This window comes from Leifsonia sp. C5G2, from assembly GCF_013359685.1.
In the GTDB taxonomy this organism is placed as follows: Bacteria; Actinomycetota; Actinomycetes; order Actinomycetales; family Microbacteriaceae; genus Leifsonia.
In genome coordinates this window covers 1-112,810 of the sequence record NZ_JABFMV010000013.1, presented here as the reverse complement: position 1 = coordinate 112,810, position 112,810 = coordinate 1, and the positions used below count along the sequence as shown (strand labels likewise).

111 protein-coding genes (1 of these 111 cut by a window edge) are annotated in these 112,810 nt (G+C 71.5%); 66 read left to right on the top strand and 45 right to left on the bottom strand.

All coding sequences use genetic code 11. From position 1 onward, the window contains the following. A protein-coding gene (locus HNO83_RS16180; protein ID WP_175338552.1) for a hypothetical protein crosses the window boundary here: on the top strand, positions 1-796 show its final stretch. The gene continues 1,832 nt to the left of window position 1, outside the view; only the last 796 of its 2,628 coding nucleotides appear in the window; its start codon lies off the left edge, out of view; it ends in the stop codon at positions 794-796. 1 nt (position 797) lies between these two features. On the opposite strand, the gene HNO83_RS16175 is transcribed toward HNO83_RS16180, so the two are convergent. Beyond that, positions 798-2,375, bottom strand: a complete 1,578-nt coding sequence (locus HNO83_RS16175; RefSeq protein WP_249776782.1) for a PucR family transcriptional regulator — start codon at positions 2,373-2,375, stop codon at positions 798-800. Positions 2,376-2,559: 184 nt separating this feature from the next. Between HNO83_RS16175 and HNO83_RS16170 the strand changes: the two genes are divergently transcribed. Genes HNO83_RS16170 through HNO83_RS16130 form a run of 9 tightly spaced genes read left to right on the top strand, consistent with a single transcriptional unit; the run spans position 2,560 to position 11,816 of the window. After that, entirely contained in the window at positions 2,560-3,051 is a 492-nt protein-coding gene (locus HNO83_RS16170; RefSeq protein ID WP_217499142.1) for an Hsp20/alpha crystallin family protein, read from the top strand. Between the two features lie 27 nt (positions 3,052-3,078). Further along, positions 3,079-4,959, top strand: a complete 1,881-nt coding sequence (dnaK, locus tag HNO83_RS16165) for a molecular chaperone DnaK (protein WP_175338550.1) — start codon at positions 3,079-3,081, stop codon at positions 4,957-4,959. A 13-nt stretch (positions 4,960-4,972) separates the two neighbouring features. Then, a complete protein-coding gene (locus tag HNO83_RS16160) occupies positions 4,973-5,509 on the top strand; it encodes a nucleotide exchange factor GrpE (protein ID WP_175338549.1) in 537 nt (178 codons plus the stop codon). Between the two features lie 4 nt (positions 5,510-5,513). Next, positions 5,514-6,458 (top strand): DnaJ C-terminal domain-containing protein, encoded by a 945-nt coding sequence (locus tag HNO83_RS16155; protein ID WP_175338548.1) that lies wholly within the window; start codon positions 5,514-5,516, stop codon positions 6,456-6,458. Next, complete coding sequence (locus HNO83_RS16150; protein ID WP_175338547.1) at positions 6,455-6,772, top strand: chaperone modulator CbpM; 318 nt, start codon at positions 6,455-6,457, stop codon at positions 6,770-6,772. Before HNO83_RS16155 ends, HNO83_RS16150 begins: the two co-directional genes overlap by 4 nt. Then, a complete protein-coding gene (gene clpB, locus HNO83_RS16145; protein ID WP_175338546.1) occupies positions 6,763-9,414 on the top strand; it encodes an ATP-dependent chaperone ClpB in 2,652 nt (883 codons plus the stop codon). Before HNO83_RS16150 ends, clpB begins: the two co-directional genes overlap by 10 nt. Further along, on the top strand, positions 9,411-9,917 hold the full coding sequence (gene trxA / locus HNO83_RS16140) for a thioredoxin (RefSeq protein ID WP_175338545.1): 507 nt from the start codon (positions 9,411-9,413) through the stop codon (positions 9,915-9,917). Before clpB ends, trxA begins: the two co-directional genes overlap by 4 nt. Further along, the gene (locus tag HNO83_RS16135; protein ID WP_175338544.1) at positions 9,901-10,167 is read left to right on the top strand and encodes a UBP-type zinc finger domain-containing protein; all 267 of its coding nucleotides are present in this window, start codon (positions 9,901-9,903) and stop codon (positions 10,165-10,167) included. The genes trxA and HNO83_RS16135 overlap by 17 nt, the downstream gene beginning before the upstream one ends. Continuing rightward, positions 10,164-11,816, top strand: a complete 1,653-nt coding sequence (locus HNO83_RS16130; protein WP_349627254.1) for an FAD-dependent oxidoreductase — start codon at positions 10,164-10,166, stop codon at positions 11,814-11,816. The genes HNO83_RS16135 and HNO83_RS16130 overlap by 4 nt, the downstream gene beginning before the upstream one ends. A gap of 13 nt (positions 11,817-11,829) precedes the next feature. On the opposite strand, the gene HNO83_RS16125 is transcribed toward HNO83_RS16130, so the two are convergent. Continuing rightward, the gene (locus tag HNO83_RS16125) at positions 11,830-12,810 is read right to left on the bottom strand and encodes an AraC family transcriptional regulator (protein ID WP_349627253.1); all 981 of its coding nucleotides are present in this window, start codon (positions 12,808-12,810) and stop codon (positions 11,830-11,832) included. A 338-nt stretch (positions 12,811-13,148) separates the two neighbouring features. Between HNO83_RS16125 and HNO83_RS16120 the strand changes: the two genes are divergently transcribed. The 11 genes from HNO83_RS16120 (at position 13,149) to HNO83_RS16070 (ending at position 24,484) form a co-directional block, all read left to right on the top strand. Beyond that, positions 13,149-13,337, top strand: a complete 189-nt coding sequence (locus HNO83_RS16120) for a hypothetical protein (protein WP_175338542.1) — start codon at positions 13,149-13,151, stop codon at positions 13,335-13,337. Positions 13,338-13,341: 4 nt separating this feature from the next. After that, positions 13,342-13,662: a hypothetical protein gene (locus tag HNO83_RS16115; protein WP_175338541.1), complete on the top strand. Its 321-nt coding sequence runs from the start codon at positions 13,342-13,344 to the stop codon at positions 13,660-13,662. Between the two features lie 252 nt (positions 13,663-13,914). Next, on the top strand, positions 13,915-15,000 hold the full coding sequence (locus HNO83_RS16110; protein WP_175338540.1) for a nitrilase-related carbon-nitrogen hydrolase: 1,086 nt from the start codon (positions 13,915-13,917) through the stop codon (positions 14,998-15,000). Positions 15,001-15,143: 143 nt separating this feature from the next. Beyond that, positions 15,144-16,217 carry a sugar ABC transporter substrate-binding protein gene (locus HNO83_RS16105; protein WP_175338539.1) on the top strand — a complete coding sequence of 358 codons (1,074 nt, stop codon included), beginning with the start codon at positions 15,144-15,146 and terminating at the stop codon, positions 16,215-16,217. A gap of 100 nt (positions 16,218-16,317) precedes the next feature. Next, positions 16,318-17,826, top strand: coding sequence for a sugar ABC transporter ATP-binding protein (locus tag HNO83_RS16100; protein WP_175338538.1), 1,509 nt, complete (start codon positions 16,318-16,320; stop codon positions 17,824-17,826). Between the two features lie 39 nt (positions 17,827-17,865). Beyond that, positions 17,866-18,933 (top strand): ABC transporter permease, encoded by a 1,068-nt coding sequence (locus HNO83_RS16095; RefSeq protein WP_175338537.1) that lies wholly within the window; start codon positions 17,866-17,868, stop codon positions 18,931-18,933. 55 nt (positions 18,934-18,988) lie between these two features. After that, the gene (locus tag HNO83_RS16090) at positions 18,989-19,978 is read left to right on the top strand and encodes a LacI family DNA-binding transcriptional regulator (RefSeq protein WP_175338536.1); all 990 of its coding nucleotides are present in this window, start codon (positions 18,989-18,991) and stop codon (positions 19,976-19,978) included. Positions 19,979-20,009: 31 nt separating this feature from the next. Continuing rightward, positions 20,010-20,951, top strand: a complete 942-nt coding sequence (locus HNO83_RS16085) for an aldo/keto reductase (protein ID WP_175338535.1) — start codon at positions 20,010-20,012, stop codon at positions 20,949-20,951. 42 nt (positions 20,952-20,993) lie between these two features. Then, positions 20,994-22,643: a GMC family oxidoreductase gene (locus tag HNO83_RS16080; protein WP_175338534.1), complete on the top strand. Its 1,650-nt coding sequence runs from the start codon at positions 20,994-20,996 to the stop codon at positions 22,641-22,643. Between the two features lie 31 nt (positions 22,644-22,674). After that, complete coding sequence (locus HNO83_RS16075; RefSeq protein ID WP_175338533.1) at positions 22,675-23,391, top strand: gluconate 2-dehydrogenase subunit 3 family protein; 717 nt, start codon at positions 22,675-22,677, stop codon at positions 23,389-23,391. A gap of 109 nt (positions 23,392-23,500) precedes the next feature. Continuing rightward, the gene (locus tag HNO83_RS16070; protein ID WP_175338586.1) at positions 23,501-24,484 is read left to right on the top strand and encodes a LacI family DNA-binding transcriptional regulator; all 984 of its coding nucleotides are present in this window, start codon (positions 23,501-23,503) and stop codon (positions 24,482-24,484) included. Positions 24,485-24,567: 83 nt separating this feature from the next. Here the strand turns inward: HNO83_RS16070 and HNO83_RS16065 are convergent, their stop codons facing one another. Next, the gene (locus HNO83_RS16065; RefSeq protein WP_175338532.1) at positions 24,568-25,149 is read right to left on the bottom strand and encodes a TetR/AcrR family transcriptional regulator; all 582 of its coding nucleotides are present in this window, start codon (positions 25,147-25,149) and stop codon (positions 24,568-24,570) included. 87 nt (positions 25,150-25,236) lie between these two features. Here HNO83_RS16065 and HNO83_RS16060 point away from each other — a divergent pair, with 87 nt between their 5' ends. The 6 genes from HNO83_RS16060 (at position 25,237) to HNO83_RS16035 (ending at position 29,566) form a co-directional block, all read left to right on the top strand. Continuing rightward, positions 25,237-25,929, top strand: coding sequence for an SDR family NAD(P)-dependent oxidoreductase (locus tag HNO83_RS16060; RefSeq protein ID WP_175338531.1), 693 nt, complete (start codon positions 25,237-25,239; stop codon positions 25,927-25,929). 53 nt (positions 25,930-25,982) lie between these two features. Next, positions 25,983-27,086, top strand: coding sequence for a glycerate kinase (locus HNO83_RS16055; protein ID WP_175338530.1), 1,104 nt, complete (start codon positions 25,983-25,985; stop codon positions 27,084-27,086). 106 nt (positions 27,087-27,192) lie between these two features. Further along, complete coding sequence (locus HNO83_RS16050; RefSeq protein WP_175338529.1) at positions 27,193-27,975, top strand: SDR family oxidoreductase; 783 nt, start codon at positions 27,193-27,195, stop codon at positions 27,973-27,975. A 26-nt stretch (positions 27,976-28,001) separates the two neighbouring features. After that, entirely contained in the window at positions 28,002-28,658 is a 657-nt protein-coding gene (locus HNO83_RS16045; RefSeq protein ID WP_175338528.1) for a DUF1345 domain-containing protein, read from the top strand. A gap of 119 nt (positions 28,659-28,777) precedes the next feature. Beyond that, a complete protein-coding gene (locus HNO83_RS16040; RefSeq protein ID WP_175338527.1) occupies positions 28,778-29,161 on the top strand; it encodes a hypothetical protein in 384 nt (127 codons plus the stop codon). Between the two features lie 36 nt (positions 29,162-29,197). Continuing rightward, the gene (locus tag HNO83_RS16035) at positions 29,198-29,566 is read left to right on the top strand and encodes a DUF4190 domain-containing protein (protein WP_175338526.1); all 369 of its coding nucleotides are present in this window, start codon (positions 29,198-29,200) and stop codon (positions 29,564-29,566) included. A 25-nt stretch (positions 29,567-29,591) separates the two neighbouring features. On the opposite strand, the gene HNO83_RS16030 is transcribed toward HNO83_RS16035, so the two are convergent. From HNO83_RS16030 to HNO83_RS15995, 7 genes are all read right to left on the bottom strand, one after another. Further along, a complete protein-coding gene (locus tag HNO83_RS16030; RefSeq protein WP_175338525.1) occupies positions 29,592-31,199 on the bottom strand; it encodes an MFS transporter in 1,608 nt (535 codons plus the stop codon). Continuing rightward, positions 31,196-31,846, bottom strand: a complete 651-nt coding sequence (locus HNO83_RS16025) for a hypothetical protein (protein ID WP_175338524.1) — start codon at positions 31,844-31,846, stop codon at positions 31,196-31,198. Before HNO83_RS16025 ends, HNO83_RS16030 begins: the two co-directional genes overlap by 4 nt. Then, entirely contained in the window at positions 31,843-33,480 is a 1,638-nt protein-coding gene (locus HNO83_RS20465) for a DUF5996 family protein (RefSeq protein ID WP_249776781.1), read from the bottom strand. The genes HNO83_RS16025 and HNO83_RS20465 overlap by 4 nt, the downstream gene beginning before the upstream one ends. 89 nt (positions 33,481-33,569) lie before the next feature. Beyond that, positions 33,570-34,724: a glutathione-independent formaldehyde dehydrogenase gene (locus HNO83_RS16010; protein ID WP_175338522.1), complete on the bottom strand. Its 1,155-nt coding sequence runs from the start codon at positions 34,722-34,724 to the stop codon at positions 33,570-33,572. Positions 34,725-34,868: 144 nt separating this feature from the next. After that, a complete protein-coding gene (locus tag HNO83_RS16005; RefSeq protein WP_175338521.1) occupies positions 34,869-35,720 on the bottom strand; it encodes an alkaline phosphatase family protein in 852 nt (283 codons plus the stop codon). Between the two features lie 107 nt (positions 35,721-35,827). Next, a complete protein-coding gene (locus HNO83_RS16000) occupies positions 35,828-36,391 on the bottom strand; it encodes a hypothetical protein (protein WP_175338520.1) in 564 nt (187 codons plus the stop codon). A gap of 58 nt (positions 36,392-36,449) precedes the next feature. Further along, a complete protein-coding gene (locus tag HNO83_RS15995) occupies positions 36,450-37,115 on the bottom strand; it encodes a Type 1 glutamine amidotransferase-like domain-containing protein (protein WP_175338519.1) in 666 nt (221 codons plus the stop codon). A 322-nt stretch (positions 37,116-37,437) separates the two neighbouring features. Here HNO83_RS15995 and HNO83_RS15990 point away from each other — a divergent pair, with 322 nt between their 5' ends. Both HNO83_RS15990 and HNO83_RS15985 read left to right on the top strand, forming a co-directional pair. Continuing rightward, positions 37,438-37,587, top strand: coding sequence for a hypothetical protein (locus HNO83_RS15990; protein ID WP_175338518.1), 150 nt, complete (start codon positions 37,438-37,440; stop codon positions 37,585-37,587). 70 nt (positions 37,588-37,657) lie between these two features. After that, complete coding sequence (locus tag HNO83_RS15985) at positions 37,658-38,263, top strand: class I SAM-dependent methyltransferase (protein WP_349627250.1); 606 nt, start codon at positions 37,658-37,660, stop codon at positions 38,261-38,263. A 13-nt stretch (positions 38,264-38,276) separates the two neighbouring features. Here HNO83_RS15985 and HNO83_RS15980 read toward each other — a convergent pair whose 3' ends face one another. From HNO83_RS15980 to HNO83_RS15970, 3 genes are all read right to left on the bottom strand, one after another. Further along, entirely contained in the window at positions 38,277-38,792 is a 516-nt protein-coding gene (locus tag HNO83_RS15980; RefSeq protein ID WP_175338517.1) for a hemerythrin domain-containing protein, read from the bottom strand. Between the two features lie 85 nt (positions 38,793-38,877). Continuing rightward, positions 38,878-39,132 (bottom strand): hypothetical protein, encoded by a 255-nt coding sequence (locus HNO83_RS15975; RefSeq protein ID WP_175338516.1) that lies wholly within the window; start codon positions 39,130-39,132, stop codon positions 38,878-38,880. 40 nt (positions 39,133-39,172) lie between these two features. Further along, positions 39,173-39,826 carry a DUF805 domain-containing protein gene (locus HNO83_RS15970; protein ID WP_175338515.1) on the bottom strand — a complete coding sequence of 218 codons (654 nt, stop codon included), beginning with the start codon at positions 39,824-39,826 and terminating at the stop codon, positions 39,173-39,175. Positions 39,827-39,965: 139 nt separating this feature from the next. Here HNO83_RS15970 and HNO83_RS15965 point away from each other — a divergent pair, with 139 nt between their 5' ends. After that, entirely contained in the window at positions 39,966-40,853 is an 888-nt protein-coding gene (locus HNO83_RS15965; RefSeq protein ID WP_175338514.1) for a helix-turn-helix domain-containing protein, read from the top strand. Here the strand turns inward: HNO83_RS15965 and HNO83_RS15960 are convergent. Then, entirely contained in the window at positions 40,850-42,061 is a 1,212-nt protein-coding gene (locus tag HNO83_RS15960) for an MFS transporter (protein WP_175338513.1), read from the bottom strand. The two genes, HNO83_RS15965 and HNO83_RS15960, sit on opposite strands and share 4 nt — an antisense overlap. A gap of 156 nt (positions 42,062-42,217) precedes the next feature. Then, positions 42,218-42,355: a hypothetical protein gene (locus HNO83_RS15955; RefSeq protein WP_175338512.1), complete on the bottom strand. Its 138-nt coding sequence runs from the start codon at positions 42,353-42,355 to the stop codon at positions 42,218-42,220. 73 nt (positions 42,356-42,428) lie between these two features. On the opposite strand from HNO83_RS15955, the gene HNO83_RS15950 reads away from it, so the two are divergent. After that, positions 42,429-43,016 carry a dihydrofolate reductase family protein gene (locus HNO83_RS15950; RefSeq protein WP_175338511.1) on the top strand — a complete coding sequence of 196 codons (588 nt, stop codon included), beginning with the start codon at positions 42,429-42,431 and terminating at the stop codon, positions 43,014-43,016. A gap of 42 nt (positions 43,017-43,058) precedes the next feature. Here HNO83_RS15950 and HNO83_RS15945 read toward each other — a convergent pair whose 3' ends face one another. Together HNO83_RS15945 and HNO83_RS15940 are read right to left on the bottom strand one after the other, a co-directional pair. Then, on the bottom strand, positions 43,059-43,970 hold the full coding sequence (locus HNO83_RS15945) for a DUF2971 domain-containing protein (RefSeq protein WP_175338510.1): 912 nt from the start codon (positions 43,968-43,970) through the stop codon (positions 43,059-43,061). 79 nt (positions 43,971-44,049) lie between these two features. Then, entirely contained in the window at positions 44,050-44,652 is a 603-nt protein-coding gene (locus HNO83_RS15940) for a TMEM175 family protein (RefSeq protein WP_349627249.1), read from the bottom strand. A gap of 150 nt (positions 44,653-44,802) precedes the next feature. On the opposite strand from HNO83_RS15940, the gene HNO83_RS15935 reads away from it, so the two are divergent. Beyond that, on the top strand, positions 44,803-45,723 hold the full coding sequence (locus HNO83_RS15935; RefSeq protein WP_175338509.1) for a universal stress protein: 921 nt from the start codon (positions 44,803-44,805) through the stop codon (positions 45,721-45,723). Here the strand turns inward: HNO83_RS15935 and HNO83_RS15930 are convergent. Beyond that, positions 45,692-46,129, bottom strand: coding sequence for a VOC family protein (locus HNO83_RS15930; protein ID WP_175338508.1), 438 nt, complete (start codon positions 46,127-46,129; stop codon positions 45,692-45,694). The two genes, HNO83_RS15935 and HNO83_RS15930, sit on opposite strands and share 32 nt — an antisense overlap. 86 nt (positions 46,130-46,215) lie before the next feature. Between HNO83_RS15930 and HNO83_RS15925 the strand changes: the two genes are divergently transcribed. After that, a complete protein-coding gene (locus tag HNO83_RS15925) occupies positions 46,216-46,692 on the top strand; it encodes a hypothetical protein (protein WP_175338507.1) in 477 nt (158 codons plus the stop codon). Between the two features lie 14 nt (positions 46,693-46,706). Here HNO83_RS15925 and HNO83_RS15920 read toward each other — a convergent pair whose 3' ends face one another. After that, the gene (locus tag HNO83_RS15920; RefSeq protein WP_175338506.1) at positions 46,707-47,330 is read right to left on the bottom strand and encodes a hypothetical protein; all 624 of its coding nucleotides are present in this window, start codon (positions 47,328-47,330) and stop codon (positions 46,707-46,709) included. A gap of 45 nt (positions 47,331-47,375) precedes the next feature. Further along, on the bottom strand, positions 47,376-47,729 hold the full coding sequence (locus HNO83_RS15915; protein WP_175338505.1) for a cupin domain-containing protein: 354 nt from the start codon (positions 47,727-47,729) through the stop codon (positions 47,376-47,378). A gap of 107 nt (positions 47,730-47,836) precedes the next feature. Between HNO83_RS15915 and HNO83_RS15910 the strand changes: the two genes are divergently transcribed. The 6 genes from HNO83_RS15910 (at position 47,837) to HNO83_RS15885 (ending at position 54,495) form a co-directional block, all read left to right on the top strand. Further along, positions 47,837-48,904 (top strand): NAD(P)H-dependent flavin oxidoreductase, encoded by a 1,068-nt coding sequence (locus HNO83_RS15910; RefSeq protein ID WP_175338504.1) that lies wholly within the window; start codon positions 47,837-47,839, stop codon positions 48,902-48,904. 46 nt (positions 48,905-48,950) lie between these two features. Beyond that, positions 48,951-49,985 (top strand): alpha/beta fold hydrolase, encoded by a 1,035-nt coding sequence (locus tag HNO83_RS15905; RefSeq protein WP_175338503.1) that lies wholly within the window; start codon positions 48,951-48,953, stop codon positions 49,983-49,985. 43 nt (positions 49,986-50,028) lie between these two features. Next, entirely contained in the window at positions 50,029-50,694 is a 666-nt protein-coding gene (locus HNO83_RS15900) for a class I SAM-dependent methyltransferase (protein WP_175338502.1), read from the top strand. Between the two features lie 26 nt (positions 50,695-50,720). After that, positions 50,721-51,461 (top strand): GNAT family N-acetyltransferase, encoded by a 741-nt coding sequence (locus tag HNO83_RS15895; protein WP_217499138.1) that lies wholly within the window; start codon positions 50,721-50,723, stop codon positions 51,459-51,461. A gap of 371 nt (positions 51,462-51,832) precedes the next feature. Next, entirely contained in the window at positions 51,833-52,885 is a 1,053-nt protein-coding gene (locus HNO83_RS15890) for an RHS repeat-associated core domain-containing protein (protein ID WP_175338501.1), read from the top strand. Positions 52,886-53,574: 689 nt separating this feature from the next. Next, the gene (locus HNO83_RS15885; protein ID WP_175338500.1) at positions 53,575-54,495 is read left to right on the top strand and encodes an NADP-dependent oxidoreductase; all 921 of its coding nucleotides are present in this window, start codon (positions 53,575-53,577) and stop codon (positions 54,493-54,495) included. On the opposite strand, the gene HNO83_RS15880 is transcribed toward HNO83_RS15885, so the two are convergent. From HNO83_RS15880 to HNO83_RS15870, 3 genes are read right to left on the bottom strand one after another with little or no spacing between them, the layout of a single operon-like run. Continuing rightward, positions 54,489-54,662 carry a hypothetical protein gene (locus HNO83_RS15880; RefSeq protein ID WP_175338499.1) on the bottom strand — a complete coding sequence of 58 codons (174 nt, stop codon included), beginning with the start codon at positions 54,660-54,662 and terminating at the stop codon, positions 54,489-54,491. The genes HNO83_RS15885 and HNO83_RS15880 overlap by 7 nt on opposite strands. Positions 54,663-54,706: 44 nt before the next feature. Further along, on the bottom strand, positions 54,707-55,099 hold the full coding sequence (locus HNO83_RS15875) for a DUF2200 domain-containing protein (RefSeq protein WP_175338498.1): 393 nt from the start codon (positions 55,097-55,099) through the stop codon (positions 54,707-54,709). Continuing rightward, a complete protein-coding gene (locus tag HNO83_RS15870) occupies positions 55,099-56,271 on the bottom strand; it encodes a toxic anion resistance protein (RefSeq protein WP_175338497.1) in 1,173 nt (390 codons plus the stop codon). The genes HNO83_RS15875 and HNO83_RS15870 overlap by 1 nt, the downstream gene beginning before the upstream one ends. Positions 56,272-56,417: 146 nt before the next feature. Here HNO83_RS15870 and HNO83_RS15865 point away from each other — a divergent pair, with 146 nt between their 5' ends. After that, the gene (locus HNO83_RS15865) at positions 56,418-56,783 is read left to right on the top strand and encodes an META domain-containing protein (protein WP_175338496.1); all 366 of its coding nucleotides are present in this window, start codon (positions 56,418-56,420) and stop codon (positions 56,781-56,783) included. A gap of 48 nt (positions 56,784-56,831) precedes the next feature. Next, on the top strand, positions 56,832-57,341 hold the full coding sequence (locus tag HNO83_RS15860) for a nucleoside/nucleotide kinase family protein (protein ID WP_249776779.1): 510 nt from the start codon (positions 56,832-56,834) through the stop codon (positions 57,339-57,341). Between the two features lie 19 nt (positions 57,342-57,360). Here HNO83_RS15860 and HNO83_RS15855 read toward each other — a convergent pair whose 3' ends face one another. After that, the gene (locus HNO83_RS15855; protein ID WP_175338495.1) at positions 57,361-57,837 is read right to left on the bottom strand and encodes a DUF805 domain-containing protein; all 477 of its coding nucleotides are present in this window, start codon (positions 57,835-57,837) and stop codon (positions 57,361-57,363) included. Between the two features lie 140 nt (positions 57,838-57,977). Next, entirely contained in the window at positions 57,978-58,853 is an 876-nt protein-coding gene (locus HNO83_RS15850; RefSeq protein ID WP_175338494.1) for a LysR family transcriptional regulator, read from the bottom strand. Between the two features lie 167 nt (positions 58,854-59,020). Here HNO83_RS15850 and HNO83_RS15845 point away from each other — a divergent pair, with 167 nt between their 5' ends. Continuing rightward, positions 59,021-63,796 carry an ExeM/NucH family extracellular endonuclease gene (locus tag HNO83_RS15845; RefSeq protein WP_175338493.1) on the top strand — a complete coding sequence of 1,592 codons (4,776 nt, stop codon included), beginning with the start codon at positions 59,021-59,023 and terminating at the stop codon, positions 63,794-63,796. A gap of 67 nt (positions 63,797-63,863) precedes the next feature. Here the strand turns inward: HNO83_RS15845 and HNO83_RS15840 are convergent, their stop codons facing one another. From HNO83_RS15840 to HNO83_RS15815, 6 genes are read right to left on the bottom strand one after another with little or no spacing between them, the layout of a single operon-like run. Continuing rightward, positions 63,864-64,187 carry a CHY zinc finger protein gene (locus tag HNO83_RS15840; protein WP_175338492.1) on the bottom strand — a complete coding sequence of 108 codons (324 nt, stop codon included), beginning with the start codon at positions 64,185-64,187 and terminating at the stop codon, positions 63,864-63,866. Further along, positions 64,184-64,795, bottom strand: coding sequence for a CbiQ family ECF transporter T component (locus tag HNO83_RS15835; RefSeq protein ID WP_175338491.1), 612 nt, complete (start codon positions 64,793-64,795; stop codon positions 64,184-64,186). The genes HNO83_RS15840 and HNO83_RS15835 overlap by 4 nt, the downstream gene beginning before the upstream one ends. Beyond that, the gene (locus HNO83_RS15830; protein ID WP_175338490.1) at positions 64,789-65,484 is read right to left on the bottom strand and encodes an energy-coupling factor ABC transporter ATP-binding protein; all 696 of its coding nucleotides are present in this window, start codon (positions 65,482-65,484) and stop codon (positions 64,789-64,791) included. Before HNO83_RS15830 ends, HNO83_RS15835 begins: the two co-directional genes overlap by 7 nt. Beyond that, positions 65,481-66,602: a thiolase family protein gene (locus HNO83_RS15825; RefSeq protein ID WP_249776778.1), complete on the bottom strand. Its 1,122-nt coding sequence runs from the start codon at positions 66,600-66,602 to the stop codon at positions 65,481-65,483. Before HNO83_RS15825 ends, HNO83_RS15830 begins: the two co-directional genes overlap by 4 nt. After that, positions 66,595-67,692 (bottom strand): AMP-binding protein, encoded by a 1,098-nt coding sequence (locus HNO83_RS15820; RefSeq protein ID WP_349627246.1) that lies wholly within the window; start codon positions 67,690-67,692, stop codon positions 66,595-66,597. The genes HNO83_RS15825 and HNO83_RS15820 overlap by 8 nt, the downstream gene beginning before the upstream one ends. Beyond that, positions 67,689-68,318, bottom strand: coding sequence for a biotin transporter BioY (locus tag HNO83_RS15815; protein WP_175338488.1), 630 nt, complete (start codon positions 68,316-68,318; stop codon positions 67,689-67,691). Before HNO83_RS15815 ends, HNO83_RS15820 begins: the two co-directional genes overlap by 4 nt. Before the next feature lie 56 nt (positions 68,319-68,374). On the opposite strand from HNO83_RS15815, the gene HNO83_RS15810 reads away from it, so the two are divergent. Continuing rightward, the gene (locus HNO83_RS15810; RefSeq protein ID WP_175338487.1) at positions 68,375-68,977 is read left to right on the top strand and encodes a TetR/AcrR family transcriptional regulator C-terminal domain-containing protein; all 603 of its coding nucleotides are present in this window, start codon (positions 68,375-68,377) and stop codon (positions 68,975-68,977) included. Here the strand turns inward: HNO83_RS15810 and HNO83_RS15805 are convergent. Together HNO83_RS15805 and HNO83_RS15800 are read right to left on the bottom strand one after the other, a co-directional pair. After that, a complete protein-coding gene (locus tag HNO83_RS15805) occupies positions 68,958-69,338 on the bottom strand; it encodes a DUF3566 domain-containing protein (RefSeq protein WP_175338486.1) in 381 nt (126 codons plus the stop codon). The genes HNO83_RS15810 and HNO83_RS15805 overlap by 20 nt on opposite strands. A 217-nt stretch (positions 69,339-69,555) precedes the next feature. After that, positions 69,556-70,185 carry a ScbR family autoregulator-binding transcription factor gene (locus HNO83_RS15800; protein WP_175338485.1) on the bottom strand — a complete coding sequence of 210 codons (630 nt, stop codon included), beginning with the start codon at positions 70,183-70,185 and terminating at the stop codon, positions 69,556-69,558. Positions 70,186-70,313: 128 nt separating this feature from the next. On the opposite strand from HNO83_RS15800, the gene poxB reads away from it, so the two are divergent. Both poxB and HNO83_RS15790 read left to right on the top strand, forming a co-directional pair. Continuing rightward, complete coding sequence (gene poxB, locus HNO83_RS15795; protein WP_175338484.1) at positions 70,314-72,050, top strand: ubiquinone-dependent pyruvate dehydrogenase; 1,737 nt, start codon at positions 70,314-70,316, stop codon at positions 72,048-72,050. 96 nt (positions 72,051-72,146) lie between these two features. Further along, a complete protein-coding gene (locus HNO83_RS15790; RefSeq protein ID WP_175338483.1) occupies positions 72,147-73,655 on the top strand; it encodes an SGNH/GDSL hydrolase family protein in 1,509 nt (502 codons plus the stop codon). Here HNO83_RS15790 and HNO83_RS20815 read toward each other — a convergent pair. The 3 genes from HNO83_RS20815 to HNO83_RS15775 all read right to left on the bottom strand — a co-directional run bounded on the left by HNO83_RS20815 (position 73,648) and on the right by HNO83_RS15775 (position 76,638). Continuing rightward, positions 73,648-75,384, bottom strand: coding sequence for an LCP family protein (locus tag HNO83_RS20815; protein ID WP_175338482.1), 1,737 nt, complete (start codon positions 75,382-75,384; stop codon positions 73,648-73,650). The genes HNO83_RS15790 and HNO83_RS20815 overlap by 8 nt on opposite strands. Positions 75,385-75,547: 163 nt before the next feature. Beyond that, entirely contained in the window at positions 75,548-76,054 is a 507-nt protein-coding gene (locus HNO83_RS15780; protein WP_175338481.1) for a MarR family winged helix-turn-helix transcriptional regulator, read from the bottom strand. Positions 76,055-76,092: 38 nt separating this feature from the next. Continuing rightward, positions 76,093-76,638 carry a hypothetical protein gene (locus HNO83_RS15775; protein ID WP_175338480.1) on the bottom strand — a complete coding sequence of 182 codons (546 nt, stop codon included), beginning with the start codon at positions 76,636-76,638 and terminating at the stop codon, positions 76,093-76,095. Positions 76,639-76,724: 86 nt separating this feature from the next. Between HNO83_RS15775 and HNO83_RS15770 the strand changes: the two genes are divergently transcribed. Continuing rightward, on the top strand, positions 76,725-77,324 hold the full coding sequence (locus HNO83_RS15770) for an NADPH-dependent FMN reductase (protein ID WP_175338479.1): 600 nt from the start codon (positions 76,725-76,727) through the stop codon (positions 77,322-77,324). Positions 77,325-77,390: 66 nt separating this feature from the next. Here HNO83_RS15770 and HNO83_RS15765 read toward each other — a convergent pair whose 3' ends face one another. The 3 genes from HNO83_RS15765 to HNO83_RS15755 form a co-directional block, all read right to left on the bottom strand. Then, positions 77,391-78,167, bottom strand: a complete 777-nt coding sequence (locus HNO83_RS15765) for a DNA-formamidopyrimidine glycosylase family protein (RefSeq protein ID WP_175338478.1) — start codon at positions 78,165-78,167, stop codon at positions 77,391-77,393. Between the two features lie 30 nt (positions 78,168-78,197). Beyond that, positions 78,198-82,973 carry an Lhr family ATP-dependent helicase gene (locus tag HNO83_RS15760; protein ID WP_175338477.1) on the bottom strand — a complete coding sequence of 1,592 codons (4,776 nt, stop codon included), beginning with the start codon at positions 82,971-82,973 and terminating at the stop codon, positions 78,198-78,200. Positions 82,974-83,036: 63 nt separating this feature from the next. After that, complete coding sequence (locus tag HNO83_RS15755; protein WP_175338476.1) at positions 83,037-83,687, bottom strand: alpha/beta hydrolase; 651 nt, start codon at positions 83,685-83,687, stop codon at positions 83,037-83,039. A 115-nt stretch (positions 83,688-83,802) separates the two neighbouring features. Between HNO83_RS15755 and HNO83_RS15750 the strand changes: the two genes are divergently transcribed. The 3 genes from HNO83_RS15750 to HNO83_RS15740 all read left to right on the top strand — a co-directional run bounded on the left by HNO83_RS15750 (position 83,803) and on the right by HNO83_RS15740 (position 85,899). Next, the gene (locus HNO83_RS15750) at positions 83,803-84,384 is read left to right on the top strand and encodes an NUDIX hydrolase family protein (protein ID WP_175338475.1); all 582 of its coding nucleotides are present in this window, start codon (positions 83,803-83,805) and stop codon (positions 84,382-84,384) included. A gap of 62 nt (positions 84,385-84,446) precedes the next feature. Then, positions 84,447-85,310 (top strand): alpha/beta fold hydrolase, encoded by an 864-nt coding sequence (locus HNO83_RS15745; RefSeq protein WP_175338474.1) that lies wholly within the window; start codon positions 84,447-84,449, stop codon positions 85,308-85,310. Further along, positions 85,303-85,899: a TetR/AcrR family transcriptional regulator gene (locus HNO83_RS15740; RefSeq protein WP_175338473.1), complete on the top strand. Its 597-nt coding sequence runs from the start codon at positions 85,303-85,305 to the stop codon at positions 85,897-85,899. The genes HNO83_RS15745 and HNO83_RS15740 overlap by 8 nt, the downstream gene beginning before the upstream one ends. A 56-nt stretch (positions 85,900-85,955) precedes the next feature. On the opposite strand, the gene HNO83_RS15735 is transcribed toward HNO83_RS15740, so the two are convergent. After that, the gene (locus HNO83_RS15735; protein WP_175338472.1) at positions 85,956-87,611 is read right to left on the bottom strand and encodes a DEAD/DEAH box helicase; all 1,656 of its coding nucleotides are present in this window, start codon (positions 87,609-87,611) and stop codon (positions 85,956-85,958) included. Between the two features lie 241 nt (positions 87,612-87,852). Between HNO83_RS15735 and HNO83_RS15730 the strand changes: the two genes are divergently transcribed. Continuing rightward, on the top strand, positions 87,853-90,108 hold the full coding sequence (locus HNO83_RS15730) for a HelD family protein (protein WP_175338471.1): 2,256 nt from the start codon (positions 87,853-87,855) through the stop codon (positions 90,106-90,108). A 70-nt stretch (positions 90,109-90,178) separates the two neighbouring features. Here the strand turns inward: HNO83_RS15730 and HNO83_RS15725 are convergent, their stop codons facing one another. The 3 genes from HNO83_RS15725 to HNO83_RS15715 are packed head-to-tail and all read right to left on the bottom strand — an operon-like array spanning position 90,179 to position 92,747. After that, the gene (locus HNO83_RS15725; protein ID WP_217499135.1) at positions 90,179-90,862 is read right to left on the bottom strand and encodes a DUF1684 domain-containing protein; all 684 of its coding nucleotides are present in this window, start codon (positions 90,860-90,862) and stop codon (positions 90,179-90,181) included. Next, positions 90,859-91,419 (bottom strand): hypothetical protein, encoded by a 561-nt coding sequence (locus HNO83_RS15720; RefSeq protein WP_175338469.1) that lies wholly within the window; start codon positions 91,417-91,419, stop codon positions 90,859-90,861. Before HNO83_RS15720 ends, HNO83_RS15725 begins: the two co-directional genes overlap by 4 nt. A 50-nt stretch (positions 91,420-91,469) precedes the next feature. Continuing rightward, positions 91,470-92,747, bottom strand: a complete 1,278-nt coding sequence (locus HNO83_RS15715) for an RNA polymerase sigma factor (protein ID WP_175338468.1) — start codon at positions 92,745-92,747, stop codon at positions 91,470-91,472. A gap of 137 nt (positions 92,748-92,884) precedes the next feature. Between HNO83_RS15715 and HNO83_RS15710 the strand changes: the two genes are divergently transcribed. The 6 genes from HNO83_RS15710 to HNO83_RS15685 all read left to right on the top strand — a co-directional run bounded on the left by HNO83_RS15710 (position 92,885) and on the right by HNO83_RS15685 (position 96,661). Continuing rightward, the gene (locus tag HNO83_RS15710; RefSeq protein ID WP_217499134.1) at positions 92,885-93,382 is read left to right on the top strand and encodes an EVE domain-containing protein; all 498 of its coding nucleotides are present in this window, start codon (positions 92,885-92,887) and stop codon (positions 93,380-93,382) included. After that, complete coding sequence (locus HNO83_RS15705; protein ID WP_175338466.1) at positions 93,379-93,972, top strand: 2-phosphosulfolactate phosphatase; 594 nt, start codon at positions 93,379-93,381, stop codon at positions 93,970-93,972. The genes HNO83_RS15710 and HNO83_RS15705 overlap by 4 nt, the downstream gene beginning before the upstream one ends. Before the next feature lie 43 nt (positions 93,973-94,015). Next, entirely contained in the window at positions 94,016-94,318 is a 303-nt protein-coding gene (locus HNO83_RS15700) for a DUF427 domain-containing protein (RefSeq protein ID WP_115698470.1), read from the top strand. Between the two features lie 16 nt (positions 94,319-94,334). After that, a complete protein-coding gene (locus HNO83_RS15695) occupies positions 94,335-95,501 on the top strand; it encodes a PQQ-dependent sugar dehydrogenase (RefSeq protein WP_175338465.1) in 1,167 nt (388 codons plus the stop codon). A 173-nt stretch (positions 95,502-95,674) separates the two neighbouring features. Next, positions 95,675-96,115 carry a hypothetical protein gene (locus HNO83_RS15690; protein ID WP_349627243.1) on the top strand — a complete coding sequence of 147 codons (441 nt, stop codon included), beginning with the start codon at positions 95,675-95,677 and terminating at the stop codon, positions 96,113-96,115. Between the two features lie 48 nt (positions 96,116-96,163). Continuing rightward, a complete protein-coding gene (locus HNO83_RS15685; protein ID WP_175338464.1) occupies positions 96,164-96,661 on the top strand; it encodes a SprT-like domain-containing protein in 498 nt (165 codons plus the stop codon). A 7-nt stretch (positions 96,662-96,668) separates the two neighbouring features. On the opposite strand, the gene HNO83_RS15680 is transcribed toward HNO83_RS15685, so the two are convergent. Then, a complete protein-coding gene (locus tag HNO83_RS15680) occupies positions 96,669-97,277 on the bottom strand; it encodes a GNAT family N-acetyltransferase (protein ID WP_175338463.1) in 609 nt (202 codons plus the stop codon). Between the two features lie 109 nt (positions 97,278-97,386). Between HNO83_RS15680 and HNO83_RS15675 the strand changes: the two genes are divergently transcribed. Genes HNO83_RS15675 through HNO83_RS15660 form a run of 4 tightly spaced genes read left to right on the top strand, consistent with a single transcriptional unit; the run spans position 97,387 to position 100,357 of the window. Next, on the top strand, positions 97,387-98,052 hold the full coding sequence (locus tag HNO83_RS15675) for a CGNR zinc finger domain-containing protein (RefSeq protein WP_349627242.1): 666 nt from the start codon (positions 97,387-97,389) through the stop codon (positions 98,050-98,052). Positions 98,053-98,079: 27 nt separating this feature from the next. Next, positions 98,080-98,841, top strand: coding sequence for a LamB/YcsF family protein (locus HNO83_RS15670; protein WP_175338462.1), 762 nt, complete (start codon positions 98,080-98,082; stop codon positions 98,839-98,841). After that, on the top strand, positions 98,838-99,458 hold the full coding sequence (gene pxpB, locus HNO83_RS15665; protein WP_175338461.1) for a 5-oxoprolinase subunit PxpB: 621 nt from the start codon (positions 98,838-98,840) through the stop codon (positions 99,456-99,458). The genes HNO83_RS15670 and pxpB overlap by 4 nt, the downstream gene beginning before the upstream one ends. Continuing rightward, on the top strand, positions 99,455-100,357 hold the full coding sequence (locus HNO83_RS15660; protein WP_175338460.1) for a 5-oxoprolinase subunit C family protein: 903 nt from the start codon (positions 99,455-99,457) through the stop codon (positions 100,355-100,357). The genes pxpB and HNO83_RS15660 overlap by 4 nt, the downstream gene beginning before the upstream one ends. Before the next feature lie 19 nt (positions 100,358-100,376). Here HNO83_RS15660 and HNO83_RS15655 read toward each other — a convergent pair whose 3' ends face one another. Further along, complete coding sequence (locus HNO83_RS15655; protein ID WP_175338459.1) at positions 100,377-101,258, bottom strand: spermidine synthase; 882 nt, start codon at positions 101,256-101,258, stop codon at positions 100,377-100,379. A gap of 103 nt (positions 101,259-101,361) precedes the next feature. Here HNO83_RS15655 and HNO83_RS15650 point away from each other — a divergent pair, with 103 nt between their 5' ends. The 6 genes from HNO83_RS15650 (at position 101,362) to HNO83_RS15625 (ending at position 112,693) form a co-directional block, all read left to right on the top strand. Further along, positions 101,362-101,880 carry a hypothetical protein gene (locus tag HNO83_RS15650; RefSeq protein WP_175338458.1) on the top strand — a complete coding sequence of 173 codons (519 nt, stop codon included), beginning with the start codon at positions 101,362-101,364 and terminating at the stop codon, positions 101,878-101,880. Between the two features lie 7 nt (positions 101,881-101,887). Continuing rightward, positions 101,888-103,030: a sensor histidine kinase gene (locus tag HNO83_RS15645; protein WP_175338457.1), complete on the top strand. Its 1,143-nt coding sequence runs from the start codon at positions 101,888-101,890 to the stop codon at positions 103,028-103,030. After that, complete coding sequence (locus tag HNO83_RS15640) at positions 103,027-103,686, top strand: response regulator transcription factor (protein ID WP_175338456.1); 660 nt, start codon at positions 103,027-103,029, stop codon at positions 103,684-103,686. The genes HNO83_RS15645 and HNO83_RS15640 overlap by 4 nt, the downstream gene beginning before the upstream one ends. A 223-nt stretch (positions 103,687-103,909) precedes the next feature. Then, positions 103,910-104,971: an SDR family oxidoreductase gene (locus HNO83_RS15635; RefSeq protein ID WP_349627241.1), complete on the top strand. Its 1,062-nt coding sequence runs from the start codon at positions 103,910-103,912 to the stop codon at positions 104,969-104,971. A gap of 299 nt (positions 104,972-105,270) precedes the next feature. Further along, entirely contained in the window at positions 105,271-108,768 is a 3,498-nt protein-coding gene (gene rpoB / locus HNO83_RS15630) for a DNA-directed RNA polymerase subunit beta (protein WP_175338454.1), read from the top strand. Positions 108,769-108,817: 49 nt separating this feature from the next. After that, positions 108,818-112,693, top strand: coding sequence for a DNA-directed RNA polymerase subunit beta' (locus tag HNO83_RS15625; RefSeq protein WP_175338579.1), 3,876 nt, complete (start codon positions 108,818-108,820; stop codon positions 112,691-112,693). Positions 112,694-112,810: the final 117 nt, after the last annotated feature.

Sequence of the window (112,810 nt, the reverse complement as noted above, 5' to 3'; positions counted from 1 at the left end):
GGACACGAGCGGCACGACCGGCACCGCGGAAGGCCACCTCAGGCGGAGCCTCCAGGAGGAGCTCGGCGAGTGGGATGCCGCAGAGGACGAGCGGCTCGCGCGCGCCCCGGTGTCGGGGCCGAGGATCGAGGCGCTCGCCGGCTCCCTCCGGGCGGCGCTGGCGGAGCGAGGGGGTCTCGCGCAGCTGCTCCCCGATGAGCCGGAAGCGTTCGACGGCAGCGGCGAGCATCACCCGGTCCTCGGCATGAACTTCTCGGTCCCCCGCCGCTCCTTCGTCGACGCGGGTCCCGCCGGAGACGACGCCGGCACCGACGCGCTGGGCCGGATGATCGCCGACGCGTTCACGGACGCGGAGGAGCGGAGGCTCGTCGCCATCCTCCGGGAGGTGGACGGCACCCGGCTCGATCGCACCGCGACATCCCTCCACGACATCGCGATGGACCTGCGGGCGCAGGCCGAGCACTTCATCCTGATCGCCCCGTACGGCGGCAGGGGCGAAGCGGTTCGCGGGTTCCCGGCCGAATTCACCGAGGCGCTCGACCGTGTCACCGTCGTGGAGACCGGGGCGCTCGACGACGAGGCGATCCTCTTCGACCGCAGGACGACGCTGCGCTGTCACCGAGAGCCGGAACGGCGCGACGGGCTCTCGCCGGTGGAGGGGACGGGGCTGGCCCTCGGTGTGTTCGACGACATCCGTGGCCGCGACGGCTCCCTGCTCCGTGTCCAGGTCGCGGAGTCCCTCGTCGCCGGGCCGGGGGAGGACCCGCGCGTGTTCCGTTTCGGGAGCGCCCCCTGAGTCACCGGAGCTGGTCGGCCAGCGCTGCCCGGGCCCGGACGGCAACGTGCAGGTTCAGCCGGGACTCCGGATCGGAGAGGTCGCGCTCGCCCACCTCCCGGATACGCCGGAGACGATACCGCAGGGTGCTGCGGTGGATGACGAGCTCAGCCGCCGTGCGATCGTAGTTCCCGCCGGAGTCGAGGTAGACGGTCAGGGTGCGGACGAGCTCGGAATGATGCAGGTGGTCGTACTCGACGAGGGGGCCGAGCCACTCGCCGATGAACCGCTCCAGCCTCGCTCCCTCGTCCGAGGTGTCGAGGATGCGGAGCAGGCCGAGGTCGTCGTGGTTCGTCAGCCCGAGGGGCTGACGCGACTCCACCCGGATGCGCAGCGCCCGGCGGGCTTCGGCGTACGAGCGCGGAAGATCCCTCGCCTCGCAGCGCCCGCCGATGCCGATCGTGCCCCGGACGCTGGTCAGGGCGGCGGAGAGACCCTCGTAGAGCCGGGAGAGGTCGTGGCCGTCCGCGACGACCGCGAGGGTCGCCTCCGGGCGCCGGGAGATCAGCGACGGAATGTGCATCACCGTGAGCTGGTAGCGGACCGCCGCGCTGACGTCGACGCCGTTCGGGGTGGGCGTCTCCCAGGTGACGAGCATCGCCCGGTGGAGGCCTCCGAGGTCGAAGTGGAGGGCCTCAGCGCGCGCGAGGGCGTCGACGACTTCGCCTCCCGAGACGAGGTCGTCCGCGAGGTCGCGACCGAGCCGGAGCTCGACCTCTGCGACGTTGCGGCGGTGGGCCAGCTCGACCGCGATGGTCCCACTCGCATACTCGACGGCGAAGCGGTCGTCCTCGCTCCGGGTGTCCTCCGGGTCGTAGATGCCGAAGACGCCGAGGGTCTCTCCCCGCGAGCTGATCGTCGTTCTGCGCCAGCCGGACGTCGACCGGTCGGCCGTCGAGAGATTGCCGGCGGCCGTGGTCCTGCCGGCCGGAGCCGTGGGATCCGCGACGCCGGCGTAGACGAGCTCGTTCCCGAACGAGTCCTGCAGCACGATCGATCGCCGGGTGATCCTGCTCACCGTCTCGACGATCTGGCCCTCGCCATTGCCCGATCGGGCCGCGGCGACGATCTCATCGCGGATCTGCTGCTGCGCGTTCAGTTGCACGATGGTGGCCGCCATCGCGAGAGTGGACGACTCGTTGACCTTCCCGAGCCGGCGCAGTTCCCTGGCCTGGCGGCGTTCGCGGTCGATCAGCTCGGCGGCCGCGAGTGCGGCGCCTGTCGGTTCCGCCAGCGCCAGGAGGAGGCGCACGCTCGCACGGGACGGTTCGCCCGCCGCCTCCAGTGCGAAGGCGCCGCGCACTTTACCGGTTCCCCGGAAGAAGAGCGCGAAGCGCCAGGCGCCGTCGCCGCCGATTGCTCCGCTGGTGCCGCCTCGGGCCTCGACGAGGTGATCGAGTCGCCGGTCCTCCTTGCCCGAGTACCGGACGAGGCGCCCCTGCGAGGCGACGTAGGCGGCCCGCACAGCGCACCCCGCGATCTCCTCCGCCGCGGTGCAGGCCAGACGCATGGTCCGCCGGACGGAGGGACGCTCGAACATCGCGGAGCCCACCCTGAAGACGTCGTACAGACCCGGTTCTGCTTCCGCTCCAGGGTCGGCCTGTGCGACGGAGTTCGGAGAACTCGACGCGTCCATTTGCCGCCCATGGTAGTCCTCGCCCGCTGCCCCTGACAGTGCAACCCGGGGCGGGATTCTTCGCCCCGGCCGGTCCAGGAGGAAAAGCGTGGCCCGGCGCATAGTGCAGATCGAGCGATCGGCGGGAGGCGAGATGAGTCTGATGCGGTTCGACGTTCCGCGGGACGTCGATCGTGCCGTCGAGCAGGCGCTCGGCGCCAACCGGCGTACGTACGCGGTACCTCTGGAGGCCTACCGGCGAGGAGGCCAGTACGTCGTCATCGCGGACGTGCCGGGGGTCGACATCCGCGACATCGACGTGAGCGTCGAGCGCAACGTGCTCACCATCACGGTTCAGCGGCGGCCGAAGTTCGCCCCCGACGACCTCGTTCTGGTCGATGAGCGCCCGCGCGGGGAGTTCGTGCGCCGGCTCTTCCTCGGCGACAGCCTCGACAGTTCGAGGCTCACGGCGCACCTCGGCAGCGGGGTGCTGACGCTGCTCGTCCCGGTGGACGAGTCGAGCACGGCACGCCGGGTGGAGATCTCGCCGCAAGCGGACGACACGGACGACCCCGGCGGCGACGTGCCGCCGGACGAGTGAAGACAGGACCACGAAGGAGCAGGGTTCATGGCTAAGGCAGTCGGCATCGATCTCGGCACGACGAACTCGGTGATCGCGGTGTGGGAGGGCGGTGAGGCGCGGGTCATCCCGAACGCCGAGGGCGCTCGCACCACGCCGTCCGTCGTCGCGTTCACCGACACGGGGGAGCGCCTGGTCGGCCAGCTCGCGCGCCGTCAGGCGATCCTGAACCCGAAGGGCACGATCTCCTCGGCCAAGCGCTTCATCGGGCGGTCCTTCGACGAGATCGAGGAGGAGGCCAAGGCGGTCGGCTTCGACATCGTGGCGGGTCCGAACGGCGAGGCCCGGTTCGACGTGCGCGGCAAACTGTACGCGCCGGAGGAGATCAGCGCGCTCGTGCTGCGGAAGCTGGCGGACGACGCGGCCAAGTTCCTCGGCGAGAAGGTGACGGAGGCGGTCATCACCGTCCCGGCGTACTTCAACGACGCGCAGCGGACGGCGACCAGGGATGCGGGGCGCATCGCCGGTCTCGAGGTGCTGCGGATCATCAACGAGCCGACCGCGGCCGCCCTGGCCTACGGGCTGGACAAGAAGGAGCACGAGACGGTCCTGGTGTTCGACCTCGGCGGCGGCACCTTCGACGTCAGCCTGCTCGACGTCGGGGACGGCGTCGTCGAAGTGCGCTCGACCGCGGGCGACACGCACCTCGGCGGCGACGACTTCGACCGCCGCATCGTCGACTACCTGGCGGACGAGTTCCAGAAGGAGAACGGAATCGACCTCCGCAACGACCCGCAGGCCCTCCAGCGGTTGTTCGAGGCGGCGGAGAAGGCGAAGGTCGAGCTGAGCAGCGTGAGCCAGACCCAGGTGAGCCTGCCGTTCATCACGGCGGACGCGGCCGGGCCGAAGCACCTGACGACCACGCTCAAGCGCGCCACCTTCGAGAACATCACCGCCGACTTGATCGAGCGCTGCCTCGGCCCGGTGCGCCGGGCGATGGAGGATGCCAAGGTCACCGAGAATGACATCGACGAGGTCATCCTGGTGGGCGGCTCCACCAGGATCCCTGCGGTGCAGGAGCTCGTCAAGCGCCTCACCGGTGGCAAAGACCCCAACATGACCGTGAACCCCGACGAGGTCGTCGCCATCGGCGCGGCCATTCAGGCCGGCGTGCTGAAGGGCGAGGTCAGCGACGTCCTCCTGTTGGACGTCACCCCGCTCTCGCTGGGCGTCGAGACGCGCGGCGGGGTGATGACGCCGATCATCGAGCGCAACACCACGATCCCTGCGCGCCGGAGCGAGGTGTTCTCCACCGCGCAGGACAACCAGGACTCGGTCGAGATCGTCGTGCTGCAGGGAGAGCGCGAGCGCGCCGCGGACAATCGCGTGCTCGGCCGCTTCACGTTGACGGGCATCCGGCCGGCTCCCCGGGGCGAGCCGCAGATCGAGGTCACCTTCGACATCGACGCGAACGGCATCCTCAACGTCACCGCGCGCGACAAGGACACGGGAGCGGAGCAGGGCATCACCATCAGCGGCACCACCACTCTGGATCAGGCGGAGATCGACCGGATGGTGCGGGAGGCCGAGCAGAACCGAGCCGCGGACCAGCGCCTGCGCGAGGACATCGACGCGAGGAACGAGCTGGACGCCGCCGCCTACCGGGTCGAACGCGCGCTGGCGGAGCACGGCGACGCGGCCCCGGCGCACGAGCGGTCGCGCGCCGAATTGCTCGTCGGTCAGGCGAGGGAGGCCGTCGAACGGGAGGTCCCCGCCTCCGAGGCCCGGGAGCTGACGAGCGAGTTGCGGCAGGTCGACGCTGCGCTGTCGGTCGCCCGCCCCGCCCAGGGATCCTCCGCGCCGGGCGGCGAGCCCACAGCCGAGGACAGCGACGACGACGTCGTCGACGCCGACTTCGATCGCGACTGAGGAGCGTCGGGACATGGACACCCCGGGGGCGCACGACGCGGGAGGCGCGGAGGAGTCCGCCACCCACGGCACGTCCGGCGCGACGGAAGAGCCGGCCGCGGAGCCGCCGGACGAGCGCGACGTGCGCCTGGCGGAGCTGGAGGACCGCTGGCGCCGTGCGGCCGCGGACCTGGACAACGTCCGCAAGCGGGCGGCGCGCGAAGTCGCCCTGGCCCGCGACGCCGAGCGCGCTCGTGCCGCCTCCGTCTTCCTCCCGGTCGTGGACGGCCTGACGGATGCGGTGAGCTATGCGCGGCAGGTGAAGGACCTCCTTACCGACGGGATCGAGTCGATCCGGGAGCAGGCGGTCGTCGCCCTCGAGCACCTCGGCTACCCGCGCATCGACGCGACGGGTGTGCCGTTCGACCCGCGCATCCATGAGGTCGTCTCGGTGGTGGAGCGCGACGACGTGCCGCCCCGCACGGTGGTGGCGGTCGCACGGATCGGGTTCGGCGAGCCGGAACGGCTGCTGCGGCCGGCCGGCGTCGTCGTCACCCCGGCGCAGGAGTGACGCCGTGGCGGACGACTACTACCAGCTGCTCGGGGTCTCGCGGTCGGCCGACGCCAAGGAGATCCAGCGCGCCTACCGGAAGCTCGCCAGGAAGTACCACCCGGATGTGAACAAGCAGCCGGGTGCGGAGGACCGCTTCAAGGAGATCAGCGAGGCGTACCACGTGCTCAGCGACCCCGAGTCGCGCGCGCAGTACGACCGGTTCGGTCCGGAGTTCCGCCGCTACGCGGGCGCCGAGCGCGAGTACGCGTCGCAAAGCGCCGGCGGTGCGGGCGGCGGAGGTGGCGGACGCAGCAGAGCGCGCCCCGGCGCGTCGGGCTTCAGCTGGTCCAGCGCGCAGGCGGGAGCCGGTCCGGGCGGAGCCTCCGTCGACTGGGACGACCTGTTCGGCGATGTCTTCGGGTCGCGGCGCGGCATGGACTCCGAGGCCGAGTTGGAGCTGACGGTCGAGGAGGCCTTCCACGGCGGTCCCCGCACGGTCGTCCTCGCCGGCCCCGACGGCGAGCGCCAGACCTTCGAGATCCGGATCCCGCCCGGGGCTCTCGACGGCCAGCGCATCCGGGTCTCCGGCGGCGGACGGCCGGGGCGACAGGACGGCGGGGCGGGCGACCTGGTGATCACGCTGAAGGTCAGACCCGACCGGCGGCTCCGCCTCGACGGCAAGAACATCGAGATGGACCTCCTCATCTCGCCGTGGGAGGCGGCCCTCGGCGCCAGCGTCTCCACACGGGCACCCGGCGGCCCGATCACCGTGCGCGTCCCTCCCGGTTCGTCGAGCGGCCGCCGCCTGCGCCTGAAGGGCCAGGGGATGCCGCAGCCCGGAGGGAAGCCCGGCGACCTGTTCGCCAGGGTCAAGATCATGGTTCCCCCGCACCTGACCGACCGCGAGCGCGAGCTCTTCGAGCAGCTGAAGCGCGAGTCCGCCTACGATCCGAGGTCGTCGTCATGAGCTCCCCGCTGCTTCCCGCGCTCCCGCCCCGCTTCGACCTCGGGATGGTCGCCGTCGCGTCGGGCGTGCATCCCGAGCTGGTCCTGCGCTTCGTCGAGCTGGGGCTCGTGAGCGCCCGCACCGACGCGTCGGGCCGGCTGTGGTTCGCTCCGGACGCGCCGGAGCAGGTGCGCCGGGTCGTCCGGCTGCACGCCGACCTGTCGCTCAACTACGCCGCCGTCGCCCTCGTGACCGACCTCCTCGCCCGCATCGACGTGCTCGAGGGACGGCGAACGGTCGTCCGTCCCAGAAGGGAGACTCCGCCATGGAGATGAACAAGCTGACCCAGAAGTCTCAGGAGGCGCTGCAGGAGGCCCAGAGCATCGCGAGCCGGAACGGGCAGACCGAGACGGAGAACGAGCACCTCCTGCTCGCCCTGCTCACCCAGGAGGGCGGCCTGATCCCGCGGCTCCTGGAGGCGGCCGGCGTCGACCTGGCCGGCCTGCTCGGCGAGGTGCAGCAGGCGATCGAGCGGAAGCCGCGCACGACCGGCCCGGGGGCGACGCCGGGGCAGGTGTTCCTGTCGAAGAGCCTGGCCGCAACGCTCGACCGGGCCGAGCGGGAGGCGAACCGGCTGAAGGACTCCTACGTGTCGGTCGAGCACCTGCTGCTGGCGCTCGCCGACGATCCCGCCGGCGGACCGGCTGCGCGCATCCTGCAGGGCAACGGGGTGACGAGGGAGAGCTTCCTCAGCGCCCTGACCGCCGTGCGGGGGAACCAGCACGTGAACTCCGCGACTCCGGAACAGACGTATGAGGCGCTGGAGAAGTACGGCCGCGACCTGGTGGCCGACGCTCGTGCCGGCCGGCTCGACCCGGTGATCGGGCGCGACACCGAGATCCGCCGCGTCATCCAGATCCTGTCGCGCAAGTCGAAGAACAACCCGGTGCTGATCGGCGAGCCCGGCGTCGGCAAGACGGCCATCGTCGAGGGCCTGGCGCAGCGGATCGTCCGCACCGATGTCCCGGAGGGGCTCCGCGACAAGACGATCTTCCAGCTGGACCTCGCCGCTCTCGTCGCGGGAGCCAAGTACCGCGGAGAGTTCGAGGAGCGGATGAAGGCGGTGCTCGCCGAGGTGGTGGCCGCCGAGGGGCGCATCCTCCTCTTCATCGACGAGCTCCACACCCTCGTCGGCGCCGGGGCGACCGAGGGCGCGATGGATGCGGGGAACATGCTGAAGCCCATGCTCGCCCGCGGCGAGCTGCACCTCATCGGGGCCACCACCCTGGACGAGTACCGGCAGCACATCGAGAAGGACGCCGCGCTCGAGCGGCGCTTCCAGACCGTCATGGTCGACGAGCCGAGCGTCGAGGACGCCATCTCGATCCTGCGCGGCCTGCGCGAGCGCCTGGAGGTCTTCCACGGCGTGCGCATCCAGGACAACGCGCTCGTCGCGGCCGCGACGCTCTCGCACCGGTACATCACCGACCGGTTCCTCCCGGACAAGGCCATCGATCTCGTCGACGAGGCCTGCGCCCGGCTGCGCACCGAGATCGACTCGATGCCGGCCGACCTCGACGAGCTCACCCGGCGCGTGACCCGGCTCGAGATCGAGGAGGCGGCCCTGGAGAAGGAGAAGGACACGCCGAGCCGCATCCGCCTGGAGGAGCTGCGCCGCGAACTCGCGGACCTGCGGGCCGAGGCGAACGCGAAACGCGCCCAGTGGGAGGCGGAGCGCCAGGCCATCCGCAAGGTGCAGGAGCTCAGGAGCGAGCTGGAGCAGGTGCGCCGGGAGGCCGAGGACGCCGAGCGCAGCTACGACCTCAACCGCGCGGCCGAGCTGCGCTACGGCCGGCTCGCCGAGCTCGAACGCCAGCTGGCCGCCGAGGAGCAGCGGCTGCAGGCGAAGCAGGGCAGGCAGCGGCTGCTGCGCGAGGTGGTCACCGAGGAGGAGATCGCCGAGATCGTCGCCGCGTGGACGGGCATCCCGGTCGCCCGGCTGCAGGAGGGCGAGCGCGCGAAGGTGCTGAAGCTCGACGAGGTGCTGCACGAGCGGGTGGTCGGCCAGGAGGAGGCGGTGCGGCTGGTCACCGAGGCGATCATCCGGGCGCGCTCGGGCATCCGCGACCCCCGGCGGCCGATCGGGTCGTTCATCTTCCTGGGGCCGACCGGCGTCGGCAAGACCGAGCTCGCGAAGGCCCTGGCGGGCGCACTGTTCGACAGCGAGTCGGCGATGATCCGGCTCGACATGAGCGAGTACCAGGAGCGGCACACCGTGAGCAGGCTGGTCGGCGCGCCTCCCGGGTACGTCGGCTACGACGAGGGCGGCCAGCTCACGGAAGCGGTGCGGCGCCGGCCGTACTGCGTCGTCCTCTTCGACGAGATCGAGAAGGCGCACCCGGACGTCTTCAACACCCTGCTGCAGGTGCTCGACGACGGCCGGATCACCGACAGCCAGGGGCGCACGGTCGACTTCCGCAACACCATCGTGATCATGACCTCCAACATCGGCGCGGAGCATCTGCTCACCGGCGCGCGGGACGGTGCCGGCGCGATCCCGGAGGACGTCAAGGAGCTGGTGCTCGCCGAGCTGCGCGGCCGTTTCCGCCCGGAGTTCCTCAACCGGGTCGACGACATCATCGTCTTCGCCCCGCTCGGTCTGGACCAGATCGAGGCGATCGTCGACCTGTTGATGAACGACCTCGCGCGGCGCCTCGCCGAACGCCAGATCGAGATCGAGGTCACGCCGGAGGCGCGGCGGCTGATCGCGGAGCGCGGCTACGACCCGCTCTACGGCGCCCGGCCGCTGCGCCGGTACATCTCGCACGACATCGAGACGCGGCTGGGCCGGGCGCTCCTCTCCGGGACGGTGCGCGACGGTTCGACCGTGCGGATCGACGTGCGGGACGGCGACATCGTCGTCGACGCGGTCGGGGCGCCGGAGCAGGCCGACGCGGAAGCGCAGGCGCCGGTATGAGCGCCGTCGACGCGACACGAGTGGTCCGCTGCCCGAACTGCGGGCGCAAGAACCGCGTCCCGGTGGCCGCGAGCGGGCGGCCCCGGTGCGCGAACTGCCACCGCCCGCTCCCGTGGATCGTGGACGCCCTCGACGACACGTTCGCCGAGATCGCCGAGAAGGCGGACCCTCCGGTGATCGTCGACATGTGGGCGACCTGGTGCGGGCCCTGCCGGATGGTCAGCCCGGTGCTGGAGGAGCTGGCCACCGAGCGGGCGGGCGAGGTGAAGCTGGTGAAAGTGGATGTCGACCGGGCGCCCCGTCTGTCGTCGCGCTTCGCCGTACAGGCCGTGCCGACCCTGATGATCCTGGACCACGGCGAGGTCATCGCCCGCCAGGCCGGCGCCGCTCCCGTCGCCGTCCTGCGTCGCTGGTTCGATGACGCGATGGCGCAGCGCGCCCGGGAGAAGACATCGGCCGGAGACGCCGGCGAAGGAGGGGCGACCCATGGCCGTTCGAACTGATCCGCACATCGCCTTCATCCGGTCGGTGGTCCCGCGCACGCCGGGCGCGTGCGAGGACTGCCTGGCCCTCGGCACCCCGTGGGTGCACCTGCGGCTGTGCCTGACCTGCGGCAAGGTGGGCTGCTGCGACTCCTCGCCGATGAAGCACGCACGCGCGCACGCGTTCAACGACCGGCATCCGATCGTCCGCTCGCTGGAGCCGGGCGAGAGCTGGATGTGGTGCTACTTCGACGAGGACTACGTGTGGTGAGCGATCCTCCGACAGCTCCTCCGCCGCAGGAGACGCCCGACGCCCTCGGCGCCTACCCCCGGCTGACCCCGCCTCAGCTGCAGTCCTTGCGGGAGCACGGCACGACGGTGGAGGTCGCGGAGGGCCAGGTGCTCGTGAGGGCGGGCGAGCCGCTCGACTCCTTCTTCGCGGTGCTGGAGGGCCGGATCGCCGTCACCGACGGCGACGGCCGGCAGATCGAGGTGCACGGTCCGGGCCGGTTCGCCGGCGACATCGGGCTGCTGGAGGGCCAGCCCTCCTTCGTCTCGATCGCAGCGCTCGAGCGTGGCTCGGTGCTGGCCGTACCGATCCCGGCGCTCGAGCGCATCGTCACGAGCGACCCGGTGCTCGGCGACGTCATCCTGCGCGCCTACCTCATCCGGCGGTCGCTGGCGATCGGAGCGGGAGCCGGGCTCCGGATCGTCGGCTCGCGCTTCTCGCCGGACACGCGCCGGCTGCTCGACCTCGCCGCCCGCAACCGGATACCGCACCGGCTCCTGGACCTGGACGGCGATCGGGCCGCCGAGACGATCGCGCAGAGGCTGCGCCTCGACGTCGCCGATCTCCCCGTCGTCATCGTCGGGGGCTCGCGCATCCTGCGGCATCCGTCCGTCGCGGAGGTCGCCGCGGCGCTCGGCATCGCGAACGCGCGTCCCGGGCCGTCCTGCGAGCTGCTGGTCGTTGGCGCCGGGCCGGCGGGACTCGCCGCGGCCGTCTACGGCGCCTCCGACGGCCTGTCGGTCGTGCTCTCCGATGCGGTCGCCACCGGAGGCCAGGCCGCCCGCTCCGCCCGGATCGAGAACTACCTCGGCTTCCCCGCCGGGATCTCGGGCGCGGAGCTCGCCGAGCGCGCCCGGCTCCAGGCCGCAAAGTTCGGTGCGACGGTGTTCGCGCCGGCCGCCGCAGAGCACCTGGCTCCGGCCGACGACGGGCTGACCGTGCGGTTCACGGACGGCACGACTCTGTCCCCGCGTGCCGTCGTCGTCGCGACCGGTATGGAGTACCGCCGTCTGGCGGCGAGGAACCTGGAGCGCTTCGAGTACACGAGCGTCTACTACGCGGCCACGGTCAACGAGGCCCGGGAGTGCGGAACGGACCCGGTCGTGGTGGTGGGCGGCGGGAACTCGGCAGGGCAGGCGGCCGTGTTCCTCGCCGCGACCGCGTCTCGCGTCCACCTCGTCGTGCGCGGTGCGGACCTGGGCAAGGACATGTCCCGGTACCTGGTGGTGCAGGTCGAGGAGAATCCCCGCGTCACGGTGCACCTGCAGAGCGAGGTGGTCGAGGCCGCCGGCGGCTCCCGTCTCGAGACCGTCACGGTCGAGCACCGGCCGTCGGGTGACCGCGAGGAACTCGCCACCGCGCACCTGTTCGTCTTCATCGGTGCGGTCCCTGCCACGGACTGGCTCGGTCCCGGGATCCAGCGCGACGAACGCGGGTTCCTTCTCACGGGCCCGCGCCACGGCGAACCGGACGATCGGACTCAGCCGTTCGAGACCTCGGTGCCCGGCGTCTTCGCCGTCGGCGACGCTCGCAGCGGATCGGTCAAGCGCATGTCCGCCGCCGTCGGCGAGGGCGCCAGCGTCGTGAGGATGGTGCACGACTATCTCGCCACGGGCGGCTGCCGGTTCTGACCGGCGGCCGGGCTCAGCGGCGGAGGGTCTCCGACGGCCGCTCCCCGAACGCCCGCGCGTACGCCGCGGCGAATCGGCCGAGATGCACGAAACCCCACCGGGAGGCGACCTCGGTCACGCTGACCGTCCCGGGCACGGCCTCGGAGAGGTCGCGGCGGGTCTCCTCGAGCCGCAGCCGGCGCAGATACGCCATCGGGGTGGTCCCGAGCGATCGGCTGAACCCTTCCTGCAGGCTGCGGACACTCGCCGAGACCTCCTCGGCCAGCTCGGCGACGGTCCACGGACGACCCGGGTCGCTGCGCAGGAGCTCCACCGCGCGCGTCACCGGCCGGGCGCCGGGCGACGGGGACGGCACCGTCAGCCTGTCCGTGTAGTTGTGCGACTGCCCGAACAGCAGGCTGTGGATCAGCATCTCCTCCAGGCGCTGCGCGGCGAGCGGATGGGTCAGTGGGCCGTCCGCCTGCGCGGCCGCGCGGTCGATCATGCGGACGGCCTGGAGCATCGACTGCCCTCCGGAGCCGGCCAGGGGCAGTTCGGCGCGGAATTCGAGCCGGCGGGCGACCGGTTCGCCGATCAGGTGCTCCAGTTCGAGCACGAGTTGGTCGCGCGGGAACATCAGGGACAGCTGGGAGAAGCGCTCACTGCAGTCGAGGGTGACCGGCCTGCCCGGCATGAAGACGGCTGCCGTCTGGGTCGTTCCGTAGACCGGGGCCGACAGGGCTGCCTGCATCCTCGCGCGCCGGGTCGTGGGGATGTCGACGTGATAGTGCTCGGCTTCCGCGGTCTCGATGAGCACGGCATCTCCGAACCGCATGAAGCCGCACGTCGTCCGGCCGACGACTACGGCGTTCAGAGTCAAGTCGATGGTGTCGGCGGTGCCGGCGGCGGGGAAGTCGACCGGCAGGAAGACCTGGGAGAGCGTGTGGCGCGCCTCGTCGACACCGCGGGCGGACGCGACGCGTCCGCTCCTGAACATGTCGAACTCCGGGGGCACCGGTTGATTGTATGTGCACTAACTAAATCGCATCGGACGTCTGTGGGTTCGTTCAGACGAGCATGCGCGGGCGCGGGTGATCCGCGTCGATCGGATAGTGACCCGCGTCGAGTGGATATCCGGCCTCGAATCGGCCCGCATAGCGTGGAGCCGTCGTCGAGAGCTAGGGATCGGCGATCCCGCGGTGGCCCTCTCCTTCGGGTGGGGAGGGCCACCGCGCCAGTGACATCCCGAGGCGGAACGAATGCATCACAGAATCCAGCGGCCGGCCCCCGATGCCTGAGTCGAGACCCCCTGTACGACCCCGGACGTGCCCGCGCTGCGGGTCACGCGCGGTCGTGTTCAGCAATCCGTATTACGGGGTCGGCCTCGCCGTCCACAGCCATCTGTGGTGCTGCTCGCGGTGCGACTTCGTCGGTTTCCTGCGGGTGCAGCAGGCGCCGCGAGACAGCGAGCAGGTCGATGACGGCCGGCCGGCGCCGCGCTGGTGGGCGCGCTGGCGCATTGCCCGCCTCCTCTGGCGCTGAGGTGGTGGAGAGCTCCCGTTTCGCGGGGCGCGACGACTGGCTCGCCGCCGTCGGTCGCGCCCTGACGTCCGGACGCGCGGAACACCTTCTCGGCACGATGGCCATCGATCGGGACGTCGTGCTCGCGGTGGCCCGGTGCGAAGTGTCGCGCGCCACGGAGGCCGGGGTCTGCACGCTGAGCCACGCCGGGATTGCGCAGTCGACGGGCCTCCCGCGATCGGTCGTCCTGCGCGCCCGGTTGGCACTGATCGAGCTGGGTCTCTCGGACCTCGCGGTCGGCCCCGGCATCGCCGGCGAGCTGCGCAGGGAGCTCCGCCACCTCTGAGGTCGCGCATGTTGTGAGTGCGCTCACCCGTTTGCTGATTCACGCGATTCCGTGCGGCGCTCTTCGAAAAACGATGGCTATTCAACTCTTGGAAAAATCCCTTGACCAGCAATTTACTGGGTAGAACGGCTTGTTTGTCGGACGGATGCGGTTGCATTGTCGGTTGGTCCCGGGGTCGGAAAATTGCCGTTTGACACGCAGTGATAGTGCGCTAACATGGCCCCACGAACCCAAACAACGAAGGAGTTGGACGTGACTGAGCCGTACACAGTCGTAGCGCTCTCGCCGCTGCAGATCCCGATCGTGGAGCCGGAAGACGCGCTGAAGAACACCAAGCGCATCATCCAGTTCATGAAGACGGCGGTCGGCGTCGCGGCGACCGAGGGCTACCCGGTCAAGCTGGTGGTCATCCCGGAGATGGCGATCCAGGGCATGCACATGGCGTTCCACGCAGGAGACCGCGAATACGAGAAGAAGTTCGCCCGCACCATCCCCGGGCCCGAGACCGACGAGCTCGGCAAGGCCGCTCGTGAACTGAACACCTACATCGCCGGCGAGCTGTACCTGGTCGCGGACGACGACTTCCCGGATCGCTACTTCAACTGCGCCTTCATGATCGACCCCAACGGCGACGTGATCTACCGCCGTGCGAAGGCGACCTCGGACGGATTCGAGGGCGGCACCCTCGGCACCACCAACCCCCACGACCTGTGGGACGAGTGGATCGTCAAGAAGGGCAACGGGAACGTCATGGACGCGATCTACCCCGTGGCCAAGACCCCCGACATCGGCAACATCGGCTACGTCATCTGCCACGAGGGTGCGTACCCCGAGATCGCCCGCGGGCTCGCCATGAACGGCGCCGAGGTCATCATCCGCGCCACGCTCATCGAGCCGCAGACCTCTCAGGGCATGTGGGAGGTGCAGAACAAGGCGCACGCGCTCTTCAACAACGCCATCGTGGTCGCACCGAACCTCGGCCCGGAGCTCGGGCCGGACGGCGTCATCAACGACCTCTTCGGCGGCCGCTCGATGATCGTCAACCAGCGCGGCAAGATCATCACCGAGACGCCCGGCGTCACGGCGGGCGACACCTTCGTCAGCACGACGATCGACATCGACGCACTGCGTCGCGACCGCCAGGCGAACGGCGTCTTCAACGGCTTCAAGGACCTCCGCACCGAGCAGTACGCGGCGATCTACGAGAAGCCGATCTACCCGAAGAACCAGTACCTCGACGCCCCTCCCGGGGAGGACTGGCTGGCCCGCGAGCGCGCCACCCGCGCCCGCAACATCAAGCTGCTCGAGGAGCGCGGGGTCTTCACCCCGCTCGACTGAGCGACCGGCGGCGGCGTCCCGCGGACCTTGCCGTCCTCCCCATCCGGGACGCCGCCGCCCGCACCATCCCGCACCATCCCGCTCCACATGCCCCACCCCCAAGCTCCACCCCTGCTCCGATCACCTCACAAGGAAGTGGAAACATGATCAGCACCCGTTCCCGAACCCTGCTCAAAGTCGCCGGAATCGCGGCGGTCACCGCCGTGCTCTTCACCGGCTGCGCCCGAGGCGGCACCGATGGGGCCGCCTCTCAGACGGACAAGAAGACCGGCAAAGGCCTGGTCATCGGCTGGAGCCAGCGCGGCATCAGCGGAAGCGACTGGTGGAAGACCCTCGTCGAGGGCGGCCAGGCCGAGGCCAAGAAGCTCGGCGCGACCATCCAGCTGCTCGACGCCAACGGCGACACCGTGCGCCAGAACGCCGATGTCCAGACCCTCATCACGAAGAACGTCGACGTCGTCATCATGAACCCGAACGACCCCATCGGCGTCGGCGCCTCCGTCGCTGCGCTGCAGGGCGCGAAGGTGCCCCTGGTCACGGTCAACTCGAACCTCGACAAGTCGCTGGTTCCCGACATGTACTGCTACGTCGCGGAGGACCAGGGCTACACGGGCTCGCTGGCGGGCGAGGTCGCCGCGAAGAAGGCGCTCGCCAAGTTCGGCGAGACGGGCGAGATGAAGGTCGTCGGCATCGGCGGCTTCCCCGGCGACGTGCTCAGCGACCTCCGCTTCAACGGCTTCATGAAGGGCTGGGACAAGGTCATGAAGGACCACCCCGGCGTCACCACGAAGAAGCTCGAGACGAAGTACGGCGAATGGAAGCCGGACAAGGCGCTCGCTCCGATCCGAGACGTCGCGACGGCGAACCCCGACCTCAAGGTCGTGTTCAGCATGAGCGACGTGATGCAGGGCGGCATCGAGCAGGGCCTCCAGCAGGCCGGCATCTGGGGCGACGGCGTCATCGTCGCCGGCTACGACGGCGGCATGAACGTCGTCAAGGAGATGGTCGACAACCCCACCGGCCCGATGCAGGCCACCGCCTCCAACCAGCCGTGGGACCAGGGGGTGGAGGCCGTGAAGATGGCCGTCGCCGCCTACAACGGCGACACCAAGGCGTGCCCGAGCAAGGAGGTCTTCATCAAGACCACCGTCGTCACGCCCGAGAACGCCAAGGACTACTACAAGCCCAGCGACACCTACGTCCGGGCGAACGGCTAGGCGCGAACGCGCCACACGGAGTCGCTGCGCCCGGTGTCATCGGTCCGGGCGCAGCGACCGGCTCCACCACACGCACGTCACGAGGAAGTGAAGAGGAAACATGGACGAGCTTCAGCTCGAGGGCATCACCAAGGGCTACCTGGGAGTCCAGGCGCTCAAGGGGGTCAGCTTCTCGGTCAAGCGCGGAAGCATCCACGCTCTCGCCGGGCAGAACGGCGCAGGCAAGTCGACGCTCGTCAAGATCCTCTCCGGGGCGGAGACCCCGGACGGCGGGACGATCCGGCTGGGCGGAGAGGTGGTGCGGTTCCGTGAGCCGACGGATGCGCAGGCCGCGGGCATCCACACCATCTACCAGGAGCTGAGCCTCGTGCCGTCGCTCTCCGTGGCCGAGAACATCTTCCTCGGCACGCTTCCGAAGAAGGGGGCGGTCGTCGACTGGGCGTCGATGCAGGCCAAGGCACGCGAAGCCCTCGCCCGCGTCGGTTTCGACCTGGACGTGCGGCAGCCGGTCTCCAGCTTCTCGGTGGCGGAGCAGCAGGCGGTCGAGCTGGCGAAGGCGCTCCACAAGGACGCGCGGGTCCTGCTGCTCGACGAGCCCACCTCCACGCTCCCGCTCCCGGATGTCGAGCGGCTCTTCACCGTGCTGCGGCGGCTGGCCGCCGAGGGAGTGACGCTCCTCTACATCTCTCACCGGATGGACGAGCTCTACAGCCTCTGCGATGCGGTCACCGTGCTGCGCGACGGCGTCACTGCGGCCAATCTGGAGACGGCCGATACCAAGCCGGCCGACGTGGTGACCGCCATGGTGGGCAAGAGCCTCGAGGGCTCGATCGCCGACGCGGCCCTGCGCGGTGAGCGGAGCCCCCGGCTCGGGGCGGGACGCACCGACACCGTACTCCTCTCGGCGCGCGGCCTCGGCGAGGACGACCGCGTCGCCGACATCGACTTCGACCTGTACCAGGGCGAGGTGCTGGGCATCGCCGGCCTCATCGGGTCCGGCCAGTCGGAGCTGGCCAGCCTGCTGGCCGGCGCCCGGAAGAAGACCGACGGCGAACTGCGCATGGACGACAAGCCGGTCGAGTTCGGCTCGCCCCGCGACGCCATCCGGCGCGGGATCGGCCTGCTCCCGCAGGACAGGAAGGCGCAGGGATTCATCCCCGACATGGGCGTCGCCGGCAACATCACCCTCGCGAGCATGCCGATGTTCAGCCGGCTCTCCGTCATCGACGGCAAGCGCGAGAAGCGTGCGGCCCAGGACATGGTGGCCAGGCTCGGGATGAAGGTCTCGAGCGTCAACCAGCCGATGAAGACGCTGAGCGGCGGGACCCAGCAGAAGGGCATCCTGGCCCGCTGGCTGGTGCGGTCCTCCCGGCTCCTCATCTGCGACGAGCCGACCCGCGGCGTGGACGTCGGCGCCAAGGAGGACATGTACGAGCTGATCCGCGACTTCGCCCGCTCGGGCGGAACCGTCGTGATCGCGAGCTCCGAGATCTCCGAGGCGATGATGTGCGACCGCGTCCTCGTGATGGCGCGCGGGCGTGTCGTCGCCGAATTCGATCACGACGAGATCGATCCCCAGGGGCAGCGGATCCTCCAGCTGCTGGCCTGAGCCTCCTCCACTCACAGAAACCCAACGACGGGAAAGACAATGTCGAACAAGACCCTCCAAGAGCCGCCGCAGACGACGGGATCGTCCCCGGCCACGCCCACGCGATCGACGTGGGGCGGCGTCCTCAAACGCCTCCTCCCGAAGAGCTACCTCCTGCTCGTCCTCGTCGTGATCATCGTCATCGGCTACTACGTCTCCGCCGACTTCCTCACGCTGAGGAACGCGGAGAACGTGATCGCGGCGGCGTCCATCGTGGCGGTGCTCGCGGTCGGCCAGTTCTTCGTGATCCTGACCGGCGGCATCGATCTGTCGGTGGGATCGATCCTCGCGATGTCGACCGTGATCGTCGCACTCACCCTGCAGGCGGGGATGGCGACGGGGCTCTCGGTGGCCTTCACACTGTTCTGCTGCGGCATCGCCGGGCTCATCAACGGGCTCCTGGTCGTGTGGCTGCGCATCCCGCCGTTCATCGCGACGCTCGCCATGATGAGCGCCGTCAAGGGCTTCAGCTACATCATCCAGTCGACCAGCCTCATCCAGATCACCGACCAGACCTTCATCGACCTGTTCGCCCGCGGCACCAGCCTCGGCCTGCAGAACCCCGTCATGATCTTCCTCGTCGTGATGATCCTCGCGGCACTCGTGGCGAAGTTCACCACCTTCGGCCGCTCGCTCTACGCGATCGGCGGCAACCCGGAGGCCGCCCGGCTCTCGGGCCTCCCCGTCGCCCGGAACCTCATCATCACGTACACGATGTCCGGACTCCTCGCCGGCCTCGCGGGGCTGATCGCGGCCGCCCAGCTGCGCCAGGGCAGTTCGCTCATCGGTGTCGGCTACGAGCTGGATGCGATCGCGGCCGTGGTGGTCGGCGGCGCCTCGCTGATGGGCGGCAAGGGCGATCCCATCAGCGCCGTCATCGGTGTGTTCGTGCTGGCCACGATCATCAACGTCATGAACCTGGTCGGCATCTCGTCCGAGCCGCAGCTCGTCATCAAGGGCGCCGTGATCGTCGTGGCCGTCTTCCTCTCCTCCGCGGGAGGCGTCCAGAGGATCTCCGGATTCTTCCGGTCGCGCTTCGGCCGCCGGACCGCACGGGCAGCGAGCTGATCCGGTGTCGGCACCTTCGAGCAACGAGAAGCAGTCGACGACTCGCGGTGCCAGGATGATCGACGTCGCACGGCTCGCCGGGGTCTCGCAGCAGACCGTCTCCCGGGTCGTCAACGGGAGTCCCAACGTGGCCCCGGATGTCCGGGACCGGGTGGAGACCGCCATCCAGCAGCTCCGCTACCGCCGCAACCCCGCCGCTCGCGCCCTGGCCAACGGCCGGACGATGAACATCGGGATCGTGAGTTTCGGCCTCGCCCAGTACGGACCGTCCGTGGCTCTGAGCGGGATCGCCGACGAAGCGAGAAAGGCCGGTTACGCGACCAACCTCGTCACCCTCGGCGACGTGGACCGGGCGGCCATGAAGGCGGCGCTCGAACACCTGGTGGAGGACTCGGTCGACGGGATCGTGGTGCTCGCCCCGGTGCAGGCCGCGCTCGAGGCCATCTCGGGGCTGGACGCCGGCGTCCCCCTCGTCTTCTTCGAGCCGGGCGCGTCGGAGGGCACGCGGAGTGTCGCGACCGACGAGGTCTCCGGGGCGGAGCTCGCCACGCGGCACCTGCTGGACCTCGGCCATGAGACGGTCTGGCAGGTCGCCGGGCCCGGCGGCTGGCTGGGCAGCGACGCACGCCTCCGCGGCTGGGCGCAGACCCTCGCCTCCGAGGGGCGGGTGACCAACCAGGTGTTCGCCGGGGACTGGTCGACCCGCTCCGGGTACGCCGCGGGAGTCGAGATCGCGGAGAACCCGGCGATCACGGCGGTGTTCGTCGCCAACGACCAGATGGCGCTCGGCGTCATCAAGGCGCTCACCGACGCGGGCCTGCGGGTGCCGGAGGACGTCAGCGTCGTCGGCTTCGACGACGTCCCCGAGTCGCAGTACTACTGCCCCGCGCTGACCACGATCCGGCTCGACTTCGAAGAGGTCGGACGGCTGGCGGTAGACCGCATCCTGCACTTGATGCGCGGCGGCCAGGCCGGCCCGCTCCCGCGGGTCAGCCCGACGCTCGTCGTCCGGCAGAGCGCGGCGCCGCCCTCACGAACCCCCTGAACCAGAGAACCCCAGAGAGAAAGCGAAGCGCATGACCATCAAGAAACTCGGGCGCACCGGGCTGACCGTCTCCGACGTCTGCGTCGGGACGAGCGCCCTCGGCAGCTTCCCCGCGCAGTACGGCTACGAAGTGGACACCGAGACGGCGGTGGCGACCATCCGTCGCGTCTTCGACGGGCCGTTCACCTTCATCGACACCTCCAACGAGTACGGCGGCGGCGACAGCGAGAAGCGCATCGGGCAGGCGATCCGCGAGAACGGCGGAGTGCCGGAGGGCTACCTGGTGGCGACCAAGGTCGACCCCGTCCCGGGCACCACCGACTTCTCCGGCGACCGGGTGCGCCGGTCCGTCGAGGAGAGCCTCGAGCGCCTGGGCCTCGACCACCTTCCGCTGGTGTACCTCCACGACCCCGAGAAGATCAGCTTCGAGGAGGGCGTCGGCCCCGGCGGCCCGCTGGAGGCGCTGATCGCGCTGCGGGACGAAGGGGTCATCGGCCACCTCGGCGTCGCGGGCGGCCCGATCGACCTCGAACTGCAGTACCTCGCGACGGAGGCCTTCGACGCGGTCATCAGCCACAACCGGTTCACTCTCGTCGATCAGTCGGCCGAGCCCCTGCTCGACGACGCGCAGGCGCGCGGGGTGGCGTTCGTGAACGCGGCGCCGTTCGGCGGCGGGATGCTCGTGAAGGGCCCGGACGCCGTCCCCACCTACTGCTACGCACCGGTCGCCGACGAGGTGCTCGAACGTGTGCGCCGGATGGAGGCGCTCTGCGCCGAGTTCGGCGTCCCGCTCGCCGCGGCCGCCCTGCAGTTCTCGCTGCGCGACCCGCGGGTCACCTCCACGATCGTCGGCATGTCCGAGCCGAAGCGTGTCGCCCAGACCGTGGAGCTCGCCGAGTTCGCCGTCCCCGACGCGCTCTGGGACGAACTGCTGCCGATCGCGCGCCTCGGCCGCGCCGGGGTGCTCGCCTAGCCGGCGCACCCCAGAACAGAACGTCACAAGGAAGGACAGACAATGACCACCCTCAAGAACCCCGAGCCGGTCGACGTCGTGATCGTCGGCGCCGGCGCCGGCGGCGCGACCGCCGCGAAGGTGCTGACCGAAGCGGGCCTCCGCGTGGTCGGCCTCGAACGCGGCCCGTGGCTGAAGCCCGAGCACGCGTCCGGCGACGAGCTCAAGTTCCTCAACCGCAACTTCATCTGGCAGGACCCCAAGCTCAAGCCGCGCACGTACCGTCAGAACGACAGCGAGGAAGCCGTCATCACCAACTTCTCGGCGACACCGCAGGTCGTCGGCGGCGGCACCACGCACTGGGGCGGGATGGTGCCCCGGATGACCGAGAACGACTTCCGTCTCCGCTCGCTGCACGGCGACGTCGAGGGTGCGAGCCTGGTCGACTGGCCGATCACGTACGACGACCTCGAGCCCTACTACACCCGGGTCGAGTGGGAGTTCGGCACGTCCGGCCTCGGTGGAGCCAACCGCTGGGAGGGCCGCCGCAGCCGGGACTACCCGACCAAGCCCGCTCCGCTCAGCCAGATCGGCCGCAAGTTCGCGACCGCGATGAACAAGATGGGGCACAGCACCTTCCCCATGCCCCAGGGCATGGTGACCGAGCCGTACCGCGGCCGCAAGCCGTTCAGCGAGAACGGCTTCTGGCAGCAGTACCCGGACCCGGGCAACGGCAAGTCGTCGACGTTGATCAGCTTCATCCCGGATGCGGTCAACACGGGTCTCTACGACCTGCGGTCCGACTGCTACGTCAGCGAGATCCTCGTCGACAAGACCGGCAAGGCGACCGGCGTGCGCTATCAGGACGAGAACGGCAACGAGTTCGTGCAGAACGCGAAGGCCGTCATCGTCTGCGGCGGCGGCATCGAGACCCCGCGCCTGCTGCTCATGTCGAAGTCCGCGCTGTTCCCGGACGGGCTGGGCAACGGCAGCGGGCAGGTCGGCAAGAACGCGACGTTCCACCAGTACTCGTTCTCGGTCGGGCTCTTCGACAAGGAGCTGCACGACCCGCTCTACGGCTGGTCGGGGCACTACATGAACCTGTGCTCGTTCGACTTCTACGAGACGGACGAGTCGCGCGGGCACATCCTCGGGTCGCTCATCTTCCCGTCGATGCTGGGTCACCCCGTGAACTGGAGCTTCCCCGGCCGCCCGACCTGGGGCCAGGCCGCCAAGGACGCCGACCGCGACCTGTTCAACTACAGCATGAAGATCGGGATCCTGCTGCACGACCTCCCCGTGGAGTCGAACCGTGTGGACCTCGACCCGACGGTGAAGGACGCCTGGGGCCTCCCGGTCGCGCGCATCACGCACACGCCGCACCAGAACGACTTCGCCCAGGAGAAGTGGCAGGTGAAGAAGAACGGCGAGATCCTGGAGGCCGCGGGGGCATCCAAGGTCGTGCCCGTCAACATGGAGCGCATCACCGGGAACACCTCGCACGAGCTCGGCACCGCGCGCATGGGCAACGACCCGGCGACGTCGGTCGTGGACAAGTGGTGCCGCTCGCACGAGGTCCCCAACCTCTACGTGTTCGACGCGAGCTTCTTCCCGACGGCGACGGGCATCAACCCCGCGCTCACGATCATGGCGAACGCCTGGCGTTGCGCCGATCGCATCATCGCCGTGGACCGCCACGGCTGGACCGACTGACCGGCCGACCTCAGAGGAGACGACGAAAACAATGGGACAGGCAGAATGGGTCACCGTACCGATCTCGGCACGAGACACGGATGGGCCGCTGTTCTTCACGGAGCACGAGTGGGCGACTGTCGAGGCCGCCACTGCGCGCATCATTCCGACGGACCACCACCCGGGGGCGAAGGAGGCGGGGGTGGTGCGCTTCATCGACCGGATGCTGGCGGGGACGCAGTTCGTCTTCCCGGCCGCTGACGGGAAAGGGTTCCTCCGCATGGAGGGGCTCGAGGAGAAGGCCTGGCAGGAGCGCATCGAGAGCCGGCAGACGTTCTACCGCGAGGGGATCGTCGAGCTCGACGGCATCGCCGCCGAGCGGTTCGGCGCCGACTTCGTCGACCTCGACGACGATCAGCAGGACACCGTCCTCGAGATCATCTCGAAGAAGGAGAAGCCGGCGAAGTTCGTCTTCGCCGAGTCGGACGGCCAGGGGAGCGGGGGAGCGCCCGCGGGCAACCAGCCGGTGAACGAGGACTTCCTGGAGTTCTTCCCGCTCCTGGTCCTCAACACCCGGCAGGGCTTCTACGGCGACCCGGTGTACGGCGGGAACGACAACCGCGTCGGCTGGCGCGTGATCGGCTTCCCCGGGCCGCCGTCGCTGGCCGCCACCATGGACGGCAGCTACACGACGCTCGAGTACATGATCCCGGAGGCCGAGTGGCCGTACGAGCAGCACCCGGCCGTGCTGCGCTACGGGAACCGCTGAGCGCGGTCCGCAGGGCCGCGACCGGCCGGGCGCTTCGGGGCGCCGGGCCGGTCGCGGCCATAATTGGGGGATGACCGAGACGAGAGCGGCCGCGCCGCGCGCGGCACGCATGGTGGATGTCGCCCGTCTCGCCGGGGTGTCGCAGCAGACGGTCTCGCGCGTGGTCAACGGGCACAGCAACGTCTCCCCTGAGATCCGCGACCGGGTGGAGGCGGCGATGGCGCAGCTGCGCTATCGCCGCAACTCGGCCGCCAGGGCCCTGGCGACCAGCCGGTCGATGAATCTCGGGGTGCTCAGCTATGCGCTCTCCGTCCACGGTCCGGCGCTGGCGCTGTTCGGCATCTCGGAGGAGGCCCGCAGGAACGGCTACTCCACGAGCCTCGTCAGCATCGCGGAGGTGGACCAGGCCAGTATCAGGGCCGGGCTGGACTCCCTCGTCGAGGGAGGAGTCGACGCGATCGTCGTCCTCGCGCCCATGACCGCGGCGACGGAGGTCCTGCAGCGGCTCGACGCGGATGTCCCGGTCGTCCGCTTCGAGCAGGGCTCGCCCGCCGGGCCGACCACGATCTCCATCGACGAGACCCTGGGGGCCCAGCTGGCCACCCGTCACCTCCTCGACCTCGGTCACCGTACGGTGCACTTCGTGGGCGGCCCGCAGGGGTGGATGGCGTCGGAGGCGCGCCGGCACGGCTGGCAGACCGAGCTCGCCCTCGCCGGGCGCCCCGTCCCCGCCGAATTCGCGTCGGAGGACTGGTCGGCGGAGGCCGGGTATCGCGCCGGCCTCGAGATCGCCGCCGATCGATCCATCACCGCCGTGCTGGCGATCAACGACGTGATGGCGCTCGGCGTCATGAAGGCCCTCCACGACCGCGGGATCGGCGTTCCCGGCGACGTGAGCGTCGTCGGTTTCGACGACCGCGACGAGTCGGCCTTCTTCCAGCCCGCCTTGACCACCGTCCGCCTCGACTTCACCGAGGTCGGCCGGCTCGCCGTCGAGAGCGTGCTCCGCGCTCTGCGCGGGGAGGCATCCGCCACGATCCCGCTGATCCAGCCCGAGCTCAAGGTGCGCGACAGTACGAGCCGGCCTCGCTGAGCGGTTCTCGGCCGGTTCGACAGCCAATCCGCCGCAGGCAAGGGCCCGGACTATGCGGCCGCGGTCGCGCGAGGCGGCCTCAGTCATCGCCGGAGGACTGGGCCGGCCTCGAGTCCGTCGGCGATGATGTCGAGCATGCGGGACCGCTGGGCGGGTGGGGCGTCCGCGCCGAGGACCGCGGCGAGCAGAGCAGCGACATCGTGAGGGTCTGCGTCGGAGCGGATGTCGCCGGCCGTCCTGCCGGCCGTCAGGAAGCGATCGACGACAGCCACGAGCCTGGCTCGCATCTCGTCGTACCTCAGATCGCCGGAGGCGACGATCGCACCCACGCTCTCGATCATCCCGAGCTTGGTCGCCGCCCATTCGGCGAACCGGTCCATCCACTCGCGGAGGGCGCGGTGGGGAGGCAGATCGGCGAGCAGGGCATCCGCGGCGATCCCCAGACGCTCCACCTGGTCCTGGTAGACGGCCGAGACGAGCGCTTCCCGAGTCGGGAAATGCCGGTAGAGCGTCGCGATGCCCACGCCGGCCTCTCGGGCTATCGACTCCAGCGGGACCCGCCCGGACCGAGTGGCGAACGCGCGGGCCGCGACCGCGAGGAGCGTCTCGCGGTTGCGTCGCGCCTCGGCGATCCGAGCTCTCGGTGGGGGGTCGACAGCGGTCATACATTGCGGATCCTACTCCCGGCGGCTATCGTCTGAAGTTCAATCGGAGGATCCTCCGATTGAACTTCCGAGCAGTAGGAGTGAACAGTGGGCGTCTTGATCGTCTTCGGCTACGGTCCCGGCATCTCGCAGGCGACGGCCGAGCGGTTCGGCCGAGAGGGATACTCGGTGGCGCTGGTCGGGCGCAATCGTGAACGGCTCGCCGCCGGGGTGGAGCTGTTGTCCCGCGAGGGGATCGAGGCGCGGGCTTTCCGGGCGGACGCGTCGGAGATCTCGTCCATCCGAAGCGCCGTCGACGACATCAGGACGCAGCTCGGCTCGCCGACCGCCCTGTTGTGGACGGCGTTCCGGAGCGGCGGGGTGTCGGATGTCCTGCAGACGCCGCCGGAGGAGATCGAGCGCGTCTTCGACGTGAGCATCGCCGGCCTGCTCGCCTGCGTTCAGGCCGTCCTCGGCGATTTGACGAGGTCGAGCGGTTCGGCGGCTATCCTGGTCGCGAATGGCGCTCTCGGCGAGGCGACCTCCGAGGCCGATGCATACTCCAGGTTCCTCGACAACGACGGCGTGAGCCTGGAGAACGCTGCGAAGACGAAGCTCGTCGGCATCCTCGCCGAGCGCCTGCGCGCAGACGGCGTCTATGTCGGGGAGATCACCATCGCAGGGTCCGTCGGGGGTACGGCCACCGCGAGTCCTACCGCCATTCCCCCTGCGACGATCGCCGACACCTTCTGGTCGATGGCCACCGAGCGGACGATGACCCGCATCCGGATCGCGGAGTGACGGCCCCGGCGGCGGGCAAGGCCGCAGCGTGAGGACTCTCCTAGGCTGGGTACGTGAGCGTCATCGTCGTCGCGCCCGACTCGTTCAAGGGCTCCGCCTCCGCCACTGAAATCGCGGGTGCGCTCGCCGAGGGGTGGCGGTCGGAGCGGCCGCACGACAGGCTCGTGCCCGCGCCCATGGCCGACGGCGGGGAGGGCACCCTCGACGCCTTCGCCGCCGCGGTCCCGGAGGCGGTCGCGCATCCCGTGCGGGTGACGGGACCGGATGGCGTCCCGATAGAGGCGGCCTGGCTGCTCCTCCCGGACGGAACGGCGCTCGTCGAACTGGCGGCGACCAGCGGACTCGGCCGGATGCGGACGCTCGCGCCGTTCGACGCCCACACGATCGGGTTCGGGGAGGCCGTCGCGGACGCGCTCGCCGCCGGCGCCACCGGCTTGCTGCTCGCGATCGGCGGAAGCGCCTCGACCGACGGCGGAACCGGCGCGCTCTCGGCGCTCGGTGCGCGCTTCCTCGACGCGGTCGGACGGGACGTCCCGCCGGGAAACCGCGGGCTGGCGGCTCTCGCGAGCGTGGACCTGTCGGGTCTGGTCCCGCTTCCCCACGGCGGTGCGCGCATCCTGAGCGACGTCACCAGCCGGCTGCTGGGTCCAGAAGGCGCGGCAGCGGTGTTCGGGCCGCAGAAGGGCGCGGCCCCCTCGGATGTGCCGGTGCTGGAGGCGGGGCTGCGCCGCCTGGCCGACGTGCTGAGCACGTCCGGAGCCGCCGTCGATCCGGACGAGCCGGGCGCGGGCGCCGCCGGCGGCACCGGCTTCGGCCTGCTGCTCTGGGGCGCGAGGATGGCGCCGGGCGCAGCGGCGGTCGGCGACGCGATGGGACTTCCCGCGACGATCGCCGGGGCCGACGCGGTCATCACCGGCGAGGGCCGGTTCGACAGCCAGTCCGCCGCAGGCAAGGTCCCGGCTTACGTGGCCGCGCGGGCGGGCGAAGCCGGGGTCCCGGCGCTTCTGGTCGCGGGCGCGATCGCCGCGCCGACCGACGGCTTCGCCGACGCCGTCGCGCTGACGGAGCTCGCGGGTGGCGCGGCGGAGACGATGGCCGACCCGCACCGCTGGGCCCGGGCCGCCGGAGCGGAACTCGCCCGGCGCTTCCGCGGCTGAGGCGGACCGGTCGGAGTGCAGATGAGTCGTAGCCACCGCCACGCCGCCTCGCTACCCTGACGCCAGGGCCGCACGGGCGCGGGCGGCGTCGTGGAGAGGGGGAGTCATGTCTCGTGTCTCGGTCGTCACCGGTGCCGCCTCGGGGATCGGACGGGCGACGAAGGAGCTGTTGGAGAGCCGGGGCGAGCGCGTGATCGGGGTCGACATCCACGACGCCGAGGTGGTCGTCGACCTGTCGACCGCGGAGGGCCGCGCGAGCCTGGCGGACGGCGTCCGGAGCGTGCACGACGGACCAGTGGATGCGGTGCTCGCGATCGCGGGACTCGCGGTCGCCGCCCCGCCGACCGTCGCGGTCAACTACTTCGGCACGCTCGCCACGCTCGACGGCCTGCGGCCCCTGCTGACCGGCTCGCCGGCGCCGCGCGCCGTGCTGGTCTCCTCCATGGCCGCTCTGATGCCGACGGACGCCGAACTGGTCGCCCTGCTCGCGTCGGGCGACGAGATGGCTGCGCTGGCCCGCGCCGGGGAGCTGGCGCAGGATCCCGCGACGACGGGTGCCCAGATCTACTCCTCGACGAAGCTCGGGCTCGACAAGTGGGTGCGCCGACAGGCCGCCACCGAGCAGTGGGCCGGTGCAGGCATCCCGCTGAACGCCGTCGCGCCCGGCATCATCGCCACGCCGATGACCGCGGACCTGATCGCGACACCGGAGGCGCGTCACGCGCTCCTGGGGCTGGTGCCCATGCCGCTGAACGGGATCGCCGAGCCGATCGTCGTCGCGCGCCTGCTGGCGTGGCTGACGAGCGAGGAGAACACGCACCTCTGCGGGCAGATCGTCTACGTCGACGGCGGAAGCGACGTCGTCCTGCGCGGCGACAGCGTGTGGTGAGCTCGGCCCCGGGGGATACGGAGAAGGTGCCGTACCTCGTCGCCGACGGACACAGGAACCTGGCCGCCCTCGGTGTGGCCGCCGTCGTCACCCTCGTCGCATTCTTCGCCTACGCCTCCTTCGCCCGCGTGCGCTTCACCGCCGACACGGTCGCGGTCACGGCGTTCGTCTTCTGGATCGCGTACTCGGTCGGGTTCCTCGTGATGACGCACGCCCTCCTCGGCCGGGTGGACAGACGCACCCTCGCCCGGTGGATCGCCGCGACCGCGGGTCCGATCCGCACCCTCCCGACGATCAACGCCCAATGGTCGGTGCTCGCGACCATCGCCGTCGGCGCCGTGCTGGTGTTGCCGGGGCTGCTGGACAGCGTGCTGGCGAACATCCTCAGTTTCGCCGTCGTCGTCAGCTCCTGGCTGGTCACGGTGACCTCCTACGCGGTGCACTACGCCCGGCTGGACGCGGAGCAGCGCTCGGTCGAGCTGCCGGGCGACGGGGGAGACGGCCCCGTGTTCGCCGACTTCTACTATCTGTCGGCGCAGATCGCGACGACGTTCTCGTCGTCGGACGTCAACATCCTCACCACCCGCGCCCGCCGCGTCGTCACCGGGCAGACCTACATCGCCTTCGCGTTCAGCACGTTCATCATCGCCCTGCTCATCAGCGTGCTCTTCCTGAGCAATTGACCGGGGCCGTCCCGGCATCCTGCTGGCCCAGCGGGATGCGAAGAGAGCCGGATACTCGCTAGAGTGACGGATCGTGCCGACGTCGGCGCGCATCCGACCATCGACCCGGGGGAACCGCCATGGCCTCTGCCCACGATTTCTTCCTCCTCGGTGACCACGAGGCCGCCAAGCACCTCGTCGCCTCCACCCTCCACGGCGAGGGCTTCACGGTCACCACCACGCCCGCCGGCGGGCTGCTCGCCAAGCGGGGAAGCGCTGCCGCCACCGTGTGGCTGGGCGGTCTCGCAGGCAAGAACTTCCATATGTCCTTCGTCGTCGACTTCATGGTCGACCAGCAGGGCCGGCTCGTCGCGCGCCTCAACCGCAACATGACCGGCGGGGCGCTGAAGGGCGGAGCCATCGGCGCCGCCAAGACGAACACGGCGTTCGAGCAGACCGCCAACGCGGTCGGCGCCGCCCTCCACCAGGCGGGCGTGCTGGCCGAGAGCATCTCGCAGCCGTAGACCGCATCCACCTCACCCGACAGGAGACACCTCACCATGACCGACCAGAACCCGCAGAACTACCCGCCCGCCCCGCAGCCGGGCTACCCGCAGCAGCCGGGCTACCCGCAGCAGCCGGGCTACCAGCAGCAGCCGGCGTACACGCCGTACCCGACACAGCCGGCCGGCACCAACGTGCTCGCGATCATCTCGCTGATCGGCGCCTTCGTCTTCCCGCTCGCCGGCGTGATCTGCGGACACATCGCGCTGAGCCAGATCAAGCGCACCGGCGAGAACGGCCGCGGGCTCGCGATCGCGGGCCTCATCATCGGCTACGTCTACATCGCGTTCGTCGTCCTGTTCGTGATCTTCGCGATCGTCGCCGGCGTGATCGCCGCGTCGAGCGGGTCGAGCTACAGCTACTGACCGCGAAGCCGCGGAGGCGGCCCGGTCAGGCGGCGTGGAAGAAGTGCCGCTCGACCGGGTCGCCTTCGCAGTATGCGCGCGCCGCATCCCACAGCTCCCGGTCTCGGCCGGTGAAACGCTGGGTGCGCTGCCGCGCGAACTCGCCCCAGGACGGGACGAGGAAGGTCTCGAGCATGGTCTCGGCGTCTTCGCCGCTGCGGTACAGCCGCCAGCGGTAGCCGCCGGTGCGCCGCCGGCTGTCGCCGACGCGGCGGATCGCCGCCTCGAACGCCGCCTGGTCCGCCTGCGGCACCCGATAGGCGATCTCGATCAGCACCGGCCCGTCGGTCGGCTCCGGTTCGAAGACGAGCATCGGCTCCGGCCAGGAGTTCGCGATGCTGCGGTCGATGGTGGAGGTGCCCGGCAGGAGCGGCAGGATCGCGACGCTGCCCGCCACGGCCAGCAGCAGCACGGCCGCGATCACCAGCGCAGCCGTCGTGCCGAGGCCCTGCGCCAGCAGGCCGAAGGCGAACGAGCCGACGGCCATCGACCCCATGAAGAACAGGATGTAGACCGAGACCGCCCGCGAGCGCACCCACTGCGGCAGGGTCAGCTGCAGCGCGGCGTTGAGCACGGTCAGCGTCCCGATCCACGCCAAGCCCGCGATGGCGAGCACGACCAGGGCGACGGCGAACGGGGCGAAGGCGGCGGCGACCGACCCGGCCGCGAACAGCACGGCGCTGGCGGCGATGATCGCGTTGTCGCTGACGCGCTTCCGCGCGAGCGGCAGGAGGAACACGCCCGCCACTGCGCCGACGCCCAGCGCGCCGAGCAGCAGGCCGTACCCGCTCGAGTTCAACCCGAGCCGCGTCGCGGTCAGCGGCAGCAGCGCCCACAGTGCGCTCGCGGGGAGGGCGAACAGCACGGACCGCAGCAGGATACGGCGCACCAGGTGGGCGGAGAGCGTGTAGCGGACCCCGGCGCGTAGGGCCGGAAGGAACCGTTCGCGGTCGTCGAGTCCCTGCTGCGGCGGCCGGCGCCACCAGATCAGCGCGACCACCGCGACGACGAAGCTCAGTGCGTTGATGCCGAAGACGACGGCCGTGCCGAACAGTGAGAGCGCGACACCCGCCAGAGCGGGGCCGATGGCGCGGGCGCCGTTGACAGTCACACCGCCGAGCGCGGCGGCGGCGACCACCTCCTCCCGGGGCACGAGCTCCGGCTGGATGGCCTGCCAGGCCGGTGAGGTGAGCGTGGAGGCGACCCCCAGCAGCAGCGTCACTCCGAGCAGCAGCGGAGCGGTCAGCGCGCCCGCCGCCGTCACGACCGTGAGGGCCACAGCGAGCACGGCGCTGGCCACGGACCCCCAGATCAGCAGCTTGCGGCGGTCGAAGGAGTCGGCGAGCACACCAGCCGGCAGCGAGAACAGCACGGCGGGCGCCAGGCTCGCCGTCTGCACCAGAGCGATGACGATGCTGTCGGCGTGCGCCTCCACCAGGAACCACTGCGCGCCGACCGTCTGCATCCAGGTGCCGATGTTGCTGCCCAGCTGGGCGAACCACAGCGTGCGGAACACCGTACGGGCTAGCGGCGCCCAGGGGGAGACGGTGGGCGCCGCCGCTGCGGCCGGCGCGGCCGTGGGCTGCCCGGTCACGAGCGGCCGGTCGTGGAGGTCGGGTCGGCGGTCAGCAGGTCGCGCAGCCTCCCGTAGCGGGTCTCCTGGTAGGCCCCGTGGACGACGATGAGCACGATGGCCGCCGCGACACCGACCGCGATGCTGAGCGGGAGGGTGCGCGACGGCAGGTAGACCAGCAGCGAGACCCCGACGCCGGCGACCATGGAGTTGACGATCGCGATGGCGGAGGAGATCGTGAAGAACACGCCGCGCCGGTATCCCCGCTGGCCGATCTCCAGCAGCTCGTTGGGGGCCCGTCCCGCCGGCATCGGGAAGTATGCGTCGGCGCCGGGGAGGAGACCCGCGTAGTAGCGGCGGATGCGTTGGATCGAGGCGAGGGCGGCGACGTCCTCCAGCGAGGTCTGCACCAGCCGCTCGTAGGTGAAGACGCCGAGGATGACGACCACCGGGATGATCACGCCGAGGAAGCCGAAGGCGACGAGCGCGCTGGACAGCGTCATCAGATAGAGGGACGCGCGGCTGCTGGACTCGCTGACCGTGATGCCGCGCGCCGACTCCAGCACGAAGTGCTCGGTCAGCAGCGCGTTGTAGAAGGCGAGCGGGCGGTCGCCCAAGGACGCGGCCGAGTCGGCCGCGTCCGGAAGCCCGGCAGCGCCGTCGCTCACCGCGTCACCTCGAGCTCGCCCGGCCACCGCCCCAGCTCGGCCGCCGCGCTGTGGGTGGCCTGCAGGAAGGCCCGCACCAGCGCATCCGGGTCGGCCGAGCGGCGCACGACCTCGTACGGCAGCAGGAACTCGCCCAGCTCCGCGCTGAAGTACGCTCCCTCCGGCACCGGGGCGTCCGCGTAGCCCTCCGGTGCCGGGTACGCGTACGAGTAGTACGCCCCTTCGGCCCCGCCGCCGGGCCAGAAGCCGGCGCTGCTCAGCTCATGCGAGTACCCCTCGTGCATCACGCTGTCGGGGCAGTTCGGTGCGCCGCCGGGATGCTGCGGTGCGGTCCGCCCGGAGAACCGCGTGACCGCCAGATCCATCGCGCCCCAGAAGTAGTGCACGGGGCTGACCTTGCCGACGAAGTCGGAGCGGAAGCGCTGCAAGTTCTGCTCGGCGTCGATCAGCTGCCGCCAGAACGCCTGCGCATGCTCCGGAACGTAGGTGCAGTGCCCGGTGTCCTCCGCGAACGGGATCGCGACCTCGACCTCGTTCGGGACCGGGTGGATGCGCACCTCGACGCCGAGCTCACCGAGGGCGTCCAGCGTCGCCTCGTAGAACGAAGCGACCGACTGGCCGGCGAACGGAACCGTGCGCCGCCCGCCGTCGCTCGTGCGGACGACCAGCTCGTGCTCGACGAAGTCGAACTCCAGGTCGAGGATGCCGGCGGGCACCGGGATGGGACCGGTGCTGAGTCCGCGCGCGCTCAGGTAAAGAGTCACGTGCCACCAGTGGTTCACCGGCGGCGTCAGGGCCATCCGGATCTTGCCGACGATCTGCGTCCACAGGTGGAGCGTCTCGCGGGTGGCCTGCCAGGAGTCGACGGGGAGTTCGGGGCGCATGGGGTCCTTCCGGCTCGGGCGTGCGGGCGCTCTCAGCCTACGGCGCGACGCCCCTAGAGCAGGGTGCTGCCGAGCACCCGGTGCGCGACCGAGATGGACTCGCCGCTGACCACCGAGCGCGGGGACGCGAGGAACGCGATGAGGTCCGCGATCTGCTCCGGCGACGACTCGCCGCCGCGGCCCGGCGCGACCGTCGCATCGGGCGTGGTCGTCACGAGCCCCGGGGTTGACGACGTTGACCGCGACACCGGTGCCGGCCAGCTCGTCGGCGAGGTTCTTCGCGATGAGGATGGTGGAGGCGTTGCGCACCGACGCAGCGATGCTGCCGGTGAAGTAGGCGTTCTGGCCGCTGATGACGACGATCCGGCCGAAGCCGGCCTCCCGCATCGACGGGATCGCGGCGGCGGCGACGCGCAGGAACGCCAGCGCCTTCCCGTCCACGGCCTTCAGGATCTGCTCGGGGTCCGAGCTGCGCGCCGGGTCGAGGGTCTGCGCGGGCGGTGCGGCGGTGACCACCAGGGCGTCGATGCGCCCGTGGCGCTCCAGCACGCTGTCGACGGCGCGGCGCACACTGTCCTCGTCGGAGGCGTCCAGCGTCACGTGCTCGACGTCCCCTGCGCCGTCGCCCGCGCTGCGGGAGGCGACGACCACGGTCGCGCCCTCGGCGCGGAGCCGGTCGGCGACCGCCGAGCCGATGAAGCCGGTGCCGCCCACGACCAGGGCGACGCGATTCGTGAAATCGAGATCCATGTCAGGGCCAACCGTGGAGTGCCGCGGGCGATTCCCGTCGGACGGCGACGCCCGGAGAGTTCCGGGCGCCGCCGCGGCTCACTCCGCCGTCAGGCGTTCGCGCCCGCCGGGTGGAGGACGACCTTCGTCCAGCCGTCGTCGCGGTTGTCGAAGTGCTCGTACGCGTCGGGGGCCTCATCCAGGCTGAGTTCGTGGCTGACGATCCAGGACGGGGTCGCCTTGCCCGCGGCGATCAGGTCGCGCAGCCGCCGGTTGTACTTCTTCACGGGCGCCTGCCCGCTGCCCATCGTCTGTCCGCGGAACCAGAACTGGCCGTAGTCGAAGACCACCTCGCCCTGCTTCGCCAGTTCGTCGGACGCGCCGGGGTCCTGCGGGACGTAGACGCCGACAACGCCGATCGTGCCGGTGAACCGGACCGACTGCACCAGCCGGTTGAGCGTCATGTTGGGGTGCTCGTGGCCCTGCACGTCGTGCGCCTGGTAGCCGACGCACTCGCAGCCGTTGTCGGCTCCGAGCCCCCTGGTCAGCTCGGTGACGGCCTCCACCGGGTCGACCTTCGAGTCGTCGATCGCGATGGCCCCGATCTCCTCCGCCAGCTTCAGGCGATCGGGATGGCGGTCCACCACCATGACCCGGCTCGCGCCCTTGAGCGTGGCCGAGTACGCGGCCATGAGGCCGACCGGACCGGCGCCGTAGATCACGGTCTGATCGCCCGGCTTCACCTGGGCCATCTCGGTGGCGTGGTATCCGGTCGGGAAGATGTCGGCCAGCATCACGTAGTCCGACTGCTTCTCCCCGGCGTCCTCTCCCAGCCGCAGGCAGTTGAAGTCGCCCCACGGCACGCGCAGCAGGTCGGCCTGCCCGCCTGCCCACGGTCCCATGTCGGCGAAGCCGTATGCTGCTCCGGCCCACTCCTTCTTGGGCTGGGCGGTCAGACAGTAGTTGGTGAGGCCGCGCTCGCAGTTCTTGCAATGCCCGCACGCGACATTGAACGGCAGCACGACGTACTCGCCCACCTGCACCTTGTCCACGCCCGAGCCCACCTCGACGACCCGGCCGAGGTTCTCGTGGCCGAACCAGCGCCCGGTCTCGAAGTCCGTCCGGCCCTCGTACATGTGCAGGTCGGACCCGCAGATGTTGGTCGAGGTGATCTGCACGAGGACGTCCGTCGGCCGCTCGATCCGGGCATCCGGGACATCCTGGACGCTGACCTGACGCGGCCCGTCATACACGACTGCTTTCATTGCTTCTTCCCTCCATCGATGGATACGAGGGGCGGCGCTCATCCATCCCGATTCGGGCGTCGCTCCGCTACCGCACGCACCGTAGGCGCGAATCCCGCCGGGTGACCCGGTTGACAGATGGACGCGGGCGGAGTGACCCGTGTCTCAGCGCAGCATGCTCGTCATCGGTGTCGCACGGGCGACCTCCGAAGTTAGCGGCGGGAGCCCCCACGCGTCCTCGATGGTGCGCAGCAGCGAGTAGTGGGTGAAGGACTGCGACGCGACGGTCCGCGGCCGGGCCGCGGGCCCGGCGAAGATGCAGGCCACGATGTTGTCCGCCGAGTCCCCCTCGTCGAAGGTGATCACCAGGAGCGAGCGCTGCCGGGTGAAGGCGGGCGACTCCAGGATGCGCGGGATGTTGTTCTGCAGCCACGCATCCCCCTGGGCGATGGAGCAGTCGTGCATGTCGTCGCACAGGTTCGGGCTGATGAAGGCGAAGTCGGGCAGGGACGTGGTCGTGGCCAGGTCGCTCGCCAGCCGGTCGTAGGGGACGTCGTGGCTGCGGCAGTAGGCCGGGTCGGCGGTGACCCTGGGGAAGTACAGGAAGGGGTTGTGCTTCACCGCGTACAGCGGGGTGTTGGCCGTAGTGCAGGGCGCCGGCATGCTCTCGGCGTACATCCGCCAGCTCCGCCCGGCCCGGTCGAGCGCCTGCGCGAGGTTCGGGCCGGTGTCGAGGCACGATCCGCCCGGCGGGTTGCAGTCGGTGGTGATGCCCGCGGTCGTGCCGCTGGTCAGCGCCAGGTAGTTGGGGAGGCTGGGATGCGCCACGGCAGAGTAGTGGCTCGCTTGCGCGAACGACCGCGCGAGCCCGTTCAGGTAGGGCGCCGCCGGGTTGCCAACGACCGACTGCGCAGGCTTGTTCTCCTCGACGACGACCACGACGTGCTGGATCGCGCCCGGCGACGGCGACGGGCTGCTCCCGGTGTCGCTGCTTTGACTCCCGGAGCGAGTCGGCACCGCGCCGCCGCTGCACGCGCACAGCGCGAGCGCCAGAAGGACCGCGCACACGGCACCACGAACCCGCCTCACCATGCCCGGAGACTACGCGCGTCGCCGCGCTGCCGTCAGGGGCTCGGACGGTCGAGGCGGCGGCCGAGGACGACGTGGAGCACGGCCCCGCAGGCGAGCGCCGCGAGGGTGAGCAGCCAGCCGAGTAGGAGCAGCAGGCCGAGGCGGTCGGTGCGCTGCTCGAAGGCGGACAGAGACTGGCCCGCCGCGATCACGACCTGGCCCTCCCGGGCGGTCGTCAGGGCCAGCCGCACCCCCGGCTGAGGCTCCCAGGTGAGGTGGTCGGAGCCGTTGGCGACCGTGTTCTGCAGCACGCCCTCGGGGATGCGCGCGCGCTTGCCGTCGAGGTAGCCGTCGCCCGCGATCGGTCGTCCGTCGGCGTTGTAGACGACGTAGAACGGCATGCGGCTCTCCGCGACGTTCACGCGCGGGCTCTGCGCCGCACCCGGGGTGTCGCTGCCCGACACCGAGACCAGCTGCGAGATCAGCGCCTGCGGGGCGTCGTCGGCCGACGATCTGTCGCCCTGCTGGACCACCCCGTACACCGCGCCGATCGCCACCGTCGCCACGAGTGCTCCGACGATCCAGGGGACCAGCCGATCCACCGTTCGCATCACCATGGCCACAGCATAGGAACCTCAGGTGAACGCGCGCGTCGTCCTCGCGGCTGATTCCGGGTCAGTGATCGAACCGCTCCCAGTTCCCCTCGCCGACCACCTCGACGCTCCCGTCGACCACGGCGATCGCGGTGTGGTCGTCGATCGCGTACGACCGGCCGGGGATGCGCGTCGCCCAGCGCCGGGCCGCCTCGAGAGTGTTGCCGGTCCATCCCGGGTAGTCGAGGTGGGGGAAGATCGAGAAGTCGACGAGGCCGAGCGTGTCGTCCGGGCCGTCCGGCTGCCAGTCGAGGAACTCGCCGCCGACGCGCGGCGTCAGCACCATGCTGCCCGCGCTCACTCCGACCCAGACCGTGTCGGTGAGCTCGGGCAGCAGGTCGGCGAGCTTCGAGCGCTGCAGCCAGGTCGCGAGGCACCGGGCCTCCCCGCCGTCGACGAGCAGCACGTCCGCCTCGCGCACCCACGGCATCCAGCGCTCGTCGTCGATGCCCGGCAGCGCGGTCAGCTCGAGCACGCCGACCGATCGCCAGCCGAGGCCGACGAGGCTGCTGTCACCTCGTCCTGCCGTCGACCTCCAGACGGTCTGCGGGCTGCACGCGGGTTGCCCCCACTGAGCGGTGGGGATGAACAGGGCGTCGCTCTCGCCGATCGGCTTGCCGAGCATCCCGGTCAGCGCATCGCTGATGCCCTGGTTCGTGACACCACCCGAGGTGAGCAGCAGCTTCATCGACGACCTCCCGGATCGACATGCCGAATCGCCGACCACCCTAGACCCGCGCCGCGGCCCCGCTCACGCGCAGGAAGACCGTGAGCCAGGCGAACACGATGACTCCGGCGATCAACTCGGTCGCGGTGAGCACGGCGTCTACGGGGTCGGCGCGGTGATGAGCGCGCTGTCGCCCGGACTCGGGCTGCTCATCCTGGGCAACTCGATCCTGGAGGGCGCGGGAACCGCCCTGCTCATCCCTCCGGTCTAGGCGCAGCAGGGCGAGATCTCCGGCCTCTCCCGCAGCGTCTCCAACCTCGGGTCGAGTTTCGGCACCGCGATCGTGGCGACGGTGCTCGGCTTCGGCGCGGGGGAGCGGGCCGGAGGCTACGTCCTCGCGATGATGGTCCTCGTCGTCGTCGCCCTCGGCGGTGCGGTCGTCTCCGGGTTCCTGCCGCACAAGCGCCCGGACGCGGTGCCCGCGGCGGCGTGAGGAGATCGCCCGCACCGGCTCGTCGCCAGCGTTCGCCCGACCGCTGCCGTCGGTGCCTAAGCTGGACGTCGTGTCGAGTGGGGTGAGGGATGCGTACGCGCGTCGGTCGGCCGAATACATCGACCTGTTCGGCTCCATGGAACCGGTGCATCACGCCGATCTGCATCTCGTGTCCGCCTGGGCGGATTCCCTCGTGGGCCCGGTGATCGATGCGGGATGCGGTCCAGGGCAGTGGACTGATCACCTCGCGTCGCGCGGGAAGGACGTCCGCGGCGTCGACCTGGTGCCCGAGTTCATCTCCCGGGCACGAGAGAGCTATCCCGGAGTCCGGTTCGATGTCGGCGGCTTCGACCGGCTTGACGCCGAGAGCTCGTCGATCGGCGGCGTTCTGTCGTGGTACTCGCTGATCCACCAGGAGCCGGACGACATCCAGACGCCGCTGCGCGAATTCGCCCGGGTACTGCGTCCTGGCGGGGGCCTGCTCGTCGGGTTCTTCACCGGGCCGGCCTTGGAGCGGTTCCCGCACGCCGTGGTCGACGGCTACCGCTGGCCGGTGCCCCTCCTCGCTTCAGAGGTGGGTGGCGCCGGGTTCGACGTGGTGGAGACGTACGAGCGGGTGCAGGCGGGCGCCCGCCCCCAGGGTGCGATCGTGGCTCGGCGGCGGGCCGTCCAGTAGGGAGCTTCGTCGCTCAGGAGTGCTCCTCCACGTACTCCTCCGGGTCCTCGTCGCGCGGGATCACGCCGGCCGCGGCATGGCGGGACTCGAAGGCGAGGAAGGCCACCGCCATCCGGTGCCGCTCGTCGCGGTCGAGGTGCCGTCGGATGTCGGTGAGGCCCTGGCGCTCCTCCTCCGCCATGTGGTCGCTGTTGACCTCGTTGACCTCCGCGATCGCCTTCAGCCAGTCGATCGATCCGACCTCGTGATCGTCGACGCCCGCGATCGCGTCGCGGATCTCGTTGTGGTCGTGGATGGCGTCCTCGGTCTCCTCCTGCGGCGACTCCTTCTCGACCAGGTCTCGCTGCAGCTTCACCAGCCGAGGGTAGAAGAGGATCTCCTCGGCCTTCGCGTGCACCTCCAGCAGGATCCGGAGGCGGCCCCAGACCGCCGACAGCGCGTCCCGATCCGACGTGTCGATCTCCTCCAGCATCGCGAACATACGACGCTGCTCGTGGTGGTCGGAGAGGATGACCTCAGTGATGTCCACGGTGACTCCTTCCTCGGCGTCCCGCGCCGGTGCCCGTCTGCGGTGCACGGTACCCCGGTACAGGCCGGGGAGATCCTCCTCGCCCTCAGTCCTCGGACCCACCCGCGGGCGGCGCGTACGCACCGCGGCCGTGGCGCTGGTCGCGCACCGCGATCGTGAGCATCACGGATCCGGTGATCGCCCAGATGGCGGCGATGAGGTAACCCCAGGGATTCGTTCCCTCGGCCACCGTGACGACGAGCCAGCACACGGCGATGACGAGCCAGACGATGCCGCTGCGGATGCGCGGCCGCCCGAAGGCGACACGGAACCAACGCGCATCGGTCCCCGGTTCCCCCATGAGGAGACTCTAGTGAGTGCAGTCGGAGTTCGATCCGGAGTCAGCGCGGAGCGTCGCCGGTCGGCTCCTCCGGCGGCGGAGCGGGCGCGGCCGGCGGCCGGGGCGGCGGTGCCGCGTAGAGCGGCTGGCCGCCGGCCGGACCGGCGTACGGGAGGGGGACCTGCGGGCGGCTGTAGTCCTGCGGCGTCGAGTATGCCCCCGGAGTGGGCGCGACGTAGCCGGGCATCTCGCCGTCCGGGCGGTCGAACCGGGCGCCGCGCGGGTTGGGCGGGAGGAGCGTCATGACCAGGATCGCGAAGCCGCCGAGGCTCGGGATGAGCAGGAGCAGCAGGAAGAGCCCGCTCAGGTCGACATCGTGCAGCCGTCGCGCCGCGAGTGCGAGTCCCGGGACCACGGTGGCGAGCCACCAGCCGACGAGCAGGATCACGCCGACCGCGATCCCCGGTCCCGGCGTGAAGCTGCCCTCGGAGTCGACGCGCGAGCCGACCATCGCGCCGGCCAGCACGACCAGATAAAGGCCGAACACGATGAGCGCGTCGGCGAGCGCCCACCACCAGTACTCGCTGCGGCTCGCCCTCCCGTCGAACCGTGCGTACTTCTTCCAGTAGCGGACGAACGCCTCGCCGAACGAGGCGCCGTAGTAGGGCGCCCACAGGGGCACGCGCGGCGCCGCCGGCGTTCCGGGCTCGATCATGGTGACCCCCTCGATCCGGCGCCGGGCGCTCCGGACGCCGCCAGGATACTGCGGTCCGCGGTCGGCGGAGCAGGGCCCTTCGCCTCCCCGCTACCGAGCGCAGGGGAATGACCGCCGCGGCCGCGCGGTTCGACCTCTCATGAGTGAGACCGCGAGCGCCGCCACCGCAGAGTCGCCCGTCCGCCCGGTATTGGAAGACCTCGAGGGTCTCCTGCTGCGCCTGGACTGGACCCTGCTGGGCTTCGCGCAGACGGCGCTCGCCGCCGGCCGCAGCACCGCGGTGCCCGCCGGTTCGGTCCGCTTCCACTACGTGGTCTCCGGCTCCGTCGAGATCGCCGGGTGTGCGCTGCCGGTCAGGCTGACCGCGGGCGACTTCCTGATGCTGCCGCGCGCCGGGGCGCACCGGGTCACAGCGAGCGAGGACGCCGTCGTCGCCTCCGGGGAGCTCGCCGCGGCCAGCACCTCCGGGCAGCCGTTCACCCTCGCGCTGCCGGAGTCGTTCGGCGCGTGCGGGTTCGTCGTGCGCGAGCCGTCCATGGGGCCGCTGATCCAGACGCTCGGCATCGAGTTCGGGCGGATGCGGACCGGAAACTGCCTGATGGCGAGCCGGATCGCGACCATCATCGCCTCCGCCGCCGTCCGCTCCTGGGTGGAGAACGGATGCGCCCCCGACCAGTGGCTGGTCAGCGTCCGCGACCCGCACATCGCCCGGGCCGTCGCCGCGATGCGCGAGGCGCCGGGGGAGCCGTGGACGGTGGAGCGGCTGGCCCGCGTCGCGAGCGCCTCCCGCACCGTGTTCGCAGAGCGGTTCCGGGAGCTGGTGGGCGACTCGCCCAACCGCTACCTGACCACCGTGCGGATGGAGCAGGCCGCGCAGTTGCTGCGCGACGGACGGCTGAGCGTCGCCGATGTCGCATCCCGTCTGGGCTACAGCTCCGACGTCGCGTTCAGCCGCGCGTTCCGCCGGCACACCGGGGAGAGCCCGGCGACCTGGCGACGGGAGGCCGCGGCCGCGCTCTCGGCTTAGCCGTCCGTGCGCCGGCGGCGCGCCGTGCTGAGCAGCACGCCACCGAGCACCGCGACGATGCCGCCGGCGACCAGCGCCTCCTTGACGCCCGCACCGTCGACCAGCAGGCCGCCCGCCGCCGCGCCGAGGGCGATCGCGAGCTGGAACGCGGCGACCACGAGTCCGCCCGCCGCCTCCATCCGCTCCGGCTCGACGCGTGCCGCCCAGGTCTGCACCAGCGTCGGGACGCCGCCGAACGCGAAGCCCCACAGCACGACGGCGGCGATGGCGAGCGGGACCTGATTCGGCAGCAGTGCGAACACCGTCACCGCCGCCCCGAGCACGGCGGGCATGACCACGAGCCCGGTGCGCAGCCTCCGGTCGGCGACGACTCCCGCCACGAGGTTGCCGGCGAAACCGCCGAGGCCGTAGGCGGCGAGCAGAGCGGCGAGACCGGCCGTTGTCAGACCCGGGATGTCGGCCGCGCCCAGCCGGATGTAGGTGAAGCCGGCGAAGTGGCCGCCGGCGAGCAGCGCGATCCCGAGCAGCCCGACGAGCATGACCGGCGACCGCAGCGCCGTGAAGAGCGCCCGGACCCCGGAGCCCTGGGCGGGCGTCACCCGCGGCAGGAGGAACCGCTGCGCCACGGCGGCGGCGACCGACATGACGGCCACCAGCACGAACACCGCGCGCCAGCCCCAGAGGGCGCCGAGGAAGGCGCCGAGCGGCACGGCCACCACGGTGGCCAGCGAGACGCCGGTGTTGACGATCATCATTGCCCGGCCGAGGTGCGCGGGCGGCACCAGCTGGGCGGCGACGGCGACGGCCATCGACCAGAACCCGGAGATCGCGATCCCGAGCAGCACACGCGCGATCAGCAGCACCCAGAACTGCGGCGCGATGGCCACCAGGATGTTGGACAGCGCGGCCAGCACCGCGAGCCCGACCAGGAGGGTGCGCCGGTCGAGCCGGCGGAACAGCGGCCCGATCGCGGGGCCCGCCACCACACCGATCAGGGCGGTGGCGGTGACCGCCTGTCCCGCCGTCCCCTCGGTGATGTGGAGGCCGGAGGCGATCGGCGACAACAGGCTCGCCGGGAGGAACTCGGCGGTCACCAGGGCGAACACGCCGGCCATCAGCGCGACGACGCCGCCCCACGACGCACGGTCGTCCGGACGCGCGGCGGGGACGGAGGCGGTGTCCGGCACAGGGGAGGTCTCGACGCTCATACGACCAGCCTGAAGCCCGTCCGCCTCCCGCACCCGATCCATCGTCCGCCTCTCCTGATCGACCGTCCGGACATCCCCCGCCATCAGCTCCGGACTTGTTCGACCGACACGCCGCCGGAAACGCGAAGAACTCCGGAGCTGACGGCTGCGGGGTGCTTAGTCGCGCTCCTCCTCGGCCTCGAGGTCTTCGTCGGCGTCGACGAACGAGTCGTCGGACTCGGTCGCGCGGACGGCCGCCAGGGCCTCCGCCTCCGCGGCGTCCGACGCCTCCTGCTCCCGCCTGTGCCTGGCCATGTCGCTCCCTTCGATACGTGCACTATACGAGCGGAGGCTTCATTCCGCGCCCGCTGCGCACTACCGTGATCCCGTGCTGATCTACTCGATGGGGGTCTCGGCGGACGGCTTCATCGCCGACGACGAGGGCGCGTTCGACTTCACGGCGCCGGGCGACGAGCAGTTCCGGTTCCAGGCCGGTCAGGTCGCGCGGCTGGGCGGCTACCTGCTGGGGCGCCGGCTGTACGAGACGATGCGGGTGTGGGACACGGACCCGTCGCTGCGGGCTCCGCGGTCGGGGGTGGCCTTCGCCGAGAGCTGGTCCGCCCTCCCGAAGGTCGTCTTCAGCCGGACGCTGACCCAGGTGGAGGGGAACGCCCGCCTCGCGACCGGTTCCGTCGAGGAGGAGGTAACGGCCGCCCTGGCCTCGGCCGACGGCGACGTCTCGATCGGGGGAGCGGACCTCGCCGCAGAGGCGATCCGGCTCGACCTCGTCGACGAGTACCGGCTGTTCCGCTACCCCGTGGTCATCGGCCGGGGCACCCGCTACTGGCCCGACCTCGACCACCGGCTGCCGCTCGCCCTGGTCGGCACGCGGACCTTCGGCGGGCGGGTGGTCTACGAGGAGTACCGGAGGCTGCGCTACGCCGACTCCGACCAAGCGCGATCATCCGACGGATGAGTCGCATTTCGATGGTCGAACCCACGCGGTGTGCGAGGCAGGCTACTGGAATGGGATCGCTGATGGGCGGATGTCTGGACTAACGGATGAATCGAACCACTTCGAGTCCCTCCGCTCAAAGTAGTCGTGAAGTGCCGCGATGTTGCGCTCCTTGTGTACTCCCGGGCCCACATATATCTCTCGGATGCCCGCTGGATCTATCGGCACCTTCCAATAGGGAACCGCGAGTCCCGTGGGACTCGTCCGGAAACACAATTCACCCCGATCGGTTGAGGAGTCGTGACCCTCGGCGCCGCGGTATGGGGGCGTCGAAAGCAGAAGTCGGACTTCCTGCTCTTCTTCGAAGCTGGGGTCCTTGACCGCCAAGAATGCGCGTGAGGCGAAGCTCTTGCTCCTGATGTCATGGTTCCGTTCAGGATCGAAGCTAGACGAAGTCCTTCCGACCGGTGCCACTACACTCCGGATGCTCGCGTATGCGGCGTCGATTCCCGCATATCCGTAACCCACCTCAAGGAACTCGTAGTCCATCTGGAAGTCCGGCGGCTCGGGTATGAGCTTCCGCTTGTCGATGCCGATGGAGCAGCCGTTAGAAGCTGCGTAGCCCCTCCATTGACTCAACCGGTCACCCGATTTCGAGAAAGCGACTCCGAACGGTGTCGAATCTCGTTTGAGCTCGGCCTGCTCGGTGGCGATTTCCTCGAAGATGTTTGCAAAGTACGCGGGATTGTTATGACTATCCGGTCTGTCGTCTGGAGAGGTGGGCGGTTGCGAGCGGTACTCCTGAGCGAGGGCGCGAATCTTCTCAACTAACGCATCGCGGCCGTACTTGGTTTCTGTTGCGTCATTGCTATAGCGGAAATCGCTCGCCCAGAGTTCTCGATTGCGCAGGATGCTCAGGAGGTTCGCCATTGAGGTGTAGTGGTAGATCACCGCCGGTACATCTTCGTCCGTCACACACGGGACACTAGCGACCAGAGGCTTCGTAGGCCAGCGTCGCCGGTCGCAACACGGTCGCGAAGCTACGCAGGTGTTGCTACGCGGACTCCACCGTCCCGGTCTGATTGAACAGGTAGTACACGCTCAGCGCCGCGAAGCCGACGAGCATGGCCGGGGCGTAGAGCACGCCGACGACGGTGAGCAGCGGATAGAACAGCGTCCCCGCCCCGAACCGCAGCAGCGCGGCGCGCCGGGCCGGGGGCTGCATCGCACCCGCACGCACCGCGCCCAGCGTGATGCGCCCGTACAGGAACGTGAACGCGACCGCGAAGCCCGTGCACGCGCCCCCGTACAGCACGGCGGCGACCCGGATGTCGGCGGAGTCGCCCTCCACGAGTGCGCCGGAGAGCGTGGAGGTCGTGAACGGGATGGCCGTGACGAACATCAGCAGGATGAGGTTCCAGAACAGCAGGAGCCGGTCGACGGCCGTGGTCAGGCGGAGGATCGAGTGGTGGTTGACCCAGATCACGCCGATCACGAGGAAGCTGACGACGTACGCGGCGAACGACGGCCACGCGGCGAGGAGCTGCGCGAGCAGGCTCTGCTCCCGGCTCGGCTCCAGGTGCAGGTCGAGCACGAGGAGCGTGATGGCGACCGCCAGCACGCCGTCGCTGAACGCTTCCAGCCTGACCTTGGACACGGTTCCTCCGTCGCTGCGGGTCGCGGCGCGCCCCGAACGTGCGCGCTCGCGACGATTCTGCCCGCGGCGGCCCGGGATGGCACGCGACCGTGCCGTGGGCGCGCCGGGAGGCTACCGTTGTGGTGTCACGGCGGATGCGCGGAGGGGCCGATGGCGGACACGATCATGGTGGCGGTGGACGGGGAGCCGGAGCACCGCGCCGCCCTCGACTGGGCCGCCGCCCGCGCCGCGTGGATGCCGGCGAGGCTGGAGCTCATCCACGTCGTCGAGCGCTCCTTCTCCGACAGCGGGGAGCAGTCCGGGCGGATGCTGACGCTCGCCGGGCGCGCGCTCGTCGCGGAGGAGGAGCGCTACGCGCTGCGGCGCGCCCGAGCCGCCCTGCACCTGGAGCACGCGGACGCCGACCCGGCGCGAGCGGAGCCGGAGATCCGCAGCCGTGTCCTGTTCGGGCACGCCGGACGCGACGTCGTGGCCGCCTCCGCCGGGGCGCTGCTCCTGGTCGTCGGCACCCCGCCCGCCGCGCGGACGCAGCGCGCCCTGGCCGGGTCGATCGCGGCGAGGGTGGCGTCCGCGGCGGCATGCACCGTGGTGGCGGTCCCGCACGGTTGGCGGGGCCACGGTCGCGGGATCGTCGTCGGCGTCGACGGGGAGCCTCCCACCGGCCCGGCGGTGGACTTCGCGGGCGACGAGGCCGCGCGACTCGGGGAGCCGCTGGTGGTCGTGTACGCCGGATACGCCGTCGGCGCGGTCCGCAACGGGCGCCGCGCTGCCGGTCCGGCCGCGACGGACGACGCGCGGGGACGGATCGTCACGGCCGCCGCCGACCGCGCCCTCCGTAGGCATCCCGGGCTCGTCGTGCGCGCGCGCGTGGTCGAAGCGGCAGCGTCCGACGGCCTCGTCTCTGAGGCGCGCGGCGCACGGATGCTCGTGCTGGGCACCCACGACCGGCGCGGCGTGAAGCGCGTGGTGCTCGGGTCGGTCGGTCACGACGTCCTGCTGCGCGCCCGCCTGCCCGTCGTGATCGCGCGGGCCGTGGCCGTCAGCCCTTCGTCAGGTCCTGCGCCAGCATGACGAGGATGCCGCTCGGGCCGCGCAGGTAGGTCAGCTTGTAGACGTCGCGGTAGTTCGCGACCCCGCGCAGCGGACGGCAGCCGTGCTTCGCCGCGATCGCGAGCGCCTCGTCGATGTCGTCGACCGAGAACGCGACGCGGTGCATCCCGATCTCGTTCGGCAGCGTCGGCTCCGTCTCGATCGCGTCGGGGTGGAGGTACTCGAACAGCTCGATGCTGCCCTGCCCGTCGGGCGTCTGCAGCATGGCGATGCTCGCGTGGTTGCCGTCGAGGCCGACGGCGGTGTCCGTCCACTCGCCGCTCACCGTGTCGCGGCCGACCACCGTCAGCCCGAGGTCGGTGAAGAACGAGACCGCCTCCTCCAGGTCGCGGACCGCGATGCCGACGTTCTCGAGGTGGATGGCCATGCGCCGGATGCTACCAGCGGCCCGGCGGTTCCGCTCCGGCTCGTGGTCTGCCAGGATCGTTTCCGTTACGACGCGAGGGGGACGCGATGCCGACCATGACGCCCACGATCGACACGGGGCTGCTGTCCCGGCTGCCGGCCGGCCCGATCCTGATGCGCGTCCGGAGGCTGATCGTCACGACCGGCATCGCCGCCTTCGCCTACACGGTGCTCAGCAGCGGGAGCGCCGCTTCGTGCTCCGGCGGAGGAACGTCCGCCGACGGCGCCGTGACCCAGGCGACGTGCGCGAACCTCGCGCTGCGTCCGAGCTGGGCGGTGTACGCCGCGCTCGCTGTGATCGTGTTCGTCGCGATCGGCCGGGTGGCGCGGCGTGCGGAGACTCTGGAGGCGGCGAACCGCATCCTGGACCGCACCGCCATCGTCATCGTCGCCGTCGTGCTGGTGTCCGCGGCGGTCGGGTTGACCTGGATCATGCTGGTGCGGCCCGAGTCGCTGACCGGCGGTGGCACCGTCCTGTTCCCGTTCCCGTTCAGCTCGGCGGAACTCACCATCACCCATCAGTGACGCGTCCGCGCGGCTCAGCGCCTCCCGCGGAGCAGTGCGTAGGCGGCGCCGGTGGTCGTGCCGTAGACGAGGTGTGCCAGCAGGTCTTTGCCGAGGGTCGCCGAGTCGTACTCGGTGATCGGCTTGTAGAGGTGCATCGGCGGGAGGATGACGTAGCCGGAGAGCCACATCCCGGCGCCGAGCAGCAGTCCGTACGCCGCCCGCGGCCTGCGCAGCGAGCCGGCCAGCAGTCCGTACGCGGTCGCGCCGGAGATGCCGTACGCCCAGTGCGCGACGTTGTTCACGAGGGCCGCACGGGAGTCCGGCAGCCGGGTCTCGAAGAGTCCGTCGACGATCCGCCGCCCGACCTGCGCCGGTGCGGGGGCCGACTCCCACCCGGTGACATCGGCAGAGAACTCCCAGTCGGAGAAGGGCTCGGTGCCGCCTCCCCGCCGGTACTGCAGGTACAGCCACAGGTCGAAGGCGAGCGTTCCGACGACGCCCGCGGCGGCGCCGAGCACGACGGCGCCGACGGCGGTCGGCCGGGTGGAGGCCGATCGGGTGCGGCGGGCCACCAGGCCGGCGCCGACGACGCCCGCCGCCGTGGCGGAGGCGACCGCCGTCGCGGCCCGGCGCATGGTCGCTGTGCGGGATCCCATGCCCCTATTGGACGCCACGAGCGGCCCCTACGGGAAGGGGCGGCGTCAGCCCGGGACCGTCGGGCCGAGCGTTCCGTCGTGGTCGCGCTCGCCGGCGTCGCCTTTGAGCTCGACGATGATCGTGCGGGTCGGCGTGTCCCCGGTGTTGCTTCCGGCGTGCGTCTGCGCCGGGATCCAGACCGCCTGTCCTGCGGGCAGCTCGACGTCGGCGCTGCGGCCGCCCGACTCGAGGCGGCGGGAGAACGCGCTCAGCGTGACCATGACGGAGTCGGGATGCCGGTGCTCGGTGGTCCGGTCGCCCGGCTCGTCCCGGTACTGCAGCACCCGGACGCGGTCGTTCTCCCACAGCACCGAGTAGTGCGCGGGGTTGCTGACCACCGGGTCGTCGTCGTCGTCCACGCCCGCAGGGTAGCTCCGAGGCACGCCGCCCGGCCAGACCCGCGCTAGGATCGTGCGCGGCAGTTGCGTCACCGCAACGGCTCCGCGGCGAAGGAGGGATGCTCCCGATGGACCTGACCAGCCTGCTCGGCATCGAGACGCCGATCGTGCTCGGACCGTTCGGCGGGATGTCGTCGGTCGAGCTGACGGCGGCAGTCAGCGAGGCAGGCGGCTTGGGCTCGTTCGGCCTCTACGGCCTCGGGCCCGACCGCATCGTCGAGGTGACCCGCGAGCTGCGCGAACGGACCTCGCGCCCGTTCGCCCTCAACCTGTGGCTTCCGTTCCGGCGGGCGGGGGAGCCCGCGCCGGGTGGTGGCTTCGATCGCGGCGACTACGACCGGGCCGTCGACGCCCTCCGTCCGCTGTTCGCGGAGACCGGCGCCGAAGTGCCCGTGTGGCCGGTCGCGCCCCTCCCGGGCTTCGAGGAGCAGCTGGCGGCCGCGTTCGCAGCGCGCCCGGCCGTCCTGAGCTTCGTCTTCGGCGTCCCGTCGCCCGAGCTGGTCGAGGAGGCGCACCGCCGCGGCATCCGCGTGGTCGGCACCGCGACGACGGTGCCCGAGGCGGTCGCCCTGCAGGAGGGCGGCGTGGATGCGGTCGTCGCCTCCGGAGCCGAGGGGGCCGGGCACCGCCCGTCGTTCCTCGCCGACTCCGAGTCGAGCCTGGTGGGGAGCTTCTCGCTCATCCCGCAGGTCGTCGACGCCGTCGACGTCCCCGTCATCGCCGCGGGAGGCATCGCGGACCGCCGCGGGGTCGCCGCCGCGTTCGCCCTCGGCGCGAGCGCCGTGCAGGTCGGCTCGGCCTTCCTCGCCACCCGCCAGTCGGTCGCGCCTGCGGTGCACCGCGACCGCATCCGGTCGGCGCAGGCGCACGAGACCGTGCTGACGCGGGCCATGAGCGGGCGCTCGGCGCGCGGCCTGCCGAACCGCGCCGTCCGCACCATCGAGCAGTCGGGTGCCATCGCGCCGTTCCCGCTGCAGAACATCCTCACCGGCGTCTTCCGTCGGGCCGCGTCGCAGCGTGGCGACGCGGACCTGCTCTCCCTGTGGATGGGACAGAGCGCAGGACTGGCGCGTCACGATGACGCCGCGGACGTGTTCGCCGAGCTCGTCGCGGGGCTGCCGGGCGCATTGCGCTAGCGAGAATGCCGGTGCCGCCCCGGCGTGTTCCCGCCAGAATGGTCGCGTGCAGCAGCGCCTGAGCCGGGTCACGACGACCGACGGCACCGAGCTGGCCGTCGCCTCCGTCGGCGAGGGCCGACCCGTCGTGTACGTCTCGGGCTGGCTCAGCCACCTCGAACGGGGCTGGGAGCTGCCGCCCGAGCGCGCGTTCCTCGAGGGGCTCGCCGACGGCGTCCGGCTGGTCCGCTACGACCGCGCCGGCTGCGGCCTGTCGCCGGCGACCGGGAGGCCGCCGTCGCTGGAGTACGAACTCGAGCAGCTGGCCGCCGTCGTCGCGCCGCTCGGCCCCGAGCCGTTCGACCTCGTCGGTGCGTCCGTCGGGGCGCTGGTCGCCGTGGCCTGGGCGGCCGCGCATCCCGGAACCGTCCGCCGGCTCGTGCTGTACGGCGGCTGGGTCTCCGGCGACGCCGTGTCGCCCCCGAGCGCCCGCGAGCACGTGCTGGGCCTGGTGGAGTCGCACTGGGGTCTCGGCTCGGATGTGCTGACCGACATCTTCGCCCCCGACGCCCCGGCCGCCGTCCGGGCCCGCTTCGGCCGCTACCAGCGGGAGTCGTCCGACGCGCAGACCGCGCGGGCGCTGCTCGCCCTGAGCTACCGGCTCGATGTCGGCGACCTGCTCGGCTCGGTGCGCACGCCGACCCTGGTGGTGCACCGCGTGCACGACCGCGCGGCCCCCGTCGCCCAGGCGGAGGCGCTGGCGGGCTGCATCCCGGGTGCGGAACTCGCGGTGCTGCCGGGCCGCTCGCACCTCCCGTGGGCGGGAGACGCGCCGGAAGTGGTGGCGGCCATCCGCCGCTTCCTCGGTCTGCGGGTGGCGCGGACCGCCCCCGGGGCGCTGACCCCGCGGCAGCGCGAGGTCGCCGCCCTCATCGCCGAGGGCTGCACCAACCGGCAGATCGCCGCCCGGCTCGGCATCGACGAGCGCTCCGCCGAGGGGCACGTGGAGCGCATCCTGCTGCGGCTCGGGTTCCGGTCGCGCGCGCAGGTGGCGGCCTGGTTCGTCGAGCAGCAGGAGGCCGGCCGCGGCGAAGTGGGGTGACTCCACGCCTGCCCGGCCCGCGGCGCGCGGCCAGAGTGGACGCATGACCGACAGCATCGCCGACACCGGATCCGACACCGGCTTCCGCCAGCACGCCGGGCGTGGCCGCTTCAACGCCGCGTTCTTCCGCGCGATGGGCCCGTACCTGGATGCGGAACTGGGTCCCCGCAAGCAGCGCGTCTTCGCCGGGCTGGGGGACCGCGTCGTCGAACTCGGCCCGGGCGTCGGCGCCAACCTCCCGTACCTGCCCGCGGGTGCGACCCTGGTCGCGATCGAACCCAACCGCGCCATGCACGCGGGCCTTCGGGCAGCAGCCCGCCGCCACGGCATCCGGCTCGACCTGCACGAGCGGACGGCCGAGCGCACCGGCCTGCCGGACGCGAGCGCCGACACCGTCATCTCGTCGCTCGTGCTGTGCTCGGTCGCGGACCCGGCCGCCGCGCTCGCCGAGGTGCGCCGCATCCTCCGCCCCGGCGGCAGCTTCCGCTTCGCCGAGCACGTCGCCGCCCCCGATGGCACCGCCACGCGCGCCACCCAGCGCGTGCTGCGCCGCCCGTGGGCGTGGACCTTCGAGGGCTGCTCGTGCGAGCGCGACCTGGAGGGCGCCATCCGCGCCGCCGGGTTCGCCGAGGTGGAGGTGGAGCGCTACCGGCTGCGCACGCCGTTCGTCCCGTTCAACACGCACATCGCGGGGGTCGCGCGGGTCTGAGACCAGCACGGCCCTACGGTGGAGGGATGAGCGTCCCATCCGCCCGTGACCTGTTCATCGCCACCCACCTGGTGCGCGGCCGTGAGACCGGCACGGACGACGATTTGACGTGGTTCCACACCGGCGCGCCGCACGAGGAGCTCGGCGGTGTCCTGCTCGCCTCTCCGGAGCGCGTCGACGACGGTCTCGCCGCGATGGCCGGTCGCCCCGCCCTGTGGCATTCGTGGCCCGGCGACGACCGTCACGACGTGGAGGGCCAACTGGTGCGCCGCGGCTTCCGCTTCGTGGAGGAGGAACCTCTCATGGTGCTGGAGATCGCCAGTACGCCCGCGGGGCCGGCCGCGCCGCCCGGGATCACACTGCACGAGGTCGACGACGATACGGGGCTGAGGACGTGGGTGCGCGTGTGGAGCGGCGCGGCGCCGGACCCCGCGGTCGTGTCCGCGCTCGCCACCGCCGGTCTCGGTGATGGACGTCGCGTCCATCACCTCGTCGCGGTCCTCGACGGCAGGGCGGTCGGCTGTTCGGCGGCCGTTCTCGCAGGGGACGCGGTGGCGGTCGAGCATGTCGTGACCGAGCCGTCGCACCGGGGTCGTGGCATCGGCTCGGCCCTCACGGCAGCGGCGGTGGAGGCCGGTCGGGCGGCGGGCGCACGTCGCGCCGTGCTCACGGCGTCGCCGGACGGCGCGGGCCTTTACCGCCGGCTCGGCTTCGAGGAGCAGGGAACGGTGCGGCGGTTCGCCGCACCGGGGGCCGAGCACGTGTGACGGTGCGCAGAGACTCTCTGCGCGCTGATCCCGCTCGGCGTCGACCATCGGCTCCAGTTCCTAGAGCTCCAGCAGGGCGGCACGCAGCTGGCGGATGAGCCACTCCTTCGACCTCTCGCCGCCGGCCACCACCGAGGTGGGCGAGGCGTTCGCTCGCCGACCGCCTCACCGGAACCACGAACAGCGGCGCCCCGGCCGGCAGCGACGCGATCCAGTCCACCAACCTCAGCACGACGGGTGCGGCACCGAACCTGGTCTACGACCCGCGCGGGAACACCACCCTGCTCGCGGACCAGACCATCCAGTACGACCAGTCGGACCGGCACACCAGCACCACGACCGCCGGAACGACCGTCTCCTACATTCGCGATGTGACCAGCCGCATCGTCGCCCGCACGGTCACGCCGGCGGGCGGGACCGCGACGACCGTGCGGTACGGCTTCAACGACGGGGGCGACAGCCCCGACTGGACGCTCGATGGCACCGGCGCCGTCCTGGAGCACACCATGGCCCTGCCAGGCGGTGTGATCGTCTCGATCCAGCAGGCGGGCGGGAGTTGGGTGTGGTCGTACCCGAACATCCATGGGGATGTGGTCGTGAAGACCGGTGGAACAGGTACTCGCAGTGGTCCGCTGGCGCAGTACGACCCGTTCGGCAACCCGATCGACCCGGCCACCGGGCTGATCGGGACCACCAGCGCGGACGACGCCGTGCCGGCGAACACACCGCAGAACGCGACATACGGGTGGGAGGGCTCCAACCAGAAGCTCTACGAGCACGAAGGGTCCGTTGCCACGATCGAGATGGGTGCACGGCAATACGTTGCGTTGCTTGGGCGCTTCCTGTCCGTCGATCCTGTTTCGGGCGGCAATACCTGCGCTTACAACTACCCCAACGACTCCATCAATAACAACGACCTCACCGGCAACTACAGCATGAGGCTCAATGACGGAGGAACCACTCCCCAACGAGGAAGCATCACCATTCAGAAGTCCCACTGGGTCACCGGGAAAGGCCTTAGCAGCCGCAACATCGCTTACGGCGACAAAGTGCATATCGCGTTCGTCGGCTGGTGGGGCAAATTCACTGATAACCCCGAAGGACGCGACTTCCTTCAGGGGGTCGCATGGCTCGGCAAGCATGGCAGCGTCAGCGTAGGAGGGTGTTTGATCGTGGCTTGCGGAACCGCGGGTACGGGCGGTGTAGGTGTCGGACCAGGCACGGGTCTCAGTGCTCAGCTCCAGATCGGAATCTCCTCCGGTGAGGTTCATGGACCTGGCGCCTCAGTGGGCTGTGTTGGGACCGATGTTCTCGGTGTGTACGGCACATACTCGCGAGACTGGAAGGGTCGTGAATCCTCTGAGGTCGGCCTATCTCTCGGGGGTGGCCTAGGCTGTTCCGGTCAGGTCATGCTTTTCAAGTGAGCAATGGGAAGAAGTCATGAACATCGAGTCCATCGTGTTCTTATGCTCGGGCGTTGCCGCAGTCGTTGCCGGAGGAGCGTTGCTTGCATACCGTCAGCGAGTCGCTGACTGGATCCAGAAGAACGGTGAGCCAAGGTACGGCAACCTCTTGCCCAGCTACTACGGGAAATCGAAGCCCGGAGTCCTCATTTTTCCGGGCGTAGGCGCGATGATGGTAGGCGCCTGGCTAATCGCAAGCGCGCTGACGACCTAAATCGCGCTCAGGTTGATGGTTCGAGCCGGCCGAGGCTACTCGCACCGGCCGCTCCTGGTCTGGCGCAGTTGGATCCCGCGAATGGGCGGAACGGGACCTACTACGACCATTCACATGCAACGTAGCGCAACTTCGGCCCGCGATCGTCTTGACTCGATCAAGCCGGATTTCCGGTCGTACTCCGCGTATGAGATAGCGTCACGGATCCCCGCCTTCGTGCACGCGATGGGTGGCGTGGGCGCCTGCCCGCATTGCCCGGCCCTTGGAGGATCCATGATGGTCTTCACGCCGACCCGATGGGGTGCGCCAGCGGGCCCGCCGTTCGGACGGCTCGGCTGGCTCCAGGGCTTCGAGGCACGCGCGGCTTGCCGCCACCCCCTCCCGTCGCCGATGCTGCTGCTGTCAGATCAGCAGCATCCACCGCGAGGGAGCAGTCATGAAAGCCGTCACCGTGACCGACCGCGCCGCAGGCACCTCCGGCGTGCGGCTCACCGACCGTCCCGAGCCGCACGCCTCCGAGAACGACGTGATCGTGCAGGTGCACGCCGCCGGATTCACGCCGGGCGAGCTCGACTGGCCGGCCACGTGGACGGACCGTGCCGGACGGGATCGGGCGCCCACCATCCCGGGACACGAGCTCGCCGGCGTGGTCACCGGTCTCGGCTACGGCACGACGGGCCTGACCCTCGGCCAGCGCGTGTTCGGACTCGCCGACTGGACGCGCGACGGAACGCTGGCCGAGTACGTCGCGGTGGAGGCGCGCAACCTCGCGCCGCTGCCCGCGGACGTGGACTTCGTGACGGGCGCCAGCCTCCCGATCTCCGGCCTCACCGCCTGGCAGGGCCTGTTCGTGCACGGTCGCATCGAGCCGGGTCAGACGGTGCTGGTCACCGGAGTCGCGGGCGGGGTCGGGTCGATCGTGGCGCAGCTCGCGCGCGAGGCGGGAGCCTTCGTGATCGGTGCCGGGCGCGAGACCCATCGTGCGAGGGCGCACGACGCAGGGGTCCACGCGTTCGTGCACCTCGACGACGGGGACCTCGAGGAGTGCGGGCCGGTGGACCTGGTGTTCGACGTGCTCGGCGGCGACCTCGGCGCCCGATGCGCGGCGGTCGTGCGGGAGGGCGGGACGCTGGTCAGCATCGCAGCGCCGCCCGCGACCGAGCGGCCCGGGGTGCGGAGCGTGTTCTTCGTCGTCGAGCCCGACAGGGCGCAGCTCGCCGACCTGGTCGGCCGGGTGCGTGACGGTCGTCTGCGCACGTTCGTCGGGGACGTCGTCTCTCTGGACGATGCGCCGGCGGCCTTCTCCGGCGGCGCGTCCAAGGGCGGGAAGACGATCGTGCAGGTCCGCCCTCAGTAGTCCTCGCGCCGGTCCTGCTCCGCGTCGACCACCGGCTCCAGTTCCGAGAGCTCCAGCAGGGCCGCGCGGAGCTGGCGGATCAGCCACTCCTCCGACGTCTCGCCGCCGGCCACCACCGAGTCGAGGCGGGCGAGGCGTTCGTTCGCCGAACCGCGAAGGTCGTCCACGATGTCCTCCGATCCGCGGCCCGGGGCGGCCGCCTGCTGCGAGGCTAGCGGCCGGTGGCGCCGTCGGCCAGGGCGGCGCCCGCGTTCGCGCCGCGGAGGATCGACGACATCTTCTTGCCGCGGGCCACCTCGTCCACGAGCTTGTCCATGTAGCGGATGCGCTGCGTGAGCGGGTCCTCGATCTCCTCCACGCGCACCCCGCAGATGACGCCGGTGATCAGCGACGCGTCCGGGTTCATCCGCGGCGCCTCGGCGAAGAAGGTCTCGAGGTCGCGGCCGTCGTCGATCGCGGCGCGCAGCCCGTCCCGGTCGTAGCCGGTCAGCCAGCAGATGACGGTGTCGACGTCGTCGGCGCTGCGGCCCTTGCGCTCCACCTTCGCCACGTAGAGGGGATGGATGCTCGCGAAGCTCATCCGGAACAGCCGCTCCATGGGCATCACGGCCTCCGTTCCGTCGTCGGCCGCGACCGGCGCAGGTACTGCCGCGAGCGCGCGATCTGCTGGTCGAGCGCATCCACCGTCCGCTCCATGCTGCCGATCGCCTCGTTCCGGTAGGTGTCGATGCAGTCCATCGTCGCGAAGACGTCGTCGAAGGCGCGCTGCAGCACCTCCACGTCGACGGCCGACGAGGTCTGCTCCTTCTGCACCTGCTCGGTCTGGGTGCGCAGCACCTCGCCGGTGCGGCCGATGAGCGCGTTCGTGCTCTGGTGCAGCGCGGACAGCTGGTCGATGACCAGGCGCTGGTTCTCCAGTGCCTGCGCGACCACGACCGCGGTGCGCAGCGCGGAGACGGTCGTCGTCTTGGCCCGGTCGACGCCCTTGATGAGTTCGACGTTGTTCTTCTTGATCACGTCGAGCGCGAGGTAGGCCTGCACGGAGACGGCGATCTGGGTGGTCAGGTCCTGGCGGCGCTGGCGGATGGGGAACAGCGCCTCCTTCTCCAGCAGCGTCGCGCGGTCGGGGTCGGTCATGCGCAGGTCCGCGGCGGCCTCGACCGTGGCGCGGTCGAGCGCGGCGGCCAGCACGACGTACTCGTTGAGCCGCTCTGTCGTCTTCCAGAGGGCCGCGCGCTCCTTCTCGATCTCGACGTTGTCGCGGCGCAGCCACTCCTCGCCGTGGTCGAGCGCGGCGACGATGCCGTCGAGCTGCTTCTGCGCCGACTCGAAGCGCTGCACGTAGGCGCGCAGGCGGCGGCCGCCGGGCATCCGCGCGAGCATCCGGTTGCGGCCGGTGAGGTGCTGCGGGTCGAAGTCGCTGACGGTCGCCCGCAGCTCTTGCAGCGTCCGGATGACGCCGTACTGCGGGTCCGTCTTGATCTGCTTGCCGCGGGCGGCGGCGAGCGACGCGGCGGGCCGGTCGAGCAGCTGGCGGGAGGCGTCGCTCGACGCTCGCATCTCGGTGTCGCCGAGGTGCGAGAAGCCGACGATCTTGCGGGTGAACGCATCGCTGCCCGGCTCGGCGGCGGCGAGCTCGCGGATGAAGTCGCGCGCCCGCGTCTCCAGTTCGGCCTCGCGCTCGGGCGACACGGCGACCATGCCGACGGCCTGGTCCTCCGGCAGCTCCGGCACGGCCTCCGGCGGCCGCAACGGTTCCTCCGGTGCGATGTTCATGCGCTGCTCCTCCCCACACGGCGACAGTCGGTGCTGACACGATATATCGCGATCTGACCGCATGGGCAGGGGTCGCAGGGAACACTCAGGGCGGACGTCGGTCGTGTCTAGCCACATCATCCACGCCACGCGTACCCTCCGGGGCCATGAACAGGATGCGCACGGCCGGCGTGACGGCCCTCTTCGCCGCCCTCCTCCTCACGGCGTGCACCAGCCCGCAGGGGGGCACGGACGTCTCGGGCAAGTGGGGCAGCACCGACCCGGGGCAGCCGAACCTGATCGTCAACTCCGACGGCTCGTACAGCGGGTCGGACGGCTGCAACACGATGACCGGGAAGGGCACGATCTCCGGCAACACCATCGAACTGGGCACGGCGGCGATGACCCAGAAGCAGTGCAGCGACGTGAACACGTGGATGTCGAAGGCCGAGAAGGGCACGGTCGACGGCAACATCATGACGATGTACGACTCGTCGGGGAAGTCCATCGGGCGGCTCGACCGCAACGACTGATCGCCGGCGCGCGGTGCCGGAATGGGCGGCGGGCGCGTAGCGTTCCGGATGTCGGACGCCGACGGAGGGAGCGCGATGAGCGAGACGGGCGAAGTGGGCACCGGGACGCGGGAGTTCTTCGCGGAGGTGGCCCGGGAGTTCCTGCAGCACTACACGCACGGCCCCCGGTTCGTCGCGGTCACCGGGGTGCCGGCCGCCGATGCGGGCCGGATCGCGGACGGGTTCGCGGCGGCGCTGCGCGACGCGGATCAGGAGGCGGAGCGGGCGACGCTCCGGCCGGAGACCGGCGCCGACGGCTTCCGCACGGACGTGATCGCGCCGTTCCGATCGCGCGACGCGGTGCTCGTCGTCGACGGGCCGGGCCTGCTCGGGCCGGACTTCCGCGGCTTCTGGAACTTCTCGTTATGGGTCGAGCACGACCCGGAGCGGAGCCCCGACTGGTCGTTCGTGACGACCGGCCAGAAGGACCCGCTCGGCGCGCCGCGCGAGGTCGCGTCCGTCCTGCTGGACGACACCGACCCCGAGCGGCCGCGCCGGCTGTGGGCCGACTCCTGCTGAGGCGCCGGCCCGGTCCGCGCTAGGCGCGCGGACGGTCGAAGCGCGCGCCCTCGGGCTTGGAGGGCAGCAGCGTGAGGATGAGCAGGACGAACGGGATGAAGCCGAGGAAGAACAGAGGCCCCGGCAGGTTGGCGTCGTGCAGGCGGCGCCAGGTGAGCGAGAGATACGGCACCAGCGTCCCGAATGTCCAGACGAGGATGAGCAGACTCGGCACCCAGAACAACGGGCCGGGTGTCGACGCCCCGTCGGCGTTGACGAAGGTGCCCCGGCCGCCGAGCGCGAGGGCCAGCAGTTCCAGGGCGAGCGTGACCAGGAAGCTGACGAGGTACCACCACCAGTACTCGCTGCGGCTGGCGCGGCCGCTGAAGTCCGCGTACTTCTTGAAGAACCGCTGGAACGCCTGGGGGAGCGAGGCGCCGTAGAGCGGGGCCCAGAGCGGGGTCTCGCCGGTGCCGCCCTGTGCGGGCGGGGCGGGCTGATACTGCGGAGACGTCACGAGGAGTCCTTTCCAAGCCACATGGTCGGTGAGGTGGAGCGGGCACAGTCAATCGCATGGGAGCGACCTGTGCGTCTTTCGTGACGTGGCGTGTCCTCCATTGGCGGTGGCCCGGCGCGATTGCGTCCCCTCGACGGGGCTCAGCCGAGTGAGTCGAGCTCCTCGTGCACGAAGCGGGCGAACTGCTCCGCCGCGGCCGACTGCGACCGGGTGCGGTTGCGGGCGAGACCGATGATGCGGGTGGCCTCGTCGCGCAGCGGCACGGCCACGATCCCGGGCTCGGCGGGGGTGTCCGGGATGAGGGCGACACCGACCGCGTCCCGCACCAGCCCTCGCAGCGTGGACAGCTCGCTCACCTCGATCACCGGATCCATGACGACCCCGTGGGCGGCGAAGTAGGCGTCCGCGATGTGCCGGAGGCCGGACCCGGTGCGCAGGGCCACCAGATCGTAGGGGTCGAGGTCGGGCACGCTCACGGCGTCCCGCTCGGCGAGCGGATGCCCCGCGGGAACGCCGAGCACCAGCCGCTCGGCGGTGAGCGGCAGCCACTCGATCTCGGGGTCGCGCGGGTCGGGGCTGAGGAACGCCACGTCGGAGGCGCCGTCGCGCAGCGCGTCGAGCACGGTGTCGGCCGTGCCGCCGCTCAGCACGAACCGGATGTCCGGGAACAGTGCGCGGTACTCGCTGATCACGCGCGGGATGAGCCAGCCGCCGAACGACGACACGTAGCCGATGGACACGGTCCCGCCGGACGGGTCGCGCAGGGCCGCGATGCGGGCGCGGGCGTTCTCCAGCTCCGACTCGGCTCTGACGGCGTGGGCGAGCAGGATCTCGCCGTACTGGTTCAGTTCCAGGTGCCCGCGGCGACGGTCGAACAGCTCGACCCCCATCTCCTGCTCCAACCGGGCCAGCGAGCGCGTGAGGGTCGACTGGGAGACGCCGAGGGTCTCGGCGGCAAGGGCGGGATGACCCTCCGCGGCCAGGGCCCGGAAGTGGGCGATCTCGTCGATCCGCATGCCTCTCATCATGGCGCATCGGCGGGAGCCCCCGTGCGGTGCTCAAATGAGCGGTCTACCCCCGAACGAGTTTTCTGTACGTTCACACACGAGAAACAGTCCCGTTCGACGGATTCTCTACGTTGGCCGCGGACTCATCCCACGCACCTCACCGACCGAGGAGAACAATGTCAACCAGATTCGGCAGGCTGGCGCGCGCCGCGGCCGCCGCCATCGCGGGAGCCGGCCTCGCAGCCGGTGCGCTCGTCGCGACCCCCGCGCTCGCCAGCACGGACGGCAGCGGTGTCGTCATCAACGAGGCCTACCTCTCCGGCGGCAGCGCCGGGGCGGCCTTCACGAACAAGTTCGTAGAGCTCTACAACCCGGGCGACAGCGCGGTCAGCCTGGCCGGCTGGAGCCTCCAGTACCGCCCGGCGACCGGCACGGCCGCCTCGACCGGCGTCGTCCCGCTGACCGGCTCGATCGGCGCGAAGGGCTACTACCTGGTCGGCGGCGGCTCCAACGGCTCGAACGGCCAGGCCCTGCCGACGCCGGACGTGGCGAGCAACGCCCTGAACCCGAGCGGGACGACGGGCACGCTCATCCTGGCCAAGACGGCCTCCGCGCTCGCCCTGCCGACGGGTTCGGTGACCGGGAACGCGAGCGTCGCCGACCTCCTCGGCTACGGCACCTCCAACACGTTCGAGACCGTGAAGGCGACAGCGCCCACCGGCAACACCGATGTGAAGTCGCTGGTGCGCACGAACGCGAAGGACACCGACGACAACAGTGCCGACTTCACCCTGAGCGCGACGATCACCCCGCAGAACGCGGCATCGGCGCCCGGCGACCCGGGAACGGGCGACCCCGGCACCGGCGACCCCGGAACCCCGGGCGACGGCACCACGACCCCGATCGCCGAGATCCAGGGCACCGGCGACACCAGCCCGAAGGCGGGCACCACGGTGACCACGGCCGGCGTCGTGACCGCGCAGTACGCGACCGGCGGCTTCAACGGCTTCTACATCCAGACCCCGGGCACCGGCGGCGCGGTCGACCTCGCGACGCACACCGCGTCGGACGCCGTCTTCGTCTTCGGCTCGTCCTTCGCGGGACAGGTCGCCGCGGGCGACTACGTGAAGGTCACCGGAGCGGTCAGCGAGTTCAACGGGCTCACCGAGATCACCGCGACCGGCGTGACCAAGCTCGACGCCTCGACCGTCACCGCACCGGTGCCGGCGACTGTCGGCCTGCCGGCGACGGCGGCGCAGCGCGAGAGCCTAGAGGGCATGCTCGTCGCCCCGCAGGGCGCGTTCACCGTCACCGATGTCTACTCGGCGAACCAGTACGGTGAGATCGGGCTCGCGGCGGGCGAGAAGCCGCTCGTGCAGCCGACCGAGGCCGCACGCCCGGGCACCGCGGAGTACACCGCGGTCGTCGCCGACAACGCGGCGCGGGCGGTCACGCTCGACGACGGTGCGTCGACCAACTTCCTCAGCAACGCGAACAAGTCGAAGCCGCTTCCGTACCTGTCGGTCACGAACCCGGTGCGCGTCGGCGCCCCGGTCGCGTTCACCAAGCCGGTCATCCTCGACTACCGCAACAACACGTGGAAGTTCCAGCCGACCGGCGAGCTGACCCCGGCGAACGCGGACGCGGTCCAGCCGGTGGCGTTCACCAACACCCGCGCGGCGGCCCCGGAGAACGTCGGAGGCGACCTGCGCCTGGCGACCTTCAACGTGCTCAACTACTTCACCACCACCGGTGACCAGCTGACCGGCTGCACGTTCTACACCGACCGCGACGGCAACCCCATCACGGTCAACAGCGGATGCGACGCCCGCGGCGCCGCGAACGCGGAGAACCTGAAGCGCCAGCAGGACAAGATCGTCTCGGCCATCAACGGCCTCACGGCCGACGTCGTCTCGCTGGAGGAGATCGAGAACTCGGCCCGCTTCGGCGAGGACCGCGACTCCGCCCTCAGCACCCTCGTGGCGGCGCTCAATGCGGCCGCAGGCGGAGAGGTCTGGGGCTACGTGAAGTCCCCGTCGGCCCTGCCGGCGACCGAGGACGTCATCCGCACCGCGTTCATCTACAAGAAGGCGACCGCCGAGCCGGTCGGCGCGTCCAAGATCCTCGACGACCCGGCCTTCTCCAACGCCCGCCAGCCGCTCGCGCAGGCCTTCAAGAAGGTCGGCGCGAAGGACTCCACCGCGTTCCTCGCGATCGTGAACCACTTCAAGTCGAAGGGCTCCGGTTCGGGCGCCGACGCGGACCAGGGCGACGGCCAGGGCGCTTCGAACGCCTCGCGCGTCAAGCAGGCGCAGGCCCTCGTGGCCTTCGCCGACGAGCGCAAGGCGGCGCTGAAGACCGACAAGGTGCTCCTCATCGGCGACTTCAACGCGTACCTGAAGGAGGACCCGATCAAGGTCCTGACCGACGCCGGCTACGTCGACCAGGTCAGCACCCGCACGCCGAAGGCCACGTACTCCTTCGGCGGCACGGTCGGGTCCCTCGACCACGTGCTCGCCTCGCCCGCCCTGAACAGCACGATCATCGGCGCGGACGTCTGGAACATCAACTCGGGCGAGTCGGTGGCGCTGGAGTACAGCCGCTACAACTACAACGTCACCAACCTCTACGAGCCGGGACCGTACCGGTCCTCCGATCACGACCCGATCGTGGTGGGCCTCGGGCTCCTGCCGAAGCCGGTGACGCTCAACCTGATGAACATCAACGACTTCCACGGCCGGATCGACGCCAACACCGTGAAGTTCGCGGGCACGATCGAGAAGCTCCGCGCGGAGGCGGGCGAGGGCAACTCGCTCTTCCTCTCCGCGGGCGACAACATCGGCGCCTCCCTGTTCGCCTCGGCCTCGGCCGGCGACATCCCGACGCTCGACGTGCTGAACGCCCTCGACCTCAAGACGAGCGCGGTCGGCAACCACGAGTTCGACAAGGGTTACGCCGACCTCACCGGACGTGTGAAGGACGCGGCGACGTTCTCCTACCTCGGCGCGAACGTCTACAAGAAGGGCACGAAGGACCCGGCCCTGCCCGAGTACGCGACCTTCCAGGTCGACGGCCTGACGGTCGGCGTCATCGGCGCGGTCACCGAGGAGACCCCGACCCTGGTCTCGCCCGGCGGCGTCTCCACGGTCGACTTCGGCGACCCGGTGGATGCGGTCAACCGTGTCGCCGGCCAGCTCACCGACGGCGACACGTCCAACGGCGAGGCGGACGTGATCGTGGCCGAGTACCACGAGGGCGCCGGCTTCGGCACGCCCGAGGGTGCGACGCTCGACCAGGAGGTCGCGGTGGGCGGAGCGTTCGCCGACATCGTCACCAAGACGAGCGCGAAGGTCTCGGCGATCTTCACCGGCCACACGCACAAGCAGTACGCGTGGGATGCCCCGGTCCCGGGCGTCGCGGGCAAGACCCGCCCGATCCTCCAGACCGGCAGCTACGGCGAGAACATCGGCCAGATCACGCTGACGGTCGACCCGGAGTCGGACGCGGTCACCGCCTACACCGCCCGGAACGTCGCCCGCACGACGGACGCCGACGCCGCCCTCGTCTCCGCGTACCCGCGGGTCGCGGCGGTCAAGACGATCGTCGACAAGGCGCTCGCCGACGCGGCGGTGATCGGCAACCAGAAGGTCGGCTCGGTGACGAAGGACATCACCACCGCCTACCTGAACGGTGCGCGTGACGACCGGATGAGCGAGTCCACCCTCGGCAACCTCGTCGCCGATTCGCTGGTGTCGACCCTGTCGCCGGCGGAACTCGGCGGCGCCGAGATCGGCGTGGTCAACCCGGGCGGCCTCCGCGCGGAGCTGCTCTACGGCACCGACGGCAGCGTCACCTACGCCCAGGCCAACGCGGTGCTGCCGTTCGTGAACAACCTGTGGACGACGACCCTCACCGGGGCCCAGTTCAAGCAGGCGCTCGAGCAGCAGTGGCAGCGCAACGCCGACGGCACCGTGCCGAGCCGGCCGTTCCTCAACCTGGGGCTGTCGAAGAACGTCTCGTACACCTACGACGCCAGCCGCGCCGAGGGCGACCGCATCACGAGCATCATCGTGGACGGGAAGCCGATCGACCCGGCGAAGTCGTACCGCATCGGGTCGTTCTCCTTCCTGCTCCAGGGCGGTGACAACTTCCGAGCCTTCGCGGCAGGAAAGGACACCAAGGACTCCGGACTGATCGACCGGGACGCCTGGATCTCCTACATCCAGAAGAACAGCCCGCTCTCGCCCAGCTTCGCGAAGCTCGGCGTCGGCGTCAGCGGGGTGCCGTCCGGCACGCTGCAGCGCGGCCAGCAGGTCACCCTCCAGGTGTCCAAGCTGAACCTGACCTCGCTCGGCAGCCCGGCCAACACGAAGCTGGACCTCACCTGGAACGGCTCGGCCGCTCTCGGCTCCGCCCCGGTGGACGCCGCGGGCAACGCGACGGTGACCTTCGCGGTCCCGGCGGATGCGGCAGGCGCCAGCACGCTGGTGCTGACCGCGCCGGACTCGGGAACGGTCGTCCGCGTCCCGCTCGCCGTGGCCGACGCCCCGTCGAACCCGAAGCCGGGCACCGACCCCAAGGCCGCCAAGGAGTCGGCGCTCAAGAAGGCGCTCGAGGACAAGGTGACCGTCGACAAGGACACCTACAAGCCGGGTGAGGCGATCCGCGTCACCGTGGGCGCCGCGCACGCGGGCGAGTGGGTCTCCGTCTGGCTGTACTCGCCGGCGCAGAACGTCGGCGGCGGCTGGGTGCAGGTGCCGGCGGACGGCGTCCTGAAGCTCACGCTCCCGAAGGACGCCGGCAACGGCCAGCACAAGCTGTCGGTGCAGAGCGCGACGGGCGACGTGATCGGCTGGACGACGCTGAAGGTGAAGGCGGACAAGCCGCACACCGGCATCCCGGTGCTCGACTGGCTGCTCGACCTGCTGGACCGCATCTTCGGCTGGTTCTAACCGGAACGCGGCGGACGCCGGGCGCGCTGATGGCGCGCCCGGCGTTTCCGCGTTCTCGGCCTTCGGGTCAGACCTCGAAGTACAGGTGCGCGTGGAGACTGCAGCCGGGGTTGAACGCCGCAGCGCAGCTCGGGCACGAGTCGGTCTCCAGGTACTCCGCGATGGTCAGCTCGTTCCCGCAGACGCCGCAGAGCACCGCGTACTCGTCGCGGTCCGACAGCGGCCACTGCCGGGCCGGGTGGCCGGCCGTCTCGGCGTGGCAGAGGTGGCACGGGTAGTACTCGCCGCAGCAGGCGAACTTCAGGGCGACGACGTCGAGCGGCGTCCGGTAGTGGATGCACCGGGTCTCGTCGTCGACGACCGGTCCGAGCACGCGCGGCCGCCCGGTCATCGCACTCCCCGTGCGGCCAGGGCCTCGCCGAGCTGGTCGGCGTGCTTCAGCGACAAGATCAGGAAGGGCACGGCGAAGAAGCGCAGCCCCGGCCGTCCGCCGCGCGCCCGCTGCGCCTCCCGCACGTCCCCGGCGAGGCGCGCGACGACGGGAACGGTCGTCAGGGTGACGGTGAGCAGCACCGCGGCACGCTCGGAGTCGAGGCCCAGCCGCTCGAATGGCCGCAGCCCGCGCTCGACGGCGTCGAGCAGCTCCGTCACGCGCGTGGTCAGCACCAGCAGCCCGGCCAGCAGCACGGCCGCGGTCACGCGCGCGGTGTTCGCCACCGCGGGCTCGGGGCCGAGGAAGAGCAGCTGGGCGGCGAGCGTCACCACGACGAGCCAGCGGAGGGCGACGACCTGCCGGGCGAGCTCCCGCATCCCGAGCAGGCCGTCGTGCAGCCCGGCGACCGCGTAGGCGACAACAACGGCTCCGCCCGCGACGGTGGCGCCCCACCACTGCGAGGGCAGCATCGAGACCGCGAGCACCGCGGCGAGGACGAGGAGCAGCTTCGGGCCGGCCGGCATCCGGTGCAGGAGGCCGTCGCCCGGCCGGTAGAGGCTCAGCACGAGAGCACCCGCTCGTACTCGGCGACGATGTCGGCCGGACGGCCGACGGCCTCCACCCGGCCGGCGGCGAACAGCACGGCGGTGTCGCACCGCTCGGCCAGGGCGAGGTCGTGCGTGACGAGCACCAGCCGGTGGTCGCCCTCGTCGAGCAGGTGCGCGGCGACGCGGCCGGCGTTGCGGGCGTCCAGGTAGGCGGTCGGCTCGTCGGCCACCACCAGGTCGGGCTCGCGCACGAACGCCCCGGCCAGGGCGAGCAGCTGCTTCTGGCCGCCCGAGAGGTCGTGCGACGAGCGGTCGCGCAGGGCCGTGAGGCCGAAACGGTCGAGGGCCGCGTCCACCCGCCGTCGCTGCTCGTCGCGCGGCAGCCGCTGCGGCCGGAGCGAGAAGGCCACATCCTCGGCGACGGTCGGCATGACGATCTGCGCGTCGGGGTTGCTGAACACGACCGCGACCCGGCGCCGCAGCTCCGCCGCCTGGCGCACCGGGTCGAGCCCCAGCACGCGGAGGTGTCCCGCCGCCGGGGCGAGGAGTCCGGCGAGCAGCCGGGCGAAGGTGGACTTGCCGGAGCCGTTCTCGCCGATGACGGCGACGGTCCGGGCGTCCAGGGCGAGCGTGACGCCGAGGAGCGCATCCACCTCGCCGAGCCGCACCCGGACGTCGTCGAGCGCGATCGCCGGGCCGCCGTTCACGACACCACCTCGAAGACCGCGGCGACGCCCATCCCGCCCCCGACCGAGGCGGCCGCCACGCCTAGGGTGCCCGGTGCCGCGCCCGCGCGGACGAGCCGGCTGAACAGCCGCACCACCGCGACCGCGCCGCTGGCGCCCCACGGGTGGCCGAGCGCGAGCGCGCCGCCGTCGGCGCAGACGCGCGGGTCGTCGTCGTCGAGCCCGAGGCGGGCGAGCACGGCGATGCTCTGGGCGGCGAACGCCTCGACGAGCTCGAACGCCGCGACATCGGCCGTCGTCGCTCCCGCCCGGTCGAGCGCGGCATGGATGGCGGGTCCGGCGCCGACGCCGGGGAACGCGGGGTCGCAGCCGACCACGGCGGAGGCGCGCAGGGCGAGGCCGGGAGCGCCGCCGGGCACCAGGATTACGGCCGCGGCGCCGTCGCCGATCCGCGTCGCCGTTCCCGCGGTCAGCGTGCCGCCCGGGAAGAGCGGCGGCAGCCGGTGCAGCAGCGGGGCGGCCGCACCGATCGCGTCGTCGGCGGCGGCACCGCCCACGGGGACGAGCTCGGCGTCGAAGCGCCCCGCAGCCTGCGCGGCCGTCGCGCGGGCGTGGCTGCGGGCCGCGTGCGCATCCTGCCGATCCCGGGTGAGGCCATCGAGAGCGGCGAGGTCCTCGGCTGCGCGGGGCATGTCGGGATCCGGCCAGCCGTCGGGCGCGAACGGCGCCCGGTCGTAGGCCACGCCGTCGACGGAGCGAACGGGTGCGGTCGACGCGCTCTCGACGCCGCCTGCCACCCGCGCGCGGCGGTCACCCGCGGCGATGGCCGTCGCTGCGTCGACGATGGCGGCGAGGCCGCTGCCGCACTGCCGGTCGACGGTGCCGCCGGGGGTGGTCGCGTCGAGCCCGGCCGCGAGCGCCGCGATCCGGCCCGGATTGCCGCCGGGACCCATGCAGTTGCCGAGGAGGGCGTCGGCGACCGCGACCGGTGCGCCGGTCGCGGTCGCCGCATCGGCAAGCGCGGCCCGGATGACGGGACCGGCGAGCTCGCCGACGCTCAGACTGGCGAGCGCTCGGCCGCGCGTGCCGATCGGGGTCCGCCGGGCGGCCACGATCACCGGTGTGATCGACTCAGCCAAGGCGCACCAGCTCTCCCGCGGCGGCGCGCCGCGCGACCTCGGCTCGGGCCGGCTTGCCGGAGGTCGTACGCGGCACCGGGCCGACGAACCAGAGGCGCGGCCGGTGCGCCGGTGCCAGCTGCTCGCCCGCCGCCCCGCGAAGGGCGGCGACTGTCGGAGCGCCATCCTCGTCCGTCGGCTCGATCAGGGCGCCGACCAGAGCGCCGACCGGTCCGCGCTCGACCCCGAAGACGACGGCGTCGCGCACGCCTTCCGCCGAGCGCAGCACCGCCTCGACCTCCTCCGGCACGATCGTCGCGGAGGCGCTGAGGACGGCGTCGTCGTCCCGCCCGAGCAGCCGGAGCCGGCCATCGACGAGCTCTGCGCGGTCGCCGACCGTCGACCAGCCGTCGCGGGTGCGCAGCGGCCCGGGACGCGAGCCGCCGTACCCGAGGGCGACGAACGGCGAGCGCACCCACAGCACCCCGTCCTCCACGCGCAGCTCGACGCCCGGGAACGCGCAGAGGCCGGAGCCGTCATCCGCCGCGACGAAGGAGAGCTCGGCGGCGCCGTAGTACGCGACCACCCGGATCCCGGCCGCCTCGGCCCGCGCCCGCAGCGCGGGGTCGAGGTGCGAGCCGCCGATCAGGGCGGAGCGCAGCCGCGGCGGCCGCGCCTCCAGCGCACCCCGGAGCGCCTCCGGGGTGCCGTGCAGGTGCGTCGACTCCGGCCCGATCGGCCCGAGGGCCGGGCGCGGGCCGCCCTCCAGGGCGTGAGCGAGCGAGTACAGCGTCAGCGACGACGATGCCGGGGCGGGCAGTGCCACCACGTCGTCCGGGCCCGCACCGAGCAGGGCGGCGACGGCGGAATGCGAGGCGGACCACGACGCGGCCGTGCGGAGCACGACGCGGGGGCTGCCGGAGCTGCCGGAGGTCGCGGTCGCCCACCCCGCCTCCGCCGGGAGCATCGCGGTGCGGGTCCACTCCTCGATCGCGGTGCGCTGCGCCGCGGGCGACCGCTCGTCGAGCACGAGCGGCACGTCGCCCTCCGTGCGGGCTGCGCGCAGCCGGTCGAGGAGGGCGGGATCCCGCGCGTCGAGGAGCCGGATCACGCGACCGGTGCCGCGTCGCGGGTCTCGGCCGGCTGCGGCCGGGTCTCCCAGGTGCGGCGGAACGCGCGCGGGTACGCCCGCACGAGCGTCATCACGATGGCGGACGCGATGGCGGCCTTGATCAGGTCGCCCGGCACGAAGACGAGGCTGAGCTTCGCCGTCGCGTCGAGGGGCAGCCGGGTCACCAGGCTCTGCACCGGGACGCCGAACGCGTAGACCACGAGGATGCCGCCCACGAGCATCCCGACGACCGTGCGCCACCAGACCGGCTTGCGCCGACCGGCGTGCACGATCAGCCCGATGACGGCCGCCCCGACGATCCAGCCGATCAGGTAGCCCGCCGACGGGCCGACGAAGACGCCGATCCCGCCGCGACCGCCCGAGAGCAGGGGGAGGCCGACCGCGACCAGGGCGAGCAGCACCGTCATCGACAGGGCGCCGAGCCAAGGTCCGAGGATGGCGCCCGCGAGCATGACTCCGAGTGTCTGCGCCGTGATGGGGACGGAGCCGAACACGTTGATCCCGGCGGGGAGCCCCAGCACGGCGACGAGGGCGGCGAAGACCGCGACGCGGGCGAGGTCGGTGGCGTCGAGACGTCGACGGGGAGAGAGCGGGGAAGCGATCATCGCGGGGTCCTTACCTGAACGGTGTTCACCTGAACGGTGTTCACTATACTGACGGGATGGCACCGAGCGAAACCGGACGACGGCACTCCCGCGACGACGTGGTGGAGGCGGCCCTCCGCATCCTGGACGACTTCGGCCTCCCCGACCTCACCATGCGGCGACTGGCCGCCTCCCTCGACGTGCAGCCGAGCGCGCTGTACTGGCACTTCCCGAACAAGCAGACCCTCCTCGCCGAGCTGGCCGATCGCATCGTCGCCACCCGCCGCCGTGCGACCGTGGAGCCGGAGGGTTGGCAGGACGCCGTGCGCGCCGAGGCGGCCGCCCTCCGGGACGCGCTGCTCGCCTATCGCGACGGAGCGGAGGTCGTGTCGAGCACGCTCGCGCTCGGGCTCGGTTCATCCGAGACCGTCGATCGCCTCGAGCGCGCCGTGGCGCAGGGCGGCTTCGACGCGGAGACCTCCCGTCGCGCGGCGACCGCCCTCCTGCACTTCGTGCTCGGTCACGTCTCGCACGAGCAGCAGCGGCTGCAGTACGACTCCCTCGGGGTGCTCGCCGACGCCGAGAGCTCGCCGCTCGACGAGGACGACCCGGCCGCCGCCTTCGCGTTCGGCGCCGGGCTGCTCGTCGGCGGACTGGAGCTCAGTCGCTCCCGAAGGTGACCTTCCAGCCGCCCACGACGTGCACGGCCAGGTTGTAGAGGGCCGCGAAGATCGCTCCGAGGGCGGACACCACGATCACCTCGAGCAGGGCGACGACGAGCGTGAAGGTCATGACGTTCGAGAACGTCAGCCCGGCGACGAGCGCAGCGCCCTGGTCGCCCGCGATGTCCGTCAGGAAGGCGCTCGCCGAGCCGACCACGCCGAAGCGGTCGAGCAGCCACCACATGCCGAGCCCCAGGGCCACCGTGATCGCGGCGACGATGATGCTCACCAGGAACGAGATCTTCAGGGCGGACCAGAAGTCGATGTAGACGAGTCGCATCGTCGCGCGCTTCTTCTGCTTGCTGCCCCGAGACGCCATCCCCGACCTTCCCCACTGCTGCTCCCGCCGTCGCCGGCGCTCCCCGGCCGCCAGTCTACGGGACAGCCTCCGATGTTCCCGGCGGCCGGACCCTGAGAGTCCATACCGATCGTCCGGTTCTCGGGGTAGACTCGGGATGTCTCCCGGCGCGGCCGTAGCGGATTGGGGGCGCTGCGGCCGGGTCGGCTGCAACGCGAGCGGCGCGGGCGCCGCAGGCTCAGCGGACGAGGTCGGGCAGCGTCCGCAGCCGCTCCAACTCGGCCGCCGGCACGATCCCGGGCAGCAGCACCGTCCACAGATCCCGGACCCGCGCCAGCAGGTCGGCCCGGTGCGTCAGCGTCTCCGAGACCAGCTGGATGCCGGTGTACGCCGGGACGACGACGCTCGCCAGCATGGTCGTGTCGATGTCCGGCCGCAGGTCGCCCTCCTCCGCCGCGCGCCGGAACAGGGACTCGGCGGTGTGCAGCCAGTCCTCGTACGGCTCGGTCACCGGCGGGTCGAACAGCGAGACGTCGGTGGTCAGCCGGATGCCGGCGGACACCACCGGGTCGGTCAGCAGCTGGTGGGCGAGCGCGACGCTGAGGAGCACCATCGTCTCGAGCCCCGGCCGCCCCTCGTCGACCACGCGGGCAGCGATCGTCATCGTCCGCGCGTGCTGCTCGGCGATGACGGCGCGGGCCAGGTCGTCCTTCGACGGGAAGTGGAAGTACAGCGCGCCCTTCGTGACGCCCGACTCCGCGGCGATGTCGGCGATGGAGGCGAGGCCGTAGCCCCGACGACCGAACACCGCTGCGGCACCCGCCACGATCGTCCCGCGCGTCACGTGCGCCCGCTCCTGCTTCACCATGATGGCCTCACGTTAACGCACAGTTCCCGTGCGCGGGATGGATGATCTGCTCGCACAGCGTAGCGTTGGGCGTGCCGGGCGCGCTCCGTGCGCTCGGACCACTGCAGACCGAGCTCGAGGAGTCCCGCATGCCCACCGTCGCCGACACCATCGTCGAGATCCTCCAGGATGCCGGGGTGAGCCGTGTGTACGGCATCCCCGGCGACTCGCTGAACGGCTTCACCGACGCGCTCCGCCGCAATGGCGGCGGCATCCGCTGGGAGCACGTGCGGCACGAGGAGGCGGCGGCGTTCGCGGCGTCCGCCGAGGCCGCGCTGACCGGCGAGCTCGCGGTGTGCGCGGGCAGCTGCGGCCCGGGGAACACGCACCTCATCAACGGTCTGTACGACGCCAACCGCAGCCGCGTCCCTGTGCTCGCGATCGCCGCCCAGATCCCGGGCGCGGAGATCGGAAGCGGCTACTTCCAGGAGACGCACCCGCAGGAACTGTTCCGCGAGGCCGCGGTCTACACGGAGCTGGTCAGCCAGGCCGACCAGATGCCGCGCATCCTCGAGATCGCGATTCGCACCGCGGTCGAGCGCCGCGGCGTCGCGGTCGTGGTCGTGCCGGGCGAGATCTTCCTGGCCGACAGTGCGGGCCGGAAGAAGTCGGCGCCGATCGCGTTCTCACCGCGCGTCACGCGCCCGACCGATCCGGAGCTGGCCGCTGCGGCCGACATCCTGAACTCCGCGAAGCGGGTCACCATCCTCGCCGGAGCGGGTGCGGAGGGTGCGCACGCGCAGCTGCTGGAGATCGCGGGAGCTCTCAAGGCCCCGATCGTGCACGCCATGCGCGGCAAGGAGTTCATCGAGTACGACAACCCCTACGACGTCGGCATGACCGGGCTCCTCGGCTTCTCCTCCGGCTACCGCGCGATGGAGTCGTGCGACGCGCTGCTCATGCTCGGCACCGACTTCCCGTACCAGCAGTTCTATCCGTCGAAGGCGAAGATCGTCCAGGTCGACATCCGCGGCGAGAACCTCGGGCGGCGCGTCCCGCTCGACCTCGGCCTGGTCGGCAGCGTCAAGGACACGGTGGAGGCCCTGCTCCCGCTGCTCCACGACCGCACCGACCGCAAGCACCTCGACGCATCGCTGGCCCACTACGCGAAGGCCAGGAAGAGCCTCGACGACCTGGCCGACAACGACCGCAACCGCACGCCCATCCACCCGCAGTACGTCGCTCGGCTGGTGAGCGAGCTGGCCTCCGACGACGCGGTGTTCATCCCGGACGTCGGCTCGCCGGTGGTCTGGGCGGCCCGTTACCTGCGCATGAACGGGAAGCGCCGCCTGATCGGCTCGTTCACCCACGGCAGCATGGCCAACGCGCTGCCGCAGTCCATCGGGGCGCAGACCGCGTTCCCCGGGCGGCAGGTGGTTGCGCTCGCCGGCGACGGCGGGCTCGCGATGCTGCTCGGCGAGCTGCTGACCCTCCGGCAGAACAAGCTCCCCGTGAAGATCGTCGTCTTCAACAACTCATCCTTGAACTTCGTGGAAGTGGAGATGAAGGCGGCCGGTTTCGTGACCTTCGGCACCGGGCTGGAGAACCCCGACTTCGCGAAGGTCGCGGAGGCCGTGGGGTTCTACGGCCGCCGGGTCGAGCGGCCGGACGATCTGGAAGGCGCCCTCCGGGACGCGTTCGCGTACGACGGCCCCGCCCTGGTGGATGTGGTGACCGCGCGGCAGGAGCTCAGCATCCCGCCGGCGATCACGGCGAAGCAGGTCGCCGGGTTCACGCTGTACGCGCTGCGGACCATCATGAACGGCCGAGGCGACGAGCTCATCGACCTCGCCGACACGAACGTGTTCCGCCGGCTGTTCGACTGAGAACGGCTTTTTTCGAGAATTCGCGTTATCGAACGCGTGTCCATCCGTCTTCATCAGTGACGGCGCCTCTCCTGCGCCGCCACGGAAGGATGGATCATGCAGAGAACACGCACGGCCGGCACAGGTCGTGGGATGCGGCTCGCCGTCGTGGGCGCGGTGGCCGCGATCGCGATCGGGATGCTCACCGGAACGCCGGCGGCGGCCGCGCCGAACGGCTACCTCGCCCTCGGCGACTCGTACGCCTCGGGCCAGGGGGTCGACGGGACGAAGGGCGACGACCCGACCTGTCTGCAGTCTCCCGCGGGCTACCCGGCACAGGTGGCCCAGAGCCTGGGGCTGACCCTGACGGACAACACGTGCTCGGGGGCCGTGCTCGGCGACATCTTCCAGACCTCGGCGAAGGGCCACGCCCCGCAGGCGAGCCTTCCGGCCGACTCCGTCTCCCTGGTCACGATCACGATCGGCGGCAACGACCTCGGCTTCGCGTCCATCCTGACCTCCTGCCTCGCGCTCTCCGCCTCGGGACCGCTCACGAGCCACCAGCCGACGTGCAAGGACAAGCACACGGTGGACGGGGTCGACGCGGTCCAGGCGAAGCTCGAACGGGAGGTCGGTCCGGTGCTCTTCGACACCCTCGACGATCTCCGTCGCACCTACACGTCGGCGAAGATCGTCGTGGTCGGCTACCCGACGCTCATGCCCGATGCGTCCCACACCCCGGAGGGCGGGTGCTTCGCGCCGCTCAAGCAGGGAGCGAGCTTCCCGTTCGTCACCAGCGACCTCGCCTGGATGAACACCGTCCAGCGCGCGCTCGACCGCAAGCTCGCGCTCGCCGCGCAGTACGCCGGCGTCGACTACGTGTCGCAGATGGCCACGACGGTGGACAACTCCTCGTGCTCGGCCGCGGGTGAGCCGCACATCGCCCCGCTCACGCTGACGGGTCTCTCCACGTCGCCGCAGTCGTTCCATCCGAACTCCGCGGGGCTGAAGGCGATCGGTCAGACCGTCACCTCGGCGTTGAGCCCCCGCGCCGCCTTCCAGGGCATCCGCGGCCAGCTGATCCCGCAGGCGGGCGACAACGACTACCTGCTCCAGTACGTCGTCCCGGCAGCAGTCTCCGGCGCGATGCCGGATGTCGCGGCGACCAGGAACGGCCAGTACCTCTCCAACGTGAAGGGCGGAAGCGGGTACTACCTCGATCTGTCCGGGAGGGGGTCCGCGCACTTCCGCTACTACTCGCAGAAGGTCACGGTGAACCCGGGCGACCAGGTCGAGCTGAAGGTCTACCAGAACGGCACGCGCCAGGTGCTCACGCCGCTCCCCGCCTCATTCGCAGGGGTGACCGGCCAGCTGGTCCGCACCTCCGGCGATTCGTACCAGCTGCAGATCTGGGTGCCGACCAACACGCTCGCCACGACGCCCGACGTCTCGGCGCGGATCAACGGCAAGTACTCCGCCCACGTGACGGGCGGAAGCGGCTACTACCTGCAGGTCACGTCGGCACCGGGGTACCGCGTCTACTACCAGACGGTGACTGTGAGGCCGGGCGACACGGTCGTCCTCAACGTCACCGCCACCGGCGCCCAGCAGATCCTGTCTAGTTGATGCAGACCTTGTCGCTGTAGTTGGTCGCCGGGCCGCTCGGCGTCGGAGAGGGAGCGGGCGCGGGGGCGCCGCTGCCCGCGTTCCCTCCGCCGGCCGAGCCCCCGGCGCCCGGCGCGGCCGGCATGATGCCGTCCTCGCCCAGGACCACGGTGACGGTGCTCACATCGGAGGTCTGCTGGACCGAGGCGCCCGGAAGATACGCCGCGACCGCCTTGGCCTCCGCCTCCTTGCCCGACGGGTACTGGATGACCGTGGTCGCCCGGGAACTCGCGTCGCCGGGTGCGCCCGTGTGGAAGCCCGCGCCCGCGAGGGTCTGGGTCGCGGTGGTCGCCGCTCCGTTCTCGCTGCCGCCGTTCAGCACGGTGACCGACGTGTCCGCGGGCTTGGCCGCGGTCGCCTTGTCGTACGCGCTCGGGGTGCCCATCAGGCTCTGGATGAACGCGGGCATCGCCGCGGTGTCGACCTCGACGATGGACAGGTCCTGGCCGTCGACCGTGATCGTCGGGGTGCCGGAGATGGGGATGGTCGCCGACTGGATCTTGCCGCCGGTCAGGCCCTGAAGCTGCCCGGCCAGCTGGAGGAAGTTCAGGCCGGGGTCGGTCTCGAGCGAGCCGCTCACCGCATCCAGCACCTTGGTCAGCTTGCCCGGGTTCAGCAGCGTCCCCGCAGAGAGGAACTTGTGCGCCTCGACCGAGAGGAAGTACTGCTGGCGCACCACCCGGTCCAGGTCGCCGCGGGGGAGACCGTGACGCTGGCGCACGAAGGACAGCGCCTGCTTGGCGTCCAGAGTCGAGACGCCGGCCGGGAAGTTCGCGCCCGAGTACGGGTCGTCGACCGCGGCGTTGAGGCAGACCTGTACGGGGCCGAGCGCCTGCGCGATCGTGTAGAAGCCGAGCAGGGAGACGCGGACGTAGTGGTCGATGCTGAGGCCGGTGAGGTTCTGTACGGTCTGGATCAGCAGCTTGGCGCCCGCCGTCGGGTCGGTCGCGCCGCCGCCCAGCGAGAAGGCCGCGTTGAGCTTGTTCATGCCGTGGCCGGGCACGTCCACCCACGAATCGCGAGGGAGCGAGATGAGCGTGGCCGACTTCCCGTTGGCGGGGATGTGCAGCAGCATCATCGTGTCCGTGTTCGTGCCGCCGCCGTCCTGGGTGGTGCTCAGCTGGTCCAGCTCGGCCTGGGTGGCGCCGGAGGGGCGATGGTCGTCGCCGACGAGCAGGATGTTCTGGTCCTGGCCGTCCACGTCGTGGCCCGACTTGGAGATGACGTCGACGTGCTTCACGCCGCCGACGAACCGGAAGTAGCTGTATGCGGCGTAGCCGCCGACCACGATCAGCAGCACGGCGAGGGCGCCGGCCGTCCAGGCGACGATCCGCTTCGTGCGGCGCCGCTTGCCGGGGCGCTTGCCACGTCCCGGGCCCGTCGCGCCGCCGGTGCCGTCGTTCCCGCCGCGACCGCCTCCGCCGCCGTGACCGCCTCCGCTGCCGTGACCGCCTCCGCCGTTGCGCCCTGCGCCGTCCCCGCCGAGGCCGGGAGCGTCTCCGCCGAGCCCGAACGGGTCGAACGGTGCGTGCGCCCCGCCACCCGTCGGCACGCCGGAGGCGGGCCTCGTGGCGCGGACGGGTCGGCGCGGGTCGGCGGGCGGCACGCGTCCGAAGACCTCGGTCGCCGGCGGCTGCTGGTCGCTGCCGTCGGCGCCGGGCCCGGAGGCGGGGAAGTTCGGGCGTCGCACACGGAAACGCTAGGGGGCGACGGCTTGGAACCGGCTGGTTTCGGGCCGTGTTCCCGACGAATCGCCAGGAATTCCGCCAGGGCCTCCCAGCGGGGAGCCGCCGAACCGGCCGTCGCCCGTGTGAGAACCCTCACCCTCGCAGCGGCGCCAGAGACCCCGGCGGTCAGTCGTCGCAGTCCTCCGGCGCGGGGCAGTCCTCGTCGGAGATCGCCGTGTTCATCGTCCTCGCGATCCCGAGAAGGGCGTCCTGCTGCTCCGTGCTGAGGGCGTCGAACAGGATGCGGCGGATCGTCGCGGAATGCTTCGGCAGCGCCCGCACGACCACCCGCCGGCCCTCGCCGGTGAGGTGGATCCAGGTCGCTCGCCGGTCCTCGGCGCACTCCTGCCGTTCGACCAGGCCGCGGGACGCCATCCTGGTCACCTGGTGCGACACCCGGCTCTTCTCCCAGCCGGTCGACTCGACGAGGTCGCGCACCCGCAGCCGCCGGCCGGGCGAACGCACGAGCGCCATCAGCACCTCCAGTTCGGAGATGGAGATGCCGTCGTCGTGCTGGAGCTGCGCGTCCAGCGTGCGGTCGAATCCGCGGCGCATGAGGTGGAAGGCGCGGAACAGCTCCAGTTCGTCGTCCGTCAGCTTCCGCGGGTCCGGTCGGGTGCGCACGGTGGCCATAAGCCATCCTGACATGCCCGGTCCGCGATGCGGCGGACTCAGTGGGCGAGCGACTCCAGGAACACCACCAGTACACCGAGCGCGACGAGCACCAGCAGCACCGCGAGCTGCCGCCACCCGGAGAGCCCGGTGCGCGACACCGCGATCCGTGCGATGACGGCGAGCGAGGCGATGAGGGCGACGATCGCGATGATGAGCCCGGTGCGGTCCTCGATGACGTCGAACACAGCGAGCCCGATGCTGATCAGCGGGACGACCAGCACGCCGAGCGCCCGCGACGACACTGCGACCATGTGCCGGAACTCCCGGACCGACGGCAGGGTGCTGTGCGCGATCATGTGCGAGACGAGGTCGGACGCGAGGCCCGCGAGCAGCACGCCGACGACCGAGACGACCAGCGTCCACAGGATGCCGGGGGAGTCGAGGGCGTCGCCGTGCGCGTTCGTCGCCATCAGGATGGCCAGCGTGGTGAAGGTGACATAGATCCGCTCGCGCAGGCGGTCCCCGGCCTCACGGCGTTGCTCCTCCGTCGCGTCGGGCGGGAGATGCGTGTCGTCGTTGCGGTGGAGGCGCTCGTCGGACATGCCGCGAGCCTAGCGGGAGGGCCGGGAATGATCGACGCGCGGACGGCGTTCGCGTTGGATGACACGTCATCAAAAGGAAGGCTGACATGACGAAGATCGCGATCATCATCGGGAGCACGCGCCCCGGTCGCAACGGCGAGGCCGTCGCCCGCTGGGTGCACGAGAACGCTGCGAAGCGGACGGACGTCGAGTACGAGCTCGTCGACCTGAAGGACTGGGACCTCCCGCACCTCGACGAGGCTCTGCCGGCCGCCATGGGGCAGTATGCCGGTGAGCACACCAAGGCCTGGGCGGCGAAGATCGCCGAGTTCGACGGCTACCTGTTCGTCACCCCCGAGTACAACCACAGCACCTCCGGCGCCCTCAAGAACGCGATCGACTACGTCGGCGCCGAGTGGTACAACAAGGCGGCCGGTTTCGTCAGCTACGGCGTCTTCGGCGGTGCCCGCGCGGTCGAGCACCTCCGCCTCGTGCTGTCGCAGCTCCAGGTCGCGACCGTGAGCGCCTTCGTGGGCCTGAGCCTCGCGCACGACTTCGAGAACTGGCAGCTGAAGCCGACCGAGCAGCAGACGGCCGCGCTGACCCCGCTGTTCGACCAGCTCGAGTCGTGGTCCGCCGCCCTCGCCACCGTCCGCACGGCCTCCGCCGCGGACGAGGAGCAGGACGAGGACGACGCCGCGGCCTGATCCCGCTTCCCGGGCGCCGCGCCTACCGCTGCGCCCGGGCGAGACCTGCCCGGTCTGCCGGCTTCGCTACGTCTGGCAGACCGGGCAGTAGTACGTCACCCGCTCCTCCAGCTCGGTGCGCCCGAGCGACGACGAGCGGATGGCCGTGCCGCATCGCCGGCACGGCTGGCCGCGCCGTCCGTAGACCCAGGTGTTCCGTCCGCGTCGGGTGTCCCCGGTGGTGACCCGCACCGTGCGGTCGCGGTTCGCCGTGATGAGGCGGAGACCGAGGTCGACCGCCGCGGGCAGGTCGACCTCGCGCACCGGCCGGGTGGGCAGCATCCCGCGCAGGAAGCAGAGCTCGTTGGCGTAGACGTTGCCGAGCCCGGCGAGGTTGCGCTGGTCGAGCAGGGCGACGGCGATCGGCGCGTCCGGATGCTCGGCGAGCCGCCGCAGGGCTTCCCCGGCGTCCCAGTCCGGCCCGAGCAGGTCGGGTCCGAGGTGGCCGACGACCTCGTCTTCCCGCTCGCGCGGCAGCACCTCCAGGATCCCGAGCTGGAAGCCCACGGCCTGCGCGCCCTCGGTGGTGAGCACCGCTCGCGCCTGGTAGCCGGGATGCCGCCAGCGGCCGCCCGGCGGGTACACCTCCCACGAACCCTCCATCTTCAGGTGGCTGTGGATGGTCTGGTCGCCGACGTGCATCAGCAGGTGCTTGCCGCGGCTCACCACCTCGTCCATCCGCTCCCCGGAGAGGTCCACCGTCGCATACTTCGGCACCCGGAAGTCGGTCGTCGTCAGGACCTGCCCGGCGAGCGCGCGGTGGAGCCGCTGTGCCGCCTGATAGACGGTGTCGCCCTCAGGCATGCTCGCGCCCCGAGGCCGGTTTCGCCGCCGTCATCCGCGCAGCCTCAGCCCGCGAGGCGTGGCGAGGAAGCCCGCCTCGGACAGCGCGTCGCCGAGTGGTGAGCCGAGCACGAAGCCGCCGTTCACGGTCTCGACCGCGAGCTTGTCCACCCGGCGTCCGGTGACCAGCGCGGCGAGGGCGCGCGAGGCGGCGGAGAGCACCTCGGGGGCGTCGGTGTCGGTCGGCTCGGCAGCCGGTTGCGACGCCGCATCGGTGCCGGAACCGGCGGTGGGGCCGGAACGGGGGACGAAGCTGAGCAGGCTCTTGCCGCCGCGCTCGACGTAGAGGGCGAGCTCGCCGTCGACCAGCACCACGAGGGCGCCGGCCTTGCGCCCCGGCCGATGGCCGGTTCCGCCCTCGCCGGGCACCGCCGGCCACGGCAGAGCGGCGCCGTACGGGTTGGCGGGGTCGGTGGCCGCGAGCGCCACCGCCTCGAACGGGCGCTGCTGGGTGTGGTCGCGTGCGTACGAGCGCAGCCGATCCACTGTCGCACCGCTCGCGAACTGGGCGGCGCCGAGGGTCTCGATGAAGTACCCGCGCCGGGCCCGGCCGGTCTCCTCGAACCCGCTGAGCACCTTGTAGGCGAGGGCGAATCCTCCCGGAGTGCCCTCGTTCATGACCGAACCGCGGGTGACGACGCCGTACCGGTCGAGCAAGGTCTCGGCCTGCCCGTGGGCGCGGACCGTCGAGTCGAGGTCGCGCTCGGGGAGCAGCGACCAGCGGCCCGCGACCGTGGGCGGTCCCATCCGCGTCACCATCGCCGAGCGCGTGGCCGCCCGCCCGCGGTACATCCTGGCCCTGGTCGGCTGCCGCGGACGCTTGTGGGCTCCGGAGCCGCCGGCCGTGAGCGTGCGCAGCGGAGCCAGGGTGTCGTTGGTCACGCGTCCGGCCCAGACCAGGTCCCAGAGCGCGGTGACGAGCTCGGCGTCGTCGATCGCCGAGCCGCGCTCGGCCCCGAGCGCGTCGGACAGCTGCCGGAAGAAGTATCCGCCGCCCCGTCCGAGAGCCTCCAGGATGCCGCGCTGCAGTTCGTCGGGTTCGTGATCGGACGGCGGTGCGAGCGTCAGCGGGGCGCTGTCGGCGAGGTGCAGGCTGATCCAGCCGTCGTCGCCGGGCAGGCTGCCGTCGCCGGCCCAGATGACCTCGCCCGTCGCGGTCAGCTCGTCGAGCATGGCCGGGCTGTAGTCGGAGACGCGGCTCGGCAGCACGAGCGACTCCCAGGCGGACGCGGGAATGCGCGCGCCGGCCAGCTGCTCGATCACGGAGGCGACCGCATCCACCCCGCGCAGCGTGGAGCCGACATGCTGCCACTCGGGCAGGAACCGTCCGTAGGTGCTCGTGTCGACCGGCTCGACCTCGTGGCGGAGCGCCGCGAGCGACATCCGCCGCAGCCGCCGGAGCACCTCGGCGTCGCTCCACTCGCTGCCGTGCGCGTGCGGACGGAACTCGCCCTCCACGACGCGCCCGTCCCGGGCAAGCCGACGCAGGGCGTCGTGCACGATCGCGGGCCCGAGCCCGAACCGCGAGGCGATTTCGGCGGTCTCGAACGGGCCGTGCGTGCGGGCGAAGCGGCTCACCAGGTCGCCCAGCGGGTCGTCGACCGGCTCGATGAACGCGACGGGCACACCGATCGGGAGCGGGACCCCGAGCGCGTCGCGCAGGCGGCTCGCGTCCTCGATCGCGGCGAACCGCTCCACACCCGCGATCGTCACCACGAGGGCCCGGCGGGTGTCGACCAGCGTCGCCAGATGCGCGGAGGCGGTCTCGCGATCGGCGTGCGGCGTGGCTGCGACCTCCTCGCCGTCGGGGGTCGACGCCGCCTCGTCGACAGATGCCGCTGCGGTGACAGAGGCCGCCGCGATGGCGGCGGCGCCGTCGGCTTCGAGCCGTTCCGCCACTTCGTCGACCGACAGCGGTCCGAGCAGGCGCAGCAGGTCGGCCACGCCCTCCACCCCGCGCACGCGCCGCTCGGGCGCCAACCGCTGCAGCTGCAGCTCGACGCGCTCGATGACCGCGGGGTCGAGCAGTTCGCGCAGCTCGGCTCGGCCGAGCAGCTCGGCGAGCAGGCCGGCGTCGAGCGAGAGTGCGGCAGCCCGGCGCTCGGCGAGCGGGCTGTCGCCCTCGTACATGAACGCAGCGACATATCCGAACAGCAGCGAGCGGGCGAACGGCGATGCGGTCTCGGTCGCGGCCTCGACCAGCCGGATGCTGCGCTGCTCGATCTGCTTAGCGACGTCGGTGAGGGCGCCGAGGTCGTAGACGTCCTGCAGGACCTCGCGGATGGTCTCCAGGATGATCGGGAAGCTCGGGTACTTGCGGGCCACATCCAGCAGCTGCGCCGCCTTCTGCCGCTGCTGCCACAGCGGGGACCGCTTGCCCGGGTTGTACTTCGGGAGCAGCAGGGCCCGGGCCGCGGACTCGCGGAACCGCGAGGCGAACAGGGCCGACCCGCCGACCTCTGCGGTCACCAGCTCGTCGAGTTCCGCCGGCTCGAACACGAACAGCTCCCCGCCCGGCGGCTGCGCCTCGGTGTCCGGGATCCGCACGACGATCCCGTCGTCGGCCGCCATCGCTCCCGCGTCGATCCCGTAGCGCTCGCGCACGCGCGCCTGCACCGCCAGCGCCCAGGGCGAGTGCACCTGCATGCCGAATGGGGAATGCAGCACCACGCGCCAGTCGCCGAGCTCGTCGCGGAAGCGCTCGACCACGAGTGTCTTGTCGGTCGGGACGTGGCCGGTCGCCTCCTTCTGCTCGCGGAGGAAGGCGAGCAGGTTGCTGGTCGCCCAGGCGTCGAGCCCGGCTTCGACGCAGCGCAGCTCGGCGTCGGCGGGGGAGGCGCTGCTCAGCTCGCGCGTGAAGGCGCCGACCGCGCGGCCGAGCTCGGCCGGACGCCCGATGCCGTCGCCCTTCCAGAACGGCAGACGGCCGGGCTCGCCGAAGGCCGGCGTGACCAGCACGCGGTCGTGCGTGATCTCCTGGATGCGCCAGCTCGTCGAGCCCAGCGCGAAGACGTCGCCGACCCGCGACTCGTAGACCATCTCCTCATCGAGCTCGCCGACCCGGCTGGCCTTCTCGCCGACCATGTAGACCCCGAACAGGCCGCGGTCGGGGATCGTGCCGCCGCTCGTGACGGCGAGCCGCTGGGCCCCGGGGCGGCCGGTGATGACACCGGTGTCGCGGTCCCAGACGATGCGCGGGCGCAGCTCGGCGAACTCGTCGGACGGATACCGCCCGGCGAGCAGGTCGAGCGTGGCGTCGTATGCGCTGCGCGGCAGCGTGGAGAAGGGGGCGCTGCGGCGGACGATGTCGAACCAGTCGTCGGCGTCGATCGGTTCGAGCGCCGTGGCGGCAACCGTCTGCTGCGCCAGGATGTCGAGCGGGTTCGCCGGCACCCGCAGCGACTCGATCAGCCCGGCGGTCATCCGCTCGGTCGCGACCGCCGAGTGGATGAGGTCGGCCCGGTGCTTCGGGAACACCACGCCCCGCGAGATCTCGCCCACCTGGTGACCCGCACGGCCGACCCGCTGCAGACCGCTCGCGACCGAGGGCGGCGCCTCGACCTGCACGACCAGGTCGACCGCGCCCATGTCGATGCCGAGCTCGAGGCTCGACGTCGCGACCACGCAGCGCAGCCTGCCCGTCTTGAGGTCGTCTTCGATGAGCGCGCGCTGCTCCTTGCTCACCGAGCCGTGGTGGGCCCGCGCCAGCACAAGCGTCTCGGCATCGGCGACGGCCTGGGACCCGCGGGTCTGTCCCGAGCCGCCCATAAGCTCGGCGGGCGCCCGCCGCGGGGCATCGGTGTCGGACGCGCTCGTGTCGACGGCGCCGCCGAGCACGCGCTCCTCGTAGATCTCGTTGAAACGCGCGGTCAGCCGCTCCGCCAGACGGCGGGAGTTCGCGAACACGATGGTGGACCGGTTCTCCAGCACGCGGTCGACGATCGCCTCTTCGACGTGCGGCCAGATCGATCCGGCCTGAGGAGGGGAGCCATCGCCCGGATTCTCGCTCGCATACGTCGAGGTGCCGAGCTCGCTCATGTCCTCCACCGGCACCACGACGCGCAGGTCGAAGCGCTTGCCCGCGGGCGGCGCCACCACCTCGACGGGCGCGTTGCCCGCCAGGAAGCGCGCCACCTCCTCCGGCGGACGGACCGTCGCCGACAGCCCGATGCGCTGCGCCGGCCGTTCGAGCAATGCGTCGAGACGCTCGAGCGACAGCGCCAGGTGGGCGCCGCGCTTCGTGGACGCGACGGCGTGCACCTCGTCGACGATCACGGTCTCCACCCCGGCGAGCGTCTCGCGCGCCTGCGATGTGAGCATCAGGAACAGCGACTCGGGCGTGGTGATCAGGATGTCCGGCGGGTTGCTGAGCAGCGCCCGCCGGTCGGAGGCCGGGGTGTCGCCCGACCGCACGCCGACGCTCACGTGCGGCGGCTCCGCGCCCAGCCGCTTGGCCGTCTGGGTCACGCCGACCAGGGGAGCGCGGAGGTTGCGCTCGACGTCGACGCCGAGCGCCTTGAGCGGCGAGATGTAGAGAACGCGCGTGCCCGCCTTGGCCTCGGCCGGGCGCGGGTCGGTGGCGAGCCGGTCGATCGCCCACAGGAAGGACGCCAGCGTCTTGCCCGAACCGGTGGGGGCGATCACCAGCGCGTGCTTGCCGTGCGAGATGGCCTCCCAGGCCCCCTGCTGCGCGGCCGTCGGCGCGGCGAAGGCCCCGCGGAACCACTCGCGGGTCGCGGGGGAGAATCGATCGAGCACCTCGCTCACCCCACCATCCTGCACCCGACCACCGACACTGTCAGGGGCGGCGGCAAGACCCGTGGACAACGCTCAGCGAGGCAGGTTGCCGCGGATGAAGGTGGAGATGTCGCCGAGCTCGAGCGGCGAGATCGCGTGCCCCATCCCCTCATAGATCCGCGCGTCCAGCGAGGAATGCTGCGGCAGCCACTCGGACGTCCGGTCCAGCGACGAGGCCGGGATCGCGTCGTCGAGCGTGCCGCGGCCCCAGAACACCGGCACCCGCGCATCGGCGAGCTCCTCGTCCCCGGGCTGGGAGCCCTGCACGACGAAACCGGAGAGCTGCACCGCGTAGTCGAAGCGGTCCGGCGCGTGCCGCAGCAGCTGCAGGGCCATCGCGCCGCCCTGCGAGAATCCGAGCAGGCCGGTGGGCACCCGGGGCTGCTCGTCGAGCCAGTCGAGCACTGCGCGGGTCGCGGCGTCGGCGTTCCCCGCAAGGGGGTCGCCCGGCAGGTTGGTGAAGCGCGAGAACCATGCGAAGCCCGCCCCTTCGGGGATCGGTGCGCGCAGCGAAGCGATCACCGGCTCCAGCGGAAGGTACGCGGCGATGCCGAACAGATCGGCCTCGTCGGACGCGTACCCGTGCAGGAGGATCAGCAGGGGCCGTCCGGCGCGGTCGCGCTCCGACGCGGACCACAGCACGGCATCGCGGTCGATACGCAGGTCGGGAGCGGGAAAAGGCACTCTCCATTCTCAACGCAGAGGGCATTCCGTCCACAGCCCCCGTCGGAGTGCCGCCCATCCACAGGTCGTCCTGTCCCTCGTAGGTGGATGCATGCCGCTTCCGTAGGATTCATGCATGAGCGTTCGCACCCCCGATCCGGACCCCACGCCCGACCCGCTGCCCGGCGACGGGCCGCAGCCGGGCCCCGCCTGGCTGTCCGACATCGAGCTGGAGCAGATCCGGCGCCGGCTTCCTCTGCTCTACGTCGAGGCGGTGCCGGTGCGGGTCGACGGGCTCGGGCAGGTTACAGAGGTCGGCATCCTGCTGCGCGCCAACGCCGTGGGCCAGATCACCCGCACCCTCGTCTCGGGCCGCGTGCTGTACGGCGAGACCCTGCGCGAGGCGCTCTTCCGCCATCTCGAGAAAGACCTGGGGCCGATGGCCTTCCCGCAGCTGCCGGCGAGTCCTGTGCCGTTCCAGGTGGCCGAGTACTTCCCGATGCCGGGTGTCTCGCCGTACACCGACGAACGCCAGCACGCCGTGTCGCTCGCGTACGTCGTCCCGGTGACGGGCACGTGCGACCCGCGCCAGGATGCACTGGAGCTGACCTGGATGACGCCGGAGGAGGCGACGTCGCTCACCGTGAGCGAAGAGCTGGAAGGCGGAAGGGGCGCGCTCGTCAAGGCGGCGATGGCGTCGCTCGGGCGCATCGCCTGACCTCCGGGAGCCGTCGGCAACGGCTCTTGACTCGTTTGGCTAATGGTATTAGCTTTATGGCTATGACCATTTCAGTCGAGTCGCAGGTGCGCTACCTGCAGCGCCACGACGGGCGCATCAGCTACACGGTCGAGGGCCAAGGGCCCCTCGTCGTGGCGGTCCCCGGAATGGGCGACCTCCGCTCCAGCTTCCGTGAACTCGTCCCCGCCCTCGTCGCCGCCGGCTACCGCGTCGCGGTCACCGACCTCCGCGCTCACGGGGACTCCGACACCACGTTCCGCGAGTTCGGCGACATCGTCACGGCCGGCGACGTCCTCGCCCTCGTGGAGGCGCTCGGCGGCCCGGCCGTCGTCCTCGGCAACTCGATGGGCGCCGCGGCCGCGGCCTGGGCTGCGGCCGAGCGCCCCGACCTGATCGCCGGTCTCGTCTTCTATGGCCCGCTGCTCCGCGATCCCGCGATGGGCCGGGCCACGACCGGCCTCCTCCACCTCTCGTACCGGGTGCTGTTCGCCCGGCCGTGGGGTGCGTCGGCGTGGGCCCGCTACTACCGCAGCACCCTCAACCGCGGCACCACGGCGCCGTGGCTGGACGAGCACGTCGCCGCCATCCGGTCCTCGCTGAAGGAGCCGGGTCGCCTCGCGGGCTTCCGCCACCTGACGCTGCAGCTGACGCACTCGGTCGTCGAGCCGCGCCTGCCCGAGATCGCGGCGCCGATGCTCGCCTTCGTCGGGGACCTCGACCCCGACTACCGCGACACGGACGCCGAGGTGGCGTGGATGGAGTCGCAGCGCGTCCGGGTCGTGCGGGTTCCCGAAGCCGCGCACTACCCGCACGCGCAGCGTCCCGATGTCGCCGTGCCCGGCACGCTCGAGTTCCTCGCGCCACTTCGCACCGCGGACGCTTCGGCCTGGGCCGCGCGTGCCTAGGGCCGGGCTGACCCGGGCGGCCGTCACGGCGGTGGCGATCGACCTGGTCGACGAGGGCGGGACCGCCGGTTTCGACCGGCTCACCCTCGCCGCGGTGGCCGGGCGCGCGGGGGTCGCCGTCCCGAGCCTGTACAAGCACGTCTCGTCGATCGACGACCTTCGCCGCCTGCTGGCGACGGAGTCCCTCGCGGAGCTCACCCGGGTGCTCGCCGCCGCGACCATCGGCCGCGCGGGGCCGGAGGCGGTCCGCGCGGCGGCCGACGCCATGCGGGACTTCGCCCGCCGGCATCCCGGGCGCTACGCCGCGACGCAGGTGGCGCCGCACGGGTCGGATCCCGCCGACGGCGAGCTGGTGGCGCGCGCCGAGGAGACCATCGCGGTGCTGGCCGGGGTGCTCCGCGGTTTCGGCCTGCCCGACGACGAACTGGTGGATGCGATCAGGATGCTGCGCAGCGCGGTCCACGGCTTCGTCACGCTCGAGCTGGGCGGCGGCTTCGGCCTCCCGGACGACCTCGACCGCAGCTACGCCGTCCTGGTCGACGGCGTCACCGCCGGCATCGAGCGCCTCGCACAAGCCCCCGAGAAGTGAGTAATGGCGGCTATCCGGACCGGATAGCCGCCATTACTCACATCTCGTCGGGAGGGTCAGCCTTGGGCGCGGCGGGAGCCGCGGCCGCGGCGCACCGACCCGTCGCCGGACGACGAGGTCGAGTAGACGGCGCTCGACGCACGGCCGCCGCCCTGCGACGCCCCCTGCTTGCCCGAGCGCTGACCGGATGCGGACGAGCGCTGGCCGGGCGCGCCGTGCTCGGCGTGACCCGTGCGGCCGCCCGCGGCCGGAGCCCCGTTCGGACGCTGGCCGCGCCCGCGACGACGCGAGCCGCCGCCCTGCGCCCCGGCGCCGTCGATGCGGCCCTGCCCCGAGCCGGCGGCGGCGCCCTGCCTGCCGGATCCGCCCTGACCGTTCCGGCCCGCTCCCGAGCCCTGACCGGCGCCGGCACCGCCGCCGCGGCGGGCGCGCTTGCGCTGGGCGTTCGCGCCCTGCGACATCCCGCCGCCCGCGTTCCGCGGCTGCTCCGGTGCCGGCGCGACGCGCGGCGCGACATCGCCCACGAGCGAGACGACGGCGGGCGAGCCGGCCGTCACCCGCTGAGGGGCGACCGAGATCGCGGCCTTGCGCAGCAGCGTGCGGACGTCCTCCGCCTGCGAGGAGAGCATCACGGTGACGACGTCGCCCGCGCTGCCGGCCCGGGCGGTCCGGCCGGAGCGGTGCAGGTACGCCTTGTGCTCCGCCGGCGGGTCGACGTGCACGACGAGTTCGACGTTGTCCACGTGCACGCCGCGCGCTGCGACGTCCGTGGCGACGAGCACCTTCACGCTGCCGTCGCCGAACGCGGCCAGGTTGCGGTCGCGGGCGGCCTGCGCAAGGTTGCCGTGCAGGTCGACCGAGGGGATGCCGGAGGCCGTCAGCTGCTTGGCGAGCTTCTTCGCCTGGTGCTTGGTGCGGGTGAACAGGATGCGGCGGCCCGTGCCCGAGGCGAGGGCCTCGACGAGCGCCTTCTTGTCGTCCGGGCTGTCGACCTGCAGCACGTGGTGGGTCATCGCCTCGACCGGGCTGGACTCGTCGTCGACGGAGTGCAGCACGGGGGAGTGCAGGAAGCGGGTGACCAGCTTGTCCACGCCGTTGTCCAGCGTGGCCGAGAACAGCAGACGCTGGCCGTCCTTCGGGGTGGCGGACATGATGCGGGTCACGACGGGCAGGAAGCCCAGGTCGGCCATGTGGTCGGCCTCGTCGAGCACGGTGATCTCGACGGCGTCCAGCGACACGAAGCCCTGCTTCATGAGGTCTTCGAGGCGGCCGGGGCAGGCGACCAGGATGTCGACGCCGGCCTTCAGCTCGGCGACCTGCTTGTTCTGCGAGACGCCGCCGAAGACGGTCGACACGCGCAGCGAGTAGGCGTCGGCGAGCGGGCGGAAGGTGGCCGCGATCTGGGTGGCCAGCTCCCGGGTCGGTGCGAGCACGAGCGCCAGCGGGCGGCCGGCCCGGCGGGGGCCGCCGGCGAGGACCGTGCCGAGGCGCGCGACGAGCGGCAGTGCGAAGGCGATGGTCTTGCCGGAGCCGGTCTTGCCGCGGCCGAGGACGTCCTTGCCCGCGAGGGCGTCGGGCAGAGTGTCGGCCTGGATGGGGAATGCGGTGGTCTTGCCGTCGGCCGCGAGGACCGAGACGAGCGGAGTGGGGACGCCGAGGTCGGCGAAAGTCTGGGACAAAGGTGTGCCTTTCGGGCGGTGACCGGTCGGCATGCGGCGGACCGGGCGGGTGGCGAGCGCACCGAGCGGCGCGATCGTTCGCCGTATGAAGAGAAGCGTGCGGGGCGGAGTCGGAAGGTGACCCGACACAGGCCCGGCGCGACGCGAAGCGTTCTACGACGCAGCGGGCAGAATCGGCCCGCACCATCACTCTAGGGCATACCGCCGTGCGAGTGCTGAGAGCGCAGACACAACCGGAGGTCGTAGACTGTCGGCCCGGAAACGAGAGGTGGCCATGGGCGTGGTGGAGTCGGAGCTCGAACGCGAACGCGCTGTGGTCTCGGAGCTGTACCAACGGCTCGATCGGCTGCGCGCGGAGACCGAGGAGCGGCTGGCCCGCGTCCGCCGCGACAGCGTCGGGAGCAACCACCAGGCGCGCAGCGAACGCGACGCCTTCGCCCGGCTGTACGAGGACCAGCTGACCCAGCTCCGGGAGGTGGATTCGCGTCTCGTCTTCGGCCGGCTGCTGCTCGAGGAGCCGATGGACGGCTCCGACCACCGGTACATCGGCCGGGTGGGCCTCCGCGACGACGAGGAGCGCTCGGTGCTGGTGGACTGGCGCGCCCAGCAGGCCGGCGCGTTCTACCAGGCGACCGCCAGCGAGCGGATGGGGGTGCGCGCCCGGCGCCACCTGACGATGTCCGGCCGGCAGGTGACGCGGATCGACGACGAGGTGTTCGACGAGGCGCTGCTCGACGGCGATCAGGCGCAGGAGAAGGTGCAGGGCGAGGGTGCCCTGCTCGCGGCCCTCACCGCGCAGCGCACCGGGCGCATGCACGACATCGTCGCGACCATCCAGGCCGAGCAGGATCGCATCATCCGCTCCGACCTGCGCGGCGCGCTGGTCGTCCAGGGCGGGCCGGGCACCGGCAAGACCGCGGTGGCCCTCCACCGCGCCGCCTACCTGCTGTACGCGAACCGGCAGCGGTTGAGCGCCTCCGGTGTGCTCGTCGTCGGCCCGTCGACCGCCTTCCTGCGGTACATCGAGGCCGTGCTGCCCTCGCTCGGCGAGACCGGTGTCGTCATGTCGACGCTCGGCGACCTGTTCCCCGGCGTGGAGGCGACGGCCGAGGATGCCCCCGACGCCGCGGTGCTGAAGGGATCGGCCCAGATGGCGCGGCTGCTCTCCCGCGCGGTGAAGTCCCGGCAGAAGGCGCCGGCGGAGGAGCAGACCATCGTCGTCGACAACGAGCGGCTGACGGTGCGACCCGACCTCGTCCAGCGCGCCATCGCGAAGGCCCAGCGGACCGGGAAACCGCACAACGTCGCCCGGGTGACCTTCGTGAAGCACGCGCTCGGCGAGCTGACCGACCAGCTCGCGGCACAGCTGCGGGCCGCGGGCTCCACGATCGACGACGCCGACCTGAAGGTGCTGCGGGAGGACCTGCGCACCTCCTACGACGTCCGCGTGCTGCTCAACACCGCCTGGCTGCCGTTGACGCCGCAGAAGCTGCTGCAGGACCTGTACGCGCGCCCCTCCTGGCTCGCCGAGCTCACGCCGCGGTGGACGGACGCGCAGCGGGCCGCCCTGGCGCGTGACCGCTCGGAGCCGTTCACCGTCTCCGACGTCCCGCTTCTGGACGAGGCGGCCGAGCTGCTCGGCGACTTCCCCGGCAGGCCGGACCCCGCCGACCGGGAGCGGGAGCGCCAGCGCAAGCGCGACCTCGAGAACGCGCGGGCGGCCATCCGGAACATGGGCGTTCAGGGCCTGGTCAGCGCCGAGCAGCTGGCGGACGGCTTCGCCGAGCAGGCCGACCGCGGCACGACCGCCGAGCGCGCCGCAGCCGACCGCAGCTGGACGTACGGCCACGTCGTCGTGGACGAGGCGCAGGAGCTGTCGCCGATGCAGTGGCGGGTGCTGCTGCGCCGCTGCCCGATGAAGTCGTTCACGATCGTCGGCGACATCGCGCAGGTCGCGTCGGCGGCGGGTGCGACGAGCTGGCGGGAGGCGCTCCAGCCCCTGTTCAAAGACGCCTGGCGGCTCGAGGAGCTCACGGTCAACTACCGCACGCCCGCGCAGATCACACGCGAGGCCGAGCGGATCGCCGCCGACGCAGGCCTCCCGATCACGCCGACGCGGGCGGTGCGCGAGGGCGAGTGGCCGATCCGCCGGGTGACCGCCGCCTCCGCGGAGGCCGGCGCGCTGGGCGACGCCGTGGCGGAGGCCGTCGCGCACGACCGCGGCATCGACGGCACCGGAACGGTCGCCGTCATCGCGACCGCCGCCGACCTGCCCGCCGTGGCGGAGGCCGTCGCCGCGCGCTTCGGCGACCAAGCCGGCCGCGGTGCCACGGGTCTCTCGCGGCCGATCGCCGTGCTGACCGGTTACGAGGCGAAAGGCCTGGAGTTCGACGCCGTCGTCCTGGCAGACCCCTACGCGCTCGCCGCCGAGTCCCCGCGCGGCGCCGCCTCCCTCTACGTCGCCATGACGCGCCCTACCCAGCGCCTCACCCTCGTCACCCGCCCCGAGCCCCAAGCCAACAGCTCCTGAGTTCTTCGAGCGAATCGCCGAAGCGGACTCGAAAAACTCAGGAGCTGATGGCTGGACGGAGGGGGCAGGTTCAGGCGGCGGGGTAGCGCTCGCCCGCGGGGATCTCGACAGGGAGGGTGTTGCCGGCCTGCGCGAGCGGGCACGCCCAGGCGGGGTCGTAGGCGCACGACGGGTTGTACGCGAAGTTGAAGTCGAGCACGATGCTCGCGCCCTCGTCGTCCCATTCGAGGCCCAGGTCGGCGCCCTTGATCGTGTCGATCAGGTAGCGCCCGCCCCCGTAGGTGCCGCCCGGCCGCCCCGCGAGCGCGTCCTTCACCGGCACGAACAGCCCGCCGCCGTACGACGCGAGCTTCCACACGTCGAGCGTCCCGGCGAACGGCACGCGCACGGTCCCGAGCAGCTCGAACGGCACGACGCCGTCGGTGCCGGTCTCGACATCCATCCGCTTGGCCTCGGCCGCCGGGTGCACGGGCAGCTCGAAACGCCAGTCCGGGTCGTACGGCGTGACCGGCAGTCCCGTGAACCGCTCGCGGTCCTCCGGCAGCAGCGGGGAGGCGGGATGCGACGAGAACAGGTCGTTGCGGCACGAGATCCAGTGCGCGTGTGCCTCGACGGGGTCGTGTGCGGCCAGCCTGCGCACGGACGCGTACATCGCGAACACGCGGCGGCGCCAGTCCGCGGTCTGCGTTGCGGTCACCGCCCGCGCCGGGCCCCCCTCCGCCGGGACTTCCGTGGTCTGCTCCGCGCTCGTCATCGTTCCTCCGCGCTCGTCGTCTCCGGGACGTGTCCGTCGTCGTCCCGCCGTTCGGGATCGTAGGCCCAGGTGGGCGCCAGCCGCCGCAGGCGCGCACCGCGCCACTGCCAGAACAGCCAGAAGGCGTACCAGGCGACCGGGGTCAGCGCACCCGCGCGCACGATCAGCTGGTCGCGGTACAGCGTGCGCAGCCGTCCGTGCTCGTCGGGGCCGGCCGGGTCGGGCGCGATCGCCATGCGGTGGTCGAGCCGGGGCACCGCGGCCAGCATCCCGCCGGTGCCGCCTCCGCTGTCCCGCAGGATGCGCGTCCCGGCCTCACGCGGGTCGACCGGCCGCAGCGTGTCGAGCCGGATCGCCTGCGTGCCGACGGTGAACGCGCCGAGCGCCTTCACCGTCACGCGGTGCTCCGCGCCCCAGGTCGTCGGGAAGCCGGCGGGCTCGTCCGAGCGGAAGTCCAACCACGGCAGCGCGACCTCGCGGAACGCCGTGGGACTCTGCAGGGCGCGCCAGGCGGCGTCGGGGTCGCAGTCGAGCATCAGCTTCAGCAGCACGCGCATGCTCTCAGTGTCGCCCCTGCGCGCGCTGCGGCGGCCTCGGGATGCCGTTCTCAGAGGCATTCCCCGGCTCGCGCCAGCAGCAGCTCCCGTTCGCGTTCGTTGCTTGTCATCGCCGCGGCCCGCTCGAACTCCTGCCGCGCCTCCGCCGTGCGCCCGAGCCGCTGCAGCAGGTCGGCCCGCACCGACGGCAGCAGGTGGTACGACGCGAGCGCGCCGTCGATCGTCAGCCGGTCGACCACCTCCAGCCCCGCCGCCGGTCCGTACGCCATCGACAGCGCGACCGCGCGGTTCAGTTCGACCACCGCCGAGGGCCGCAGCTCCGCGAGCGCGCCGTACAGCGCGACGATCTCCTCCCAGTCGGTCGCGGCGGCGGTCGGCGCTGTCGCGTGGCAGGCGGCGATCGCGGCCTGCAGCGCGTAGGGCCCGCGGCTCACCGGGGGCCGCCTGCTCGTGCGCAGCTCGTCGCCGCGGGCGAGCGCCGCCACCCCACGGCGGATCAGGATGCGGTCCCAGCGCGCGCGGTCCTGGTCCTGCAGCAGGATGGGCGAGCCGTCCGGGGCCGTGCGCGCCCGGAGCCGCGACGCCTGGAACTCCATCAGCGCGACCAGCCCGTGCACTTCTGGCTCGCGCGGTGTCAGCTCGGCGAGCACGCGGCCGAGGCGCAGCGCCTCGCGGCAGAGGTCGGGCCGGATCCAGTCCTCTCCCGCAGTCGCGGCGTAGCCCTCGTTGAAGATCAGGTAGACGACCTCGAGCACCGACGCAAGGCGCTCGGGGAACTCGGTCCGCTCCGGCACCTCGAACGGCACGCCGGCCGCGCTGAGCGTGCGCTTCGCCCGGACGATCCGCTGCGCCATCGTGGCGGGCGGCACGAGGAAGGCGCGTGCGATCTCCTCGGTCGACAGGCCGCCGAGGAGCTTGAGCGTCAGCGCGACGCGCGCCGGCTGGGGGAGGACGGGATGGCAGGCCACGAAGACGAGCCGCAGCAGGTCGTCGCCGATCGGCTCCTGCGCGACGCGGGCCGGGTCGTCGTCGCCGAGCTCCTGCTCCAGGTGGTGGGCGATCGCGGCGTAGCGGTCGTCGAGCCGCTCGCGCCGCCGCCAGCCGTCGACGGCCCGTCGCTTGGCGACCGTGGTCAGCCAGGCGCCGGGATTGCGTGGGACGCCGGACCCCGGCCACTGCTCGAGGGCGGCGACCAGTGCGTCCTGCGCGAGCTCCTCCGCGAGGCCCACGTCTCCGGTGGAGCGGGCGAGGCCGGCGATCAGACGGCCGGACTCGATGCGCCAGACGGACTCGACGGTCCGCCGTACCTCGTCGTCGTCCGTCCGCATGGTCCCATCCTGTCCTATCCGTCAACCTCGGTCGCAGGCTCCCTCGGCGCTGGGGTCGCGGCATCGCTCCGCGCTGCCCTGAGCTCCACCGCGCGATTTCGACACTCCGTGACGGTGGTGTGCGCTACAACGGGAGCATGGCGATCCGGTACTGGCTCGGGGTGGTGCAGCAGGACCACGTGCTGCGCGGCGTCGCGGGCGGCTTCGCGCAGGTGAACCACGGCGCGAGGGCGCCGCTCGCGCAGATGGGCCCGGCCGACGGCTTCGTCTACTACTCGCCCCGGGTCTCGTACCCCGACGGCGAGCCCCTGAAGCAGTTCACCGCGGTCGGCCGCATCGCCGACGACGAAGTGTTCCAGGTCACCCAGGGTCCGGCGATGCGCGGCCCGGCCGGAGACTTCCTGCCCTGGCGGCGCCGGGTCGAGTGGGACCACGACGCCGTCGCCACGCCCATCCGCCCGCTCCTCGACGCCCTCGACTTCACCCGCGACCGCGCCGGCTGGGGCTACCAGCTGCGCCGCGGCGTGATCGAGCTCACCCGGCACGACTTCGAGCTGATCCGCCGGCAGATGCGTCCGTCACCGGGCGAAACACGGACGGGCCGGCCGCCGTCCCGCATTACGATGGCCCGGTGACCCAGCAGGCCCCCGTCTCCACCGTCCCCGCCGCTCACCGCCAGGCCAAGTACCAGGTGCGCTTCGACTGGGGTGTGGAGGGTGCGGTCGCCGTGGCCGCCGACGCCGACGTGGTGGTGTGGGTGGATGCGCTCCCCGCCGCTGCGGACGCCCCGGCCGATCTCCCCGGCGACGGCGCGGTGCTCCTCGCGGGCCTGACCGACGCCCCCGCCGTCGCGCGGTGGATCCTGGACGAGCAGGTCCGTCTCGGCCGCCGGGCGATGATCTCGGTCGTCGCCGCGGGCGCGACCACCCCGGCCGGCACTCCCCGCTTCGCCGTGGAGGACCTCCTGGCCGCGGGAGCGGTCGTCGACGCGCTCGCCGCTCTCGGCATCGACTACTCCTCGCCGGAGGCGGCCGCCGCGTGCGCCGCCTTCACCGGCCTCCGCGGTGCCGTCGCGCACCTGCTCACCGCCTCCGTCTCCGGCCAGGAGCGGGTCGCCGCGGGCGAGGCCGCGCCCGACATCGCCGCCCTCGGCCGGCTCGGCTCCTCCGATACTGTGACGGTCCTGCGAGCCTCCCGGCAGAGCGGTGGGCCCGCGGCGGAATGATCGTGCGCCCGCGTACGTTGGCGGATCACAGGAGGTTTATTCGATGAAAGCCGTGCTGAACGACACCGTGATCGCCGAGGCCCCGCAGGAGGACCTTATCCGCATCGAGGGCAACTGGTACTTCCCGCCCGCGAGCGTGAAGTCCGAGTACCTCGTCGAGAGCGACACGCCCTACACGTGTCCGTGGAAGGGCGAGTGCCAGTACTTCTCCGTTAAGTCCGACTCGGGCCTGCTGCAGGACCGCGCCTGGAGCTACCCGACGCCGTACCCGAGCTCGTTCGACCGGGTGGGCAAGGACTACAGCAACTACGTCGCCTTCTGGAAGGACGTCCGCGTCGTCGACTGACGACGCCGGAGGCACGATGTTCCGACTCGGCCGTCGCACAGGGCTCATGGCCCTGGCGGCGGCCGCGCTCGTCCTCGCGGGCTGCACGTCCCCGGCTCCCGATCCGACCGTGACGCGCACTCCGACCCCGACGCCGCGGCCGAGCGGGTCGTCGGCGCCGGTCGCCGCCATCCCGTGGCAGCCGGGCGCCGATGCGACCGTGCTGGAGACCGGTCTGGAGGCGCCCTGGTCGGTCGTCCCGCTGCCGAGCGGCTCGGCACTGATCAGCGAGCGCGACTCCGGCGCCATCCGGGAGCGGCTGCCGCAGGGCGGTCTGCGTGACGTGGGCACCGTCCCGGGTGTCGTGCATCAGGGAGAGGGCGGCCTGCTCGGCCTGGCGGTGCAGGACCAGTCGGCGCCGTCACACCTGTACGCCTACCTGACGACGGCGGACGACAACCGCGTGGTCCGGATGCCCCTGACCGGCGTGCCCGGCAGCTACGCGATCGGAGCCGCGGAGCCCGTCGTCACCGGCATCCCGAAGGCGTCGAACCACGACGGCGGGCGCATCGCCTTCGGCCCCGACGGGATGCTCTACATCACCGCGGGCGATGCCTCGAACCCGTCGAACGCGCAGGACCTCGCCTCCCTCGGCGGCAAGATCCTCCGCGTGACGCCCGAGGGGCAGGTGCCCGGCGACAACCCGTTCCCGGGTTCGCCGGTGTGGTCGTACGGGCATCGCAACCCGCAGGGCATCGGCTGGGATTCGCGCGGCACCATGTGGGCGAGCGAGTTCGGCCAGAACACCTGGGACGAACTCAACATCATCCATCCGGGGTCGAACTACGGCTGGCCGGTCGTGGAGGGCATCGGCGGCGACCCGAAGTACGCCGACCCGGTCGCGCAGTGGCCGACCGACGAGGCCAGCCCGAGCGGACTGGCCGTGGTCGGCGACACGGTCTTCCTCGCGGCGCTGCGCGGCCAGAGGCTGTGGACGGCGTGGTCGACCGGCGGCGCGGCGCCGGTGACGGTTGCGCCGTTCTTCGAGGGGGAGTTCGGCCGGCTGCGCGATGTCGTCGCCCACGGCGACCGGCTCTGGCTGCTGACGAACAACACCGATGGACGTGGATCGCCCCGCAGCGGCGACGACCGGCTGATCGAGGTGCCGCTCGTGCCCGCGGTAGGGGCCAAACGCCCGGGCTGACGCGCTCCAACGGGTAGTCTGGTGGGGAACCACCGATCGGGAGCAGAACCCTGAGCATCATCCTCGGATACGATCCGGCCACCCTGCGCGAGCGCGTCGATCTGCGCGCTGCCGACGAGCGTCTCGAGGAGCTCGGCAGCCTGCGGAGCCTTTCCGCGCTCAACGAGAAGACGGTGCTCCTGCGCCTGCTCGGCCGGCTCGACGACGCGATCGAGGTGGCCAACGAGGCGGTACGGCAGGCCCGGTTCACCGGCGACCGGGAGCAGCTGCTCGGTGCGCGCGTCCGCCGCGCGCAGGTGCTGCAGTACCAGGGCAAGACCGACGAGGCGATCGTGGAGCTCACCGGCTGCGTCGACGAGGCCCGCGGCCGGGAGTGGACGGCGCTCGAGGCCTTCGCGATCCAGAACCGCGGGAAGGTCTGGTTCGACACCGGCGACTTCGAGAACGCGCTGGCCGACATGACCGCCGCCGTCTTCCTGCGCGAGAAGCTGGGGGCGTCGCCCGCGGAGATCCAGGCGGCCCTCACCGCGGTCGCCGTCGTGCAGTCCGCGCTCGACGCGCAGCGCGGCGCGGCGCCCGCATCCGGCGATGAGGGCGACCCCGATCACGCGTAGGATGCAGGCCATGGAGGTTGTGAGCACTCCCGCGGGAGGTCGGGCCTGATGGCCGATCTCGACCGCGTGCGCCGCTGGGCGGAGGCCCTGATCGCCCTCCACCTCGACCCGGCGCACTGGAGCTTCGGCTTCGACAACGCGAAGACACGCGCCGGCCAGTGCAACTTCACCGACAAGCGCATCACCGTCTCGCGCTATCTCGCGTCCCGGTACGAGGACGACGAGATCCACCAGATCCTGCTGCACGAGGTCGCGCATGCGCTCGCCGGCCCGCGCGCCGGTCACGGGCCCAAGTGGCGGGCGATCGCCCTCGACCTCGGGTACGAGGGCAAGCGGCTGCACGGCGGCGCGATCGCCGACGACCTGGCGCCCTGGGTCGGCACCTGCCCGAACGGGCACACCCACTACCGCTACCGGAAGCCCGCGCGGGCGCTCGCGTGCGGTGCGTGCAGCCGCCGGTTCGACGCGGCCAACCTCATCTCGTGGCAGCACCGCGAGGTGTCGGCCTCCCAGCGGAAGGTCGCGGCGGCGGCCGCCGCCGAGTAGCCCTTTCTCAGAGCCGCGCCGCGCCGAGGCGTTCGTCCAGCGAATCCCGGACGGCGGGCCACTCCTCGCGCAGGATCGAGTAGACGGCCGTGTCGCGCCAGGTGCCGTCGGCACGCCGCTGGGTGTGCCGGAGGACGCCCTCGAAGCTCGCCCCGAGGCGCAGGATGGCGGAGCGCGAGCGGTCGTTGAGCACGTCGGCCTGCAGCTTCACACGCTCGAAGCCGTGGTCGAACGCGGCACCGAGCAGCAGGCGCTTGGTCTCGGCATTGACGAGGCCGCCCCACGCCTCCGGCGCGTACGCCGTCCAGCCGATGTGCGCGGACTCGTTGGCCAGGTCGAAGTCGCCCAGCGTCGTGGTGCCGACGAGCCGGTCGCCGTCGCGCAGCACGACGGCGGTGACGTTGCTGCGGTCCCAGTCCAGGTAGCGGAGGATGAACTCCCGCCACTCCTCGTAGGTGTCCCGATAGGCGGCGGGGCCGCCGCCCCATCCACCGGCGAAGACCTCGGGGTGACCGATCGCGTCGAACAGGTCCGGGAGGTCGTCGAGGGTGAGCGCGCGCAGCAGGACCGTCGATCCCTCCAGCGTGGCGTGCGGGTCCGGGCGTGTCGCGGTCATCCGCCCAGTATGCCGCGCGCCGGAGCGCGCGCCGTCCGTCTCCGGTAGGGTTTTCCGGGCGCTCGGCGTCGTAGCGGAGGCCGCAGAAGTAACCGACTATATTGGTTACATGGCGACCGAAGCGATCGTGACCAGGGGAACCGGCCAGTGGATGGAGCCGGCCACCGCGCAACGCTGGTGGTTCGACTCCGGCTCCCTCGCCCTCGACTTCGCGTACACCGGCGGCCTCGACCACCCCGAGGTGGAGGAGTGGCAGACGGTCCGTGACCCCGCGACGCTCAACGCCTGGCTGACCGAGCGGTTCCCGGAGGTCGCGCCGACCGCAGGCGAGCGCGAACTGCGCGACGCCCGCACCCTCCGCGCCGCGATCGGCCGGCTGGCCCGCCAGGCGAGCCGCGGCGAACTGCTGGAGCCCGACGACGTGGATGTGGTCAACCTGTTCGCGGCGACGCCCGACATCCCTCCGGTGCTCGTCGGCGGCGGCCGTCAGGCGGGCCGGACGAACGCCCGCCCGCACCAGGCCCTCGGCTCCATCGCGCGGGACGCCGTCCGCCTGTTCGGGCCGGATGTCGACGGCCGCATCCGCGAATGCTCGGCCGACGACTGCGACCTCGTCTATCTCGACACGTCGCGCAGCGGAACCCGCCGCTGGTGCTCCATGCAGCGCTGCGGCAACCGCGCCAAGGTGCGCGCGCACCGGGCGCGGTGGAGCTCAAGGGCAGCGCGGAGCGATGCCGCGACCCCAGCGCCGAGGGGGCCTGCGACCGAGGTTTGAGCTCCACGAGGCTGAGACAATAGGGGCATGCCGCGTTCCGTCGACCTCAACAGCGACCTGGGCGAGTCGTTCGGCGCCTGGTCGATGGGCGACGACGCCTCCCTGCTGCGCATCGTGTCGAGCGCGAACGTCGCCTGCGGCTTCCACGCGGGCGACGCGTCCACCATGCTCGCCACCTGCCGGGAGGCCGCGGCGAACGGCGTGACCGTGGGCGCGCACGTCTCCTACCGCGACCTGGCCGGCTTCGGGAGGCGCGCGATGGACGTGCCCGCCGGCGAGCTGCGCGACGAGGTGCTGTACCAGCTGTCCGCCCTCGCCGGACTGGCGCGGGTGGCCGGCACCGCCGTGCGCTACGTCAAGCCGCACGGCGCCCTCTACAACCGGATCGTCGCCGACGAACGTCAGGCCCGGGCCGTGGTGGACGCGGTGGTCGCGTTCGACCCGCGACTCGCGTTGCTGGGCCTGGCCGGTTCCGCGGTCGAGCGAGCGGCCGAGGAGGCCGGGCTCCGTTTCGTGCGGGAGGCGTTCGTCGACCGCGGCTACCGCGCCGACGGCACGCTCGTGCCGCGCGGCGAGCCGGGTGCGCTGCTCACCGACGACTCCGCCATTGCCGGGCGGGCGGTCCGCATGGTCGCCGAGGGGGTGGTGACCGCCGCCGACGGCAGCGACATCGCGGTGGCCGTCGATTCGCTCTGCGTGCACGGCGACACCCCCGGCGCCGTCGCGATGGCCGCGGCCGTGCGGGAGGCGCTGGCCGCCGCCGGCGTCGAGGTCGGGCCGTTCGCGTGACCGGGCGGCGCATCCTGCCGTACGGTGACCACGCCCTGCTCGTGGAGCTGGACGACCTGGACGCGGTCCTGGCCCTGTACCGCGGCCTCGACGCCTCCCGCCCCGACGGTGTCGTGGAGCTGGTGCCCGCCGCGCGCACCATCGCGGTCGTCGTCGAGCCGCGCATCCTGCCGCTGAGCGCAGCCGCAGGCTGGCTGGAGCGGGCGGCGCCCCTGGCCGCGGCCGACGCCGAGGAGCGGCTGGTCGAGCTCGACGTCGTCTACGACGGAGCGGACCTGGACGAGGTCGCCCGGCTCACCGGCCTGTCGCCGCCGGAGGTCGTCGCCGCGCACACCGGTGCGACCTGGCGGGTCGCCTTCGGCGGCTTCGCCCCCGGCTTCGCATATCTGGTGACCGAGGGAGACGCGCTCACGGTGCCGCGCCGCGCGACGCCGCGCACGGCCGTGCCGGCCGGTTCCGTCGGGCTGGCCGGGGCCTTCAGCGGCGTCTACCCGCGATCCAGCCCCGGCGGGTGGCAGCTGATCGGCCGCACGGACGCCGTGTTGTGGGACGAGACCGCCGACCCGCCCGCGCTGCTGCGGCCGGGGACGGTCGTGCGTTTCCGGGAGGCGGGATGAGCCTCCACGTGCTGGCCACCGGTCCGCTCGCCCTGGTGCAGGACCTCGGGCGTCCCGGGCTGGCTGCGGTCGGCGTCGGCCGCTCCGGCGCGCTCGACCGCGGCGCCCTCCGGCTGGCGAACCGCCTGCTCGGCAACGACGAGGGCGATGCCGGCATCGAGGTGCTGCTCGGCGGCCTGGAGGCGCGGTTCGAGCGCGACGCCTGGTTCGCGGTGACCGGCGCCACCGGTCCGCTGCTGCTCGACGGCCGGCCGGTGGATGCCCACCTCGCCGTGCACGCGCGCGCCGGACAGAGGCTCCGCCTGGGGACCGCGGCCTCCGGCGCTCGCTGGTACCTCGCCGTGCGCGGCGGGGTCGCCGTCCCGCCGGTGCTCGGCTCGCGCTCCCGCGACACGCTCGCCGGCCTCGGGCCCGCGCCGCTGGCGGCGGGCGACCTGCTGCCGGTCGGCGAGCATCCCGGAACCGACCTCCCGCTGCTCGACTTCGTGCCCGTCGCCGAGCCCGGGACCGGTGCGGTAGAGATCCGGGCGCACCGCGGACCGCGGGCGGACTGGTTCACGCCCGCAGCGCTCGACGCCTTCTTCACGGTCGGCTGGCGGGCCGGAGCGGAGAGCGACCGCGTCGGCATCCGGCTCGACGCCGATCGCACGCCTTTTCATGCTGTCGGGATCGAGCCGCGGCATGGTCCGCTGCTCGAGCGCGCGGTCACGGCCGAGCTGCCGAGCGAACCCATGGTCGCGGGTGCCGTGCAGGTGTCGCCCGACGGCCGCCCGACGGTCCTGCTCGCCGACCACCCGGTGACCGGCGGCTACCCGGTGATCGCCGTCGTCGCCGACGCGTCCCTCGACGCCTTCGCGCAGCTGCGGCCCGGTCAGCCGGTGACGTTCCGGCACGCCTGACCCGGCCGCCGGCGCCCGCTCAGTCCCGCCGCGTCCCGGACTGGAAGATGCTCCGCGCCGGGGGCGGCGACGGGACGCTGGTCGCATCCGTCACGATCGGCGCGCCCGAAGCGAACGTCCGCAGCTCCTCGCCGGCGACGGCCTTTGCGGGATGCGGACCGCTCGCCAGCAGCCGCGGCAGCCACTCCAGCGGGAGCGGCGAGTTCGACCCGACCAGCACGACGTTGCCGAAGCGGCGGCCCTTCAGCACCTGTGTCTCGGCCAGCGCCGCCACGTTCTCCACCACCGCGCCCAGGGTCGACACCTGGCTGCGGGCGAACGCGAGCGGGGGGCCGTCCGCGACGTTCACGAGCACGATGCCGTCCGGCTTCAGCAGCGAGACCGCCGACCGGTAGAACTCGACGCTCGTCACGTGCGCGGGCGTGCGGGAGCCGCTGAAGATGTCCACCACGAGCAGGTCGACCGAGCCGCGGAGCCCGGCGGGCAGCTTGCCGACCACCTCGCGGGCGTCGCCGTGCCGGATGCGGATCTGCGCGTAGCGGGGGAGCGGCAGGTTCTCGCGCACCAGGTCGACGAGCCGGCTCTCCAGCTCCACCACCTGCTGCCGCGACCCGGGCCTGGTGTACGCGATGTAGCGCGGGAGGGTCAGCGCCCCGGCGCCCAGGTGGACGGCGGTGATCGGCTCGCCCGGGTCGCCGATCAGGTCGATGACGTTGCCCATCCGCTGCACATACTCGAAGAACAGCTGGGACGGGTCGTCCAGGTTCACGTGCGACTGCGGGGTGCCGTCCACCACCAGCTGGTACGCGCCCGGCACGAACCGGTCCGGTTCGATCGTCGCCTGGAACCCGCTCTCGGACAGGACGACAGACGGGTTCTGCGATGGTGGGTTCTGCGGCACACCGGCAGCCTAGTCGCGCCTCCACCCCCTCCGCCGTGGATCTCCACCCGGCCTCCACCCTGCGGTGGTGCCGCCGTCGGGCGGCCGTGGCGAGGCTGAGGACATGACCATTCAGACCATCGCCAACGCGGTCCTCATCCTCCTCGTGATCGGCTGGATCGGCGTGCGCCAGATGAGCTGGCGCCCGGTCGCCCTCGCCAAGATGTGGCGCTCGCCGCTGATCTTCGCCGTCATCGGCGTCATCCTCCTCGCCCAGCAGGTGAAGCCGGCCGCGATCACCCCGCTCGACCTCGCCGTCGTCGCCGGGGAGCTCGTCCTCTCGCTCGGCGTCGGCGCGTGGATGGGCGCGATCGCCCACTTCCGCCGGCTCCCGCAGCCGATCGCCACCGGCAAGGACGGACGCGACATCGCCGTGTACGAGTCCCGCACCGGCGCCCTGGGTCTCGTGCTCTGGGTGGGGGTCGTCGCGGTCCGGGTCGGCCTCGACGTGCTGGCCGCGCAGGCGGGTTCCCACCTGGCCTCCGCGACCGGCATCATCCTGCTGGTCCTCGCGGCCAACCGGCTCTCCCGTACGGCGGTCTTCGCGGCCCGGCTCGATCGGCACGCGGCGCTCGCCGCATGATGGTGGGGTGAACCTCTCCGTCCGGCCGACCCTGCTCTCCCTCGCGCTGACCGTGGTCGGCGCCGTGGCCGTCGGCTACGGGCTCGTCACGTCCCACACCGCGCAGCGCCCGGTGTGGGCGCTGGCGGTCGGGCTGGCGGCCACGGGCCTGTGGGTCGTGCGGAGCGTGCTCGCCCGGTTCGGGCAGCGCGCCGCCGCCCTGGCCTGCGCCGTCGTCATGGTGGTGGCCGGCTCGTTCGTCGCCGCCCCGACGAACGGTATCTCCGTCGTCCCCGCCGCGGTCGGCATCGTCGTGCTGCTGGCCGATGTGACGTACCCGCTCTGGCTGGGCTTCGGTCTCTCCGCGGTCGGCCTCGCCCTGATCCCGGTCGGTGCGGTGGCGGTCGAGTCGAGCGTCCCAGCCGTGCTGGCCGAGATGGGCGGCCTGGTCCTCGCGGTATTCGCCGGCCTCAGCCGCCGCCAGTTCCGCCGGGCGGAGGAGCAGGCGGCGCTCCTGCGCGAGCGCGACCTCACCCTCCGCGAGGAGGAGTCGCGCGTGGCGATCGCCCGGGACCTGCACGACGTGCTCGCCCACAGCCTCGGCGGGCTCGTGATCCAGCTGGACGCGGTGGATGCGCTGCTCGAGTCCGGCGACGCCGCCGCCGCCCGCACCCGGGTGCAGGATGCGCGGGCGCTCGCCGCGGACGGGCTCGCCGACGCCCGCCGCGCGGTGGCGGCGCTGCGTGAGCCGGCCGAGGGGTCGCGCACGCCGGTGGCGCCGTCCGACCTCGAGGCGGAGCTGCGGGAGCTGGTGGACGCCCATCGCGCGCTGGGCGGCGAGGCCGAGCTGTCCGTCCACGGGTCGTCCTCGGTGCTCGACTCCGCGCAGGCGACCGCGGTGCGGCGCGCGCTGCAGGAGGCGCTGAGCAACGCCCGCAAACACGCACCCGGCGCTGCGGTCGCCGCGCGGCTCGACTGGCAGACTGACCGGGTGCGGCTGACCGTCTCCAACCCGATCGTCTCCGGACGCTCCGCGCTGTCGTCCTCCGGCGGCGGCCACGGGCTCGACGGGATGCGCGAGCGCTTCGCCGCCCTTGCCGGGGGAGGAGCGGCAACCGCATCTGTGTCCGGCGGCCGGTTCACCGTCACGGCGGAAGCGGTGCTGCGATGACCGGCGAGCGCCCCATCCGCGTCGCGGTCGCCGACGACCAGGCCATCGTCCGCGACGGTCTGGTGACGCTGCTCGGCCTGCTGCCCGACATGGAGGTCGTCGGGGAGGCGTCCGACGGCGAGGAGGCGGTGGCGCTCGCCGTCACCGAGAGCCCGGATGTGCTGCTGATGGACCTGCGCATGCCGGTGCTCGACGGAGCCGCCGCCACCGCCCGGGTCGCCGCCGAGGCGCCGGGGACCGCTGTGCTGGTGCTCACCACCTACGCCGACGACGCCTCCATCGTCGGTGCGCTGCGGGCCGGAGCGCGCGGCTACCTCACCAAGGACGCCGGACGGACGGAGCTGGCCGCGGCCGTGCGCGCCGTCGCGAGCGGCCAGTCCACCTTCGCACCCGAGGTCGGCGCCCGCCTCGTCGGCTCGCTGACCGCGGCGGCCCCCGCCGGACAGGACGCCGCAGGCGCGCTCGTGACCCGCTTCCCGTCGCTGACCCGCCGCGAGGCCGAGGTGCTCGCCCTCGTCGCCGACGGCCTCAGCAACGCGGAGATCGCGGGCGCTCTGTTCGTCAGCGTCGCCACCGTGAAGACCCACATCAACGCGATCTTCGCCAAGCTCGCCGTGCGCGACCGCGCGCAGGCGATCGCCCTCGTGCGGGCCTGACCGCGCGGCCGCGACTGCGCCCCTGCGGAACGTCCGCGCCCCGTCGCGCACCCGCACACGTTCCGAACCGCCGCAATCAGTCGCGGACGCCGCGCTCGCGCCCGCGACTGCGCCCGCTCGGAACGATTGCGCCCGGGCGCGCACCCGCACACGTTCCGAACCGCCGCAGTCGCTTCGCGCGGGACGGTAGCGCGGGCGTCCCGGCGGGGGAAGGATGGACGGCGTGAGCGACCCGAGCACCCCTCCCGCCGACCTTGTCCTGGTGACCGGCGGCTCCGGCTTCGTCGGGGCGCACTGCGTCCTCGCGCTGCTGCAGGCCGGCTACCGTGTGCGGACGACGATCCGCACGCCCGCCCGGGCGGCCGACGTCCGCGCCCAGCTGGCCGCGGGCGGCCTCGACGACCCGGGCGACCGGCTGGAGTTCGCGGTCGCCGACCTGACCCGCGACGACGGCTGGGCCGAGGCCGTCGCCGGCGTCCGGTTCGTGCTGCACGTCGCCTCCCCGTTCCCGGCGTCGCAGCCCAAGGACCCGGATGAGCTGATCGTCCCGGCGCGCGACGGCGCCCTGCGCGTGCTGCGCGCGGCGCGCGACGCGGGGGTGGAACGCGTCGTACTCACCTCCTCGTTCGCGGCCATCGGCTACGGCCACGCGCCGACCGACCGCGCCTTCACCGAGGACGACTGGACCGAGCTCGACAGCGGCCGGCCGGTGAGCGCCTACGTCCAGTCGAAGACCATCGCCGAGCGCGCGGCGTGGGCGTTCGTCCACGACGAGGGCGGTGGGCTGCAGCTCGCGACCGTGAACCCGGTCGGCATCCTCGGACCTGTGCTCGGGCCCGATGTCTCCAGTTCGGTCGAGCTGATCCGGCTCGTGAAGGAAGGCCGCCTCCCGCGCCTGCCCGACGTGCACTTCGGCATCGTGGACGTGCGCGACGTCGCGGCGTTGCACCTGCTCGCCATGACACGGCCCGAGGCGGCGGGGCAGCGCTTCCTCGCCATCGCGGGGGAGGTGATGAGCGCGCAGGAGGTCGCCCTCCTCATCCGCGGCCACCTGGGCGAGGCCGCCGGCCGCCGGGTGAGCACGAAGCTCATGCCGATGTGGATGATCAAGGCCGCAGCCCCCTTCAGCCGCCGCGTGCGCGACTCGCTCCCCGACATCGGGACCGAGCGGCGCGCGTCCTCCGAGAAGGCCCGGACGGTCCTCGGCTGGTCGCCGCGACCGCGCGAGGAAGCCGTCATCGCGACCGTCGACACGCTCCCGACCTACCGCTCGCACCGCTCCTGAAACCCCGGAAACTCAAGGGAGAACGGCGGGAATACCCGGGCCTGGCCCGCGTTATACACGAGGACGCGTCTCCGGTCAAGAAAAAGACTGGACACGGCGCGTCTATTTGACATATAGTTGTTCTTTGCGCTCCCAGTCAAACTTCTGCCTTCATATTGCGGTCGGCTCTGACTTCTCCTCGCGCGCCTGGGCCCGTTCTCTCGGGTCAGATACGGCGGCGCGACCCGGCTGGGAGTTCTCGTCCAGACAACTACACGACCGTCAGTAACTGGCCCGACGGGGCCCCGGAGGTTATTTCCTTGGCTGCTGCGCGCAACGCAACCAACACCGACAAGACACCCAAGAACGGACGAGCCGCATCTCGTCTCTCGTTCGCCAAGATCACAGACACCCTCACCGTTCCCGATCTGCTCGCTCTGCAGACCGAGAGCTTCGACTGGCTGGTCGGAAACGACGCGTGGAAGGCGCGCGTCGCGGAGGCCCAGGCCCAGGGTCGTCAGGATCTGCCCGCCAACACGGGCCTCGAGGAGATCTTCGAGGAGATCTCTCCCATCGAGGACCTCGGCGAGACCATGCAGCTCTCCTTCACGAACCCCTTCCTCGAAGAGAAGAAGTACTCGATCGACGAGTGCAAGGAGAAGGGCAAGACCTACGCGGCCCCGCTCTACGTCGAGGCTGAGTTCATGAACCACCTCACCGGTGAGATCAAGACCCAGACGGTCTTCATGGGCGACTTCCCGCTCATGACCGAGCGAGGCACCTTCATCATCAACGGCACCGAGCGTGTCGTCGTCTCGCAGCTCGTCCGCTCGCCGGGCGTGTACTTCGAGGCCACCGCCGACAAGACGTCCGACAAGGACATCTACTCGGCGCGCGTGATCCCGAGCCGCGGCGCCTGGCTCGAGTTCGAGATCGACAAGCGCGACCAGGTCGGTGTCCGCATCGACCGCAAGCGCAAGCAGTCGGTCACGGTGTTCCTGAAGGCCCTCGGCCTCACGAGCGAGGAGATCCTCTCCGAGTTCGCCGGCTACCAGTCCATCGAGCTCACCCTCGAGAAGGACGCCATCCTCACCAAGGAGGAGGCCCTCAAGGACATCTACCGGAAGCTCCGTCCGGGCGAGCAGGTCGCCGCCGAGGCCGCGCGTGCGCTGCTCGACAACTTCTACTTCAACCCGAAGCGCTACGACCTCGCCAAGGTCGGCCGTTACAAGATCAACCGCAAGCTCGGCCTCGAGGCCCCGCTGTCGGACTCGGTGCTGACCGTCCAGGACATCATCGCCACGATCAAGTACCTGGTCGCCCTGCACGACGGCCAGACCACGTTCAAGGGGCTCCGCAACGGCGTCGAGACCGACATCCGTCTCGACATCGACGACATCGACCACTTCGGCAACCGTCGTATCCGCGCCGTCGGCGAGCTCATCCAGAACCAGGTCCGCACCGGCCTGTCCCGCATGGAGCGCGTCGTCCGCGAGCGCATGACCACGCAGGACATCGAGGCGATCACCCCGCAGACCCTGATCAACGTGCGACCCGTCGTCGCGGCGATCAAGGAGTTCTTCGGAACGTCGCAGCTGTCGCAGTTCATGGACCAGAACAACCCGCTCGCGGGTCTGACCCACAAGCGCCGCCTCTCCGCGCTCGGCCCCGGTGGTCTGAGCCGTGAGCGCGCCGGCGTCGAGGTCCGCGACGTCCACCCGTCGCACTACGGCCGCATGTGCCCGATCGAGACGCCTGAGGGCCCGAACATCGGTCTGATCGGCTCGCTCGCGTCCTTCGCGCGCATCAACTCCTTCGGCTTCATCGAGACGCCGTACCGCAAGGTCGTCGAGGGCCGGGTCACCGACCAGATCGACTACCTGACCGCTTCGGAGGAGGACGACTTCGTCGTCGCGCAGGCCAACGCCCCGCTCGACGCGAACGGCCACTTCGTCGAGGAGCGCGTGCTCGCCCGTCAGAAGGGCGGCGAGGTCGACCTGATCCCCGCCGAGGAGATCGGCTACATGGACGTCTCCCCGCGCCAGATGGTGTCGGTGGGTACGTCGCTGATCCCGTTCCTCGAGCACGACGACGCCAACCGAGCCCTCATGGGTGCGAACATGCAGCGCCAGGCGGTGCCGCTGCTCCGCTCGGAGAGCCCGGTCGTCGGAACCGGTATGGAGGGCTACGCGGCCATCGACGCCGGTGACGTGGTCACCGCCGAGAAGTCCGGTGTCGTCACCGAGGTCTCGGCCGACGCGGTCACCGTGATGGCGGACGACGGCACGTACCAGACCTACTACCTGCGCAAGTTCGACCGCTCCAACCAGGGCACGTCGTACAACCACCGCGTGATCGTCGACGAGGGCGACCGGATCGAGGCGGGCGAGGTCGTCGCAGACGGCCCGGCCACCGAGAACGGCGAGCTCGCGCTCGGCAAGAACCTGCTGGTCGCGTTCATGCCGTGGGAGGGCCACAACTTCGAGGACGCGATCATCCTCAGCCAGAACCTGGTGAAGGACGACACCCTCTCCTCGATCCACATCGAGGAGTACGAGGTCGACGCCCGCGACACCAAGCTCGGCAAGGAGGAGATCACCCGCGACCTCCCGAACGTCAGCCCGGACCTCCTGGCCGACCTCGACGAGCGCGGCATCATCCGCATCGGCGCCGAGGTGCGCCCCGGCGACATCCTCGTCGGCAAGGTCACGCCGAAGGGCGAGACCGAGCTGTCGGCCGAGGAACGCCTGCTCCGCGCGATCTTCAACGAGAAGAGCCGCGAGGTGCGCGACACCTCACTCAAGGTCCCGCACGGCGAGGAGGGCACCATCATCGGTGTCAAGGTCTTCGACGCGCAGGACGGCGACGACGAGCTCGGCTCCGGCGTCAACCAGCGCGTGGTGGTCTACATCGCCCAGAAGCGCAAGATCACCGCGGGCGACAAGCTCGCCGGCCGTCACGGCAACAAGGGCGTCATCTCCAAGATCCTGCCGGTCGAGGACATGCCGTTCCTCGCCGACGGGACGCCGGTCGACGTCATCCTGAACCCGCTGGGTGTTCCGGGCCGCATGAACTTCGGTCAGGTCCTGGAGATCCACCTCGGCTGGATCGCCAAGAACGGCTGGGAGATCAAGGGCAAGCCGAAGTGGGCCGCTGAGCTCCCCGAGGCCGCCTTCCAGGCCGAGCCGAACACGAAGGTCGCGACCCCGGTGTTCGACGGTGCGAAGGAGGAGGAGATCGCAGGTCTGCTCGACTCGACGCTCCCGACCCGCGACGGCGACCGCCTGATCGGCTCCTCGGGCAAGACGCAGCTGTTCGACGGCCGCTCCGGCGAGCCGTACCCGGACCCTGTGTCGGTCGGCTACATGTACATCCTGAAGCTGCACCACCTGGTCGACGACAAGATCCACGCGCGCTCGACCGGCCCGTACTCGATGATCACCCAGCAGCCGCTCGGTGGTAAGGCGCAGTTCGGTGGCCAGCGCTTCGGTGAGATGGAGGTGTGGGCCCTCGAGGCCTACGGTGCGGCCTACGCGCTGCAGGAGCTCCTGACCATCAAGTCGGATGACATCCTCGGCCGCGTCAAGGTCTACGAGGCCATCGTCAAGGGTGAGAACATCCAGGAGCCGGGCATCCCTGAGTCCTTCAAGGTCCTCATCAAGGAGATGCAGTCCCTCTGCCTGAACGTGGAGGTGCTCTCGGCCGACGGCCAGGCGGTCAGCCTGCGCGACTCGGACGACGAGGCCTTCCGCGCCGCGGAGGAGCTGGGCATCAACATCTCCTCGCGCTTCGAGTCCTCGTCGATCGACGAGATCTAAGCGGCAGCCAGACCAACTGACGAATCTTCAATAGGAGAGAGTGAACACATTGCTCGACGCAACAACTTTTGACGAGCTGCGTATCGGCCTGGCCACCGCTGACGACATCCGTCGTTGGAGCTACGGCGAGGTCAAGAAGCCGGAGACCATCAACTACCGGACCCTGAAGCCGGAGAAGGACGGCCTCTTCGGCGAGCAGATCTTCGGACCGTCCCGCGACTGGGAGTGCTCGTGCGGCAAGTACAAGCGCGTCCGGTTCAAGGGCATCGTCTGCGAGCGCTGCGGCGTGGAGGTCACCAAGTCCTCCGTCCGTCGTGAGCGCATGGGCCACATCGAGCTCGCCGCCCCGGTGACGCACATCTGGTACTTCAAGGGTGTCCCGAGCCGCCTCGGCTACCTGCTCGACATGGCGCCGAAGGACCTCGAGAAGGTCATCTACTTCGCCGCCTACATGGTGATCGAGGTGGACGAGGACGGTCGCCACGCCGACCTCCCCGGCCTCGAGAACGAGCTGCGCCTGGAGATCAAGACGCTGTCCGACCAGCGCGACGCCCGCGTCGCCGAGCGTCTGCAGCGCCTGGAGACCGACCTCGCCGCACTGGAGGAGGAGGGCGCGAAGGCCGACCAGAAGCGTCGTGTCAAGGACACGGCGGAGAAGGAGATGGGCCAGCTGCGCAAGTCCTTCGACGAGGACATCGCGCGACTCGAGCGCGTGTGGGAGTCGTTCCGCACGCTCAAGGTCGGCGACCTCAAGCCCGAGGACGCGGACTTCAACGAGCTGCTCGACCGCTACGGCCTGTACTTCGAGGCCTACATGGGCGCCGAGGCGATCAAGCGTCGCCTGCAGGCGTTCGACCTGAACGCCGAGGCCGAGCTGCTCCGCGAGCAGATCGCCACCGGCAAGGGCCAGAAGAAGATCCGCGCGATCAAGCGACTGCGCGTGGTGTCGTCGTTCCTGGCGACCGGCAACTCGCCGGCCGCGATGGTCCTCGACGTGGTCCCGGTGATCCCGCCGGAGCTGCGCCCGATGGTCCAGCTCGACGGTGGCCGTTTCGCCACCTCCGACCTGAACGACCTGTACCGCCGCGTGATCAACCGCAACAACCGCCTCCGTCGCCTGCTCGACCTCGGCGCGCCCGAGATCATCGTGAACAACGAGAAGCGCATGCTGCAGGAGGCCGTCGACGCGCTGTTCGACAACGGCCGCCGCGGCCGCCCCGTGACGGGTACCGGCAACCGCGCCCTCAAGTCCCTCAGCGACATGCTGAAGGGAAAGCAGGGTCGCTTCCGCCAGAACCTGCTCGGAAAGCGCGTGGACTACTCGGGCCGTTCGGTCATCATCGTGGGTCCGCAGCTCAAGCTGCACCAGTGCGGTCTGCCCAAGCAGATGGCGCTGGAGCTGTTCAAGCCGTTCGTCATCAAGCGCCTGATCGACCTGAGCCACGCTCAGAACATCAAGGCCGCGAAGCGGATGGTGGAGCGCTCGCGCCCGCAGGTGTGGGACGTGCTCGAGGAGATCATCCGCGAGCGCCCCGTGCTGCTGAACCGTGCGCCCACGCTGCACCGTCTGGGCATCCAGGCGTTCGAGCCGCAGCTGGTCGAGGGCAAGGCCATCCAGCTCCACCCGCTCGTCTGCGCCGCGTTCAACGCGGACTTCGACGGCGACCAGATGGCGGTGCACCTGCCGCTGTCGGTGGAGGCCCAGGCCGAGGCCCGCATCCTGATGCTCGCCTCGAACAACATCCTGAAGCCGTCGGACGGCCGCCCGGTCACCCTGCCCTCGCAGGACATGATCATCGGTCTGCACCACCTCACCACCGTCCGCGAGGGCGCTGAGGGTGAGGGTCGCGCGTTCTCCTCGGTCTCCGAGGCGATCCTCGCGAAGGACCAGGGCTCGCTGCACCTGAACGCCAAGGTGAAGATCCGTCTCGACAACTACGTGCCGTCGGACGCCGCCGACACGGGGACCGAGCCGACCACCGCGATCGTGGAGACCACGCTGGGCCGCGCCCTCTTCAACGAGGCGCTCCCCGCGGACTACCCCTACGTGGAGGCCGTCGCCGACAAGGGCACGATCTCGTCGATCGTGAACGCGCTGGCGGAGCGGTACCCGAAGGTGGAGGTCGCCGCGGCGCTCGACCGGATCAAGGACGCCGGCTTCTACTGGGGCACCCGCTCGGGCGTCACGGTGTCGCTGAGCGACATCCTGACCCCGCCGAACAAGGCGCAGATCGTGGCCGGCTACGAGAAGAAGGCCGCCAAGATCACCTCCGAGTTCGAGAAGGGTCTGACGACCGACCTCGAGCGTCGCCAGGAGCTGGTGAAGATCTGGACCGAGGCCACAAACGAGGTCGCCGAGGCCATGCGCGCCAACTTCCCGGCGGACAACACCATCAACCGCATGGTGACGTCCGGTGCCCGTGGTAACTGGCTGCAGGTCCGCAACATCGCCGGTATGCGTGGTCTGGTGAACAACCCGAAGGGTGAGATCATCCCCCGTCCGATCATCTCCTCGTACCGCGAGGGGCTGTCGGTGGCGGAGTACTTCATCGCGACGCACGGTGCCCGTAAGGGTCTGGCCGACACGGCCCTCCGTACGGCGGACTCGGGCTACCTGACCCGTCGTCTGGTGGATGTCTCGCAGGATGTCATCATCCGCGAGGACGACTGCGGCACGACCAAGGGTCTCGACCTGCCGATCGCCACGGTCGGTGCGGACGGCACCCTCACCCGCGACCCGAACGTCGAGAACTCGGTGTTCGCCCGCACCCTGGCCGCTGACGCGGTCGGGACGGACGGCTCCGTGGTCGCCAAGGCGGGCGAGGACGTGGGCGACGTGCTCATCGACAAGCTGGTCGCCGCCGGCGTCACCGACATCAAGGTCCGCTCCGTGCTGACCTGCGAGTCGGCGGTCGGCGTCTGCGCCGCCTGCTACGGCCGTTCGCTCGCGACCGGCAAGCTGGTGGACATCGGCGAGGCGGTCGGCATCATCGCCGCCCAGTCGATCGGCGAGCCCGGTACGCAGCTCACCATGCGTACGTTCCACACCGGTGGTTCGGCCTCCGCGGACGACATCACCCAGGGTCTGCCGCGCGTCCAGGAGCTGTTCGAGGCCCGCACCCCGAAGGGTGCGTCCCCGATCGCCGAGGCCGCAGGCCGCATCGTCATCGAGGAGACGGACAAGTCCCGCAAGGTCATCCTGACCCCGGACAACGGCGACGAGCCGCACGTCTACCCGGTGCTGAAGCGTTCGACCCTCCTGGTGGAGGACGGGCAGCACGTCGAGCTCGGCCAGCAGCTGATCGTCGGCACGGTCGACCCGAAGGAGGTTCTGCGCGTCAAGGGTGTCCGCGAGGTGCAGAAGCACCTGGTGGGCGGCGTGCAGGGCGTCTACCGCTCGCAGGGTGTGCCGATCCACGACAAGCACATCGAGGTCATCGTCCGCCAGATGCTCCGCAAGGTCACCGTCGTCGACCACGGCGACACCGACCTGCTGCCGGGTGAGCTCGTCGACCGTTCGCGGTACAACGAGATCAACCGTGCTGCGCTGCAGGAGGGCAAGAAGACGGCGTCCGCCCGTCAGGAGGTCATGGGCATCACCAAGGCCTCGCTGGCGACCGAGTCGTGGCTGTCGGCCGCGTCCTTCCAGGAGACCACCCGCGTCCTGACGCAGGCGGCCATGGAGGGCAAGTCCGACCCGCTGATCGGTCTCAAGGAGAACGTCATCATCGGTAAGCTCATCCCGGCCGGTACGGGCCTGTCCCGCTACCGCAACGTGTCGGTCGAGGCGACGGAGGAGGCCAAGGCGGAGCGGTACCCCAACCGCATCTTCGCCGACGACTCCGCCTTCAACGAGAGCGACCTGAGCTTCGTCGACTTCGACAGCTTCAGCTCGGACGACTACACCCCGGGCACCTACAACTAAGGTCCCCGTACGAAGGCCCCCGGCGCATCGCGCCGGGGGCCTTCGTCGTTCCCGGGCCCGCCCGACTCGTGCCGAATGAGCGCGATTCGTCACGAATAGCGCTCATTCGGCACGAAT

What these genes read in the sequence shown, in the direction of transcription:
- HNO83_RS15875 (WP_175338498.1), bottom strand. Translation starts at nt 55,099, where the DNA reads ATGCCCATGGAGCGGCTGTTCCGGATGAGCTTCGCGAGCATCCATCCC.
- HNO83_RS16160 (WP_175338549.1), top strand. Translation starts at nt 4,973, where the DNA reads ATGGACACCCCGGGGGCGCACGACGCGGGAGGCGCGGAGGAGTCCGCC.
- HNO83_RS15725 (WP_217499135.1), bottom strand. Translation starts at nt 90,862, where the DNA reads ATGACGAGCGCGGAGCAGACCACGGAAGTCCCGGCGGAGGGGGGCCCG.
- HNO83_RS15765 (WP_175338478.1), bottom strand. Translation starts at nt 78,167, where the DNA reads ATGCCTGAGGGCGACACCGTCTATCAGGCGGCACAGCGGCTCCACCGC.
- HNO83_RS16150 (WP_175338547.1), top strand. Translation starts at nt 6,455, where the DNA reads ATGAGCTCCCCGCTGCTTCCCGCGCTCCCGCCCCGCTTCGACCTCGGG.
- HNO83_RS15730 (WP_175338471.1), top strand. Translation starts at nt 87,853, where the DNA reads ATGGGCGTGGTGGAGTCGGAGCTCGAACGCGAACGCGCTGTGGTCTCG.
- HNO83_RS16070 (WP_175338586.1), top strand. Translation starts at nt 23,501, where the DNA reads ATGGTGGATGTCGCCCGTCTCGCCGGGGTGTCGCAGCAGACGGTCTCG.
- HNO83_RS16175 (WP_249776782.1), bottom strand. Translation starts at nt 2,375, where the DNA reads ATGTTCGAGCGTCCCTCCGTCCGGCGGACCATGCGTCTGGCCTGCACC.
- HNO83_RS15700 (WP_115698470.1), top strand. Translation starts at nt 94,016, where the DNA reads ATGAAAGCCGTGCTGAACGACACCGTGATCGCCGAGGCCCCGCAGGAG.
- HNO83_RS15975 (WP_175338516.1), bottom strand. Translation starts at nt 39,132, where the DNA reads ATGGGGGAACCGGGGACCGATGCGCGTTGGTTCCGTGTCGCCTTCGGG.
- HNO83_RS15805 (WP_175338486.1), bottom strand. Translation starts at nt 69,338, where the DNA reads ATGGCGTCTCGGGGCAGCAAGCAGAAGAAGCGCGCGACGATGCGACTC.
- HNO83_RS15885 (WP_175338500.1), top strand. Translation starts at nt 53,575, where the DNA reads ATGAAAGCCGTCACCGTGACCGACCGCGCCGCAGGCACCTCCGGCGTG.
- HNO83_RS15685 (WP_175338464.1), top strand. Translation starts at nt 96,164, where the DNA reads ATGGCCGATCTCGACCGCGTGCGCCGCTGGGCGGAGGCCCTGATCGCC.
- dnaK (WP_175338550.1), top strand. Translation starts at nt 3,079, where the DNA reads ATGGCTAAGGCAGTCGGCATCGATCTCGGCACGACGAACTCGGTGATC.
- HNO83_RS15810 (WP_175338487.1), top strand. Translation starts at nt 68,375, where the DNA reads ATGGCACCGAGCGAAACCGGACGACGGCACTCCCGCGACGACGTGGTG.
- HNO83_RS15680 (WP_175338463.1), bottom strand. Translation starts at nt 97,277, where the DNA reads ATGACCGCGACACGCCCGGACCCGCACGCCACGCTGGAGGGATCGACG.
- HNO83_RS16135 (WP_175338544.1), top strand. Translation starts at nt 9,901, where the DNA reads ATGGCCGTTCGAACTGATCCGCACATCGCCTTCATCCGGTCGGTGGTC.
- HNO83_RS15790 (WP_175338483.1), top strand. Translation starts at nt 72,147, where the DNA reads ATGCAGAGAACACGCACGGCCGGCACAGGTCGTGGGATGCGGCTCGCC.
- HNO83_RS15710 (WP_217499134.1), top strand. Translation starts at nt 92,885, where the DNA reads ATGGCGATCCGGTACTGGCTCGGGGTGGTGCAGCAGGACCACGTGCTG.
- HNO83_RS15910 (WP_175338504.1), top strand. Translation starts at nt 47,837, where the DNA reads ATGGACCTGACCAGCCTGCTCGGCATCGAGACGCCGATCGTGCTCGGA.
- HNO83_RS20465 (WP_249776781.1), bottom strand. Translation starts at nt 33,480, where the DNA reads ATGGATCTCGATTTCACGAATCGCGTCGCCCTGGTCGTGGGCGGCACC.
- HNO83_RS15920 (WP_175338506.1), bottom strand. Translation starts at nt 47,330, where the DNA reads ATGGGATCCCGCACAGCGACCATGCGCCGGGCCGCGACGGCGGTCGCC.
- HNO83_RS16085 (WP_175338535.1), top strand. Translation starts at nt 20,010, where the DNA reads ATGACCATCAAGAAACTCGGGCGCACCGGGCTGACCGTCTCCGACGTC.
- HNO83_RS15745 (WP_175338474.1), top strand. Translation starts at nt 84,447, where the DNA reads ATGACCATTTCAGTCGAGTCGCAGGTGCGCTACCTGCAGCGCCACGAC.
- HNO83_RS15815 (WP_175338488.1), bottom strand. Translation starts at nt 68,318, where the DNA reads ATGATCGCTTCCCCGCTCTCTCCCCGTCGACGTCTCGACGCCACCGAC.
- HNO83_RS15900 (WP_175338502.1), top strand. Translation starts at nt 50,029, where the DNA reads ATGACCGACAGCATCGCCGACACCGGATCCGACACCGGCTTCCGCCAG.
- HNO83_RS15715 (WP_175338468.1), bottom strand. Translation starts at nt 92,747, where the DNA reads ATGCGGACGGACGACGACGAGGTACGGCGGACCGTCGAGTCCGTCTGG.
- HNO83_RS15695 (WP_175338465.1), top strand. Translation starts at nt 94,335, where the DNA reads ATGTTCCGACTCGGCCGTCGCACAGGGCTCATGGCCCTGGCGGCGGCC.
- HNO83_RS15720 (WP_175338469.1), bottom strand. Translation starts at nt 91,419, where the DNA reads ATGCGCGTGCTGCTGAAGCTGATGCTCGACTGCGACCCCGACGCCGCC.
- HNO83_RS15735 (WP_175338472.1), bottom strand. Translation starts at nt 87,611, where the DNA reads ATGCCGACCGGTCACCGCCCGAAAGGCACACCTTTGTCCCAGACTTTC.
- HNO83_RS15670 (WP_175338462.1), top strand. Translation starts at nt 98,080, where the DNA reads ATGCCGCGTTCCGTCGACCTCAACAGCGACCTGGGCGAGTCGTTCGGC.
- HNO83_RS15650 (WP_175338458.1), top strand. Translation starts at nt 101,362, where the DNA reads ATGACCATTCAGACCATCGCCAACGCGGTCCTCATCCTCCTCGTGATC.
- HNO83_RS15850 (WP_175338494.1), bottom strand. Translation starts at nt 58,853, where the DNA reads ATGCGGATCGACGAGATCGCCCACTTCCGGGCCCTGGCCGCGGAGGGT.
- HNO83_RS15865 (WP_175338496.1), top strand. Translation starts at nt 56,418, where the DNA reads ATGAACAGGATGCGCACGGCCGGCGTGACGGCCCTCTTCGCCGCCCTC.
- HNO83_RS15780 (WP_175338481.1), bottom strand. Translation starts at nt 76,054, where the DNA reads ATGGCCACCGTGCGCACCCGACCGGACCCGCGGAAGCTGACGGACGAC.
- HNO83_RS15960 (WP_175338513.1), bottom strand. Translation starts at nt 42,061, where the DNA reads ATGAGCGTCGAGACCTCCCCTGTGCCGGACACCGCCTCCGTCCCCGCC.
- HNO83_RS16095 (WP_175338537.1), top strand. Translation starts at nt 17,866, where the DNA reads ATGTCGAACAAGACCCTCCAAGAGCCGCCGCAGACGACGGGATCGTCC.
- HNO83_RS15750 (WP_175338475.1), top strand. Translation starts at nt 83,803, where the DNA reads ATGAGCGTTCGCACCCCCGATCCGGACCCCACGCCCGACCCGCTGCCC.
- trxA (WP_175338545.1), top strand. Translation starts at nt 9,411, where the DNA reads ATGAGCGCCGTCGACGCGACACGAGTGGTCCGCTGCCCGAACTGCGGG.
- HNO83_RS16035 (WP_175338526.1), top strand. Translation starts at nt 29,198, where the DNA reads ATGACCGACCAGAACCCGCAGAACTACCCGCCCGCCCCGCAGCCGGGC.
- HNO83_RS15895 (WP_217499138.1), top strand. Translation starts at nt 50,721, where the DNA reads ATGAGCGTCCCATCCGCCCGTGACCTGTTCATCGCCACCCACCTGGTG.
- HNO83_RS16090 (WP_175338536.1), top strand. Translation starts at nt 18,989, where the DNA reads ATGATCGACGTCGCACGGCTCGCCGGGGTCTCGCAGCAGACCGTCTCC.
- HNO83_RS15965 (WP_175338514.1), top strand. Translation starts at nt 39,966, where the DNA reads ATGAGTGAGACCGCGAGCGCCGCCACCGCAGAGTCGCCCGTCCGCCCG.
- HNO83_RS15675 (WP_349627242.1), top strand. Translation starts at nt 97,387, where the DNA reads ATGGCGACCGAAGCGATCGTGACCAGGGGAACCGGCCAGTGGATGGAG.
- HNO83_RS15955 (WP_175338512.1), bottom strand. Translation starts at nt 42,355, where the DNA reads ATGGCCAGGCACAGGCGGGAGCAGGAGGCGTCGGACGCCGCGGAGGCG.
- clpB (WP_175338546.1), top strand. Translation starts at nt 6,763, where the DNA reads ATGGAGATGAACAAGCTGACCCAGAAGTCTCAGGAGGCGCTGCAGGAG.
- HNO83_RS16080 (WP_175338534.1), top strand. Translation starts at nt 20,994, where the DNA reads ATGACCACCCTCAAGAACCCCGAGCCGGTCGACGTCGTGATCGTCGGC.
- HNO83_RS15970 (WP_175338515.1), bottom strand. Translation starts at nt 39,826, where the DNA reads ATGATCGAGCCCGGAACGCCGGCGGCGCCGCGCGTGCCCCTGTGGGCG.
- HNO83_RS15860 (WP_249776779.1), top strand. Translation starts at nt 56,832, where the DNA reads ATGTCGGACGCCGACGGAGGGAGCGCGATGAGCGAGACGGGCGAAGTG.
- HNO83_RS15930 (WP_175338508.1), bottom strand. Translation starts at nt 46,129, where the DNA reads ATGGCCATCCACCTCGAGAACGTCGGCATCGCGGTCCGCGACCTGGAG.
- HNO83_RS15770 (WP_175338479.1), top strand. Translation starts at nt 76,725, where the DNA reads ATGACGAAGATCGCGATCATCATCGGGAGCACGCGCCCCGGTCGCAAC.
- HNO83_RS15775 (WP_175338480.1), bottom strand. Translation starts at nt 76,638, where the DNA reads ATGTCCGACGAGCGCCTCCACCGCAACGACGACACGCATCTCCCGCCC.
- HNO83_RS16000 (WP_175338520.1), bottom strand. Translation starts at nt 36,391, where the DNA reads ATGGTGATGCGAACGGTGGATCGGCTGGTCCCCTGGATCGTCGGAGCA.
- HNO83_RS15870 (WP_175338497.1), bottom strand. Translation starts at nt 56,271, where the DNA reads ATGAACATCGCACCGGAGGAACCGTTGCGGCCGCCGGAGGCCGTGCCG.
- HNO83_RS16100 (WP_175338538.1), top strand. Translation starts at nt 16,318, where the DNA reads ATGGACGAGCTTCAGCTCGAGGGCATCACCAAGGGCTACCTGGGAGTC.
- HNO83_RS15640 (WP_175338456.1), top strand. Translation starts at nt 103,027, where the DNA reads ATGACCGGCGAGCGCCCCATCCGCGTCGCGGTCGCCGACGACCAGGCC.
- HNO83_RS16010 (WP_175338522.1), bottom strand. Translation starts at nt 34,724, where the DNA reads ATGAAAGCAGTCGTGTATGACGGGCCGCGTCAGGTCAGCGTCCAGGAT.
- HNO83_RS16050 (WP_175338529.1), top strand. Translation starts at nt 27,193, where the DNA reads ATGTCTCGTGTCTCGGTCGTCACCGGTGCCGCCTCGGGGATCGGACGG.
- HNO83_RS16040 (WP_175338527.1), top strand. Translation starts at nt 28,778, where the DNA reads ATGGCCTCTGCCCACGATTTCTTCCTCCTCGGTGACCACGAGGCCGCC.
- HNO83_RS15840 (WP_175338492.1), bottom strand. Translation starts at nt 64,187, where the DNA reads ATGACCGGGCGGCCGCGCGTGCTCGGACCGGTCGTCGACGACGAGACC.
- HNO83_RS16065 (WP_175338532.1), bottom strand. Translation starts at nt 25,149, where the DNA reads ATGACCGCTGTCGACCCCCCACCGAGAGCTCGGATCGCCGAGGCGCGA.
- HNO83_RS15800 (WP_175338485.1), bottom strand. Translation starts at nt 70,185, where the DNA reads ATGGTGAAGCAGGAGCGGGCGCACGTGACGCGCGGGACGATCGTGGCG.
- HNO83_RS15935 (WP_175338509.1), top strand. Translation starts at nt 44,803, where the DNA reads ATGGCGGACACGATCATGGTGGCGGTGGACGGGGAGCCGGAGCACCGC.
- HNO83_RS15925 (WP_175338507.1), top strand. Translation starts at nt 46,216, where the DNA reads ATGCCGACCATGACGCCCACGATCGACACGGGGCTGCTGTCCCGGCTG.
- HNO83_RS15995 (WP_175338519.1), bottom strand. Translation starts at nt 37,115, where the DNA reads ATGAAGCTGCTGCTCACCTCGGGTGGTGTCACGAACCAGGGCATCAGC.
- HNO83_RS15660 (WP_175338460.1), top strand. Translation starts at nt 99,455, where the DNA reads ATGAGCCTCCACGTGCTGGCCACCGGTCCGCTCGCCCTGGTGCAGGAC.
- poxB (WP_175338484.1), top strand. Translation starts at nt 70,314, where the DNA reads ATGCCCACCGTCGCCGACACCATCGTCGAGATCCTCCAGGATGCCGGG.
- HNO83_RS15845 (WP_175338493.1), top strand. Translation starts at nt 59,021, where the DNA reads ATGTCAACCAGATTCGGCAGGCTGGCGCGCGCCGCGGCCGCCGCCATC.
- HNO83_RS16105 (WP_175338539.1), top strand. Translation starts at nt 15,144, where the DNA reads ATGATCAGCACCCGTTCCCGAACCCTGCTCAAAGTCGCCGGAATCGCG.
- HNO83_RS16075 (WP_175338533.1), top strand. Translation starts at nt 22,675, where the DNA reads ATGGGACAGGCAGAATGGGTCACCGTACCGATCTCGGCACGAGACACG.